This window comes from Nocardia colli (assembly GCF_008704205.1).
Lineage (GTDB): Bacteria > Actinomycetota > Actinomycetes > Mycobacteriales > Mycobacteriaceae > Nocardia > Nocardia colli.
In genome coordinates this window covers 1-115,343 of the sequence record NZ_VXLC01000012.1, presented here as the reverse complement: position 1 = coordinate 115,343, position 115,343 = coordinate 1, and the positions used below count along the sequence as shown (strand labels likewise).

The window sequence follows — 115,343 nt, the reverse complement described above, 5'->3', positions numbered from 1 at the left end:
CGACGGCACCGTGCTCCGGTCCGAGCGCACGATCACGATCAGCGGCAACGCCATCGACGACCTGATCTATCACCACCTGGTCGACCTGCACTACGCCCGGCGCGGCACCCGCCCCAACCGCGGCATGCTGACCAACCGCGGCCGCGCGGCCAAGGAACACCTGTCCATCGCGCCCGCCGTCACCATCGACCACGTGGCCGGTCAGCCGCTCAAGCTGACCCGCGCCGACTTCGAAGAGCTCATCGCCGACCTGCTGCGCGAGACCGCCGTCTTCGCCGCCGCGGTGTTCGCCCGGGCGCCCAAGTTCCCGCAGGCGGTGACGGTGATCGGCGGCGGAGCCAACATCCCCGCCGTGATCGACACGCTCGGCGCGGAGCTGGACGTTCCGGTGTTCACCGTCGAAGATCCGGACGCCGTGATCGCCAAAGGCGCCGCGCTGGTGGCCGATTCGGTGCAGCCGTCGGTGTTCCCGGTGGCCGCGCTCGGCGCCGACGCGCCGGTCGGCACGTTCACCAAGGTGGTCGGCACGCTGGCCGGCGCGATCGTGGTGGTCGGCCTGATCATCGGCTACGGCGTGAAGACCTTCGCACCCACCTCCGACGACGAGGTCTCCCCCGCCGGCACCACCAGCAGCGTCTCGCAGTTGCCGCCGGCTCCGGGCAGCATCATCGCGCCGACCGGCGCGGGCACCTCGACCAGCGGCCGGAATCAGGAAAGCACCAATCGTCCACCGACCGGCAACATTCCGCCGATCACCCAGGACCGCGGCCAGCCGTCGAGCACCGCGACGCCCACGCCGCTCACCTCGCCGACCCAGCCGACGCTGCGCCCCGACCCGAACCTCCCGGTGATCCCGTTCCCGGAGCTGCTCGGTCCGCTGTTCGGCAATTCCGCAGGCCCGCAGGGCGGTTCGTCGGTGCCGGACAAGAACCGGCCCACCACACCGAATCAGCACTCCGCGCCGACGCAGGCGCCCGCGCAGTCGCACCTGCCGATGCCGCCCAGGCAGAATTCGGGTTCGGCGAATCCGGGCGCCGGAAACCCTTGGCAGTCCGGCGAAACCGACTGACCTGCACCAAAACCGGCGAGGTGGAGCACAGAGATCGTCACCCGCTGGGACGTTCTAGACCACCCGGCTGATCGAAACCGGCAGCCCCGGATCGGTCGCCACCGTCAACGGCGAAGGCTTCGCGCCACCCGCGATCACATGCGCGCCGAGCGCCGCGATCATCACCCCGTTGTCCGTGCACAGCCGCGGCTTCGGCACCCGGAGCGTCAATCCGGCCGCCGTGCACCGCTCTTCGGCCATCGACCGGATCCGGGAGTTCGCCGTCGCACCGCCGCCGAGCACCAGCGTGTCCACGCCGACATCCTGCGCGGCCCGCACCGCCTTCATGGTGAGCACGTCCGCGACCGCCTCCTGGAACGACGCCGCGATGTCCGGGATCGGCAGATCCTCGGCGGTCAGCCCGCTGCGCTGCGCCGACTCCACATAGCGCGCCACCGAGGTCTTCAGCCCGGAGAAGGAGAAGTCGTAGCGCGCGTCCCGCGGCCCGGTCATCCCGCGCGGGAACGCGATCGCCCGCGGATCGCCCTGGCGCGCAGCGGCATCCAGCGCCGGACCGCCGGGGAACCCGAGGCCGAGCAGCCGGGCCACCTTGTCGAACGCCTCGCCCGCCGCGTCGTCGATGGTGCTGCCGAGCTCGATGATCGGCTCGGCCAGATCGGTGACCTGCAGCAGATGCGTGTGCCCGCCGGAAACCAGCAGCGCGACGCACGGCGGCATCGGCCCGTGCTCCAGCGTGTCCACCGCGACATGCCCGCCGAGATGGTTCAACGCGTAGAACGGCACATCCCAAGCCGCCGCATAGGCTTTCGCGGCCGCGGCGCCGACCAGCAGCGCACCGGCCAGGCCGGGTCCGATGGTCACGCACAGCGCGTCCGGCTTGGCGATCCCCGCCGCGGCGAGCGCCCGCCGCATCGCGGGCACGATCGCCTCCAGATGCGCACGCGAGGCGATCTCCGGCACCACACCGCCGAACCGCGCGTGCTGATCGACGCTGGAGGCGACCTCGTCGGCGAGCAGTTCACAGCTGCCGTCGTCGTGCCTGCGCACGATGCCGACTCCGGTTTCGTCGCAGGAACTTTCGATGCCCATGATGATCACGAAAGAACCTCGTCCGGGAGGGGCAGCGCGCTCAGCGCCGGCCTGCGCATGGTGTAGGCGTCGGCGCCGCTGGGGTGGTAGTAGTTCTTCCGCAAACCGATGATGTGGAAACCGTGCTTGGCGTACAACGCGATCGCGGGCGTGTTGTCGGTGCGTACCTCGAGGAACACCGGCCCGCCGCGGTTGCCCGCCACGTCGAGCAGCGCCTCCAGCAGCAGCGTGCCGATGCCGGCCCGCAGGCAGGTCGGGTCGACACCGATGGTGTGCACCTCGGCCTCGGGGTGTTCGTCATCACCGAGCAGCGCGACGCCGGCGTAGCCGACCATTCGCCCGTCGTCGTCGCGGGCGGTGATGTAGCGATTGTGCGGCGCGGCCAGTTCCGATTGGAAAGCCACCGCGTGCCAGGGATCGTCCTCCGGGAACAGCAGCTGCTCGAGTTCGACGCAGCGGTCGATGTCCGCGGTGACCATCGGCTCGATTCGGATCGTCATGTCCGCCTCACGCTCCCGTCCGGTCCAGCGCGCGGTAACTCTTCTCCACGGCGTCGGGCCTGCGCAGGTACAGCGGCACCAACGCGTCCGGCACCGTGCGCGCGAGCAGCTCGGCCGAGGCAACCCGCACCAGCCCGGCCGCCGACGGCGTTTCCACCGGCAGCACCGGCAGGTCGAAGAAGTCGACATGCGACGCGGAGCCGGCGATCACCGTGGCCTGCGCCATATCCACCTCGCTCGGCTTGGCCACGTCCGGCCCGGCCACCCGCACGCCGTCGCGGTAGCGCGCCCAGTACACCTCGCGGCGGCGCGCGTCGGTGACCACCAGCAGCTCGCTGCCGGGTGTGAGGTCCGACACCGTGTCGGCGGCGATCGCGTCCAGGCTGCACACGCCGTAGACCGGAATGCCCAGCGCGTCACCGAAGGCGGCGGCGGTGGCCATGCCGACGCGCAGCCCGGTGAACGGGCCCGGGCCGATGCCGACCACGACCGCGTCGAGGTCGGCCCTGGAACGTCGCGCCTCCGTGAGGCATTCGAGAATCTGCGGGGTGAGCACCTCGGCATGCGCGCGCGGATCGACCCGAACCCGGGAGGCGAGGGTGCGCGTGTCCGCGCCCCGTGCGGCCTGCTCCAGTTCCACCAATCCCGCTGTCACGGCGGGTGTCGCGGTGTCGACACTTAATACCAGCATGATTGATCCAACGATACCGGTTGGTAGCTGTCGCCGGTGCGGAGCTACCGGGTAGTTAATCCACCCATTCCCATACGGCGGTGCGCACGTCGGAATCCGGTTCGCGGGACAGCAGCACCCGCAGGTGCCGATCGCTGAGGTGTTCCACCACCCCGCGACCCCACTCCACCACGACCACCGCCTGATGCAGATCGGTGTCGAGGTCGAGGGCGTCCAGCTCGTCCAGGTCGCCGCCGAGGCGGTAGGCGTCCACGTGCACCAGCGGCACCGCGCCGTCGCCCGTGCCCGCCCGGTGCTGGCGGGCGATGATGAACGTCGGCGAGCTGACCCGCCCCTGCACGCCGAGTCCTGCGGCGATGCCTCGGGTGAGCGCGGTCTTACCCGCGCCCAGCGGGCCGTCGAGCACCACCAGGTCGCCCGCGCCGAGCCCCGCCGCGAGCTCCTTGCCGAGTGCCTCGGTATCGGCGACGGTGGGCAGGATCCGCTGCTGCCGGTCAGCCACTGGTCACCTCCGAGGCCTGGGTCGGTTCGCGTACGCCTGCGCGGACCAGCAATCGATCCAGCGCGTCGTTGACGATATCCGGGTATTGCAGGTGCGCCATGTGCGCGGCGCCGATGAGCCGGATCAGCTCGCTGCTCGGCAGCTCGTGCGACAGCGCGCGGGAGTTGCGGAACGGGATCACCAGATCGTTGGTACCGCCAAGCACCAGCACCGGCAGGTGCGCGAGGGTCGGCAGCGCGGCCGATTCATCGTGCAGCTCGATGGCTTTCAGGAATTTGACGATGGTCTCGACCGGCGTCCGATCGATCATCATGGTGGTGAACCGGGACAGGGTGGGACTCACCGGACCGTGATACGAGCTGACGTGCAGGATCGGCGTGATCACATGGCGCGCGGTGGAACGACCGGCCTGTACCAGCGCGGGCGCGGTGTGCACGGCCATCCGGAACCCGTCGATCGCCGGGCTGCGCAGCAGCTGGGTGATCCCCGTCGCGGTCACCTCGGCGGCCGCCGTGGACAGCAGCGCGACCCCGATCACCCTGGCCGCGAACAACTCCGGGAACTGCGCCGCGGCCGCGAGCACCGCCATCCCGCCCAGCGAATGCCCGACCAGCACCACCTGACCCGTCGGCGCGCTCGCCGTGATCACCGCGGCGAGGTCGCGGCCGAGCTGGGCGACGGTGCAGCTCTCGGTCGCCGGCGTGCCCGAGCGGCCGTGTCCGCGTAGGTCGAACAGCACGAGCCGCGCGGTTGCGCCCCACCGCTTTTCGAGGTCGCGGCGCTGAAAGTGGAAGGACTCCATGGTGTTGCAGAAGCCGTGCACGAAGATCACCGTGACCGGCGCGTCCGCGGGACCGCATTCGCGGGTGGCCAGGCGCACGCCGTCCTCGGTCAGCACCGCGCCGGAGCGGTCCTCATCGATGAGATCGAAGTTCTCGTCGCGGTATTCGTCGCGCCGGGCCGGCCACAGCACGCGGGCGCCCGCGCGGCGCAGCGCGTGCACCCCGGCCAGCGCGCCGACCACGCCCGCGGTGGCGAGACCGCCGCGCAGCATGGTGATCCGGCGGCTCACCGGGGGCCGCCCAGGTAGCGGCGGGCCGCTCGGCCGCGGGGTGAGCAGACGACCTCGTAGTTGAGCGTGTCGAGCCGGGCCGCCCAGTCCTCGGCGCGGGGGGCGCCGGCTTCGCCGCCGAACATCACCGCGACATCGCCCTCCTGGACGTTCGCGGCGTTGTCGCCGAGGTCGACGACGAACTGGTCCATGCAGACCCGGCCGACGTTCGGGTGCCGCGCGCCGCCGAGCCACACCTCGAAACGTCCACTCAGCGGCCGGAATACGCCGTCGGCGTAGCCTGCGGGGATGAGCGCGATGGTGGTGTCGCGCGGGGCGATCCAGGTGTGCCCGTAAGAGACGCCCTCCCCCGCCGCGATCCGTTTGACCTGAACGACGCGGGCCTGGAAGGTCATCGCCGGGCGCAAGCCGAAGTCGCCGAGTTCGGGAACCGGGGACAGGCCGTACATCGCGATGCCCGGGCGGACCAGGTCGAAGGCGAGGTCGGGGCGGGTCAGCGTGGCGGGCGAGTTGGCCAGGTGCACCAATTCCGGTTCCAGGCCGTGCTCTTTGGCGGTGGCGATGGCCTCCAGGAGGCGGTCGCGTTGCAGGTTGTTGGTCTGGTGCTCGGGCTCGTCGCCGCGGGCGAGGTGGGAGAAGATCGCGCGGAAGCGCACCGCCTGCTCGTCGACCAGGGATCGCAATTCCGCGAGGGCCTGCGGGTATTCGACCGCCGAGAGGCCGTTGCGGTTGAGGCCGGTGTCCACCTTGAAGGTGACGGTCGCGGTGCGGCCGGTGCTCCTGGCCGCCGCTTCCACCGCGCGCAGCTGACTGAGCGAGGAGACGCCGATCTCGAGGTCGGCAGTGATCGCGGCCGCGTAGTCGGCGTCGGAGTCGTTGAGCCAGCTCAGGATCGGCGCGGTGATTCCGGCCGCGCGCAGTTGCACGCCCTCGGCGATCGCGGTGACGCCGATTTCGGCGGCGCCCGCGGCCAACGCCGCCTTCGCGACCTCGACGGCGCCATGGTTGTAGCCATCGGCCTTCACCACCGCCATCACTGCCGCATCGCCCGCGAATTCCCGCAGGATGCGCACGTTGTGGGCAATGGCATCCAGATCGACGACCGTCTCCACCTGCGCGTACATGCCCGCCTCTCCGGGAAATCAGGCCAGATTCGGATGCCACGGCAGTGGCGTCGGCGACTGGCGGTGACGCGACGGGCTGTGCTCCGCCCGTACCCGACGAGTTACCCAGGCACAGCCGGAGTAAGTCGTCACGTTCTGCTGAAGTCTATTGGCGCGGCAAGGTCTGATCGAAGCGAGTTACCACGGCCGTGTCCTGCGGCACAGATCATAGGGCCCACCTATGACCGAGTCCGCAGCCACAGCGCCACCGCCGTGCGCCCCTGGCAGGCGGGCATGATCCGACAGCGGCGATGATGCGCCGCGACCAGAGCAGCGGCACGACGCCGCATCGGCGGACCGACCCCGTACGTGAGCGCTCAGGGTAGGCAAGTGCGCGAATGGCGGGGACGATCGAGCTGCGGGTCGCCGAAATAGGTACGCCTTCAAAGGTGCCCCTCGTCCGCCGCAACCTGAGTAACGGCGAATCGTCTTGTCGGCGGCCCAGTCGACACGGGGAGATCTACCTGACTGTGCGCGCCAGAACCCCGGATGAGCCAGTGCACGGAGGGTACGGCTAGCCGGACGAATCTGCTCGAGGAGCGGGTCGCCGAGATCGGTACGGCTTCCAGGGTGACCTTCGTCCGCCGCAACCTGGGCAGCGGCGAATGGCCATGTCGGTGGCCTGGTCGACACCGGAGATCTACCTAACTGTGCGCGTCAGATCACCGGGCGGGCCAGTGCGCGGAGGGTGCGGATGGCCGGGCGGAGGTGCTCGAGCAGCGGGGTTGCCGAGATGGGTGCGGCTTCGGGGTGACCTTCGTGGGCGGCGAGGTTGGCGGCGAGGGAGTGCGCCCGGGCGGCGGCCGCGGCGGACCAGGCGGGGGCGTGGCCTGCGGCGAGGAGGGCGCCGATGATGCCGGAGAGGACGTCGCCCGCGCCGGCGGTGGCGGCCCAGGAGGCGCCTGCCTCGTTGACGAGGACCGGGGCGCCGGGGGTGGCGACGAGGGTGGCGCGGCCTTTCAGCAAGACGGTGAGTTGCCAGTCCTCGGCGAGAGCGCGAACCGCGGCGACCCGGTCGTCGCCGACCTCTACGCCGGTTAGTCGCGCGAATTCGCCTGCGTGCGGGGTCAATACGGTCGGTGCGGTGCGGCCGCGAACCAGCTCGGGTTCGGCGGCGAGCAGGGTGAGGCCGTCGGCGTCGACCACGACCGGCAGGTCGGTGGCGAGGATCTCGACGAGCCGTTCGTGGGCATCGGTGTCGGTGCCCGCACCAGGACCGAACACCCAGGCCTGCACTCGTCCGACCTCCGAGACATGCTCGGTGGCAATGACTTCCGGGAAGTGCGCGAGGACGTCGGCGGCACCGGTTCCGGCGTAGCGGACCAGGCCCGACGTCGCCGCGACGGCCGCCCCGGTGCACAGCACCGCAGCGCCCGGATACTCGGCGCTGCCCGCGCAGACGCCCGTGACACCTTGGGAGTACTTGTCGTCGGTGGCATTCGGCACCGGCCAGCTCGCGCCGATCGAAGCGGGTTCCAGCGCCGCCAGATTCGGCTTCGGCAGACGTAACCCGATGGGCACCAGTTCGATTCGCCCGCAGTGCGGCGCGGCCAGCACATGCACCGGCTTGTACGCGCCGAACGCAACGGTGACATCGGCCCGGACAGCGGGTCCGGTGATCGCGCCGGTATCCGGATCAACTCCGCTCGGCAAATCCGCAGCAATGATCGGGACCCGCAGCGACGCAACGAGTTCCGCGGCATCCGGCCGGAGCGCGCCACGTCCGGAAATGCCGACGATGCCGTCGACGACCAGGTCGGGCCGGCCGACCTCTGTGGATAATCGACCGCCCGCCTTACCCAGCGCCGCAAGGGCTTTCGCGTGGGCGCGCGCCGGGTTCAACAGCACCGCGGTCACGGCGACGCCCCGGCGCCGCAGCATCGATCCGGCCCACAGCGCGTCACCGCCGTTGTCGCCCGAACCGACCAGCAGGGTCACCGAGCGTCCGGCGACGCCGCCGGTGCGCGCTCGCAGCTCGCCCGCGACGACGGTGGCCAGACCGTAGGCCGCGCGCTGCATGGGGACGCCGTCCGGGACCCTGGTGAACAGCTCGGCCTCGGCCTCGCGTACTTCGTCGGCGGTGTAATAACCCCGCTGCGTGGACATGAATAAATCCTCCACTTCGGCACTGCTCGTTCGCAGACTACGCTTGGCCATCATGCCAATGGTCAAGCCCCGTGCAAGGTCCACGCAGGTTGTCACCGGGTTCGCGGTGGTAGCGGCGCTGCTGGTCGCCGGATGTGGGGGCGGCGACTCCGATGCCGCCGCGACCAGCACGAGGCGACCGCACCCGACCACCACGACGGCGCAGCCCACCGGCGACGCGAAACCCGCCGACGCCACCGTCGAGGTGAGCAACATGAAGTTCGCCCCCGCCGAGCTCACCGTCAAGGTCGGCGACACTGTCACCTGGCACTTCAAGGACAAAGCCCCGCACACCGTGCAAGGCATCGGCGACAAGGCCATGGGCCTCAACAGCCCGATCATCGACAAGGGCGACTGGAGCTACACCTTCACCGTCCCCGGCACCTTCCGCTACCTCTGCTCCCTGCACCCGGAAATGCGCGGCACCATCACCGTCCAGTAGTCGCCACGGCCGGCACAACGCCGAACCCGAGCGATGCCTCGCCAAGTCCCGTCGGCCTTGCCGAGCAGACACATCGATGCGCCGAACGGGACATGGCGACGTCGACAAACGAGAAGGCGCTCGATCAGGTCCCATCCGCCCCGGCGAACAGGCGGTTCCGTGCGCCGAACTACCCAGCCACGCCAACAAACGGGCAGCCGCTCGGTCAAGTCCCATCCGCCCCAGCGAGCGAGCGGTTCCACGCGCCGCACGGACATAGCTGCGCCAATACTCGGATTGGCGCTTGGCCGAGTCCCGTTCGGTAACGCCGTGGGTTAGACCGGCCGGTACTGGCGGGTTCTGGAGCCGCTGGCCGAGCTGGTGTTGAGGGCTTCGACGGCCGCCACGAGCGGGGCCAGTTCAGGATCGGCGGCGGCTTGGCCGAGGGCGCTGGACAGGGCGTCGTCGTGGGTCGGGCGGGCCTGTGCCAGCAGGGCCAGGCCCGGCGGGGTGACGTCGGTGTAGATGCCGCGGCGGTCATCGGGGCACAGGTAGCGCTGAAGTAGGCCGCGGTCCTCCAGCCGGGTGACCAGACGGGTCGTCGCGCTCTGGCTCAACACCACAGCCTCGGCGACCTGGTTCATCCGCAGGTGCCCGCCCGGCCCGTCGTGCTGGCGGCTGAGCACGACCAGCAGCGAGTACTCGCGGACGCTCAGGTCGTGCCCGGTCTGTAGCGCCCGTTCGATGTGCGCCTCGATCCGATCGTGCAGCAGCGACAGTGCGTACCAGCCATCGGCCAGGCCGGTCAGGGCGGCATCCGCGGTCATCGCGTTCCTTCCGCGTAGAGGTTGTCCCTCCAGGATAGATGAGCTTCGCAATAGCCCGCGCTTGCAATTATCACGCGTCTGCAATTATTGTTGACGCCCGTAAGGATCAGGCGCAACTTATCGTGGAGGCTCTCGCTCATGCCGCTCGCACTCCTCGCCCTGACGCTCGGGGCATTCGGAATCGGCACCACCGAATTCGTCGTCGTCGGGCTACTCCCCGACATCGCCGGCACCTACGCGGTGTCCATCCCCACCGCGGGACTGCTGGTCACCGGGTACGCGCTCGGCGTGGTGGTCGGCGCACCGCTGATGACCGGGCTCGGCACGCGGGTCTCGCGCAAGCGGATGCTGCTCGGCATGCTGCTGCTCCTGGTGGCGGGCAACGTATTGTCCGCCGTCGCACCGACTTTCGGCCTGATGCTGACCGGGCGGATCGTCGCCTCGCTGGCGCACGGCGCGTTCTTCGGCATCGGCGCGGTCGTGGCGGGCGCCGTGGTTCGCCCGGACAAGCGGGCCGGCGCGATCGCGATCATGTTCACCGGACTGACCGTCGCCACCATGGTCGGCGTGCCGTTCGGCACCCTGCTCGGCCAGCAATTCGGCTGGCGGCTCACCTTTTTGATCGTCGCGCTGGTCGGCCTGATCGGCCTGGTCGGCGTCGCCCTGCTGGTCCCGGAACAGCCCGCCCCGCAGGACGCGCGGCTGCGCACCGAACTCGCCGTGTTCCGCAACCCGCAGGTGCTGCTTGCGATGGCGATGACGGTGCTCGGCTTCGGCGGCGTGTTCGCGGCGATCACCTATCTCGCGCCGATGATGACCGAGGTCACCGGCTTCGCCGACAGCTCGGTCACCTGGCTGCTGGTGCTGTTCGGCGTCGGCTTCTTCGCGGGCAACCTGATCGGCGGCAAGTTCGCCGACCGCCACCTGATGCCGATGCTCTACCTGTCCCTCGGTGGTCTCGCCGTGGTGCTCGCGCTGTTCACCCTCACCGCGCACAACAAGGTCACCGCCGCGATCACCGTCGTCCTGATCGGCGCCCTCGGCTTCGCCACCGTGCCGCCGCTCCAGAAGCGCGTCCTCGACCAAGCCGCCGGCGCACCGACGTTGGCCTCCGCCGTCAACATCGGCGCCTTCAACCTCGGCAACGCCATCTCCGCCTGGCTGGGTGGCCTCGTCATCGCAGCCGGCTTCGGCTACACCGCCCCCAACTGGGTCGGCGTCGCCCTGGTCCTCATCGCCCTCGCCCTAGCCGTCTGGTCCGGCGCCCTCGAACGCCGCCCAACCCCCCAATCCCCCACCACCCCAACCGAACCCCGCAAAGCCCTCGCCCACCCCTGACCCCACCCACAGCGCCGCACCGCGCTGACCCGCGTACCTCGCCACAGCCACGTCCCTCCCGGCAACCACCCCAACACCACCAAGCCAGCTCTCACACATCGCCACAACCGTGTCCCACTCGACGAGTACCCCAACACCCAACGGGACACGGCCAAGCCAGCTCTCACACTTTCCCGCAGCCATGTCCCACTCGACAGACGGCCCAGCGCCCAACGGGACATCACCTAGCCGGTACTCGCACTTCGCCACCGCCATGTCCCACTCGGCGAACATCTCAACGCCGAACGGGACACCACCTAGCCAGCTCTCGCACTTTGTCTCAGCCTTGTCCCACCCGGTGAGCAACCGCAACGCGACGCACCCCGAATCGCCGTGCGGTTCGGGGTGCGTGCGCCGAAAGAGTTGGGTCGGTGGGCTATTCGGCAGTGACGGACCTTGCCACGTTGCGAGGCATGTCCACATCGTGGCCGCGAGCCTGCGCTACTTCGACCACGAAGAACAGACAATCCAGCGCCGAACGGGACACCACCGAGCCAGCTCTCGCACTTTGTCTCAGCCTTGTCCCGCTCGGTGGGCCGCCGCAACGCGACGCACCCCGAATCGTTGGGCGGTTCGGGGTGCGTGCGTTGAAGGGGGTGGGGTGTGGGTTATTCGACGGTGACGGACTTTGCCAGGTTGCGGGGCTTGTCCACGTCGTAGCCGCGGGCCTGCGCTACTTCGGCGGCGAAGATCTGCAGCGGGACCGTCGACAGCAGCGGCTGGAACAACGTTGGCGCCGAGGGGATCTCGATGAGGTCGTCGGCGAACGGGCGCACTGTGTCGTCGCCCTCCTCGGCGATCACGATGGTGCGTGCTCCACGCGCCTGGATCTCGCGAATGTTGCTGAGCAGCTTGGAGTGCAGCACCGCGCGGCCCTTCGGGGACGGCATCACCACGATCACCGGCAGGCCCTCTTCGATCAGCGCGATCGGGCCGTGCTTGAGCTCGCCCGCCGCGAAACCCTCGGCGTGCATGTACGCCAGCTCCTTGAGCTTGAGCGCACCCTCCAGCGCCACCGGGTAGCCGACGTGCCGCCCGAGGAACAGCACCGTCGAGACGTGCGCCAGCTCGCGCGCGATCGCCCGCACCTGCGGCGCTGTCTCCAGCACCCGTTCCACCAGCTTCGGCATCGCCTCGAGTTCGGCGAACTCGCGGGCCACCTCGTCCGGGTACTTGGTGCCGCGCGCCTGCGCCAAGGCCAGCCCGACCAGGTAATTCGCGGTCACCTGGGCCAGGAACGCCTTGGTCGAGGCGACGCCGATCTCCGGCCCCGCCCTGGTGTAGAGCACCGCGTCGGACTCGCGCGGAATCTGCGCGCCGTTGGTATTGCAGATCGCCAGCACGCGCGCCTTCTGCTCCTTGGCGTGCCGCACCGCCTCGAGCGTGTCGGCCGTCTCGCCGGACTGCGAGATTGCCACGACCAGCGTCGACCGATCCAGAACCGGGTCGCGATAACGGAATTCGCTGGCCAGCTCCACCTCGACGGGCAGCCGGGTCCAGTGCTCGATCGCATACTTGGCCAGCAGACCGGAGTGGTAGGCGCTGCCGCAGGCGACCACGAAGACCTTGTCGAAGTCGCGCAGCTCCTGGTCGGCGAGGCGCTGCTCGTCCAGCACGATCCGGCCCGCGCCGTCCTGGTCCACGCTGAAATGCCCGATCAGGGTGTCCGCCACCGCGGCGGGCTGCTCCTCGATCTCCTTGAGCATGAAGTAGTCGTGGCCGCCCTTCTCCGCGGCGGCTAGATCCCAGTCGATGGTGAACGGGCGGGTCCGCGCGGTCGCGTCGTCGCCCGCGAAATCGGTGACCGTGTAGCTGTCCGCGGTGATCACCACGGCCTGGTCCTGACCGAGCTCGACCGCCTCGCGGGTGTGCTCGATGAACGCTGTGACATCCGAGGCGATGAACATCTCGCCCTTGCCGACCCCGATGACCAGCGGCGTCGATCGGCGCGCCGCGAAGATCAGGTCCGGGTGATCGGCGTGGGTGAAGACCAGCGTGAACGCGCCTTCGAGCCGGCGCACCACCGCGAGCGCGCTGGCGGCGAAGTCACCGGCCGTCGGTCCCTCGGCGTAAGCCCTGGCCACCAGGTGCACGGCGACCTCGGTGTCGGTGTCGCTGCGCAGCTCGACGCCCGCGTCCTCCAGCTCCCGGCGCAGCGGGGCGAAGTTCTCGATGATCCCGTTGTGCACGACCGCGACCTTGCCGCTGTCGTCGCGATGCGGGTGCGCGTTGCGGTCGGTCGGCGCGCCGTGCGTCGCCCACCGCGTGTGTCCCATTCCGGTGCTGCCCGCGAAGCGCGCGACCCCGATTTCGGCGAGCTCGGCCTCCAGATTCGCCAGCTTGCCTGCCTTGCGTTCCACTGCCAGCGCACCGGCGCCGTCGACGATCGCCACACCCGCGGAGTCGTAGCCGCGATATTCCATGCGGCGCAACGCGTCAACGACAACGCCGAGCGCGTCCCGGTATCCGACGTACCCCACGATTCCGCACATGGCTCACCAGAGTACTTATCGGATAACGTTCTCGTCGTGTCGGCGTCTGTGAAATCACTCCTGAGCACCCTGACCAGCCGCGGCCCCCATCGGGTGCTGCGCGGCAATTTGGCCATCGCCGGGCAGCCGGGGGTGGTATTCACGCCCGAATCGGGGCTCAACCTGCCCGCCGTCGCGTTCGGGCACGGCTGGCTGACCGGCGCCGCCAACTATCGGCAGCTACTCGAGCACCTCGCGTCCTGGGGTTTCGTGGTCGCCGCCCCAGATACCGAGCGCGGGCCGATCCCGTCACACCTCGGCCTCGGCACCGACCTGCTCACCACTTTGGACATCTGCACAGGTGTACGGCTCGGCGACGGCACCATCAGCGTGCATCCCGACCGGCTCGCCCTGGTCGGCCACGGCATGGGCGCGGGCGCCGCCGTCATCGCCGCGACCCAGCGCCAGGTCGCCGCGGTCGCCGCCCTGTTCCCGGCCCCCACCGCACCCTCCGCGGAAAACCTCGCCCCGGATCTCGACACGCCCGCCCTGATCCTCGCCGGTGCGACCGATCTCGCCTCGGTCAGTTCCAACGCCATCTCCCTCGCCACCGCTTGGGGCGGCCCGTCGGTCTTCCGGGCGATCGACGGCGCTTCGCACAACGGCATCATCGAAGGCCGCCGCGTGCTGGCCGCCGTTGGCGCGGGCAAACACGAATCCAAAACCGCCCGCACCACCCGCGCTCTGCTCGCCGGATACCTGCTCGCCACCGTCGTCGGCGACAAGACCTACAAAGCCTTCGCCGACCCGGAAGCGGAGATCCCGCACACCGCGGTCATCGACCCGGAAGCCAAGGAAGAGCCGAAGGCCCCGAAGCTCAAGATCGGTCAGCTCGCCGGTCTCTTGCGCCGGTAGCACCGCGGCGCAATCAGCCCACCGCATGCGGACAACAGAATTCGCACTCTCGGGGATCTGCACTGGTTTCAGGGCCCTGTATCTCGGTGCGAATCCCGAGCGACGTGCGGATCTCGGAGACACCGGTCAGCGGGGCACCGGCCAGGGCCGGTCGCTCAGATCAGCCAGGTTTCGCGCTGGTAGAAGGCGGCTTCTTCGTCTTCCTGGTCGACCGGGAGGACGTCGCGGTTGGCTTTCCGCGCGGCGATGGAGCGGGCGATGGCTTCGCGTTGTTCGCGGGCTTCGGTCTCGAGCCGTTCGCGTTCTTCGATCTCGGCGCGCGCTTCGGCCAGCTTGTCCGCGTGTGCTGCGAGAAATTCCTGCATGTCGGTAGCGGCGGCCTCGGCGAGCTCGCGGCTGGTGTCGGCGGTACGCCGGTTGATCTGCTCGAGTTCGTCCAGCAGCCGGGCCGAGCGGCGGCGGCATTCCTCGGCGGCGCGCTCGATCTCCTCGGCGTAACTCACGATCCCGGTTCTCCCCGATCCGCAGGTTGACATCAGCTCGCGGCTCCGCGCTCGCGCGCTCCCCGCCGCGTCCGCACTAGGCTACCGGGTTCCCGGCCCGCTGTGGCGTGCTCACAGTGGTCCTGCCTCGGCCAGATCGCCCATCGGGCCGGCCTCGGCCAGTTCCGCGCCGCTCTCGAACGGAGCGTCCGGGTTCTGTTCGCCCGGCATGCGTTTGGGCTTGTGCTCGCCGTCTTCCTCGCGCCGCAGGGGTGGTGGGGTGCCGGTGCGGGCGCTCGGCTGCCCGGCATTCTCGTCCTCGGCGGCAGGCGGCTTCTCGACCGGCTTCTGCTGTTCCGGCGCGGGGTCCGAAGGAGACTTCGCACCCGGCTGTTCCTTCTCCGGTGCGGTCGGAGCCTGGTCCGCGGGCGACTTATCCTTCTCGGGCGCGGACGGGGAGTGATCGGCGGGCGGCTTGTCACCAGGCGCCGCGGGCGTCGCGTCGTCGTTCGGCTCGTTCATCGAGATGACCGGCATCCCGTGCTCGTCCAGCTGCACGCTGAACTCCTGCGGCTTCCCGTCCCCGTCGGACATCACCAGTTTCAGCTGACCGTCTGCCATCTCGAACTTCAGATGCTTACCGGCAACATCGAATTCGGCCGTGGGCTTACTGTCCGGCTTACCGTCGCCGTCCTTGTCGACCTGCGTCGGCTCGATGAGCCCCTCGACCATCTTCACCGCGTCCTCGGCACCGTCCTTGATGATCCCGGTCAAGGAACTGACCCCGGCATCGACGAGGCTGCTGATCCCAGATGCCAAGGGCGACAACTGACTTGCCACTTGGCTGAGTGCAGGTAAGCCTTCCAATGACGAGGTATTCGGGACGGTCGGCGTCGACGGCGTGGCGGGCGTCGACGGCGTGTTCGGTGTCGATGGCGTGTTCGGTGTATTCGGTGTCGATGGTGCTTGCGTTGTACTCGCCGGAACCGTCGGCGACGAGGGCGTCACAGGCGTCGACGGAGAACTCGGCGTCGACGGCGCAGGCGTAGTGCTCGCCGGAACCGTCGGCGCGGCAGGACTTTCTGCCTTCGGCACCCCCGACTCTTTCGGCGTCCCATCACCTTTCGGCTGCTCCTGCGTCGGCTGCTGCACCGGCGCCCCGACCGGACGCGGATACGAAGCAACCGAAACCTGCCCCAGCGCACTGACTATCGGCACATAGACCTGCTTGACCGCCGTATCGGTCAAATCGCATGCCGCGGTGAACTTCTGCACCTTGGCCAGATAATCCGGCTTGAACACGTTGTCCAGCCAATGCTGACAACGCGCCTGAATATGCTGCTGATAGTCCGACCCCGGCAAGATCCCGAGGATGTTCCGCGCGGCCCAGGCATCGGATCCCCCGGTCAGATCCGGAAAGATCCGGCCGAGCTTGCTGAGCAGACTGTCGTCTTGCCAGCCGTTGCTGACCGCGATGCTCGTGCCGGAAATGATGTCATCGACGTCTTCTGGCGACTTCTCGGCGATTTTGACGCTCTCGCCGTTCTCCAGGATGTAGCGCACCACGTCGGCTTTGATCTTGACCGCGGAGCGCAATCCATCCCCCGCCGCCGCGATCGCCTTCCACGCTTCCCCCGCAGCTTTCCAGTCGGTGCCCGCCTGGTCGACCTGTTGGTTCAGCATGGCACTCGCCGCCTCGGCAGCCGCACCTTCCCAGCAGCCCCACAGGGCCTTGGCTTGGCCACGCTGCACGTCCAGCTGAGTGCCCGCGTCTTGCAGCACGACCTGAAGCTTCGCCGCGACGTTGCGCAGCTTGTCCTCGTTCAACCCGTTCTGCTCGTAGAACCGCTTGTGCAGCTGTTGATACGCCGGCACACCCGCGGTTTCGCCGAAGGCGCGCTTGAACCGTGGTTCGAACTTCTCGAAGTACAGCAGGCTCCGCGATCCGATATTCAGATACTCGGCGACGGGTGCGTAGGCGGGAACGTCGAAAGTCATGGCCGCCCGCTACGCCTTGCTGCCATGGTCGAGCTTCGCGATGTCGAACGAAGCCTCTTGATCGGTATTGGAGTACTTCACGACCGCGGCCCCCACCACATCGCCGGTGGCCAGCGTCGCCTCCGACCAGTTACCGAGCCACTTGTAGATCGCGTCGAGCCCGGCCTGGATCTGGCGTCCCTGATCGGCGTAGTTCTCGCCCGCATCGGCCGGCCCGAACGTGGCGTCGGCCACGTCCTTCGCGCGATTACGCACGGTCTGCCCGGACGTACTCAGGTCGTTGCCGAGGCGGCCCAACTCCCCGGTCTTGACGCCGACCAACTCGGATCCGGCCACGCGATCCCCTCCGTCCCTGCGTCGTACACGATCTCCCCGGACTTACGTCGGCGCCGGGCGTCCCCATTACTTCCTTCGACGCGCCTCGCCGACGTTCGGTTCCATCGAATTCGCAGAGCGGTGCCGAAGCGGCCCGACGGATCTAGGTGCCGATCTTCCCGTGATCGGTCCGCACCCACTCCGAGGACCCGTCCGGATGCCGATGGAACTCCCACGCGGCGTAATCGCCGTCGTTCTCCACCACCGTGACGTGGTCGGCGAGCCCATCGTGGTCGTAATCGGTCCACACCTGCATGGCATCGCCACCGTTGGTGGTGATGGTGTCGAGCGTGCCGTCCCCATCGATGTCCTGCGTGGGATGGTGCAACTCGATCGCGCCGAGGCCGTCGAGCGACGAGGACGCGTCGATGCCGGGCAGTTCCAGACCCGGCAATTCACCCGAGGTGATCATTACTCCTCCTCAGCAGGACTCGTGGTGCTGTCATCCAATGACCCGACAACAACGCTATCGCTCCATCCTGACATCCATGGGTGCCCGACGCAGCCCCCTGGCCTCACTTCTTCGGCATCAGCAGCCACAGCACCAGGTAGACGATGAACTGCGGGCCGGGCAGCAGGCAGGAAAGCACGAACAGCAGGCGCACGACATTGGCATTCCAGCCGAGGTATTCGGCGATGCCGCCGCAGACTCCGGCGATCCATTTGTCGTGGGTGGAGCGGGTGAAACGGCGGGCGGGTGCGGTCATGGTCTTTGTCCCTCTCTGGTGATGATCTCTTCGAACTCCACTCTGCCGAGCCGCACGCCGCGCCGCATCGGTCCGTGGACCGATCCCGACCCTGATTTCCAGTACCCAGGGGTCAGGGTGCGACCCCGAGTAGCGACCGGGTGCGAGGCGGCCGCGTGAGCACGGCAGACTTAAGCCAGTGAGCACCACTCTGCACGCGCGCGGACTGTCCGCGGGCCACGGCGAACGCACCCTGTTCGACGACCTCGATCTCACCCTTGCCCCGGGTGACGTGATCGGCCTGGTCGGCGCGAACGGCGCGGGCAAGTCGACGCTGCTGCGCATGCTCGCGGACCGGCGCACACCGACCGGCAGCATCACCCTGAGCCCGCCTGACGCCACCGTCGGCTACCTGGCGCAGGAACCCGAGCGGGTAGCCGGCGAGTCGGTCCTCGAATTCCTCGGCCGCCGAACAGGAGTCACGGCCGCCCAGCAAACGATGGACACCGCGGCGGAACGCATCGCGGACGGCGGCGAAGACGAATACGCCCACCCGTCGCCCGACCACCGCCCCTCATCGAATCGCTCCGCGATGCCGTACTCGGATGCGCTGGAACGCTGGCTCGCTCTCGGCGGCGCGGACCTCGACCAGCGCGCCGCCGAGGTCGCCGCCGATCTCGGCCTGATCGCCAGCCTGCCCAACGGCTTGGACACCCCGATGACCGGACTGTCCGGCGGCCAGGCCGCGCGCGCCGGCCTGGCCTCGGTGTTGTTGTCTCGCTTCGACATTCTGCTGCTCGACGAGCCGACCAACGATCTCGACCTGGACGGCCTGGCCCGCCTGGAACAGTTCGTCACCGGCGTCCGGGTACCGCTCGTGGTGATCAGCCACGACCGAGAGTTCCTGGCCCGGACCGTGAATCGCATCGTCGAACTGGATCTGGCCCAGCAGCAGGTCGGCCTCTACGACGGTGGTTACGAGGCGTATCTGACCGAACGCGAGATCGCCCGCCAGCACGCGCGCGAGGCCTATGAGGAGTTCGCAGACACCAAGGCGGGCCTGGAGGCGCGCGCACAAATGCAGCGCAACTGGCTCGAACACGGCGTGCGCAACGCCCGCCGCAAGGCGCGCGACCCGAAGAAGGTCGACTCGGATAAGGCGGGCCGCAAGATGCGCGCCGAATCCACCGAGAAGCAGGCCGCCAAAGCCCGGCAGACGCAACGCCGCATCGAACGCCTGGACGCGGTCGAGGAGCCGCGCAAGGAGTGGGAGCTGCGGATGACCATCGGCAACGCGCCGCGCAGCGGATCGGTGGTGGCCACGCTGTCCGACGCGACGGTCACCCGGGGCGATTTCACCCTCGGCCCGATCACCCTCCAGGTCGACTGGGCCGACCGGATCGTGCTCACCGGCGCGAACGGCTCCGGCAAATCCACCCTGCTCGCGCTGCTGCTCGGAAAGATCAAGCCGGACACCGGATCCGCCATGCTCGGCTCCGGTGTGGAGATCGGCGAAGTGGATCAGGCGCGCGGCTTGTTCCGCGGAACGACCTCGCTGGCTGACACTTTCGGCGCGCAGATGCCGGACTGGCCGGATGCCGAGGTCCGCACGCTGCTGGCCAAGTTCGGCCTGCGCGGCTCACATGCGTTGCGCGCCTGCGAAACCCTGTCCCCCGGCGAACGCACCCGCGCCGCCCTCGCGCTGTTGCAGGCGCGCGGAGTGAACCTGCTCGTCCTCGACGAACCGACCAACCACCTGGACCTGCCCGCCATCGAACAGCTCGAGCAGGCCGTCGAATCCTTCACCGGCACACTGCTGCTGGTCACGCACGACCGCCGCATGCTGGACACCGTCCAGGCGACCCGCCGCTGGCACATGGACTTCGGCAAGCTCACCGAAACCACCTGACCAGCGGCGCTGCCGATCAGACGGAGGCGACCCGCTTGGCGAGGTCGTCGGCGAGCTGCCTGGCCTGAGCCGGATCGGTCGCTTCGACCATGACCCGGACCAACTGCTCGGTGCCGCTGGGCCGCAACAGGACTCGGCCGTTGTCACCGAGAATGCGTTCGGCTTCCAGCACCGCGTCGCGCACCTCGGGCGCCGCCGCGACCAGCGACTTGTCGCTGACCGGCACGTTCACCAATACCTGTGGCACCGTCCGCAAGATGCCGGACAAATCCGCCAGGCTGCGCCGGGTCCGGGCCATCCTGGCCATCAGTTTCAGGCCGGTGAGGATGCCGTCGCCGGTGGTGCCGAACTTCGGGAAGATGACGTGCCCGGACTGCTCGCCGCCGAGCGTGTACCCGCCGCGGCGAAGTTCCTCCAGCACGTAGCGGTCACCAACGGCGGTGGTGAGCAAGGTGATTCCGGCCTCCCGCATGGCGATGTGCAGGCCGAGATTGCTCATCACGGTGCCGACCAAGGTGTCTTTCGCCAGATCACCGGTCTCATGCATAGCGAGGGCGAGAATCGCCAGGATGACGTCACCGTCGACCACATTGCCGTCGGCATCGGCCGCGAGGCAGCGGTCTGCGTCACCGTCGAGGGCCAGCCCCAGGTCGGCGCCGTGTTCGCGCACCGCCCGCTGCACCATCTCCAAATGCGTTGAGCCGCAACCATCGTTGATATTGAGACCGTCCGGCTCGGCGTTGATCGCGATCACCGTCGCGCCCGCCTCCCGGAACGCCGCGGGCCCGACCTCGGCGGCCGCACCATGTGCGCAGTCGACCACCACGGTCAGCCCGGTCAGGTCCTGCGCGGTCGCCTCGACGAGGTGCTCGACGTAGCGCTCGTGCGTGCCCGCGATGCTGTATTGATCGGGAATGGTCTGCCCGTGGTCGCGCGCGCCGGACGCGTTGACCACCCGGCCGATGCCGCGCCCGGTCGGTCGCACCGCGACGTCCTCGGCGAGCAGCGCCTCGATGCGGTCCTCGATCGCGTCGTCGAGCTTGTGCCCGCCGGCCGCGAAGATCTTGATGCCGTTGTCCGGCATGGGATTGTGCGAGGCGGAGATCATCACGCCGAAGCACGCGTCGTAGAGCCCGGTGAGGTAGGCGACGGCCGGCGTCGGCAGCACGCCGACCTGTAGCACGTTCACCCCGGTGGCGGTCAGGCCCGCGGTCACCGCGGCTTCCAGCATCTCACCGCTGGCGCGCGAGTCGCGGCCGACCACCGCGAGCGGGCGTTCCTTGCCACTGCTCAAAATCTGGGCGGCCGCACCCGAAACGCGCAGCGCCAGTTCCGGACTCAACGACTCGTTGGCCAGCCCACGGATTCCGTCGGTGCCGAACAAACGTCCCATACCTCAGCCCCTCATCGGTGGATCCGCGGCGCGCCCGAAGGCGACAGCCGGTGTTGCCACGAGGGGCACCCGAAACGCCGCGGCTGATACAGCACGAGAGCAGGCGACCAGTCGATGCTGGACGCCTGCTCTCGTACAGGTTGCCCGCCGACCGTACCGCCCCCGGCACCTCCAGGGTGCCGGATGACGGTGGTCGGCGAAGCCAAAATCAGCGCTTCGAGTACTGCGGCGCCTTACGGGCCTTCTTCAGACCGTACTTCTTACGCTCGACGGCACGCGGGTCACGCGTCAGGAAGCCGGCCCGCTTCAGGGCGGGGCGGTCGTCCGGGGTGACCTCGATGAGCGCGCGGGCGATGGCCAGACGCAGGGCGCCGGCCTGTCCCGACGGGCCGCCACCGTGCAGCAGCGCGATGATGTCGAAGTTCTCGGCCCGCTCGACGGTCACCAGCGGCGACTTGACCAGCTGCTGGTGCACCTTGTTCGGGAAGTAATCCTCGATGGTGCGGCCGTTGAGCACGAAGTTGCCGGAGCCCGGCACCATGCGCACGCGAACGACGGCTTCCTTACGCCGGCCGACGGTCTGCACCGGGCGGTCGATCACGATCGGGGCGAAGGTCTCCGCGGCGACCTCGGCCTCTTCGTAGCCTTCGCCGTCCTCGACAACCTCGACGGCGTCGAATTCCTCGACGACGGCTTCTTCGTTGAATTCCTCAGGAGCGGTCACTGGGCCACCTGCTTGATCTCGAACGGAATGGGCTGCTGAGCGGCGTGCGGGTGGTTCGGGCCTGCGTAGACCTTCAGCTTGCCCGCGATCGCGTTGCCGAGCTTGTTCTTCGGGATCATGCCCTTGACGGCCTTCTCCACGAGCCGGTCCGGACGGCTCTCCAACACCTGACCGACAGTGCGCGACTTGAGGCCGCCCGGGTGCCCGCTGTGGTGGTGGATCAGCTTGTCCGCCTTCTTGTTGCCGGAGATGGCAACCTTGTCGGCGTTGATGATGATGACGAAATCGCCACCGTCGAAGTTCGGTGCGTAGGTCGGCTTCGTCTTGCCACGCAGCAGATTCGCTGCTTGAACGGCGAGACGGCCGAGCACTACGTCAGTGGCGTCGATGACGTACCACTGCCGGGTGACGTCACCAGCCTTGGGGCTGTACGTAGGCACAGTGCTTCCCTGTCTGTAGTCGGTGTTGCCGGCCAGGCATGTGGTCGAAGCTCCCGGCGGCCGGTGGAGACCCGGGGTTCGATTGCACGACCGGTTTCCCGGTCGCCCATACGCCAACGAGCCACAATACCAGCCCGGATCTACCAGCCGAAATCGCGTCAGATCTGGATCGGTGGCCCCGGATCGATGGCCCGGCGCGGGCCGGGTAGCAGGAAGCGCAGGGTGTCGACGCTCGGCTGCCCGCAGTCCGGATCCGCGGTCTCCCGGTCGTGCGGGGCGGCCGCCGGGCCACGGGTGGACGAGATGCCGGGCCGGACCTCGTTGGTCACGTACGGCATCAGCGGGCACACCGTCGGACCGGCCGGCGCCGGTGCCGCCAGGCTCACCTCGGCCGCGGTCAGTTCGACCCGATCCGCGCCGGTCGGCAGCGCGACCACGGCCAGCGCCAGCGCGCCGACCACCGTGTGCGCCCCGAACAGGTTGTCCTTCATCTTGTTCCACAGCTTCCCCTTGCGGGGACGGCCTTCGTCATCGTCGTCGTCGGACTCGGGCTCACGCCATTGCCCTTGCCGCCCTTGGTCGGCGGGATCGGACTGCGGTGCCTGATACGACCGCGCGCCGGACGGCTGGGCCGGCGGCGGCCCGCTCTGCGGCGCGCTGCTGCCGGGCGGACGCCCCTGCTCCTCCAGGTACTGCCCCGGCGGCCGGGTGAAGCGGCTGCCCAGCTCGGCCAGATTCGGCGGCAGGCCGCGCTGGACCTCGTCGCGGGTGATCCTGGTCGTCGGTTCCTCGCCCTGCGTCGGATAGCCGGGCCCGTACTGCACGGGCGGCACCGTTCGCGGCGGCGACGGATCCATGTGGGGTTGTGGCACGTCCGTTCGGCGCTGCGAGGACTCCGCTTGGCGCTGTGCCGATTCGGCCTGCCGATGCGCGGCACCGGCCTGACGCTGGCCCGGCGCGGCCTGCTGCGGTGCGGATTCCGCCCGGTAGTGCCCGGCCGGATCGCGATACTGCGGTCCCGGATCCTGAAACTGGGTGGGGTCGACGCGCGGTGGCGCGGGCTCGGCATGCCGGCCCGGCGGTGCCGCCGGTTCGGGCTCTTCGGCTTCGGTGTCGGTCACCAGCAGGTGGGCCGCGCCCAGCACCAGCGCGTGCATCGGATGATCGGCGACCTGCAGGCGGTGGCCGAGATGATTCTGGAAGGCCAGGCGCAGCGCGTCGTTGAAACACACGTTGCCCGACAGCAGCACCGTCGAGGTGTCCGCGCCGATCGAGCGGGCCGCGGCCATCACCTCGATCACCACGTTGTCCGCGGACCTGGCGTCGCGCATGGACTCCATGGTCACCGGCACGTCGACCGATTCGGTCGGCTGTTCGTCGTCGCCGTGCACCGCGACCACCAGCACGGTCCGGCCGTCGGAGTAGACCCCGGTCGCGCCGATGCCGTGCGGGCGCGCCTGATCCGGCGGATGCACCAGCCCGAGCGCGCGCACATAACCCGACAGCGCGACGCTCTCCGGCAGCGGCTCGACGGTCACGTCGAGCTGTTCCACCAGCGCGGCGTACACCTCGACCTTCTCGTCCGGCCAGCCGTCCGGGAACGGCAGCGCCACCAGATCCGGCTTGCCGCGCAGATGCTTGCCGATCGAGGCGAGCGGGTTGTACATCCTGGCCCGGAACACCAGTTCGGCAGGCCAGGTCGCCCCGGCCACCACGATCTGCGGGTGGCCGAGGATGTCGCGCACATCGGCGATCGCCATGCCGAGGTCCGGGCGCTGCCGGTCCACGCCGGCGGTGTGCAACCGACCCGACGAATCAGCCAGCAGATACGCCGGCGGTGTCCACATACCCTCCACCTGGACCGGGCGGATCGGTGTGCCACCGCCACCCGCGGCCACGGACACCACATCCCAGCCGAGATGTACTGCCCCTACTCGCACCGTCACAGGCATAAGTGTGCCTGGTGTGCGGCCGAGATGCTTGCTCTTGTCCGGAGCCCCCGGTAGTGGCCGGAAAAACGCTCGCCCATCACGCCGCCGACGACTTCAGTCGCAACCGCCGCCAGGTGAGCACGGCGAGCACCAGGGTGATCAGCAACAGCACGCCGACGTCCAGGGCCCAGATGCCCGGCGTGTGCTGCCACAACGTGTCGGGTTGCGCGTTGAGGAACACCTCCCGAATATTCACCGTCGAGGCGCCGGACGCGTAACCCCAGCGCGCCGGGAACAGCCAGGACACCTGCTCGAGCACGACGCGACCGGTGACCGGGATCAGCCCGCCGGCCATCACCAGCTGCACCATGATCGCGACCACCAGCAGCGGCATCACCTGCTCGTTCGACTTGGCCAGCGACGAAAGCAGCAGTCCGACAACGACACAGCACACCGCGGTCAACGCGATGTCGATGTACAACTCCGCGCTGCCCGAGGACAGCACCGCGCCCTCACCGGGCCGCTTCTTCCCCGCGAGCACGATGCCGACCAGCACCGCCGATTGCAGCAGCGCGGTGATGCTGAACACGGCGATCTTCGCCGACAGATACGCCGACGGCAGCAACCCGACCGCGCGTTCGCGCTGGAAGATGGTGCGCTCGCCGACCAGATCACGCACGGTGAGCGTGGATCCCATGAAGCAGGCGCCGAGGATCAGCACCACGAGTAGCTGCTGCGTCTCGCCGCCGCCGGTGGGCACAAAGGTGCCGTCCGGCAACGCTTTCAGCGCGCCCCGCTGGAAACCGTCCTTGCCCGGCACCACCAGCGATAGCGCGCCGAGGATGAACGGCAGGATCACCAGGAACGACAGGTAGCCGCGATCCGCCAGGATCAGCCGCATCTGCCTGCGTGACAGCGTCGAGAACTGTTTGCCGCCACTGGATTGCGGCGGCGAGCCCGCCGACCCGTATTGCTGGGGCGGCGGTGGCGGCGGTGGCGCGAACGCCTGTCTGGATCGATAGGCGGCGAACGCCTGATCCGGATTGGCTGCCACGTTGGCGAAGATCTCCGCCCAGTCGCTGGTGCCGAGCGCGTTGCCGACCCCGGCCGGGTTGCCGCAGTAGGCGGTCTTGCCGCCGGGCGCGAGCAGCAGCACCTGGTCGCACATGTCGAGGTGGGCGATGGAGTGGGTCACCACGATCACCACGCGGCCGGCGTCGGCCAGCTCGCGCAGCATCACCATCACCTGCCGGTCCAGCGCCGGGTCCAGGCCCGAGGTCGGCTCGTCCAGGATCAGCAGCGAGGGGCCGGTGAGCAGTTCCAGCGCGACCGAGGCGCGTTTGCGCTGGCCGCCGGAGAGCCGGTCCACCCTGGTGTCCGCATGCTCGGTCAGTGAAAGCTCTTTCAGCACACCGTCGATCACCTGTTGCCGGTCGGCCCGGCTGTTGTCCGGCGGCAGCCGCAGCTCGGCCGCGTAGCCGAGCGCCTGCCGCACGGTGAGCTGCCGGTGCAGCACATCGTCCTGCGGCACCATGCCGATCCGGGAGCGCAGCGCCTCGTATTCGGCGTGCAGGTTGCGGCCCTCGAAGGTGACCACACCGCCGGACGGACGGGTGGTGCCCGCGATCAACCGCGACAGCGTCGACTTGCCCGCGCCGGACGGACCGATCAGCGCGGTCAGCGTGCCCCGGCTGGCCTGCATGTTCACATCGACCAGCAGTTGCTTGTTGCCCTCGACGGTGAAGCCGACCCCGTGCACCGCGAGCCCCTGCTCGGCCACCGGCTTCTGCCGCAGCACCAAAGTGCCCTGCTGCACGACGAAGTCGATGTTGCCGATGGTGATGATGTCGCGCTCGCGCAGCACCGAGCGCTGCTGGCGGTGGCCGTTGACGAAGGTGCCGTTGGCCGAGCCGAGGTCCTCGATGGTCAGGCCGTCGGAGGCGGCGACCAGGCGCGCGTGCTTGCGCGAGGCCAGCGGATCGTTGACCACGATCTGGTTGTCCGTGGTGCGGCCGATGGTCAGGCCGCCGGCGGGCAGGCGGTCGCCGCGCGCGATCGCCGCGGTGGACGCACGTGCGCGCACCGGCGGCATGTTCGAGGTGTCGGCCCGGGTGGTCAGGTTGATGTTGACCTGCGGCTGCGCGTCCTGCGGCGGCTGATACGCCGGGCGCTGGAACTGCTGGGCGGGCCGCTGGCCCGACATCGGCTGACCCGCCTGCGGCTGCTGACCCGATTGCGGCGGCCGCACCGAAGGGCGCTGCGGGGGTTGCGGATTGGCCGGCAACAGATGGAGCAGCGGACCGCTGATCGCGTCACCGAGACGCACCTGCGTCGGCCGGTCGATCGACACCGGCTGGCTGAGTCTGCGCGCGTCCACGAACACACCGTTGGTGCTTCCGTTATCGCTCAGCACCCAGGCACTACCCTGCCAAGTGAGTGTCGCGTGCACCCGTGAAACCAGCGGGCTGTCGACGAAAAGCGTCACCTCCGGCGCACGGCCCATGGTGACCTGCTGGCTCGAATCGAATACTCGTTCGTTTCCATCATGGCGCACGGTGATGGTCTGCGCCCCCGGTGAAGACATGCAGCGGATACTATTCCATCACCCGGACATCGGCGGTGCCCCCGACGCGCCTTTTGCCCCGATCCGGCGACCGATGTGAACGTGATACCGGCCGAATAGGGGGAGCCTTGCCGAAAGTCCGTGCGACGGCGATCATTACCGCCGCCTTGCTTGTTGTGGTGCTGGTCGCGGGCTGCACCAGACTGATCGACGGCCGTGCCGTCTCCATCTACGACGACCCGTTCAAGGTGGCCGGGCTGCCGACCACCAGCGGTCCGAGCGGACCCAGGACCGGCGTCGAGGACAGCACGCTCACCGCAACCAACGGCGACGGCGGCCCCGAGGACACCTTGGCGCTCAACGCCGTCGAAGACATCCAGACCTACTGGCACGGCGAATTCGGCAAAGAATTCCAGAGCGGCGACTTCAAGCCGGTCGGCACGCTGCTCTCCTGGAGCGCGAAGGCGCCCCGCAGCGACGCCCGTGAATTCTGCAAGGAAACCACCTTCCACCTGGTGAACGCCGCCTACTGCCGGCTGGACAACTCCATCGGCTGGGACCGCTCCGTGCTGCTGCCCGCCATGACCGAGACCTTCGGCAAGATGGCCGTGGTCATGGTGCTCGCGCACGAATACGGGCACGCGGTGCAGACCATGGCCCGGCTGGTCGGCGCCAAGGATCCGGTGATCGTCAAGGAACAGCAGGCCGACTGCTTCGCCGGCGCGTTCATGCGCTCGGTCGCCGAGGGCAAGTCCAAGCACTTCACCATCAACACCTCCGACGGCCTCAACTCCGTCCTCGCCGCCACCGTGGCCATCCGCGACTCCGACCCCGACGACCCGGAAAGCGTGCACGGCTCGGCCTTCGAGCGCGTCACCGCCGTGCAGGTCGGCTTCACCGACGGCCCGAAGGGCTGCAAGCGGATCGACATCGACGAGATCAACCAGCGGCGCGGCAATCTGCCGAAGGACTTCAGCGGCGACACCGGCCGCGGCGAATACGAGATCAACAAGAGCACCCTGGTCGAGCTCAGCAAGGCTCTCGCCGCGCTGCTGCCGACCAAGCCGTCGCCGACCTACGACTACTCCGGCGCCAAGATCGCCTGCCGGGACGGGGTCGCCACCGAGCCGGTCAGTTATTGCCCCGACACGAACACCATCGGCACCGACATCCCCGCCCTCGCCCAGCGCGGCGCGTCCAACTGGGACGTGGACGACCCGCTGCCGCTCAAGGTGACCGGCGACTACAACGGCTACATCGTCTTCATCTCCCGCTACACCCTCGCGGTCCAGCAGCACAACGGCCAGGAACTGGTCGGCGCCAAGACCGGCCTGCGCGCGGCCTGTCTGTCCGGCGTCATCACCGGCAAGCTCGCCGCACCCAACCGGCCGACCGCACAGGGCGACATCGGCCTCGCCGCAGGCGATCTCGACGAGGCGGTCTCCGGCCTGCTCACCGACGGCCTGGCCGCCAGCGATGTACAGGGCAACACCGTCCGCAGCGGATTCGCCCGCGTCGACGCGTTCCGCGCGGGCGTGATCAACGGCGAAAAGACCTGCACGTCAAGGTATTCGTAGCCGGTCTAACCGCCGAAGGGTGGCGGGGCGGAGTGTTCGAAGCGCAGGACCCGGTTGCCGAGCATGACCTCGGCGCCGGGCACCAGGACCATGGATTGGTTGGGGGCCAGGCGAATCCAGTCGCGGTAGCCGGGCAGGCGGGTGCGAGTTCCGTTGGTGGAGCCGCGATCCACCACGGTCACATCCCAGTTCAGGAGATGGACCTCGGCGTGGGCGCGGGACATGCCGCCGGAGGAGTCGTCCACCCGTAGCGGGACCAGGCCGCGTTGCGCGGCGTCGGAATGCTCTGGGTCGCGGCCGATCACGGCGTCCGCGGCGAGCACGTAGGTCATGCCGTCGTCGAGGATCAGGATGCCCAGCGGCGGCCGGATCACCTCGATCAGCGCCTGGGTCTGGTCCACCGGCATGCCGCACACCGTGCAGAACGCCGCCCGCGGATCGCTGGGATGCGCTCTGGCGCACTTGAATCCCATCACCTTGACGGTGAGCGCGGTGGCCTTCGCCGTCGCCTCCAGCCGCCGCTGCAACTCCGGGTCCGGCGGCGCGGCCGGGTTGGTGCCGCTCACCTCGGTGTGCGCCTGGTGCGGGTCCTCGTCGAGGCCGTGCGCGGCGGTCGAGCGCTGACTTCCGGTGTGCGGCTGCGGTTCTTGCGGCGGCGGCTCGTGGTCGATGCGTGCGGTGGGCAGCAGTTCCTCGTCGTCGCGCCGGTGCGCGCCCTCGCGCGGCAGCCCGGTCAACGCCCTGGTCTGCACCTCTTCGGACCAGATGATCGCGCCGCCCGCCTGCGCGATGCCCTCGACCAGCCAGCCGATGCCGCGCTGCGCGGGCAGTTCGGGGATACGCCCCTTCGCGTCGTCGACGAACAGCGCGACGGCGCGCGCCGGCACCCCGGCCACTCGATCCACCGTGAACGCCGCGTCGCTCCCCCGGTACCGCTCGACCGTGCCGTCCCCGGCGAGCACCGCGGTCACCGCGCCGTGCAGAAATATCGCCACCCCACCGCTTTCCGCGGTGGACAGGATGCCGAAGTCGATCGGCTCCCCCGGACTGATCTGCTCGGCCTGCTTCATCAGCCATCGAGTGGCCTGGCGCGCGATCACCGCGCCGGGCCCCTTCGGCTCGTGCTCGGCCGCCTCGCGCACCAGCTCGGCCAGCGACTCCACGGCCAGCGCGGCGGGCGAATCCCGGGTCGGCCTGCCCGGTCCGCGATGCCCGACCACGACGAGCGCCCCGGCGACGCGCACCACCGCGTGACCACCGACGACGACCTCGACCTGCCGATCCATCAGAGGTATCGGCCTCGACCGAAGGCACTGTCCAGGGGCGTCGTCACAGGAACCAGGGTATTGCAATCCCACAACTATCGACCCCCCTCCCAGGCGTCCGTCCGGTAACTTCAGTGACAGCACGTGAAGAAACGAGGACCCGTCATGGTTCGGACATCGCGAATCGCGCTTGCCGCGTCGTGTATCGCATTGGCTGGTCTTCTGACCGGGTGCGGCGGCGTACGAGGCACCGCTACGGCGGGCGAGGTCGACGTACGCCAGCTAGAGGTCGGCACCTACGCGGTGGACCGGCACCAGTACAACCAGGACCCCGGCGACAAGGCCGCGCTGCTCGAGGGCATGCGGATGTCCGACGCGGTGGCGCCGACCGTGGTGATCGATCCGTCGCTCAAAGTCGGCCGGGGCAGCACCGTGGTGGCCGACGCCGAGCAGGCGCTCGATTTCGTGGCCAAGTCGTCCAAGCCGGTGTTCGACCAGCGCAAGCTGCTCGCCGGCTACGCGGCCAGCGGCGCCGACCAGCCCGACCCGGCCGGACAGACCAACCCGGCCCCGGACGCGACCGCGGTGACCACCGCCCTGTTCCGCTTCCCGGATCAGGCGATCGCCAAGCTCGCCGCCCGCGAGCTGGAAGACGTGGACATCACCATCTCGCCGGACAACCGCAAACTGCCCTCGACCAAGTACCCGGACGCCTACATCCATTGGCGCCCAGGCGTTCCCACCGTCGGCACCTTCATGGCCTACAAGGAATTCGTCATCTCCCTGTTCATCCAGCGCCCGCGCGCCGACAGCGCCGACCTGACCGGCTGGGTCGACAAGGCGCTCGCCGCGCAGGTCAGCCAGCTGGACAAGTTCCAGGCGACACCGCAGGAGAAGATCAAGGACCTGAAGGTCGATCCGGACGGGCTGCTCGCCCGGGTCGCGGTCAGCGACCGCAAGAACCGCGCCCCCGATGCCGCCGTCTTCGCCATCTTCGGCCCGCGCCACATGGTGCACCGCGCCGAGGACGAATCCGCGCACCTGCGTCTGGTCGAGGAGGCGGGCGTGGACCGTCAGGCGGTCGCCGACGACAGCTACGTCGCCCGCACCAGGGACACCGCCGCCGCCCAGAAACTGGCCGACGGGCTGATGGAAAGCGAAGGCGCACACTACGACACGCTCGGCGCACCGAAGGACGTGCCCGGCGCCAAATGCCTGCAGCTCAACAGCAAGGGCAACCCGGACCGCGAATACAAGTTCCGGTGCTACGTCCCGTACAAGCGTTATGTGGGTGTCGTCACCAGCGACAAAGAACCGGACGTCCGGCAGAAAGTGGCGGCGGAATACGCGCTGCTCGCGAACAGTTTGTGAACCGAATCCTGAACGCTGTGGTCAGGTGTCGCGTCACGCGGTGACGTAAGATTCCGCGGGAACCACAGCCGTCAGGGGAGGGATGTTGCAGCTGCGCGCGAACCCGATGCCGCGCCGGACGGCGTATGCCCTGGTCACGGCGGCGATACTGGCGATTGCCGCCGGTGGTTGCGGATCGGATGAGCCGCCTGCGGAGACCCCCGTCGCCGCCGTCGACCTCAGCAAGCTGGACGTCGGCAATTACGACGCGAAGCCGCGTCAATTGGGCGCGGTGAAAAGCCTCGAGCAGGCCCGGATAATCGAAGCGGAACGACTCGGCAATTTCGTGCCGGTGCCGCTGGACATCGACTCCCGTTTCGCGCACGGCAATCCGTTCGTCGCCACGGTATTCACCGACCCGAAGTTCGCTCTCCGCGACAGCATGGCCGTCGACCGGTTCACCGAGGCCGCGCCCGACTTCGTCGCGGGCTTCCAGAGCTACGGCCGCACCGAGGAAGACAATCGGGGCATCGACCTGGTGAACGCGGTGCTGATCTTCCCGGACGAACAGAAGGCCACCGACGCCGCCGCGGCACTCGAGCGAGTCGATCGCGAGGCCGGCGACCGCAATGCCACCGTGGCGATACCGAAATACCCTGCCGCGCACGCACACTGGCAACCGAATCAGCAGTCGATCGGATCCTGGTATGCCACCGGCAAATTCGTCGTCTACACATGGATCTACGACTACCTGAAGGTTTACCTGGAGAAGGTCGATCTGCCCGCGATGTCGACGCTGGTGGAAAAGAGCCTCGACACGGTGGTCCCGTCCATCGCCAAGTTCAGTCCGACGCCGCCCGACAAACTCATGGACCTGCAAATCGACCTGGACGGCGTGCTCAACCGCACCATCGCGCGGCCGAGGGAAGACTCGTGGCTCAATCCGCCCGGCGCCTTCAATGCCCGCACCGCACTGCATTTCGTCAACGATCCGCCCAGCGCGCTCCGCTATCTGGAGAAGGCGGGCGCCGACCGGTACGCGTCGAACGGAGTGGAGCTCTACCGGGCACGCGATGCCGTCGCGGCCGCGGCCTTGCAGAAGGACATGGGCGGTCTGAACAAACGGTTCAAGAGCTCCGCCGCGCCGGCGAATCTGCCCACCGCCGACTGCCACGAATACATCGGGCGAACGACGATGGCGATCCGCTTCTACTGCTCGGTGGCCTACGGCCGCTACGCCGCTTTCTCGGCATCTCATCAATTGCTCGACGCCCAGCAGCGGATCTCGGCCGAGTACACGTTGCTGGTGAATACCAAATGAGGCGCGCGTTCGTGTTGTCGTTCGCCGCGTTGCTGACGGCGAGCCTGACCGCGTGCGGATCGATCGTGGCCGGGAGCTTCCAGCCCGCCGAGGTCGATATCCGCAACCTCGATACCGGGTCCTACCCCACCGAGCCGCCCAACGCACACGATGACGATTACCGGCCCGATTTCACCTCCATGCCGCATATCGCCGCAATGCGGTTGTCGGACTACGTGATACCGGCCTACGAAATAGATCCGCACCTGAAGTACGGCCAGTTGCCGTTCGAGATATCCCGCGGACTGCTGCCCGGCGAACTCGGCAGCGAAGGCGAGCTGAAGCCGATCGCCGAACGGAACAAATTGCTGTTCGGTTTCAAGACCACCGGTTTCGATCAGAAGACGACGATCGTCCCGTCCGCCTGGCCGATCAAAACGACGCAGCATGCGACCGCGATCTCCACGATGGTGATGCAGTTTCCCGATCCGGAGCGGGCAACGGCGGCCGCGTCGCAGTTCTATGACGCGGACCTGAACGCCAACCGGGAGCAGAACCAGCCGGTGCCGCTGCCGAATTACACTTCCGCGCACGCCCATTGGCGTCCGGGCACGCCGTTTCTGCGCGCGTTCCTGGCACACGGGTCCTATGTCGTCGCCTATCTGGTCTCGACCAACGAACCGGACCTGAACGCGTTGATCGGACTAGCCGAAAAGTCCTATGCCGCACAACTGCCCGCGCTGGACCAATTGAAGCCGCTCACCGATGAAGAACTGTTCCAGTTGCCCTGGGACACCGACCATCTGCTGAGCCGCGCATTGAATCCGAACAAGTCCGAACGACCGGCAATCGGCAGTCAAGCGCTCTACGGCCTGCGCGGCATCGTGCAGTACGCCGACGATCTGAGTGTCGCGAAACAACGCTTCAGCGCGATGAACGCGGACCGGTTCGCCGTTTCCGACGGCACGATCGTGGCCCGCACGCCGGACCCCGCGACCGCGAAGAAGATCGTCGCCGAACGACGCACGCCCGCACCGGCGGCACACGATGCCGATGCCCCGCCGAATGTGCCGGATTCCGCGTGCGTCGAGAACAAACGCTCGGCCATGGATTTCGAGATAAAGCGATTCACCTGCATCGTCGCCTATCGCCAATACGCGGGCTTCGTGACCGGCGATCAATTGCTGGACGTGCAGCAACGCGCCGCCGCCCAGTACGCGATTTTCGCGAACAGCCGCTGATGCGACGCACCTGGCCCGCCCCGCGCGTTCCAGTATGCTGCCGCGTGGGGACCGACTCAGGAGATTGTGGATCATGGCGATAAGCCCCGGCACTATCGTGGGCGGGTACCGCGTCCAGGGCGTGCTCGGCGCGGGCGGCATGGGCACCGTCTACCTGGCCAAACATCCCAGCCTGCCGCGGATGGACGCGCTGAAGGTGCTCAGCGGCGAGCTCAGCAACGACCACGAGTTCCGCACCCGCTTCGAGCGCGAGGCCAATCTCGCCGCCGGCCTCGACCATCCGAACATCGTCTCGGTCTACAACCGCGGCGAAGAAGACGGTCAGCTGTGGATCGCGATGCAGTACGTCGACGGCACCGACGCCTCCGCCGAACTGGCTCGGGACAGGCGGGCGATGAATCCGCTTCGCGCACTGCGCATTACCACCGAGGTCGGCAAGGGTCTCGACTACGCGCACCGAAAAGGCTTGCTGCACCGCGACGTCAAACCGGCCAACTTCCTGCTCTCCTCCACCGAGGGCGACGAAGAACGCGTGCTGCTCACCGATTTCGGCGTCGCCAAGTCCAACGACGACACCACCGAACTCACCCAGACCGGCAGCTTCGTCGCCACCATCGCCTACGCCCCGCCGGAGCAGTTGGTCGGCGGCCACCTCGACCACCGCGCCGACATCTACAGCCTCGCCTGCGCCTTCTTCAAACTGCTCACCGGCCGAAACCCGTACCCCGCAACACAACCCGCGCTGGTCATGATGGGGCACCTACACGAGCCGCCGCCGCTCGCCACCGCCGTCGATCCCAGCCTGCCCGCCGCCATCGATCACGTCTTCGCCAAGGCGATGGCCAAAGATCCCACCGAGCGCTACAACACCTGCCGCGAATTCACCGACGCGGCCGCGAGCGCCTTCACCCCCGGCTACGTCCCGGCCCCGACGAGCACCTCCGCCGGCTATCCCGTGCAGTCCTACGACCCGCGCCCGAATACCGATCCGCGCGTTGCGTTTTCGGGTCCGCAGACGGTAGCGCCGCCGGCGCCTTCCCGCAGCCGGTGGGCAATCGGAGCCGGCGCCGCTGTCGTCGTTGTCGCACTGGCCGTGGGCCTGGGCATCTGGGGGCTCGGCGGTAATGACAAGTCCAGCACCAACATCGCCGCCACGACCACGGCGGCCAGCTCTACGGTCGCCGTGAGCGCATTGCCGTCGAAGGAGCAGGCCCGCGCCGCCAACCCGGCCTTCCGCGGCAAGACCATCACGGTGGTGGATGTGCAGCGCATGGTCGGCACGAGCAAACCGGTTTCGATCTTCCTCGGCGGCACCCCACAGACAAAGTTCCTGGAGGACTTGGGCTTTGTCTACAACCTGGGCTACGTGGCGCAGGGCGGCGAACCATCGCCGCGGGCGATGAAATCAGCAGACTCGCTCGAGGTGGCGTCCGACAGCTACGTCCTCGCGGTGCGCACCGACGAAGACGCCGGAGGTGGCGGGCTGCGCGGGCTGCCATACCAAGTCGCGGGTACTCGGGCCACCGTCATCCCGCTGGACGATCCCGAAGCCGTAGCCGCGTTCCGTAATTGGACTCCAGATTCGGAGCAGGTACTGCTCGACAAGCTGGTCCCGCTGCTGCAGAAGCGAGTGAAGTAGCCCGAGCAGTGTCGCCGGTCGGCGGCCCCGGGTGTTATGTTGCCGATTGCGAAGCGTCGCTGGCGCGCGCACGTGCACCCGGGGGGATCATCGTTCGTCGGCTCGTCCTCCTGCTTGTCGGTCGATGGAGGGAACGATGCGGACAGCACTGAGAACACTCGCCGCCGGGCTGGCCGTCTTGTCGGTGGGCACCGCCGGATGCGGGTCGGACTCCCCTCCACCATCGCCTGCCGTCGACGTCAGCCAGCTCGATGTCGGCAGTTACGCGACCGCACCGCGCGAGATCGGTAAACCCGGTTTCGACCGTGCAAGGCTCAGCGAAGGGCAACGCCTCGCTGGCTTTGTCCCGTTACCGATGGACATCGACCCGAGGTTCAGCTTCCAGAAAATCTCCGACGCCAGCACGACACTGGGATTCATCGAAACCCTGTATACGCTCGAAATTTCCGCCGACAGTTTTCGTGCGAGCACGCCGGGCTTCATAGCAGGTTTCTATAGTTCCGCGTACTCGGAGAACGATGTGCTGATCGCGACCGCGCTCGAGAACACCGTACTGTTGTTTTCCGACCAGCAGGCCGCCGCATCGGCCGCCGCAGCCCTCGCGCAGACCTTTGCCGCGCAGAAGGGATTGAGCGAAGCGGTGAGCATCCCCAAGTACCGGGATGCTCACGCGTTCCGGAAGCCAGGGACACAAGAGCTCTACTCGTTCCAGGCCATCGGGCAGTATGTCATCCACACCGAGATCAGAGATCGCGCCAAAGTGACTCTCGAAATCACCGATCTGCCCGCCATGGTCACGCTCGCGGAACGAAGCAGCGATGCCGTCGCCGCACGATTGCGCGAGTTCCGTCCGACGTCGCCAGACAAGTTGACGGATGTCCCCCTGGACCACGACGGCATGCTCGGCCTCGCACTCCCGCGACCGAACGAAGACGGTTGGCGTAACCCTCCCGGCATATACGATCGCGCCGGAGCCCTATTTATGAGCAACGACCCTGTGCGGGATAAGAAGTTGTTCGATGAGGCCGGGGTCGATTGGTTTGCACACAACGCCGGTCATCTCTATCGCGCCGGGAACCCGAAGAGTGCGTTGCTTATTCGAGACAGTCACAGCGCGCTGAGCAAGCTGTTTCGCCGGATAGATCCGCCGAAGAATCTGCCCGATGCTCGCTGCCGCGAACGCCGCGCGAAGGATGTAGTCGTTCCGAGGTTTCATTGTGTAGTGTCCTACGGCCGGTACACCGCGGAGGTGTGGTCGGATCAGCTGATCGATGTGTACCAACGGATTTCGGCACAATACGCAATTCTCGCAAAGGCGAAGTAGACCGATGATCAGCAAGAACATGCGACTCGCCGCCGCTGCCATCGTTCTGATCACCATCGCTGGATGTGGTTCGTCAACGTCCGGCACACCGAAACCCAGCGAGATAGACGTCCGCACCCTCGACGTCGGCAAGTACCCCACCGAGCCGTTGGACACCGACGGGGAATTCATCCACTCGCTGCGCAGAGGGACCTCACTTGCCGTCTCCCGCCTGGCTAACCATGTGGTGACCGGCATCGACATCGCCCCCGAATTGCGATACGGCACCGGCGTTCAGGAGATCACCAAACCTGACGACGTAAGCAACGTCCTGGCGGAACAGAGCGTATCGATCGCCGCGCAGAACAAGTTGTTGTTCGGATTCGCTTCTGGCAGTAGCGATTTCCGGCCGGAGACCGCAGTTCCAGTGCCGCCTGAATCGACGCTCACCACGGTAACCGTCATGCAGTTTCCCGACCCCCAGTCCGCCGAGCGAGCGGCGGCGGAATTCGAGGCGGCGGATTTCGCCGTCGACCCGGATCAGAACGAGCGGGTGCGGCTGGCGAAATACCCACTGGCGCATTCCCATTGGCGGCCAGGAACACCGACAATCGGTTCGGTCGTGGCACACGGGAACTACGTGGTCAATACTTTCATCTCCACTTCACAGCCCGATCTCACCGCCCTGACCGGCCTTGTCGAGAAGGTGTTCACCGCCCAGCTGCCGATGCTCGACGCCCTCACGCCGCTGTCGCCCGAACAAGTCCTGAGATTAGATCTCGACCCCGAGGGCGTGATCCGCCGAGTACTGAATCCGTCGAACCTATCTGTTCCTGCTGTCGGCAGCCTCGCAGCCTACGAACTGCAAGGATTCCTGCACTGGCAAACCGACCGCATGGCGGCGCGGATTCTTTACGCCAGAGGCGAGCGTTTCGTATTCTCGGACGCATACTCGGCGTCAACGAACAGCTACACCAGGGGAATCGCGCAAAGCTTCGGCAAGGGGATCGGCAGGCTACTGGAGGGAGCCATCCTCATCCGGAGTCAGGATATCGACTCGGCTAAGGCACTGTGGTCCGCGATTCTCGACGCGCCGGATGCACGGCAAGAACCGCCGAACCTCCCGGATGGCAAATGTGCCGAACTTCCGACGGACCGATACGTCAAGGACTGGGTTTGCGCCGTCCGGTACCGCAGCTACGTCGGCTATGTCTGGAGCACTCAACTTCAGGACGCACAGCAGCGAGCCGCTGCCCAATACGCGCTGCTCGCCAACAGTCAGTAGCACCTTCACCCTGCTCTTCCCTGACGTTTTCCTGCCGATATACCCACGATCAGCTGTAGCGGGAGCCATAGTGGTTGGGTAAGGTATACGCAGCCAGCCCACTCGCCAATCAAGACATCAGCGAGCAGGGGGAAGGAGGGGAGCCGAGCGCTGGCGTTGCAAACATGCCAAGATCATCATGTCCGTGACCTGACGAGCGGCCAATCAGCGGCCCCGACAGCACGGATGCGCAAGGGCAACGGACGCTGGGGTCTGATCTCCGTAGGGGGAGATCCAAATTTTCTCGAGTCGGATGGAACCGATCAGACCTATCGAGCGTCCAATCAGATGTACAGGCCAACTGGGGGCTTCTGCCGTTGGCCGAGACGGGTAACCGAGAAGGAGCCAAAATGGCAGGACAGCTCGAAGCGAACAACGAGATCATCAAGAAGTTCGCAGACAACTGCAGGGATCGTCACGCCGCGCTGCAAAACGCGATCACCGCGCTGAACACGAAGTCGGACGACACCACCGCAACCTGGTCGGGCCAGGCGCGTGCGGCATTCGATTCGCTCATGGACAACTACTTCGCCCAGGCGAAGAAGCTGAATGACACGCTGGACCAGACTGCCGACAAGCTCACCAAGGCCGGCCACGCCTTCGCAGCGCAGGATGAGCAGTTCGCTCAGCAGGTGTCGCAGCAGGCCTCCAGCCTGACGCTTCCCTGACCCGGCTAACGCCCACCCGATACCAAAGGAGAGCTCCAGATGGCAGCCAACAACCCTGACACCATTTCCTCTAACTTCGGAGCGGTCGAGGCTGGTGCCCAGTCCATCGTGACCGAAGCGAAGAACATCTCGAGCATGCTCGAGGACTTCCACAAGCAGGTCACCGACTTCGTGACCAACTACTGGAAGGGTGACGCCAACGACGCGTTCGCCCAGCTCCAGTCGCAGTGGAACACCAGCGTCACCCAGCTGAACGCCACGCTGGAGACCGCCGGTCGCGCCGTCAGCTCCGGCAACACGGATCTGCAGAGCACCGACACCAGCCTCGCTGGTCTTTTCTGAGATCCTGTCTCGGCCAATTCGGGCCCCCGGCAAGCTACTTGCCGGGGGCCCGAATTATGTGAAGTCACGCGCGCGTCCTTTCCCGCCGCGCGCGAATTCGCCCGGCAATCCGTGCGCGGCAGGAGAACGGGTGCGCGGCAGCGGGCTACACGCGGAGCACGGTGATGCTGTGGATGCCGCTGGACCCGGTCACCTTGGAGCGGCTCCGACTAAGTCGGCCCGCTGGCGGTGTCCAGCGCCAACGCCGCCGGCCAAGACCTCCGACGATGCCGCGACCAACTCTCGAAGTCTGGAATACCGCGCGTATCTCATGCCACACGGCCGGGCTGGGCCCCGATGTCAGGCCTTCACTGACCAGCAAGGAATCGTGAGGCCGTAGGCACGGTAGACCACCGTCGCCGGCCGTAGTCCATTCGCTCTCGAACGAATCGCAGGCTGAACCGAGGGAACTGGCGTTACTGAATCACGCGGACGGAACTACCGAAGTTCTCGCAGGTGGTCGACAAGGACTGCCAGTCGTTGTCGGCATATTGGCAGCCGATGCTGACCTGAATTCCATACTCCAGCAGCACATGCCAGCGGACGGTGGAGCCGTCGCCGGGGCGTTCGGTGTAGGCGAGGGTGGATCTGCCGCCGTAGACGACGTCGCGCTGCAAGTCGGACATCACGCCCGCCGGGCGCTGCTTCATCTGTGTTTCGAGCTTCGTCGCGACCTGGTCGTAGGTCGCGCCGGGAGCAACCGGGGTTTGCGTCACTGTGACGCGTAGGCGCGCGCCGTCGTCCGGGGACAGATCCACGCGGGACTTGCCGGTGGCGTCCGGTGCGGAGGCGATATGCCAGCCGTCGGGGATCTGAAAGCGGATGCGGCCGTAGGTTTCCGGCCCTGCGGCAGGGGTGGTCGTCGGTGCGGCGGCGGTACTGCTCGGCGCCGATTCACTGCTGGGTACCGCAGTAGCAGGCGCGGCGACCGGTGCATCGTCGGATCGGTTCAGGAATACGACCACACCGACGACGGCCGCCGCGACCACGACGACCGCGGCGACGGCCGCACCGACGTATCCGAGACCGCCGCGACGCGGCTGTTGAGCCGCGGCGCGTTCACGCAACGGCTGCATCCATTCGTCCTGCGGCAGTACGGACGGCAGCTCCGGCTGATGGATCGGTTCGGTCTGCCGGCCTCGGATCAGATCGGACCCGATGAGCGCCCGCAGCCCGATGCCCTGCCCGCAGCGCTGCTGAACGGCAGCGCGGAGAAGGTCCAGTTTCCCGGCCTCGGTGACACCCACGGATTGCGCGAGGTCAGCCGGTTGACCGTCAAGCACCCGGTCGATCAACGCGCACAAGGCCGTGAAGCCACGTGACTCCGGCAGCACCTCGGCGAGCGCGAGTGTCGGCTGGTGCTCACAGGATTCGATGTGCACACCCTGATGGCTGCGGATAACCGCGGTGGCCGTGGTGGTGAGCGCGCCGAACTCCAGTACCAGCGTGCGCCGGCTGTGGCTGGTGCCCTCGTCCGCCGCGACCGCCCGCACCGCCAGCTCCTCGAACACGACGTCCGCCGTGAAGCGACGCGCCGCTTGATCGAGGACGGACCGCCGCGAGGCGCCCCATTCGGTCGGGCAGATCAGCGTGATCCGCTCGCACGGCGCGGCGACCCGCAGGTTCTCCAGCACGGCGGCGAATATCGCGGTCAGCCCGTCGACGACAGACGGGACGCGCGGCAACAACGCGACCGCCTCGGCAGGCACGTACTGCACCGCGGAACTCACCTGCGTCGGCGGAGTCAGCGACTCCCCGACCACCAGATCGAACCCGTTGCTGCCCAACACGATCGAGGGCGGCACGTCCCAGTGCGTCGTCGCGCCACGCGCCCAGACGCGCGTGTCGGTGACCACGACCTCGACGGTAGACATCAGGCCGGCGGCGGCATCCAGGCCGTCTGGATCAGACCTTCGCCACTTCGGGAGACATAGGTGCCGCGGCCCGGCGGCATCGGGCTCGGCCGCGTCACGCCCATCAGGACACCCTCGTCACGGCTGCAGCTCATGGTCAGACCGGCCGCACTGAGGTCCTTCATCCTGGCCAGCGTCGCCTCGAACATGGCGCGGCCGGCACCGCCGGAACGCCGGGCGATGATCAGGTGGAAACCCAGGTCCCGGGCGTGCGGCAGATGTTCCAGCAACGCCTGCACCGGATTTCCGCTCGACGTGGACACCAGGTCGTAGTCGTCGATGATCACGTACAGCTCGGGTCCGCTCCACCAGGAGCGTTCCTTCAGCTGCTGCGGCGTCACGTCCGTGCCCGGCGACCGATTACTCACGTACGCAGCCAGATCGATCATGTTCTGGGTGAACTGCGGCGCGGTCGAGCCGTATCCGGCGAGATAACCCTCCGGCACCATCCCGAGCATGGAACGCCGGTAGTCGCCCATGATGATCCGCGCCTGGTCCGGCGTGTTCGAGGCGCAGATGCCCTCGACGATCGAGCGCAGCAGCGTCGTCTTTCCCGACTCGGTGTCGCCGATGATGATGAAGTGCGGGCTCACGGCGAAGTCGATGTAGACCGGCGCCAGCTCGGCTTCGTTGATACCGATCGGGATTCGCATGCACTTCGCCGACTGATCGACCTGCGACGGCCAATTTCCGGCCAGCTGGAGCATCTGCTCGCGCGGCAGCTCCTCGGGCAGCATGCGCACCGACGGCGCGGGACGACCGGGGGTCAAGCGGGCGATGGTCGCGACCGCGTCGCCGACGGCCTGGCCGATATCGGTCGGGTCCGAACTGCCGTCGATGCGCGGCAGACCGGTCAGCATGTGCAGGCAGTCCGGCGTCATACCGCGACCCGGGCGGGCCTGCGGAACCATCGACGCGAACTTGCGCCCGAGGTCGGAGTCCATCGGATCACCGAGTCGCAGTTCGATTCTGGTGGCGATCTGGTCCTTCAGCGCGGGGCGCGCCTCGCGCCAGCCGGCCAGCGCGATGACGATGTGCACGCCGTAGGACAGACCCTGCACAGCCAGGTTCATGATCGTCTGCTCGAGTAGCTCGAAGTCCTGGCGGATGGAGCCGAAGCCGTCGATCACCAGGAACACATCGCCGAACGGATCCTCGTGCGCACCGGTCGCGGCCGGGCTGCTGGACGGATCCATGGCGCGCAGGCGGCGGAACTCGGTCATCGACTCGATGCCGAGCTGCCGGAACCGCGCCTCACGGGTGCGCACGATGGTGGTCATCTCGGCGACGGTGCGCCGGACCTGATCCCCGTCCAATCGGCTTGCGACCGAACCGACATGGGGCAGACCCTGCAGGCTCATCAGCGTGCCGCCACCGAAGTCGAGGCAGTAGAACTGCACCTGCTCGGCGGTGTGGGTGAGCGACATGGCCATGATCAGCGTGCGCAACGCGGTCGACTTGCCGGACTGCGGACCGCCGACGACGGCCACGTTGCCGCGGGCGCCGGACAGGTCGACGACCATCGGGTCGCGGCGCTGATCGTACGGCCGGTCGACGATGCCGATCGGCGCGCGCAGCGTCGCCACCGCGGAGTACTCGCCGGTGAGGATCGAGCGCGGGATGAGCTGGTCGAGCGTGGGCGCCTCGTCCAGCGGCGGCAGCCAGATCTCGTGTGCGGGACGGCCGTGGCCGTTGATCCGCGAGACCAGCATGTGCACGTTGGACACTTGCTCGCCGTCGTCGCCCTGATGCTCGGTCTCGCTGGGCTCGGCGGGCAGCGGAACCCGGTCCACCGCACGGAAATCCACGTGTGTGGCGGTGAACGGGCGGGCCTTGATATCGATGTCGCCGGATTGGGTGGCGACGGTGATGTCCCGCTGCGAGCCGCCGCCGACGTACGCGCCGGAGACGTAGGAAGCCTGGAACCGGACGATCTCGCCGGAGTCCGACTTCAGGTAGCCGCCACCGGGGTTGTTCGGCAGGTTGTAGGCGTCGGGTACGCCGAGCACCTGGCGGGATTCGTTGGCGGAGAAGGTCTTCAGACCGATCCGGTAGGAGAGGTGGCTCTCCAGACCCTTGAGCTTGCCCTCTTCGAGGCGCTGCGAGGCGAGCAGCAGGTGCACGTGCAGCGAGCGGCCGAGCCGGCCGATCATCACGAACAGTTCGGCGAAATCCGGGTGCTGGGTGAGCAATTCGGAGAACTCGTCGAGCACCACAAACAGCGCGGGCAGCGGATCCAGGTCGGCGCCGGCGGCGCGGGCCTTCTCGTATTCGGAGACGTTGGCGAAGTTACCCGCGGCGCGCAGCACTTCCTGGCGGCGGTTCATCTCACCGGCCAGCGCGTCCTTCATACGATCGACGAGGTCGGCTTCTTCTTCCAGGTTGGTGATGACGGCCGCGACGTGCGGCACGCTGTCCAAACCGAGGAAGGTCGCGCCACCCTTGAAGTCGACGAGCACCAGGTTGAGCTGATCCGGCGAGTGCGTGGCGAGCAGGCTCAGCACCAGCGTGCGCAGGAACTCCGACTTACCGGAACCGGTCGCGCCGATGCACAGGCCGTGCGGGCCCATACCGTTCTCGGCGGCTTCCTTGATGTCGAGTTCGACGGGCAGACCGTCCGCGCCGACACCGAAGGCGACCCGCAGCCGCTCCCGGCCGTAGCGCGGACGCCACGCGTGTTCGGGGTTGAACATGCCGATGTCGCCGAGGCCCATCAGCTGACTCCAGGTCGAGATCACCTCGGAGTCATCGGTTTCCACGTCACTGCTGCGCTGGGTCGCCGCGCGGTACGGGGCGAGCCGGCGGGCCACCTGCTGCGCCTGCTGCGGGCTGATCCGGTCGATCAGCGCGAAGCGCTCCTGGTTGCCGGTCGCGCCGCGGCCGACGCATTCGCCGTTCTCCACGATCATCTTGATGCCACGGGAGACCGCCAACCGGGGGGCGTAGCCGCACAGGTCGATGATGGTGACGCCCTCGTAGCCGGATTCGCGCAGCTGATCGTCCTCGGCTTCGAGCAGGCCGCCATCGACGACGATCACGATGTGCACCATGTTCGCGTTGGCCGGCTGGTTACGCGAGTAACGGACCCGGTTGCCGAGCAGCGGCTGCAATCCCGCCATGGCTTCCCGGATCGAGCCGTAGAACATGCGCTGGGTGCCGATGCCGTCCTGGGCGTCGGGGTGCTGGGTGTGCGGGAGCCACTTGGTCCACTCCCATTCGCGCGCGGTGTCCGGACCGCAGACGAACGCGAACAGCACCTGGTCCGGCGCCTGGAACATGCTGAGCTGCAACAGCATCGCGCGGGTCATGTCCCTGGCCTCGACCCGGTCGCCGTCCAGGGCGATGGTCGCGAAACCCTTGACCGCGATCGCGGTCGGCAGGTCGGGCACGGTCGAGTGGGCGCGCACGAAGCGGCGCAGCGAGACGGCCGCGATCGGCTCCAGCTCTTCGACCGGTCCGGTCTCCGGCGCGACCAGGCGGGTTGCCAGGCGCTGGCCGCCGACGCCGATGCGGGCGTGGCAGAAGTCCTTGTCGCCGGCCCGGCGCTCCCACATGCGGCTGGTGCCCGCGAGCATCCAGATCAGGGTGGGCTCGGGATGGCTCCACTCGACCGAGGCGCGCTGCTGGGTCGCCGTGGTGTCGACGTCGCGGCGCACCTGGTCCAGATAACGCAGATAGTCCTTGCGGTCCTCGTTCGCCTCGGCGGCCTTTGCCCCCTTGCCACCGCCCTGACCGGCGAACATGCCGACCATGGAGAACATCATCATGAGCGGGAACATCATGCTCATCGGATTCGACCCGATGCCACCGCCCTGGGTGAACATCAGCGCCATCATCCCGACCATGCCGATGATCATCACGACCGGCATCAGCTTCATCAGCAGGCTGCCCGGCGTCACCCGAGGGATCTCGGGCGGCGGCTGCAAGGTGACCTCGCCGCCGGGCGAGCGCGGCATCTCCCGGCGCGCGCGACGCTGAAACCGGACGGTACTCATCTGCGAGAATCCCCCTCCTCGACTGCTGTGATTCCGGCTCAGTGTAGAGGCCGTAGCCGACATGTCGTACAGTTCGACCAGCATTCTGCTGCCCGAACCGTGGGTTCGCAAACTCGACGTAGGGTCTCGGGTTTGCGAAAATACGAGGTAGAAGACGAGTTGGGGGAAGCTTGACGCACGCGCGACTTGACCACATCGATGAAAACTCCTCGCACGGCATCGTCCGCGCACCGGATCTCGCCCGGGTGACGATCCTCGCCAAGCACACCCAGGTGGACATGGCGATCCCGGTGGACGTGCCGGTCGCGCTGGTGATTCCGAGCGTCGTCGACATGGTCGCACAGCACAGCCGTACCAACGACTTCGACAACGAGGGCGAGCGCTTCGAGCCCGCCGAGTGGGTGCTGGCCCGGATCGGTCACCCGCCGTTCTCCAACTCGCTCAGCCTCGGCGAGCACGGTGTCCGCGACGGCGAGCTGCTCATGCTGGAGAGCGCCTCGCACACCGCACCCACGCCGCTGTTCGACGACATCATGTACAACGTCGCGATCGCCGATACCGATCATTACCGCAGCTGGACCCCCAAGGTCGCGCGGATCACCGGCTCGGTGCTCGCCGCCCTCACCATGCTCGTCGGCTGCCTCGGGCTGCTGCTCGCGCCCGGCTCGCTGCCCTACTGGGTCAGCGGTTCGGTCGCGCTGGCCGTGACGATCCTGCTGGTGGTCGCGGCCATGGTGCTCAGCCGGATGTATGGAGACACCTCCACCGCGCTGGTCCTCGGTGGATGCGCACTACCGACTGCCTTTACCGCGGGCATGCTCTACGTGCCCGATCATTACGGCTGGCCACACATTCTGCTCGGCTCTGTATTACTAGGCGCCACTGCGGTTCTGGCGTGGCGGGTCAGCGGCGTCGGCCTCGCGCTCTTCATCGGCGCGACCACGCTTGCCGTCTATGCCGTGCCTGCCGCCCTGGTCGGGCTGCTCACCGCACAGCCCGAGCGCGCGATCGGCGCCGGCGCCGCGGCACTCGGCCTCGCCGGTCTCGCCCTCGCACCGCGAATCTCCATGCTGCTGGCCAAACTGCCGCTGCCGCCGGTCCCCTCCCCCGGCACCCCGATCGACCCGACCGAGGACGACCCCGACGACCACCGCGCACTGCCCACCATGGAGGCCCTGCGGGTGAAGTCGGAACGGGCCCGCATGTACCTGGCCGGCCTGGTCGCCGCCACCACCGCGGTCACCGCCGTCGGCGCGCTCGCCGCCACCGACCCGATGGCCGACGACCCGTACTGGCAGGGCATCGCCCTCGCCATCGTGTGCGCCGTCGTCCTCATGTTCCGCAGCCGCACCTACGCGGGCGCCGAACAAGCCGTCGTCCTCATCGCCGGCGGCGCGGGCATCGTGCTGATCATGTTGGTGGGCGCCAGTTTCGAGATGGACCAGCCACTCGCTGTGTTCGGCACCGCCATGGTGATCCTCATCGCCGCCCTCATCCTCGGCATCATCATCCCCAACCAATCGGCCACCCCACCCATGCGCCGCGGCGTGGAACTCCTCGAATACGCCTTCGTAGCCGCCGTCCTCCCCCTGGTCTTCTGGGTGGCCAGCCTCTACTCCCTCGTCCGCGGGCTGTGAACCGGTACCTGCGCACCGGCGCGGCAGCGGCGGTCGTCGCACTCAGCATGTCGTTCGGGTTGGGCGCGAGTCAGGGTGTGGCACACGCGGATCGGCCGCCGCCGGTCGACCCGTCCTTGCTACCGGCGGGCGACCCGGCCCGGCCGCCGGACAAGACCGAACATCCGGCCAACTCTCCCTGCTACTCCACTCAACAGGGTGGCGATGGCCCGACAGTTCCGGCACCGCAGATGGCACTGAATCTGAAGCGCGCCCAGGAATTCTCCAAAGGAGAGGGCCAGCTCATCGCCGTAATCGACACGGGAGTCGTCCGTCATCCACGCCTGCCCGACGTGGAGGCGGGCGGTGATTATGTGGCAGACCCTGGCGACGGTGTCAGCGAGGACTGCGACGCGCACGGCACGATCGTGGCGGGCATCATCGCCGCGAAACAGGTAGACGGGCAAGGGTTTTACGGTGTCGCGCCCGAGGCTCGCATCTTATCGATCCGCCAAACCAGCGCCTTGTACGACACCCCTGGCCGGCAGGACAAGAGACCCGAAGACCCAGCCAAGGGATACGGCAAAATCGACGCGCTTGCGTCCGCTATCCGTCGCGCTGCCGACCGGCGCGCTTCAGTCATCAACATCTCGTTGGTCTCCTGCTTGTCAGCGAGCGAACAGCTCGGCGACGGAGCAGTAGGCGCCGCCGTGCGCTACGCAACGCTCGAGATGAACGCCGTCGTGGTGGTGGCCGCGGGCAACACCGACGACAAGTGCAAACCCAGCAATCCCAACCTTGTCGACCCGTTGCATCCCGATCGCGACCCGTGGAAGAACGTGACAACCAACGTCACGCCCGCGCGTTTCGATGACTATGTCCTTGCGGTCGGATCGATCGACGAGAACGGCGCACCCTCGAAATTCACGGTTCCGGGACCTTGGGTCGGCATTGCCGCACCCGGCGAGAATATTGTCTCGCTCGATCCGCGTGGTACCGGCACCATTACCGGAAAATACGAAAACCAAGGGCTAATTCCGAATGCGGGCACCAGTTTTGCCGCACCCTACGTATCCGGCGTAGCTGCACTGGTTCGTGCTCGCTTCCCTGAACTCAGCGCGCTCGACGTAATCAAACGCATCGAGGCCACAGCCCACGCCCCTGGCGGAGGCTGGAACCCCTATGTCGGTTACGGCGCAATCGATCCGGTCGCGGCGCTCACCGCCGAAGTCACGGAACCACTCCCACCGAAACGCTCCGCCGCACCCGTACAAGTGCAGCTCGCGGTACCCGCATCAACCCCGCCGCCAGACCATCGAGCCCGCAACATCGCCCTGATCGGCAGCAGCACCGTCGCCATCTTGCTGATCCTCGGCATGCTCGCGTCTTTCCCGATCCGCCGCAGATTCGGCATCTCCGGCGACGACATGTAGGCCGGCGAAAGTATCAGTAAGTTGTCTTCGGCTCCAGTATCCACCCGTCGGCCGTCGACTTGCAGGACCAGTACTTGGCATTTTCGCCGCCTTGCACGTGGCGATAGCCGTCGCAGTCCTCACGACTCGCAAAGGGCCCACCGCTGGTCCAATCCGCTTGCGCCGCCCCTGCGCCCAGAGCGCCGAGTGCGCTCAATGCGCCTAGGACCATCGAAATGGATGCGGCAGCTTTCAATGCGTTCTTCATCATTCCCCTTCATTACACGCGAGAGAGGTCTCTCTGGTCTTCCAGCTGAGTTCTCCGCAGCAGGCCACCTGAGGCAGCCATAGCCGCACTGTCCCCCACCCGAAACTTGTTCTGACACTTGGTATGACGCAGCAAGAGCACGATCGGTTCCCTCGGTTCGGGGACTACTTCGATCCGCCCGGCTCGGCGACTCGTGCGGGCTGCCGGAAAATCCTTTGAGCTGCAGGTAGCGTCTGCACCGCAAACTGCGGTACACAGGGTGCCGGATCCGAATCGACGCAGGTAGTTCCCCATGAAGCAGCAAGAACAAGCAGTCAGCGGCACGTCCGCGACGCAGGGACCTAGCCGCCGCGAGGCGTGGGAGCGGGCGACCGGAGTGCCGATGGTGGTGCTCGCGGTGCTGTTTCTCGGCGTCTATGCGTGGTTCGTGCTCGATACCGGCGCCTCGCCACAGTTGGATGCCTGGCTCGAACGAGTCGACGTGGTGATCTGGGTTCTGTTCGCGGGCGACTTTCTGATGCGGTTCGGTTTGTCCACTCGCCGCTGGCAATTTCTGCGCACGCACCCGGTGGAACTGTTGATCGTGCTGGTTCCGCCGTTTCGGCCGCTGCGGCCGCTGCGGCTGGTGCGGGCGGCAGTGCTGGTGCTCGGCACGCTGAACCGGCACACGTTGACGCACCGCACTCGGCTCTCGGTGTTCGTCGGCAGCAGTTCGGTGTTGATCCTGTTCCTGTGCAGCCTGGCCTTTTTCGACGCCGAGTACGGCGTGGAAGGCAGCAAGGTGCTGAACTTCGGTGACGCGCTGTGGTGGTCGGCGGTGTCGGTCACCACCGTCGGCTACGGCGACGTCTACCCGGTCACCGTCGAGGGCAGACTGATCTCCCTGGTGTTGATGACCTTCGGCATCGGCATCATCTCATTCGCCATCGGCACCACGACCAGCTGGGTGATCGATCAGTTGAAAACGGTCGAGGAGTCGGCCGACCGCACCGACCGGGAGATCAATGTGCTGGTCGAGGAGATTCGCGCGTTGCGCGCCGAGGTGGCGGCGCTACACGAGACCAACAATGCCGAAAGCTCGAATTCTGTTGGCGCGGACGGTCGTTAGCCGCTTACTTCGAGGCGATCGGCTGCTTGGCCGGGCTCGGATCAGGGGCGATGCCGTCGTGCGCGACCATCGCTTCCTCGCGGCCCATGGTCGGTCCGCCGGCGAGCAGGCCGACGATCGGCCATGGTGCGGGTTCCGGCGTCACGCCACCGTCGATGTCCATCCCGAGTGCTTTCGCCGCATCCTTGTTCTTGATGCCATACCGAACGCCCGTGTCGGAGACGTAGAACAGGCTGTCCTTGCGCCGACTGTCGACTTCGATGCCGGTGGTCTGGACGAAGGCGCCTGAGCCCGGTTTGAAATACACCGAGTCGACGTTGTCACCGTTGCCGTCGGCCTGCGCGAGGGGGACCAGCTTGGCGCTCTTCGGCATCGGCAGGTCGGTGGCGTCGATGACGGCCAATTCGGCACGCACAGCGACATCGGCGTTGCCCGCGGCTCCGGCAATCGGCTTCCACGACAAGCAGCTCACCGGACGCGAGTTTGTCTGGATGATCGCGGGTGCGACATCCGGATAGGTATCCACTTTCAACGTCCGCGAGGGCTGCGCGCGAGCCGCCTCGAAGTCACCGATGGCCGTGCCGTGGTCCGAGCTCGGCTGCGAGCTGCGGATGATGGCGGCGGTCAGCGGGCTGATCGGCTGCAAACCGTCGCGCAGGATGACGGCGTTCTGATCGGCCTTGCCGGCAATCTGGACTACCGTGCCGATCTTCAAATTATTGATGGGGTAGCTGGGCGTCCCACCCGGATCATCGATCTTCGGTGGCACGATCTGATTCACCTCGGGGATCGAGTTCAGCAGCCCTTCGCTGATCGGCCGCGGAATCGCGCCGCGAACTTTCAGCGGAACAGTGACCGACGGGTCGTTCATGTCGACCCGAGCGCGCGTGTTGTTCCACACCAGATACGTCGCGTTCTTGCCCTTCACCAACAGACCTTGATCCCGGCCCATGGCCGACGCCTTGTCGTTGAGCTCGAGGTCGCCGATCAGCACCGAGGTGGTGCGGTCGTCGCTGCCGTCGGTCTTCAACGAATCGCAGACGGTCCAGCTCCGCCCCTTGCCTGCTTTGTCGAAGATCAACGAACTGGGCGCACCCGGAATACCGATCAGCTGGCCGCGCGGCTTCTTACCGAGCTCGGAATCTTTGACGATCGTCGGCTTGGACGAGTCGTCGGCGGCCAAGCGAGCCGAAGCGAGGTTGAGGGTCGGGTAAACGACGTCGTCGATCTGCACATAGACGCCGCCGGATTCCTTCGCGATCAGAATCTTCTTGTCCCCGATTTTGTCTTGCGGACGCAGCAGCGCCAAGACACCACAACCAGCCAACACAACGATCGCCAAAACCAGCCCGGCCGCGTACGCCCGCGACTGCGAGCGCATCGGGTCGTGCAGCATTCGCACGTCCCGGCGGACCAGGGCGTGCTCCATCCGGCGGACCAGAAAGCGGTAGCCGCTGACCTGCCACCGAGTGGTGGGTTTTGAAGGCATTATTCCTCCCCCGAACAGTGCTCACGTTCGCGCAACACAGTACAGTTCCCGAGGACTCTTGTTCAGCTCGGCCACTCCTAATCGGCCGACACCGGGTACTTGGGGGACGACGATGGCGGAACCTGCCGGGGCGGGACCACGGCCGCTCCTTGGCCGAATCTCGCTGCAGAATCTGTTGATTGCGCAGGTCATCGGCTTTATCGCGGGGGTAGTGGCGTTGATCGCCGGGCTGCAGCCGCTGATCGCGCTCGGGGTGGGCATCGTCGTCGCGCTGATTCCGCTGATCCCGATCGCCAAGCGCACGGTGCTGGACTGGATCGCGACCTGGTGGCGCTACGTCACCAAACGTGAGTACACGATCGGCCAGACCGTCGACTTCCGCGGCACCGACGGGCGTTCGCTCGGGCTGTACTGGGAGGGCAGCCGGGTTGTCACGGTGGTCGAGGTGCTCGCGCCTCCCGGCGGGCTGACTCGGATCGCCCGCAACACCGTGCACGCCTCGCACCTGCTTCCGCTGCCGGAATTGGCGAAATGCCTCAACCAGCACGACATCCTGCTCAGCGGCATCGATATCGTCAGCCACGGGCACCGCAGCAGGTCGGGCACGCCCGCGGGCAAGATCTACGAATCGCTGCTCGGTCCGCTGCCCGCCACCGCGCATCGCACGGTGTGGTTGGCGATCAGCTTCGACGCGGTCGCCTGTCCGGAGGCGGCGGCCCGACGTGGCGGCGGTGCGGAGGGCGCGTCTCGCGCGGTGACCATCGCGACCCAGCGCATCATGCGCGCATTGGAAGACGCCGACTGCAACGCCCGCATCCTGACCGCGCCGGAAATCCGCAAGGCGGTCCTGCAGATCACCAGCGGATTCGACCCGCGCACCCTCGAACATCGTTGGCGCTATGCCGAAATCGGCAACAGCGTGAACATCGGCATGGCCGTCGACCCGAAGCGGCTCGGCTCGGACCTGCTCGCGCAGCTGTGGGTTGCCCCGTCGCGTGGCACCACGGTCGCGGTCCGGCTGCGGCCGGGTAGTTCGGCCGAGTCGGTGAGCATCGGCGCCGCATGGCGGCTGACCGCGCGGGAACTGCCGGAGCGCAGCAAGCTCTCCGGCATGGTGTCGATGAACGGACGGCACCGCGACGGACTGCTCGCGCACCTGCCGCTCGCCGTGCCCGGCGTGGACGCCACCGTCCCGATGAGCGAATACCCGATCGACGTGATCGACGCCCTGCACCTGCCGTCCTCGGGCTGCGGTCAGCTGATCGGCTCCGACGATGAGGGCAATGGCGTCGCGGTCCGCATCGTCGGCGCGGGCATCTCCACGGTCTACGTGGCCGGAGAGCTTTATCTCGCACAGCAATTGGTGTTCCGCGCCCTCGCGGTCGGCGAACGCATCCTCATCCGCACGGACCGCGCGCACGCCTGGGAAAACCTCGTCACCACCATCGGCAACCCGGAGCGACTCACCCTCGCCGTCGAAACCCACCAGTCCGACGCAGGTTTCACCGCCACCGTCGTCGACGGCGTCCTCGCCCCCGCCCCACACGCCGGCGTCACCACGATCTACGTCACCGGCGACCCGATGGGCTGGCCGGCCACCCGCCCCGACCTGTCCATCCACCAGCCCCAAGCGATCGGCAACCACGTCATCCTGCGCACCGGCACCGCCCAGGTCGACCTCACCCTCGTCTCCATCCCCCGCGAAGCCACCTACATCGGCCACCCCCGCGGCCGCCGCGGCGCCCCGGTGCCCAGCGCGGGCTGACACCGCGCACATCCTGTTGCGCCGCGCACGAATTCGCCAGCGATTTCGTGCGCGTCCGCACAACCTGTGCGCTGCGGACCGATAGGCACTCCGTTGCCCGGCCGCCCACAGCGACCTTCGGCGAGTCGCGCACGGGTGCGGCCACGCGGCGCACGTTTCATTGTGGCGCTAACCAAATCGCCGGCAATTACATGCGCGTCCGCGCAACCTGTGCGCAGCAACCACAGTAGTGCGCGGGCCGCAGATCGGTGCGCTGCGCGTGGCAACGCCACTCAAGGGGTGGGCCAGGTGCGCCGCGCATGTTTTGGCGAGGTGCGCACGAAGTGGCCAGCGATTTCGTGCGCGACAAGGTGATTCGTGCGCAGACGGGTGGATGGTGCGCGGGGGTGCGGATCAGCCGGGGTACGGGTCGGTTGTTCGGGCGGTGCGCAGGGTTCTTGCCCACCAAGCCAACTGGCGGAGCATGCGGGCCGAGGCGTCGATGGCGGCACCGTCGTGGGTTTCGCCGGACGCGTCGAATTGCTTCTTCGCTTGGTGGAAGCTGACGGTTTCGCGGATCGAGACCATGTGGATCTCGGCTACCACCTGACGCAGTTGTTCAACTGCGCGGAGGCCGCCGGAGAGTCCGCCGTAGGAGACGAAGCCGATGGGCTTGGCGCGCCATTCTTGTTTGGCAGTGTCGAAGGCAGTCTTCAGGGACGCCGGGTAGCCGTGGTTGTACTCGGAGGTGATGGCGACGAAGGCGTCGGCGGCGGCCAGGCGGGTGCGATAGGCGGTGGCCTCGGGGGTGTCGGTGAGGTCGGTCGGCAGGTGGGTGTCTGCCAGATCTATGACGCCCGTATCGAACTCGGCGTGCGCGCCTACTGTGCGCAGGAACCAGTCGGCGACCACCGGAGCGAACCGCTCCGGACGTACGCTGGCCACGATTACCTCGAGTCGCAACGGAGTGTCCACCGCGTGAGCGTAACGGGCGCGGCCGGGCGGAGGCCGTCAATAGACTGCCCGTGGCACACGCCGATGCGGCGAAAGGAAGACGAAATGATCTTGGTAACCGGTGCGACCGGAACCATCGGCGGCGAACTGGTGGCAGCACTGAGCGAGTCCGGCGCCCAGGTGCGCGCGCTGGTGCGCGATCCCGCGACCGCCACGCTGCCCGCCGGCGTCGAGGCGGTGAAAGGCGATCTGAACCGCCCGGAGACCATGGCCGACGCCTTGGACGGCGTGCGCGCGCTGTTCCTGCTGCCGGGCTACGACAACCGGGCCGACCTGCTCGACCGCGCGAAAAAGGCCGGGGTGCAACGGGTTGCGCTGCTGTCGAGCGCCGCGGCGGCATTGCAGGACCTGGACAACGCGGTCTCCCGCTACATGACCCTGTCCGAACAGGCGGTGCGCGAATCCGAGCTGGCGTGGACGTTCCTGCGCCCGCGCTCGTTCATGTCGAACGCGCTGCGCTGGCTCCCCCAGCTCGCGGTCGGCGACGTGGTGCGGGTGCAGTTCCCCGACGTCCGGGTCGGCGCGATCGATCCCGCCGACATCGCCGCGGTCGCCGCCCGGGCCCTCACCGACGCGGATCTGGACGGCCGGATCCTGGAATTGACCGGCCCGCAAGCGCTGCTGCCTGCCGACCAAATCGCCTTGCTCGCAGCGGTTCTGGATCGGCAACTCGTCGCACACGGACTCACCACCGAAGAGACCAGGGCCGAGCTGGCGGCCACCATGCCGCAGCATTACGTCGACGCCTTCCTGAGCTTCTTCGCCGACGGCACCTTGGACGAAGAGACGCTGTACCCAACCGTGCGAGAAGTCACCGGACGCGCACCGCGCACCTTCGAGCAGTGGGCGCGCGCACACACCGCCGACTTCGTGCGCTGACCGCGCAAGCGGACCCCTCGCGCGGTCCGCGCGGCCGAATCAGGCACGATATGGCCTGGCTATCGGCCTGACCGTGGCATAGTGTTCGACTCGGGAGGGGGATTTGTGATACTCGGGCGCTGGCTGCTCATCGAAACGCTCGGACACGTCGATACGTGGTCGCTGCTCGCCGTCGGCACGGCACCGCGCGAGTGGAAGTCGTTCCAGCGCGCGGTATCCACGCGACTACAGCCCCTCGTCGCCACCGCCTACACCACCGGTTCGAGCATCGACCAGCAGCTGCCACAGTCCCGGCACAACTGGTCGGGCCAGCGCATCCTGGTGGTGCCGCTGCACGGACCGGACAACCGGGTACACGCCGTCCGCCTGTGGGTCGGCACCGGCGAGCCACCGCCACCGGTCGGCGTGGCCGCGTTCGGCGTCGACGCGCGCGCCCGGCGGATCGAGGCGCTCCCACACGACCTCGGCCCGCATTTCGAGCCGGACCACATCGTGTGGATCGGCGCGGAATCCTTCGAACTCATCGAACGATTCGACGGTGCACTGGATCTCGTCGCCACCCTGGCCAGGTCGGAGCCCGGCGACCGCTGGCTCGACACAGCGACCGTGCGTGGGCGCACCGGACCGCGCACGCTGCTGCTCGCCGCCCGCAATCCCGACGAGAACCGTTACCGCTGGCTCGGTTTGGCCGTCGACGTCACCGACAGTGTTGCACCGCAGCGGAAATCCTTCGAAGCGGCAACCCTGGACCTGCTGCGCGGCGCACAACCGAACCTCTACCTCGCGATAGTCGATCTCGCCCAGGTGCGCCTGGTCCGCTGGGTCACCGAACCCGTCCCCGGACTGCGCTGGGGCCGCGGCACCGACGAGCGCACGGTGCCCCACCCGGCCGACCGGCATCGAATAGTTCGCGCCCGCAATGACATCCGATCCGGCGCCGAGCGGGTGACGATCCCCGGGGTGCGCATGGCCACCGACACCGGCGACTGGCTCGTCGCCGACCTGGCCGCGTCCCCGCTCCCCAGCGGTACCACCGGCACGCCGACACCCGAATTCGCCTTGGTCCAGCTGGACATCGTCGACTGGCCGCACAGCTGACCGGTCAGCCGGCCGCCGCCCGCACCGGAGCCGCGAACTCGGCCAGCCCGACCCGCGGCGCCACCATCGCGGTGAAACCCAGTGTCCGCCTGGCCCGTTCGGGATCGGCGACGAAATGGCGCACGTCACCGAGCCGGTACTGCCCGGTGACGATCGGCGCCGGACCACCGCACGCCTTGGCCATGATCGAGGCGACCTCCCACAGCGTGATCGGCCGCCCCGACGCGATATTCAGCGGAACGAACCCGGGCAGCGCCTGCTCGACCGCCGCCAGCACCGCCATGGCGGCATCGCGCACATGCACGAAATCCCTTACCTGCCCGCCGTCTTCGAACACGTGCGGCGCCCGGCCCTCGTCCAGCGCGGCCCGCACCTGACCCACCATTCCGGCCCGCGCGCCCTCGCCGTAGACCTGGTGCAGCCGCAGCGCCGTCACCGCGCCGCCGACGTTCAATCCCCAAGCGAAGGCGTAGTTTTCCTGCGCCACCTTGCTCGCGGCATAGCTGTCGCGCGGGCGCAGCGGCGCGTCCTCGCTCACCGGTTCCCAGGTCAGCAGGTCACCGGTGCGGGGCGCGCGATGATCGAACATGCCCCGATCCAGATCCGCGCGCCTGCGCAGTCCCGGGAAGAACGGCCCGCCGCGCGCGCTTCGATACCGCCCCTCGCCGTACACGGTGATCGAGGACGCCAGCACCAGCCGGCGCACCTTGGCCCGCTCCATGGCGCCGAGCAGCGCCGCGGTGCCGAGATCGTTGTGCGTGGCGAAGTCGGCCGGGCCGGTGCCCGCGGTGACCGCGGCCAGATGACAGACCACGTCGACGCCCGCGAGCAGCGGCGCCAGCGCGTCGGCGTCGCGCACGTCCACCCGCGCGACGCCGTCTGGCGGATCCGCGTCCGGCCCGTGCACCGCGGCGAGCATCAGGTCGATGGCGACTACCTCATGCCCGGCCGACGACACGGCCTTGCGCACGTGTGTTCCGAGGAAACCGGCCGCGCCGGTGATCAGCACTCTCATTCACCGCACCCTTGTTCGGCACCCCCGCCTGGGTCAGGGTAGCTCGAACGGCAGCGACACCCCGGTATGAACGCGGCACCGATCGCAGGTGTCGGTCTCGGTGACTGCGGCCACCGAGCGCCGGATCAGGTCCTTGAACGGCACCAGGTTGCGCTTGAACTCGGCGAACACGTCCACCGCGTGCACGCCGCTGCCCTCTTCCAGGCCCGCGTCCAGGTCGGTCACCAAAGCGACTGCGGCGTAGCACATCTCGAGTTCCCGGGCGAGCACGGCCTCGGGGTGGCCGGTCATGTTCACCAGGTCCCAGCCCTGCCCGGCGAACCAGCGGCTCTCGGCCCGGGTGGAGAATCGGGGGCCCTGCACGACGACCATCGTGCCCGCGCCCTTCATCGGCAGCACGTCGTCGGCGGACTTGATCGTCGCGGTGCGCAGGTCGTCGCAGTACGGGTCGGCGAACGAGACGTGCACGCCACCGCCGTCGAAATAGGTCTGCGGACGACCGGAAGTGCGGTCCACCAGCTGATCCGGCACGGCGACCGTGCCGGGACCCCAGTCCGCGCGCAGGCTGCCCACCGCGCACGGCGCGAAGATCCGGCGCACGCCGAGCGAACGCAGCGCCCACATGTTGGCCTGGTACGGCAGGGTGTGCGGGGCGAATTCGTGATTCTTGCCGTGCCGCGGCAGGAACGCGACCGGGCGGCCCTGCACCTCGCCGACCGCGATCGGCGCGCTCGGCGCGCCGTAGGGGGTTTCTACCTCGACGTGGGTCGCCTCGTTGTCGAAGAAATCGTAGAAGCCGCTGCCGCCGATGACGGCGAGCGCGGGCTTGGCATGCGAACTCATGCACCGATTCTCTCGTCTCGACGCGACGGCCGCTCGAGGGGGACCGAAACTCCAGACGACCGGCAGCTCGAGCCTTATGAGCGCCCGCCTGACAAGCGAGCCGGATAACTGTACCCTAGGGGGGTATTAATCCGGTTCGCCCGCAGACCGGCAGCCAGCGAGGAGACGCCGTGACCACCACCCCCCAGGACCACACCGCGCACGATCACGCCGCGCACGGCTACATCACCGCGAAGGACGACTACCTCAAGCGGCTGCGGCGCATCGAGGGTCAGGCGCGCGGACTGCAGCGGATGGTCGAGGAGGAGAAGTACTGCATCGACATCCTCACCCAGGTCTCCGCGATGACCAAGGCGCTGCAGGCGGTGGCGATGGGGCTGCTCGAAGACCACATCAGTCACTGCGTGGTCGACGCCGCGGTGGCGGGCGGGCCCGAGGCCGAGGCGAAGATCAAAGAGGCGACCGACGCGATCGCCCGGCTGGTTCGCTCCTGACCGAGCGGTCAGCCGTGCCAGCGGCGATAGACCTCGGCGGCGCCGGGGTGCAGCGGGACGGGCGCGGTGCCGATGAGCGAGCGGCCGTCCAGGAACTGGGTGCCCGCGGCTTCGGTCGGCACCAGCGAATCGGCTTGATAGACCAGTAGCTCGACGATCGACGCGGCGACGTCGTCGGGCAGGGACGCGGCGGCGAGCAGGAAGTTCGCCACTCCGATGGTGTGCACGGCGACGCCGCCGGGATAGGCGTCGGCGGGGATCTCCACCCGGTCGTACACCGGTCCGAACCGCTCACGCATCGGTGCGGCCAGTTCGCCCATGTCCACCAGCCGCATCCGCTTGGGGATCTCGAGCACGCTCGTCGGGACGCCGCCGGCCCACAGCAGCGCGTCCGCCTGCCCGGATGCCAACTCCGCCACCGCCTCGCGCAGCGGGCGATGCGAAACCTGCACGTCCACTTCGGGATCCAGGCCGGCGACCCGCAGGATCCGGTCGCCGGTCGAGGCGGCCCCCGATCCTTCCGCGCCCAGGCTCACCCGTGCGCCACGCAGCTCCGCGACGCTCCCGATCGAGCTGTCCGAGCGCACCACCAGCTGCAAGTAGTTCTCGTACACCCGGCCGAGCGCCACCTGATCCGTCGTGTCGCGCACCGAATCCGACAGTGCCAGAGCGGCATCCACCCGTCCGTGCGCCAGCAAGGTCAGGTTCTCCTGTGAACCCGAGGTGATCACCCGCTCGATCCGCACGTCACCCGATCGGGCCGCCGCAGCGGCGAGCAATCCGGCGAACGCGTAATAGAACCCGCCGATTTCGCCCGACGCCAGCCGCACGACCGGCCCGCCGCCACTCGGCCCGCACCCGACAATGCCCGCCGCAGCGGCCATTCCGCTCAGCGCCAGAAAGCCCCGCCGACCTATCAGCACCATGACACCTCGAATCGGCGTCTGCTGCCGAATGCCGCTCGCAACAACAGGTTTCGCTCTGTCACACGTCCCCGGCCAACGGCTATCCAGGCGTGGCCATCCCACGCTCCGTCGTTGTCCGCCCGCCGTCCATAGCGCGGCTGCACGGCCGCCGCACGCCACACAGCACCACTGCCGCACCCTCGGCGACCAGCCGCCGCGCGGCGGCCGCGCCGATGCCGGTGGGACGAATTGCCGCGCTTCGTCATACGGCCTCCGCCGCAGGTAACCGGATGTGCACGGCGAGGCCGTGCGGGGCGATCAATGCGACGGCGAGAGTGCCGCCGCGGGCTTGTGCGAGGGCGGCGGCGATGGGGAGACCGAGGCCGGAGCCGCCGCTGACGGCTGTCGAGCCGCGGAAGAAGCGGGTGGTGAGCCGATCGAGTTCGTCGGTGGGCACACCGGTGCCGTTGTCCTGGACGGTCAGGGTGACCCAGCCCGGTTCGGCGGCGACGGTGAGTACGGTGCGGGTGCCGGTTCCTGCGTAGCGGGACGAATTGCTCAGCGGCACATCGAGAATCTGCGCCAGCACGTCCGCGGGGACGGCGACGTCTGCGTGTTCGATGGACGGACTGACGTGCAGTTCCTGCCCCGCCGCCTCGAAGGCCGAGTGCCACGCGTCGAAGCGATCGGCGACCACTTGCACTGCGTCGCAATGATCATCGGCCTCGCCGAACTCGGCCAGGTCGAAAGCATCCGGCGTTTCGGCGGAGGCGAGCGCGAGCAGACCGTCGAGCAGTGCGGTCAGCCGTTCGACCTCCGCGCTGGCGCTGCGAAAGGTGCCGGCCGCGTTGCCGGGTATCGCATGCTCCAGCGAGTCAAGCCGAATCATCAGGGCGGCCAACGGGTTTCGCATGGCGTGGGCGGTATCGGCGACCAGCTGCCGTTGCGCGTCAACCGAATCCGCGACCGCCAGCGCCATGGCGTCGAAAGATTCCGCGACAGCACGCATTTCCGGCGGACCACCGTGATGACTGGCGATGGACAAGGGATGTTTCGCGGCAATCGTCTCAGCCCGCGGCTTCGGCACGGTCGCGGCGAGATCGGCGACCGAGTGCGACAGCGCCGCCAACGGTCGCAGCACCCAGCGACTCAACGTCAGTGCGAGCAAAGTGAACAGCGCCATCGCGATCGCACCGCCGAGCACGATCAACGCCCAGGTCCGCGCGATGTCGGCGCGCGCCCGCGCGGTCGACGCCTCGATCACCACCGCGCCGCTGACCTGCACTCCGGTGCCGACCGGACGCGCGACGAGCATGGTCGGCGCGCCCCACGGCGTCAGCTGGTCCACCGCGTGCGGGCGCTGATTACGCCGGGCCGCCGCCACCGCGGCACCGATTCCCGGGTCATCGAGGTTCGCGCCGCCGTTGGCGGTCGTCGCGCCCTTGGCATCGACTACCAGCACGTTCTCGCCATACAGCTCGTGATAGCGACCCACCTCATCCGACAACGCACGACTGTCACCCCCGGTCGATGCGGCGGCGGCCAGCGTGGCGAACCGGTCGGCGTCGCCGGACCGGGCGAGCACCAACTGCTGGGTCCGGCTTGTCGCCACCGTCAGCGACAGCGGGACGGCGAACGCCAGCACCGCGATCGCGGCGAACACGGTCAGCGCGATGAGTAGCCGGCGCCGCATACCCTGTCCCCGGTCACTGCCCCCACCGATACCCGTAGCCACGAATCGTGGTGATCAGCCCCGGCCGATTCAGCTTGGCGCGCAGGCCGGTCATGTGCACGTCCAGCGACCGCGACACCGCGACGAACGCGTCGCCCCAGATCCGATCCATCAGCTGCTGCCTGCTCACCGCCGCGCCGGGCCGTTCGACCAGCGCCTGCACCAGCTCGAATTCCTTCTGGGTCAACGTGATCGGCTCGCCACCCACCTCGACCGCCCGCGCCTGGAGATCCACCCGCACGTCCCCGGTGACCACCACCTCCTGCGCCGGTTGCGCCGCGGCGGCCGCGCGCCGGGTGACGGTCTCGAGCCTGGCCATCAATTCCGCGATCCGCGGCGGCTTCACGATGTAGTCGTCCGCACCGCCGCGCAGGCCGCGCACGATCGACCGTTCGTCGCTGCGCGCGGTCAGAATCAGCACCGGCACCTGACTCACTTCGCGCAGCTGCCGCAGAATCTGCAGACCATCCGCGTCAGGCAGGCCGAGGTCGAGAATGACCGCGTCATAACCGCGGTGCGCCGTCAGCAGATCCGCGCCGCGTCGCTTGCGCTCGGCCCGGTAGCCCCGGGCGTTCAGCGCCTCGACCAGCGCGTCCCCGACGCCGTCGTCATCTTCGACCACCGCAAGCCGCACGCGCCGATCGTCCCACAGCGGGTCGATCGGCGCGGGCGCCGGGCCGATGCTCACGCAGTGGTCAGCCGGTGTTCCGGCTCGACGACCCCGGTATCGCCGGTTCCCTCGGCCTCGATGGTCGAGGAGGCCGAGGTCTCCCGCATGAAGAAGTAGGTGACCAGCGAGACGAGGATGCAGCCCGCCACGTACCAGAAGTACACCGACTCGTGGTTTGCCTTCTTCAGCGCGAGGGCGATGGTCTCCGCGGTGCCGCCGAAGATGGCGACGGTCAGGGCGTACGGCAGGCCGACGCCGAGCGCGCGGATCTTGGTCGGGAACAGCTCCGCCTTCACGATGGCGTTGATCGAGGTGTAGCCGGTGATGATCACCAGGGCCAGCATCATCAGCGCGAACGCGGCCAGCACGTTCGTGGTGTGCGCGAGCACGGTCATGATCGGCACGGTGAGCAGCGTGCCCGCGACACCGAAGAAGATGAGCAGCTTGCGCCGCCCGATCCGGTCGGACAACGCGCCCGCCAGCGGCTGCAGCACCACGAACACGAGCAGGGCGATGAAGTTGATCCACGCGACCGTGCCCTTGGAGATGCCCGAGGTGTTGATCATGAACTTCTGCATGTACGTCGTGTACGTGTAGAACGCGACCGTGCCGCCGAGCGTCAGGCCCATCACCAGCAGGCATTCGCGCGGGTATTGCAGCAGCATGCGCAGCGAACCACGCGCGGGCGGCGGCTTCGGCTCGCCGCGCTGTGCGGCGGCCGACTCGGCGGCCTTGTCCTTGCCGTACTGGTAGGCGTGCTCCGCGATGCCGTCGGTGACGAAGACCCGGTTCTCCGGGTCCGCGGCCGCGGCCCGGAACTGCTCGGACTCGTCCATGCTGCGCCGCAGCCACATCACGATGAGCGCGCCCGCGGCACCGATGAAGAACGGGATCCGCCAGCCCCAGTTGTTCATTTCCGCGCTGGTCAGGAACTGCTGCAGGATGATCTGCACGCCGAGCGCGACCAGCTGGCCGGCGACCAGGGTGACGTACTGGAAGCTCGAGTAGAACCCGCGCTTGCCCGACGAGGCGACCTCGGACAGATAGGTCGCGCTGGTGGCGTACTCACCACCGACCGAAAGTCCTTGCAGCAGCCGGGCGATCAGCAGAATGGCCGGCGCGGCGAGGCCGATCGTCTGGTAGCCGGGAGTCACCGCGATCAGCAGCGAACCGGCGGCCATCACCGTCACCGACAGCGTCAGCGCGGAGCGGCGGCCGAACTTGTCCGCGTAGCGGCCGAGCAGCCAGCCGCCGATCGGGCGCATCAGGAAGCCGACGGCGAAAACAGCGGCCGTGGAGAGCAGCTGCGCGGTCGGATCATCCTTGGGGAAGAACGTTTTCGCGAAGTAGACGCTGAACGCCGCATAGACGTACCAGTCGTACCACTCGACCAGGTTGCCGATCGATCCGCGAAGCACGTTCGCGACGACCCGCCGCTCGCTCACGGGCTGTGTCGTAGTCACAAGATCTCCTTCTTCGACGCATCAGCGCGTCAGCCGAGATCGAGTGTGTCTGCTGTCACAGCCGCTGGGGAACGCTCCGAGTCGCATCCTTACAGTCCCTTAGGACGATCGCACGGGCGAACTTCCGCTGGTCGCGGCCGCCGAACACAGTGCGGGGACGACCGCTCACACCAAACGCAGTGCGGGAACGGCCGAACGTAGCGCCGGGATGACCGAACGCCCCAGTTCCGTCAGTGCCCGGAGCGGATCGGGGCCGAGTGGTGGACCGAAAGAGATGTGCCGGGCGCCGAGCCGATGCAGCTCGAGGCAACCCTCGATCACCTCGTCGGGTGACCCGACGACAGCCAGGCTCATCATGCGGCCATCGATGAATTCCACGGCCTTGCCGAGATCCCCTGCGCGAGCGTATCTTCCGGCCGCGTGGAAGTCCGATGGCGCCAGACCCGACGGCGCCAGGTGATCCGGCGAGAAGGACTGGCCGTAATAGGCGAGCTTCTCGGCCAGCGCCCGCCGCGCGGCACCGCGCTCGCCGACCGATACCCAGATGCACGCAGGTAGGTCGAACGCCGCGGCGTCCCGGCCGGCGTCCCGCACGCCCGCGTAGATATCGTCGCTGATCGTGCCGTACAGATCCGGACGGGAGAGCAGCGGGAGCGCCCCGTCGGCGACCTGACCGGCCAGCCGACGCATCCGCGGTCCCGTCGCCCCGACGTACACGGGCACTGGGCTGGTAAGGGGAAAACGCAGCGAGCTCGACTCGCCCCACCAGTCCGGTAGATCGGCTTCGGCTATGTCGGAATGCCCGAGCAGAGCGCGCAGGGCCGTCACCGACTGCCGCACCGTCATCATCGGCCGGCGTCGCTCGAGCCCGGCCCAGCCGAGGAAGTCGGTCGCGCCGGCGGCCACCCCCAGGGCGAATCGGCCGCCGGAGATCTCCTGGGCGGTGGCTGCCACCATCGCGATCTCGGTGGTGTGCACGGTGTACGGATTCATGATGCCGATACCGAGTCGGATGCGCTCGGTACGCGCGGCGAGGGCGCCGATCAGTACCGGAGCGGACCGGAGCAGCAGATCGTGCGATAGCCAAAGCTGGTCTACGCCTGCGGCTTCGGCGGCCGAAGCCAGCCGCAGGAGTTCTTCGTAGGGCAGATCGTTGTTGACGCGGATGGATATCTTCATTTCGCACCCTGTGCTTTCCGGAGATCGTGTACAGGTTGCCGAACCGGCGCGGGGCGCGCTCCCCGGGCACGCCGAACGAGCAACGCCGCACCCGCACAGCCCAGCGCGGCAATGATCAGCGCGCGGCAGAATCCGGCCGCCGAGGTGCCCGCCGTCCCGGCTACGCCAAGCACGGCCACGCCGATCACGCTGCCGAGCTGCCTGGCCATGGTCAGCAGCGCCGAAGCCGCCCCGGTGTGGCCTGCGGCGGCGACCCGGAGCAGGCCCGCGGTCGCCGACGTGATCGCGATGTCGACACCTAGACCGACGAGGAATGACGTTCCAGCAACCAGCCACAGCGCATGCGACCACACGCCGGCCGCCATGAAGAGCAATGCACCAGCGATGACCAGCAGACCGGTCAGCATGGCGGCGTTGGTCGACGATCGCTGTGCGATCCAACTGCCGCACGGCGCGCCTAACACCGCACCGGCGGCCTCCACCGTGATCACCAAACTTGTTTGCCAGGGCGAGAACCCCGCTACCCGCTGGAGAAATCCGGCCAGCAGAAAGAGCTGCCCGTAGAAGCCGAAATTGACCACGAACGCCACCACCGCGGTGGCGCGCGCCTGCGGATGCCGCAGCAGGGACAGCTGCAGCGCGGGGTTGGGGTAACGCCGTTCGACCGCGACGAAGGCAATGGCGAGCAGCACGCCGACCGCGATGAGCACCGGTCCCGCCGCCGAGTCCGGTACCGCACCCCACTGGATCACCCCCGCCACGAATGCCGTCAGCGCCGCCAGGAATACGGTCTGGCTCAACAGATTCAGACTGTTGTGCACGGTCAGGGTCTCGCGCAGGCACCGCCTGGACAGGATCACCGTGCCGAGGGCCAGCGCCAGGTTTGCCCAGAACAGGCTTCTCCATCCGAAGGCGGAGACGAGGACACCGCTGACGACCAGCCCCGCCACGGCGGCGGTGCTCCCGACCGTCGTCCAGATGACGAGCGCGCGAGCCCGCCTGCGGCCGTCCGCATAGCCGGCTTTGAGCAACGACAGCGACCCGGGCATGACCGCGGCCGCGCCGACCCCCTGGAGCACCCGGCCGGCGATGATCAATCCCGCCGAGTCTGCGACCGCGCACAGCGCCGACCCCGCGGCGATCAACCAGGTCCCGTTCAGATACATCCGCCGAGCACCCCACCGGTCGGCGAGTGCGCCGCCGGTGAGCAGCAATACCGTGCAGGCCAGGACGTAGGCGTCCACGATCCACGGCCCCAGCCCGGCAGTGATGCCGAGTCGCTCCTGCAGTTGCGGCAACCCGACCGTGACGACGGTGTTGTCGAAGGTGACCAGGGCGCCGCCGAGACACAGCGCGACCAGCATCCACGCCGACGGTGCCCGCGGTGGGGGCGTGGCGCGTCCGCACCGGCGAGCCGACACCACGATGGGGAGCGCCACCGACTCGCGCCCGGACGAGGTGGCGCGGGGTATGAACGCACCCGGGGCGGGCTCGTACCGCGACGTCACAGGTCCTTCGCCACCCGCGAGGTGAGGTGATGGGCGCCGACGAGCTGCCGGCCGCGGGCGGCGACCAAGGCGTGGCGGGAGATCACGACGGCGTCGCGCCAGCACCCCTCCAGCCCGTTGCGCCGATGGATCGCCGCAGAGCCGGCGGCGTCGAACAGCTCGCGGCACGCCCGCTCCGCGGTATCGACCATTTGACAGCAGGCCGAGCGCAGCAGCGCCACCTGCTCGGTGGGGACCGGACCGGCCTGCGCGCTGATCCACGCGGCCGTCGTCGCACTGTCGAGCAAAGCCACCGCAGCCCGCACTTGGCCGTGGGCACGGGCGTATGCCGCCTGTGCGATGGGCTGCTCGGCCAGCGGTCCAGCCCCGTAGCGGGTGCGAATGCCGACGGCCAGTTCGGTGAAGGCGGCGAGCGCGCGGTCAGCGGTCGCCCGCGCGACCTCCGCGATGCAACCGGCCAGCAGAGCGTAGAGCGGGTATCGGAACATCGGTGCGTCGACCGCCGGCGGCCCGGTCAGGTCGATGCCGTGCGCGAGCGGCACCTCGGTGTCGCAGCCGAGGGTATAGGAGGCACTGCCGCGTAAACCTAGTGCGTCCCAATCATTCTCGATGCTCACGACGGAAGACGGGACCAGCCACCAACGGGTCACCGTCACCCCGTCGGGCCCTGTCGTCGGCGCCGCGAGCGCCGCCAGGGTCATAGCCGGCGCGCCGGTGACCAGCGGCCACCGTCCCTGCAGCCGGACCCGCCCACCGTGCCGGACAGCGGTGCCGACGGGCATCGAGGAACCGCCGACCACCAGACGCCGGTCGGCGAAGTCCTGTGCCGCGGACGGGTCCAGACGGGACAGAAACGCTCCGGCCGGGCCATGGATCGCCGCCACCCACCCGGCGGCTGGATCAGCGGCGGACACCTTGCGCACCGCCTCCAGCAGTTGCGGAGCCGACCACTCCAGGCCGCCGAACTCGGTCGGCAGCGCGGCACGCGGCAGCGGAGACTCCGCCAGTTCCCGCCACACCTCTGGATGCAGCGTCCCATGCCGCTCCCCGTGCTCCCGGTGCGTCTGCGCGGCTGCGCACAGCTCCGCCACGGCCACGGCTCCGACAGTTGGCGTACTCAATGTTGTCATCGCGTTCTCCATCGCGAAAAGCCGGTGCCACCTGGGCGGACAGCATCCAACCTGATTCTTGGTGAAATCGAGCCGTCCTTTGACGGGACACTGTTTAACGGTACATAGCTTCAGTTGTCGAGCCATAACTTAGAGATAAGCCGTACGTATGAGTCCGTAAGTCACTGCACCAGAAGGTATTTCGACAAAAAAGCGCCCCACACAAGGTCGAACCTGGTGCGGGGCGCGATCGGTGGAAGTCTGCGGAGTCCTGCTCAGCTGTGGGCGTTCAGCAGCGGGGCCAGGGTGCGCAGGACGGAGATGTAGTCGTCGTTCAGGACCTGGATCGCGACGTGGCTGCCGCCGGCGTCCAGGTGCGCGTTGAGCTGGGCGACAACCTGTTCGGCGTTGCCGTGGGCGATGACGGCGTCGAAGACGCGGCCGCCGGGGGTGGCGAGTTCTTCGTCGGTGAAGCCGAGCCTGGTCAGGTTCGAGGCGTAGTTGGTGAGGCCGAGGTAGAAGCCGACGATGCCGTCGGCGAGCGAATGTGCTTGTTGCGCATCATCGGTCAGTACGACCTTGTGTTCGGTGGCGATGAACGCGTCCGGTCCGAGCGTCGCGCGGGCCTGCGCGGTGTGCGTGGCCGGGACGAAGTAGGGCAGCGGGCCCGCGGAGCGCTCCGCGGCCAGCTTCAGGACCCGCGGGCCGAGGGCGGCGACGGCGCGGCGCTCGACCGGGACACCCAGTTCGTCCAGCTCGTCGAGGTATTCGACCAGGGCGTCGTAGGGCTTGCGGTATTCACCGGTGTGCTCGGGGTGTCCCGCGCCGACGCCGAGCAGGAAGCGGCCGGGGAACCGCGCCTCGATCCGGTGGAACGACTCGGCGGCCTGCTTCGCGGGCGAGGACCAGATGTTCACGATGCTGGTGCCCACGTTGATGGTCTCGGTCGCGTCGAGCAACGGCTCGACGGTGGACAGGTCGGCGGGCGGGGACGACCCGAGCCACAGCGTTCCATAGCCGGATTTCTCCAGCTCCTGCGCGTCTTCCGGAGTGAACAGGTTGTACGCCCGCCACACACCGAACCGTCCGAGACCGTCGATTGTCATGCTCTGCGGAACCACCGTGCCGCCGTTCCTATTCCGGTACCGCGAAACCCTCGGACCGCCGGGTTCAGCTGCCACAGCAGCCGTCGCCGGCGGGAACCGTGCGCACCTCTCTGGTCTGCGCGTTGCGGGCGGCGAGGTCGGCATCGGCGGGGTAGTCGACGGCAACCAGGCTCAGTCCGTGCGCCGGGGCGACGGTGACCGAGCTGGAACGTTCGGTCTCGGTGAGCAGCGAACCGGCCCAGTCCGGGGTGCGCCGCCCCTCCCCCACCGCGAGCACCGCACCGACCAGGCTGCGCACCATGGACCAGCAGAACGCGTCCGCGCTGACATAGGCGGTGAGCAGATCCCCGTGCCGGGCCCAGTCGAAGCGCTGAAGTTCGCGGACCGTGGTCGCACCCTCGCGGCGACGGCAGAACGCGGCGAAGTTGTGCAGGCCCAACAGCTTTCCCGACGCCGCGCGCATGGCGTCGAGGTCGACGTCGGGACGGCAGGCGACGATGCTGCGCGCCTGCAACGGCTCGGCGCCGTAGCGAGCGGTGGTCAACCGGTACACATAGTGCCGGCGAATCGCCGAGAACCGAGCGTCGAATTCGGGCGGCGCGAGCCGAATCTCCTTGATCCGCACGTCCTTCGGCAGGAACCGCGCCATCCGGTGCACCAGCTTGTCCGTGTCCACCTCGGCGGTCGTATCGAAGTGCGCGACTTGGCCTTCCGCGTGCACGCCGGCGTCGGTGCGCCCGGCGACGGTCAGCTGCACCGGTTCCCGGAACACCTTGCTCAGCGATTCCTCCAGCACACCCTGCACGGTGCGCAGCCCGGGCTGGCGTGCCCAGCCGGTGAAATCGGTTCCGTCGTAACTGATGTCGAGCCGGAAACGGGCGGGCACCCGCGCGTCCGTCGACGACTCATCCGCAGAATCCACCGAATCCTCCACCGTCACAACATCTCCTGGTGATACGAACGAGCCCGCCGACCCGGAATCGGGTGGCGGGCTCGTTCGAGAACTCCGACGCGAACGTCAGGCGTCCTTCTTGTCCTCAGCGGCCTCATCGGCAGCCGGCGCCTCGACCTCGGCGGTCTCGGCAACGGCCTCGTCAGTGGTCTCCTCGACGACCTCGGCGGCCGGAGCCACTGCGTTATCAGCGGCCGGGGCCGCGTCGGTCTTCTTGGACGACGCGACCCGGCGAGCGCGGTCGGCCTCGTTGGTCACGGTCTTCTCCCGGACCAGCTCGATGATGGCCATCGGCGCATTGTCACCCTTACGCGGCAGCGTCTTGGTGATGCGCGTGTAGCCGCCCTCGCGACCCTCGAACGAGGGGCCGATCGTGGCGAAGAGCTCGTGCACGACGTCCTTGTTGCGGATCACCTTGAGCACCTCGCGACGGTCGGCAAGGGTGCCGCCCTTCGCCTTGGTGACAAGCTTCTCGGCGTAGGGGCGCAGCGCCTTGGCCTTGGACTCGGTGGTCGAAATTCGACCGTGCTCGAAGAGCGCCGTCGCCAGATTGGCGAAGATCGCCTTCTGGTGCGACGCCGACCCGCCGAAGCGAGCACCCTTCTTGGGCTTGGGCATTGTTTGTTCTCCTTGTGTGAGGCCGAGCCGGGGTGCCTACCCCAGCGGCCTAGAGCTGTTCGGTCTCGGCGTAGTCCTGCTCGCCACCGTCGGTGTCACTGAACGTGCCGCTGTCGCTCCACGTTCCGGTGCTCGCGTCGTAACCCACCACAGACGAAGGATCGAACGACGCCGGGCTGTCCTTGAGCGAGAGGCCGAGCGCGTGCAGCTTGACCTTGACCTCGTCGATGGACTTCTGGCCGAAGTTGCGGATGTCCAGCAGGTCCGACTCGGTGCGGGCGACGAGCTCGCCCACGGTGTGCACACCCTCGCGCTTGAGGCAGTTGTAGGACCGGACGGTGAGATCCAGGTCCTCGATCGGCAGACCGAACGAGGCGATGTGGTCCGCCTCGGCCGGCGACGGGCCGATCTCGATGCCTTCGGCTTCGACGTTGAGCTCACGGGCCAGGCCGAAGAGCTCGACCAGGGTCTTACCCGCCGAGGCGAGCGCGTCCCGTGCGCTGATGGAGTTCTTGGTCTCCACGTCCAGGATCAGACGGTCGAAGTCGGTGCGCTGTTCGACACGGGTGGCCTCGACCTTGTAGGTCACCTTGAGCACCGGCGAGTAGATCGAATCCACCGGGATCCGGCCGATTTCCGCACCGGACGCCTTGTTCTGCACGGCGGGGACGTAGCCGCGACCGCGCTCGACCACGAGCTCGATCTCCAGCTTGCCCTTGTCGTTCAGGGTGGCGATGTGCATGTCCGGGTTGTGGACGACGACACCGGTCGGCGGCACGATGTCACCGGCGGTGACGGTGCCGGGGCCCTGCTTGCGCACGTACATCGTGACCGGCTCGTCCTCCTCCGAGGACACGACCAGACCCTTGAGGTTCAGGATGATGTCGGTGACATCTTCCTTCACGCCGGGGACGGTGGTGAACTCGTGCAGCACGCCGTCGATACGAATGCTCGTGACCGCGGCCCCCGGGATCGAGGACAGCAAGGTACGCCGAAGCGAATTGCCCAGGGTGTAACCGAAACCGGGCTCGAGCGGTTCGATGGTGAACTTCGAGCGGTTCTCGGCAACGACCTCTTCGGTCAGTGTCGGACGCTGTGAAATCAGCATTTAGGATCATCCTCCTGTTTGGGCGCCCGCTATTTGACGCCTCGTTTAAGGGGTTGTGTGTGGTCCATCTATCCGATGGACCACACACCGTGTAGCAGCGTGTTACTTCGAGTAGTACTCGACGATCAGCTGTTCCGAGAGCGGCACATCGATCTGGGCGCGCTCGGGCTGCTGGTGCACCAGGATCCGCAGGCGGCCCGGGATGACCTGGAGCCAGCCGGGAACCGGACGGTCGCCGACGGTCTCGCGCGCGACCTGGAACGGCAGCGTGCCCAGCGACTTCTCCTTGACATCGATGATGTCGTACTGGGTCACCTGGAAGCTCGGAACGTTGACGCTCCGGTTGTTCACGGTGAAGTGACCGTGGGAGACCAGCTGGCGAGCCTGACGACGGGTGCGGGCCAGACCGGCGCGGTACACGACGTTGTCCAAGCGGCACTCGAGCAGACGCAGCAGGTTGTCACCGGTCTTGCCCTTGAGGCGGTTGGCCTCTTCGTAGTACCGGCGGAACTGCTTCTCCATGACGCCGTAGGAGAAGCGAGCCTTCTGCTTCTCCTGCAGCTGGAGCAGGTACTCGCTCTCCTTGATCCGCGCGCGGCCGTGCTGGCCGGGCGGGTAGGGGCGACGCTCGAACGCCTGGTCGCCGCCGACGAGGTCGACGCGCAGACGACGCGACTTGCGGGTGATGGGGCCTGTATAACGAGCCATTTGTTATCTGTTCCTTTCCCGCTAGACGCGACGACGCTTGGGCGGACGGCAGCCATTGTGCGGCTGAGGGGTGACGTCGGAGATCGTGCCGACCTCGAGGCCCGCGGCCTGCAGCGAACGGATCGCGGTCTCGCGGCCCGAACCCGGGCCCTTCACGAAGACGTCGACCTTCTTGACGCCGTTCTCCTGCGCCTTGCGGGCAGCGTTCTCGGCGGCGAGCTGCGCGGCGAACGGGGTCGACTTGCGCGAACCCTTGAAGCCGACGTGGCCCGAGGACGCCCAGGAGATGACGTTTCCGGCCGGGTCGGTGATCGACACGATGGTGTTGTTGAACGTGCTCTTGATGTGCGCGTGTCCGTGCGGGACGTTCTTCTTTTCCCGGCGACGCGACTTCTGGGTCTTCTTGGGGCCGGAGGCCCTGGACTTCGGAGGCATCGGTTATCCCCTACTTCTTCTTGCCGGCGACGGTGCGCTTCGGGCCCTTGCGGGTGCGCGCGTTGGTCTTGGTGCGCTGACCACGCACAGGCAGGCCACGACGGTGGCGCAGGCCCTGGTAGCAGCCGATCTCGATCTTGCGACGGATATCGGCCTGCACCTCGCGGCGCAGGTCACCTTCGACCTTGAGCTCGGGCGAGGTTTCGATGTAGTCACGCAGCTGCGTCACCTGATCGTCGCTGAGGTCCTTGCTGCGCAGGTCCGGGCTGACGCCGGTGGCCGCGAGGATCTCCTTGGAGCGGGTACGGCCGATGCCGTAGATGTAGGTCAGCGCGATCTCCATGCGCTTTTCGCGCGGGAGATCGACGCCCATGAGACGTGCCATGTGGCAGGTTCCTTCGGTTGCGGAGGTCTGCTCCCTGTCCGTCCCCTCGTCTTGTGTGGGGCACCGGCCTCCGTACCGGTGGTTGGCACACACGCCTTCCGGGCTGACCGGAATACCGCAGCGTGCGGCTGGAGCTGGGAGTTCTTCTTTAGTTGGCCAAGCCGATCAGTGATCGGTGCCCGGCTGGTGATCGATGGGGCGCGAACACCCCGCTTGATCAGCCCTGGCGCTGCTTGTGGCGCAGGTTGTCGCAGATCACCATGACCCGACCGTGACGGCGGATCACCTTGCACTTCTCGCAGATCTTCTTGACGCTCGGCTGAACCTTCACGTCCGTCCAATCTTGTTGTGGTTCACACGGGTGTGAACACAGTTTTTCCCCAGCCCAACCGGCTGGGGAAGTCTCTGTGGTGGGTCTTGTGACCCGGTTCCCGGCTCACACCGGGGCAGGTTGCCGACTCACGCCGACATGACCGCGACGAACGCGATCACTTGTAGCGGTAAACGATCCGGCCGCACGACAAGTCGTATGGAGACAGCTCGACGACCACACGGTCCTCGGGGAGGATACGAATGTAGTGCTGCCGCATCTTCCCGCTGATGTGCGCGAGAACCTTGTGACCGTTCTCGAGCTCGATCCGGAACATCGCATTGGGCAGCGGCTCGACAACTCGACCCTCGACCTCGATGGCCCCGTCTTTCTTCGCCATGTCCTCCGCGATCCCGGTTACGCTCAACCTGGTTTGTTTGGCTTGTTTCTGCTTACATGGATCTGTCGGTCGAAGTGACCGCTAGACACACAAACAGTCGGCGCATAGGTGCACCGCCGCTCCAGCTTACCGGTACCGGGTGGTTCCGGCAAAAATGGCCCATGCCAGCACCTGCTGTCAGTACTCTTTCCGCCCCGTTCAGAGCACGAAATCTGGTGCCGCGGGCCCCTGGCCTCCTGCCCCGCTGCGGCACGCGGACGTCGCGTAAACTGACCGCTGTCCAGGTAACAGGGTCGAGCAGATCGAGGGGGATGCCGTGAGGGAGCGCAGCGAGCGAACCTCGAACGCAGCACCCACGGGCATGACGGAGCCGAGCGCTAGCGAGGTGGAGGCATGAGTCGCAATAACGACGGCCTCCCCATGCTGCCGCCGTGGCTGTCCGAGAGCGATGTCACGCAGGTCGGCTACGAAGCGCCGGTACAGAATCTGCCCTCCGACGATGTGATCGACGATGGGCCGAGTCAGCGACGTCCAGACAGACGCGGCAAGCGGTGGCGTCGCGACAAGAACGATCGGCGCGGTGCCGACGGGCAGTCGAACGAGCCGAGCCAGCGCGCGCCCGAATCCGCTCCGCGCACCCCGGACTCGCCTCAGCACGAAGGTCCGCGCGACGACCCGTGGCGCCAGTCGGGTCTGGACGCCTATGTCCAGCCGCGGCCGGACGACGCGTGGCAGGCCGGACCGCCGCAGCGCGGCGAAGCACCGGCGCAGCGCACCGAGGCGCCTCACCAGCGCGCCGAAGCACCGCGCACCGAGGCACCGGCGCAGGCGTTGCCCACCCGCAACCCCGGCCCACCGCTGCCCGCCTTCCAACCGTTGGGCAGGCGCCCGGCCGCCGCCGAGCCGTCCGTGTCCAACGACGCGGCCCCGCGCACACCGGCGAACCGGCCAGAGCTACCGCCGCCGCCCGCGCTGCCGGACCCGCCGCCGCAGGCCTCGACGGCCACGCCGGACGCGCCGACCCGGACCCCGCAGGCTCCCGCCGAGCGCGCGCCCGAGTCCACTCCCGCGCCGCAGGCTCCCCCGCAGCGGGCACCGGAGTCCATTCCACCGACACACGCCCCGGTCCAGCGGGCACCCGAGTCCAGTGGTCCGCCGCCCTGGCTGGCCGGACCGCGACCGGAACAACCGACGCGATCGGAACAACCGACGCCGCCAGCACCGCCGCAGCGCCGTCCGCCGCTGCCCGATCCCCCACCGCCGCAAGGCGATCGGCCGGCAGCACCCACGGCCGAACAGACACCCCCGGCCCGGCTCGAAACGCCGACGGCACCGCCGCGCGGGGTCGAAGGCCCACCGCAGCGCGAGCAAGCACCGAGCCCGCAGAGCGCTGCCCAACGACCGGGCCCCGCGACACCTCCGGCGACGCCGGACCGCCCCGGACCACACGCACCTGGCGAACGGCCTAGCGCGGCAACAACTCCCGAGCCGCCTACCCGCGCACCGTTTGCCCCACCCGCAGCCGAGCAGGGTGCGGCACCTGGTCCCTCGCCGGAACAGGCCCCGAACCGTGCACCGGCCGGAAGCTCGATCCCGCCCGAACAAGGACCGCCGCCAACCGACCCACTGCGTGCACCACAGTCCGATCGACCGTATGGTCCGGCCCCCGAACAGGGACCGAATGGTGCTGCGGGGCCGCAACTCTCCGGCTGGCCGACGGGACCGTCGACCTCCGGCGTCACCGAACGCCCGGAATCCGGCCCACAGCAACGCGATTCCGGCCGGCAGCCCGACTGGGTCCCGTCATCCAACGCCGGCGCGGGCCGTACGTCGAGCAGTGGGCGGCATCGCCTGCCCTCCGAGATCGAGATGCAGCAGGGCGCGGTCGACGAATCCGGTCGGCAAGCCCCGCCGCAGAACGGCCCCGTGCAACAGCCCGGACCGTACGCACAAACGGGCACGGTCGGGCCGACCGGGCACACCCCGCCGACGATCGGCCAGGCGCCGAGCAGCGAACAGCCGGGTCCACAGGCACCGGCCGAGCCGTGGCGCAATGCCGCGGCACCGGTGTGGGCGGACGAAACCCCCACCCGGACAACGCCTCCGGTCGGCGGACCAGCACCGGGCAGCGAACAGCCGGGTCCGCAGGCACCCGGCGAGCCGTGGCGCAACCAGGCGCCCCCGGACGAAAACGCCACTCGGACACCACCGTTCACGGGCGGACAGGCGCCGGGCAGCGAGCAGCCCGAAGCACCACACCGAGCAACCGGCGGTTTCGCCGGACCGCAGGTCGGCGGGCAGGCGCCGGGCGGCGTCGCGCCGGCGCCTCCCGCGCACCCGGGGCAATGGGGCCGTCCGCCGGTCCCGCAAGGTGGCCAGTACCAACCCGGCGTGCAGTACCAGTCGGGTCCGCCGCCGTCGCTGGACGACGTGCCGATGCGGCGTGCCAAGAAGTCGCCCGGCAGCGGTTGGCGCAAGGCCGTGCATCACGTGTCCGGCGGCGCGATCAATCCGGGACTGTCCGCGGAGGAGCTGCGACTACAGGAACTGGTCGCGCGGATCCGGCAACCCGTGCGCGGCGACTACCGGATCGCGACGCTGTCGCTGAAGGGCGGCGTCGGAAAGACCACCACGACAATGGGTATCGGGTCGATCTTCGCGTCCATCCGGGGCGACCGGGTGATCGCGGTGGACGCCAACCCCGACTTCGGCACGCTGTCGCAGCGAGTACCGCTACAGACCCGGTCGACCGTGCGTGACCTGCTGCTCGATCCGTCGATCCAGCGCTACTCGGATGTGCGCAGGCACACCTCGCAGGCCACCAGCAGGCTGGAAGTGCTTGCCAGCGAACGCGATCCGGCGGCGTCGGAGGCGTTCAGCGAGGAAGAGTACCGGGCGGTCGCGCGCATCCTGCAGCGCTTCTACAACATCATCCTGACCGACTGCGGTACCGGACTGATGCACTCGGCGATGTCGGGCGTGCTGGATCTGGCCCATTCGCTGGTGCTCATCTCCTCCCCCGCCATCGACGGGGCTCGCAGTGCCGCCGCGACTCTGGACTGGCTGTCGCTGCACGGACACGATCACCTGGTCCGCAACGCGGTGGTGGTGATCAACTCGCCGCGGGCCGGATCGCCGAATGTCGGCATCCAGCAGCTGCGGGAGTACTTCCTGTCCCGCTGCCGCGCCGTGCACATCATCCCGTTCGATCCGCACATGTCCGAGGGCGCGGAGATCGATCTGCACCGCTTGCACAAGCAGACCAAGCGGGCTTACGTCGAACTCGCCGCCACCATCGCCGACGATTTCGCCACCGATCACCGGCGCTACCAGCCCTGAAACACCCCCGGGTCACACCGTCACGTGACGCGGGGGTCCACTGGTGCGGGAGCTCGGGAAAACGGTTGCGGGAGTTACCACTCCGGGAGACGACGCCTGCCCGCGATGATGTCGCGGACGAGATCGTCGTAGGCATCGGCGAGTTCGGCCAGGTGATGCCAAGCGCCGTGCAATCTTTCGTCGTGTGCGTCGAGGGTCATCAGCGCGTGATGCGCACGCACCGAGGATTCGGCGAGCCGGTCGATGACCGCACCCACTGTCTCGGTGTGCAGGGTCGCGCCGAGCCGATGCTGCGGCACGCTGCGCGCGACCCAGTCATCGATGGCCATGACCAATTCGACTCTGCGGCGCTCGATTTCGAGGACCACCAGCGGATCGGTGTCCACCGAACCACCACGGCCGACCAGTCGCCGCTCGTGCAGCACCGCGAGATCGCGAGCGAACCAGAGCAGCGGACCACCGACCACACGGTGTCCACGACACGCCCGAACAAGTAGATCAGAGGTGGGAAGCAGCCCAGGAGCGTGGGACTGCACCACCGAATCGGTACACCGCAGTGTGCCGGGAAGAGCCATTACGACTGTTGTATCCGAACCTGCCACGTTGCCTCGCCGTCATCGCCGCACAACACCGGATCAGGACGTTCATTACAATAAACCTCTGAAGGCACCTGTCAAGCGTTACCGGGCCGTAGGAAGTCACGAAGAGTACACTTCGTTACCTGCACGACCAACCGAGGAGCAAGATGGCGGACGGTCCGACGTATCACCGGATCGCAGACCTCCTCCGCGAGGAGATCCGCGCAGGCAAGTGGAAACCGGGTGATCGGTTGCCCAGCCACACGGAGCTGGCCGAGCACATGCAGGTCTCGCTGACGACCGCTCGCAACGCGATTCAGGTTCTGGTCACCGAAAATCTGGTCTATACAGCTACTTCCCGCGGCACCATCGTGCGAAACCAGGAAGTTCTGGAATCGGTTGTCACCGACCATATTCGACAGGACCGGCCGAAATCGCCGCACGATATCTTCGAGGAGATCGCGCGCGCCGCCCACCGGGTGCCGTCGAAGGAGTTCGCCGCGAAGATGGAGCCGGCCGGGCCCGCGGTCGCGTTATGGCTCGGCGTGCCGGAGGACTCCTGGGTGCTGGCCCGGACGGTCGTCCAGTATCTGGACAACGAGCCGTGGTCCTGGGAGGTCACCTTCTATCCGCGAGACCTGGCCGAGGCCACCGGAATCGACTCACCGCACGACATTCCGGAGGGCACCACCCGGCGGCTGGCCGATCGCGGGCACGCGGAGACCGCGCATCGCGACACGGTGACGGCGCGTCCCGCCTCTGCCGAAGAGGCCGTCGTGCTCGGCGTGGCGGCGGGCACCATCCTGCTGGATCACCTGCGGATCGGCGCCAACCACGAGCGGGTCACCAGGGCGACCCGCCATCGCTCCATCGCCGCGAGCAACCGGCTCGCCTATCAACTCGGCGACGCGGAGGGTCTGGGCGTGATCGGACGGACGCTCGGGGTGCCGTACGGGCCGGGTATACCGTCGGCATGAGCGTAATCGTGCTCCGCCAGGCGACAATTGGCGATCTGGGCGTGATCTGCCGGCTGCGGCTGCAACGCACCGCGTGGCTGACCGCGCGCGGCTCCGATCAGTGGACGGTCGCGGGCCGTGGACTACCCATCGAGATCTTCGCGCGAGGCGTCGGGCGCTCGCTGGACGCGGGCGAGACCTGGATCGCCGAGGTGTCGGGCGAACCCGCGGGCACCATCACCGTCAATCGGCACGCCGATCCGGGGCTCTGGTCGCCGTGGGAACTATCCGACGCGGTCGTCGTCCATTACATGATCGTTGACCTGCGTTTCGCCGGACAACGGATCGGTCACCATCTGCTTGCGCACGCGGGAGTGCTTGCGCGCCAACAGGAACGCGAGTGGGTCCGGCTCGACGCGTGGACCACCAACACCGAACTGCACGACTACTACCGCAGGGAGGGCTTCCAATTGGCGCGCATCGCGGGCCCGATCGCGACCGGCCCGTCCCGCGCGCTGTTCGAACGCCGCGCCGACAGTTGGGATCTCGGCGCACCGGTGGCCGTGCCGGCCGCGCGCAGCCTGGGGACCGCACCGAATCTCGGTGCGGTCCAACCGAACAACTGACCTACGTCGTCGGCGGCATGAAGGCGATCTGCACCATTTCCTGGCCGCGGCTGCGCGATGCCAGGGTGCCGCGGCCCGGGGGCAGCTTGCTCGGGCGGATCTCGCCGATGATCTTGCCCTCGTCCCGCGAGCCGCTCATGATCAGCGTGTCCACCGACAGGTTCTTCAGGCCACCGATGATCGGGTCGTAGAGCGCGCGCGAGACGCCGCCCATCCGCCGGGTGACCACGAAGTGCATGCCGATATCGCGGGCCTGCGGCAGGTATTCGATCAGCGGCGCAAAGGGATTGATGCCGCCGGTCGCCACCATGTCGTAGTCGTCGACCACGATGTAGATCTCCGGGCCCTCCCACCAGCTGCGGTCGCGCAGCTCCTGCGGGGTGATGTCGGAGCCGGGGATCCGCTTGGACAGGAACTCGGCGACCTCTTGGATCATCGGCCCGCAGGTCTGCGACGAGGTGGAGTAGCCGGCCAGGTGTTCGCCCTCGACCACGCCGAGCATGGTCCGGCGGTAGTCGATCATGATGATCTTCGCCTGGTCCGGCGTCGAGTTCTCCACCACGCCGGTCACGATGTTGCGCAGCAGCGTGGTCTTGCCGGACTCGACGTCGGCGAAGGCCATGAAGTGCGGATCCGTGCCGAAATCCAGGACCAGCGGCTGCAATTCGGATTCGCCGATGCCGACGACCACCCTGGTCGGGCTGAGCTCGATGCCCTGTTCCCTGGTGGCCGCCAGCAGCCCCTCGCGACCGAATTGCAGCGGCAGCATCCGCACCTCCGGCGCCTGCCTGCCCGCGTGCAACTCGGCGAGTTCCTGCCTGGCCAGGGTGACGCCGTCGGCCAGCGAGTCCGGATTCGAGTCGGAATCCAAGCGCGGCAAGGCGACCAGCATGTGCAGCTGGTCCGGCGTGAGACCACGGCCCGGACGGCCGACCGGCACCTGGAAGGCGGTGCGCCGCCCCATCTCCGAGTCCGTCGGGTCGCCGAGGCGCAGCTCCAGCCGGGTGCCGATCTGGTCCTTGACCACCGGCCGGATCTCCGGCCAGCGGGAGGCGCCGATGATCACGTGGATGCCGTACGACAGGCCCTGCGCCGCAATGGCATTGATCTGCGGTTCCAGCACGTCGAACTCTTCGCGGATCGCGGCCCAGCCGTCGATCACCAGGAACACGTCGCCGAATCGGTCGTCGGCCAATGGATTTCCGGCCGAGGCCGCGCCGTCGGGCACGTGCGCCGCCGCGGCGAACTTGCGCCGCCGGAACTCGGCCATCGACTCGATGCCGAGCTCGGCGAAGCGTTCCTCGCGCTGCCGCATCAGCGAGGTGAGCTCGGCGATGGTGCGGCGCACCCGATCGCCGTCCAGCCGACCCGCCACCGAGCCGACGTGCGGCAGGCCGACCAGGCCCGCCATGCTGCCGCCACCGAAGTCCAGGCAGTAGAACTGCACGTGCTGCGGGGTGTGCGTCGCGGCGGCGGCCATGATGATGGTGCGCAGCGTGGTCGACTTGCCCGACTGCGGGCCGCCGACGACCGCCACATTGCCTTGCGCGCCGGCGAGACTGATGGTCAGGACGTCACGGCGCTGCTCGTACGGCTTGTCGATCACGCCGATCGGCATCCACAGCTGGCCGTGCCGGTTGACCGGCGATCGCCAGTCCGGGTCGGGCAGCAGCATGTCGACCGTCGGCGATTCGTCCAGCGGCGGCAGCCACACCTCGTGCGCCGGGCGGCCGTGTCCGGTCAGTCGTTTGACCACGGTGTCGAGCAGCGAGTCCGGAATCCCCTCCTCGGTGCCGGGCGCGCCGGGCGGCGGCGGCAGTTCGAGCAGGGGGTTGGTCGGCGACGGCGGCAGATCCAGGGCGGATTCGGATTCGACCGGTTCCGGCATCTCCACCGGCCCCGCGGTGAACAGCGCGAGCCGCTGGCCGCCGACCGGCGCGCCGTCCTCACCGGTCACCGTGCCGACCGGCGCGACATACGGCCCGGACACATAGCTCGCGTTGAACCGCAACGGATCCGAGGCGTCGCTCTTCAGGTAGCCGGCGCCGGGCACGCTCGGCAGATGGTAAGCATCGGTGATGCCGAGCACCGCGCGAGATTCGTTGGCGGAGAAGGTGCGCAGGCCGATCCGGTAGGACAGGTGCGACTCCAGGCCGCGCAGCTTGTTCTCCTCCAGGCGCTGCGACGCGAGCAGCAGGTGCACGTGCAGCGAGCGGCCGAGCCGGCCGATCATGACGAACAGTTCGGCGAAATCCGGCTTCTGCGAGAGCAGTTCGGAGAACTCGTCGACCACGACGAACAGCGCGGGTAACGGGTCCAGCGGAACGCCTGCGGCCCTGGCCTTCTCGTAGTCCGTGACGTTGGCGTAGTTGCCCGCCGAGCGGAGCAGTTCCTGGCGGCGGTTCATCTCACCGGCGAGCGCGTCTTTCATGCGGTCGACCAGGGACAGTTCCTCTTCCAGGTTGGTGATCACCGCGGCGACGTGCGGCAGCGAGTCCAGGCCGAGGAAGGTCGCGCCACCCTTGAAGTCGACGAGCACCAGGTTCAGCGCGTCCGGCGAGTGCGTGGTGACCAGCGAAAGCACCAGGGTACGAAGGAATTCCGACTTACCCGAGCCGGTCGCGCCGATGCACAGGCCGTGCGGGCCCATGCCGTTCTCGGCCGACTCCTTGATGTCGATCTCGACCGGGGTGCCGTCGGGGGTGATGCCGATCGGCACGCGCAGCCGTTCGCGCGCGGTGCGCGGCCGCCAGACCCGGGCGGGGTCGATCTGCGCCGCGTCCGGGATCTTCAGCAGCGCCATCAGTCCGGGGTCGGCCGTCGATCCCTCGCCGAGGCTGACGATCTGGGCCGCGGTGGCCAGCCGGTAGCGCGAGAGGGTCCGGGAAAAGGCCTCGGCCTCAGCGATACTCACCTGATCGGCGGTGGCGAACTTCTCCACGCCCACCGCGCTGCGGGCGGACACGTCGCCATCCGCCGCGACCAGTTGCAGCCCGCGCCGGGCCGCGAGACCGCCCTCCGGCGCGGTGAGGTCGAGCACGGTCACCGAGTCCAGGCCGGACTCACTGATCAGCCGTTCGTTGCCGTTGACGTAGCCGTCATCGATGATGACCACCAGGTGCAGCCGCCCCTGGGTGGGCTGCGGGTTGCGCATGAAGCGGCCACGTTCCATCAGCTCGGCCGACAGCGCGGTCTCCAGCTCGCCGAGCGAGGTGTACATCATCCGGGCCGAGCCCATGCCGTCGCGCACCGTCGGATGTTGCAGGTGCGGAAGCCATTTCGCCCACGCCCAGGGCCCGTCCGGGTCCGCGCAGACGATGGCGACCGCGAGATGGTCGGGGCCGTGGAAGGTGACCAGCTCCATCAGCATCGAGCTGGCCAGCATGCGCGCGTCCTGGGTCGGACCGCTGATGTTGATCGCCGGGAAGGCACGCAGCGACACCGCGGTCGGCAGGCTGTGCACCACCGAATGGGTGCGCACGAACCGGCGCAGCGCGACGGTGGAGACCGGCTCTAGATCCTCCAGCGGACCGGTCTCCGGCCGGGCCAGCTTCGTGGCCAGACGATGGCTGCCCATGCCGACCCGGACGTGGCCGAAGTCGGGATCGTTGGGCCTGCGCTCCCACATCCGGCGGGTGCCGATCAGCGACGGCAGGTCGGCCGGGTCCGGGTGGCTCCAGGCCAGCGTCTCCAGCTGCTTGGTCCCGGTGCGGCGCACGTCTTTCCGGACCTGATCCAGGTAGCGGAAGTAGTCCTTGCGTTCCTCGTTGAGCTCGACCGCGCGCTTGCCCGTGCCGCCGCGGAAGCCCGCCATCATGCCGACCATCGACATGAGCATCATCATCGGGAACATCATGGACAGCGGGTTGGCCAGCAGGTTGCGCCCCATCATGGCCATCATCGCGATCATGCCGACCACCGCGACAACCATGACGACGGGCATCAGCTTCATCATCAGCGGGGCGGGCAGCGGACGGGGAATCTCCGGCGGCGGGGTCAGCGCCACCTCACCGCCGGGTGCCCGTGGCGGCGCTATCCTGGGGCGTCGTACGAAACCTTCGGTAGCCATGGATTCCTTCGATCGATCGAGCTCTCTGCGTTCGGCGCGGAGCCGGGGTTACGGGTCGTATTCGGCGTCGATCTCCCGACGTCTGCGGCGGTACGGAATCGCTACCGCCACACCGATTGCCAGTGCGGTCAAACAGGTCAGCGAGCCGATCACCGCGATCCGGCGCGGCCGTGGATCCGGTCCGGGCGGGATCACCGGCGCGGCGATCGCCCGATCGACATCGGCGCCTTCGCTCACCGACTTCTCCGGCAGCTGCGCGGTCAGCGCGGCGAGCGGATCGATCAGGCCCGCGCCGATCGCGTCGTCGTGGCCGGTGCCCGGCGCCTGCGCGGTCCGGATGATGCGGTCCATCACCTGTCGCGCATCGAGATTCGGGAAGCGCGACCGCACCAGGGCCGCCAAGCCGGCGACGTAGGGCGCCGCGAAGCTGGTGCCGTCCACCGGGCGAATGCCCTCGTCGGTCTGCACGCCGTTGACCAGCCCGACGCCGCCGCCCTTGCTGTCCAGCGACACGATGTTGCGGCCGATCGCGGCCACCGCGACCCATGGGCCGTGCAACGACAGGTCCGATGGCTTGCCGTCCGCGTCCACCGAGCCGACGGCCAGCACATACGGCGAGAACCAGGCGGGGCTGGCCACGGTGTTGACCGCGCCCCAGCCGGAGCCCTCGTTCTGTTTCTGGCAGGGACCGTTGCTTTCCACGTTGCCCGCGGCGGCCACCACGACGACGTTGTGGTCGTAGGCGTACTTCACCGCGGCGCCGAGCGCGGAGTCGGCAGTGTCGGATCCGGCTGGGCTACAGGCGACTTCGGAGATGTTGATGACGGTCGCGCCCAGATCCGCCGCGCGCACCACCGCCGCGGCCAGGGTGAGCACGCTGCCGTAGCCGTCGGCGCGGATGGTGCCGGGCGGGCGATCGCCCCCGCGGTCCTTCTTCTCGTAGGCCAGGCTCAGCTGGCGGATGCTGAGGATCTCCGCGTCCGGCGCGACCCCGGTGAACGCGTCGGCCGGACTCGGCTGTGCCGCAATGATTCCGGCGACCAGGGTGCCGTGTCCGTCGCAGTCCACGGTGCCGTCGGTGTCGGAGACGTAATCACCGCCCGGTTGCAGCGCGGCCAGGCGTGGATGCCGCTGCACCCCGGTGTCGATAACCGCGACCTTCTGTCCGGCGCCGCGGCTGAACTGCCAGGCCGCGGGCAGCTCGAGTACCCGCTGCGAGATCGGCGGCTCGTTCGGCGGGGACCCGGTGAGCTGAGGTTCGGCGCACTGGTCGGCCTGCTGGGTCGGTTCCAGCGGTGCGGGGCGCCCGCTCAACGCCTGGGCGATACCGAGCGCACCCGGATCGATAGCGGGCGGCGAGATCGCGGAGGCGGGCGGTGCGGGCACGCCCACCAGACCCACCACCGCGACGGCGCCGGCCATCCGCAGCAGACTGCGACGGAAGGCGCTAGGTCCCATCGCTGCCCGCGCTCATATGTTCCGGGCCAATGAGTAGACGTTCATGATCCACAGCACCATCGGGATCAGCGAGATGATCAGCAGGTACTCGAAGATCTCGATCATGCGCCGGGTCACCGGGGTGACCTCGATGTGCGGCCCGATCACGCCGAAGCCGATCGTGCCCGCGGCGAAGGCGACCAGCAGGCCGACCGAGAGCATTTCCAGATCCGCGTCCCCGATGGCCGCGCCGGCGACCAGCGAGACGAAGACCAGGCAGCCGCCCGCGATCAGCGTCGCGGCCTGGGTGAGGTCGGCGAAGGACCGGCCGCGCAGGCACAGGATGATCCCCGTGACCACGGCCAGCACGATGCCCTGCCAGCGGTCCGAGCCCAACGGGTCGGCCGCGCCGAACGCGCCGATCACCGCGCTCAACGTGCACGCGATGATCAGGCCGGACTGGTACTGGTTGGCCGCGCGGGCCCGCTCACCGAGGCCGGACGCGGACGGCAGCGCGGTGGCGCCGATCGCACCGATGCCCTCGATGGTCGGACGCTGTTCGTGGTCGGCCGGGTCGATCGCGGCGCCCGCGGTCGGCACCGGCGGGATCGGCAACCGGGCCAGCCCGGCCGCCAGTCGCGGCACCAGCGACAGCATCGCGATGCCGACCACCACCAGACCGCCGCCCACCTTCGGCAGGCCGGGATGCCAGGCCAGATACACCGCGGCGGTGATCCCCCCGACCACGCTGAGCGCACCCGCGGCGGAGAACAGCGTGGCCCCGGTGCCGATGACCCGATAACCGAGCACGGCCGCCACCAGCGTCACCGAACAACCGAGCAGCAGATGCGCACTGCCCAGTTCCCCGGGTACGAACAGCGCGGCGCCGCCGAACAGCAGCAACAGGCCGTCTAGCGACAGCCAGGTGGCGGTGACCTGGTCGAGGTATCTGCGGGCCGCGAAGCCCGCGGCGACGAAAGCGCCGATGCCCACGGCCGACAGCACGAACGCGGGCGCGAGCGGATCGCCGTGCCCGCGCGAGATGACCAGCAGCGCCAGCGCGGTCAGCACCGTCAGCACACCGGCGACCAAACCCATCCAGCGCGCGGAGTTGCCGGTCCAGCTGCGGAACTCCTCGGCGGTGAGCCGGGAGACCGCGTCGATCACGTCGTCGAAGAGCGCGGGCGATTCCTTCGCGGTGACCGAACGCAGCACGAGCAGTTCGCCGTCGTGCACATCGGCGTCGTTGAGCGTGCGGCTCGGCGCGAACGCCTCCTGGCCGACCCGGGCCAACGTCCAATGCTGGGCCTGCAACGGCACCGAGTCGTCCTCGGCGTCGAGCTGGTCGGGATTGCGGGACTCGATCAGCGCCACCAGGTCGCCGATGAAGCCGGCGATCGGCACGGTGGCGGGCAGCCCGACATCGAGCTGAGTGTTCCCGCCGATGACGGAAACCCGACTCAGCTCCGGTTCAGCGGCGCGTGTGCCACTGGTTGGTGACTCGATCAACGACCCCGGACCCCCGGCCTCTCCACTGACGATTGTTCACGCTTCGACCGCACTGGGTGGAACGTCTTCTGAGTGAACGACTTCGACACCCGTATGACTCTCACCTAGACAACACTTGCGTTGCAACCTCTGGGCAGCTGAACCTAATGTAACGGACAGACCAGGCACTGCGCGATCGGTAGTCTGGGGGGCATAAAGAACTCATCCGCTACTACGAACGAAGACTTCGGGGTCCGACAGCCATGACCGGCAATCGCCAAGCACAACGAGCCTTCGACGCCGGAATTCTGTCGCTGGGATTGTCCATCGAGGGCCAGGAATCCGCGCGCGACCTCGAGTACGCGAAGCTCGCCTTCCAGCGCGCCACCGAGTGGGATCCGACGATGTGCGACGCCTGGCTGGGCCGCGCCGCCGCCGGCGAGCTCACCAAGGACGTCTTGTTCAACATGCACAAGACCAGCGCGAGCACGCTCTATCGGGAGCAGCGCAGGCTCGGCCTGCAGCCGCGCGACCTGGCCGGCCGCTTCCTGCCCGGCCTCTACATCGATTACCCGCTGGCCAGCTACACCGAGATCTGGCTCGCCTGGGCCGCGCAACTCATCGCGGACAAGGAGTACGACGAGGCCGAGCGGGTGCTCAACGAGCTCGACACGCACCGCAGGTCCCAGCTGAGCGACCCGGATCGCGAGATCGACAACCGCATCTGCGCCTATGTCCGCGGCGTGCTGCACTACAACACCCAGCGCTGGCCCGACGTCATGACGGTGCTGGCCGGTTCGGCCGAGTGGGACGACCCGTTCCTCGCGGCCGGCGCGAACGTCATGGTCGGCACCGCGTGCGCGCAGCTCGGGCTCTTCGGTGAGGCGATCCGCCGGATGGAACAGGCCGAGGCGGGCCCGATTCCGGCCGCGCGTTCGACCGCCATGTTCTGCCGCGGCCTGTGCCTGCGCGAATCCGGCAACGAGGAAGTGGCGCAGGGCCTGTTCGAGAAGGTCTACTCGCAGGCGCCGGATTTCGACGCGAACACCGCCGCGATGCGCGACCGCACCTACCGGATCAGCATCACCTCGCGGGAGACGATCGACGCCCGCAAGGACAAGTGGGATCCGGCCTCCGCGCCGTCGATGAAGGCGATGGAGCAGGCCGAGACCGAGGACCGGGCCAAGAAGATCCTGGCCGACGCCCGCGCCGAGCTGGACTCGCAGATCGGTCTGGCCTCGGTGAAGACCCAGGTGGCCAAGCTGCAGTCGAGCGCGCAGATGGCGAAGATCCGCGCCGAGAAGGGTCTGGCCGCCGGGGCGCGCGGTCAGCACCTCGCGTTCACCGGTCCGCCCGGCACGGGTAAGACCACCATCGCCCGGGTGGTCGCCAAGATCTATTGCGGCGTCGGCATCCTGAAGACCGACAAGGTGGTCGAGGCCAAGCGCGTCGACTTCGTCGCCCAGCACCTCGGCGGCACCGCGGTGAAGTCGGAGGCGCTGATCGACAGCGCGATGGACGGCGTGCTGTTCATCGACGAGGCGTACACCCTGATCCAGACCGGTCTGCAGGGCGGCGACTCGTTCGGCCGGGAGGCCATCGACACGCTGCTGGCCCGGATGGAGAACGACCGCGACCGGCTGGTGGTGATCATCGCCGGTTACGACGGCGAGATCGACCGCCTGCTCGCCGCGAACGACGGTCTGGCGTCCCGCTTTTCCAAGCGGGTGCAGTTCCCGTCCTACACGCCGTCGGAGCTCGGTGAGATCGGCAAGGTCATCGCGCACAAGCGGGACTCCGAGCTGTCCGACGACGCGCTCGAGCTGCTCGTCCTGGCCTGCACCCAGCTCTACGAGTTGCAGAGCACCGACCAGAGCGGCCAGCCGCGCCGCGGCGTCGACCTGGCGGGCAACGGCCGATTCATCCGCAACGTCATCGAGGCCGCCGAGGAAGAGCGCGAATTCCGGCTGGCCAACGACGAGAGCCTGGATCTGGCCAATATCGACGAGTCGATGCTGATGCGGATCGAGGCGCCGGATATGCACACCGCGCTGTCCGGCATCCTCGCGTCGCTGAACGTCGCGTTCACCATCTGACCGGCGGGGCCTGCACCATCGGCTGGTGCAGGCCCCGCCCGGGTCAGTGCTGCGGTTCCAGCGGCAGTTGATCGCGCGCGGTGAGCGCTTCCTTCGCGGACAGCGTCGCGCCCGGAACCATCTGACCGATGATCGCCCACGGCGCCAGCCGCGGGGTGTCCCCCAGACCGAGCACACCCGCGGTCGCCATGTCCGGAATGCCATAGCGCACACCGTTATCCGCGACGTAGAACAGGCTGCCGCGGCGCGGGCTACCCGGGCCCATGCCGGTCACCTGAACGAACTCACCGGTCCCCGGCGGGACGTACACCGCGTCCACCCGGTCGCCGGTCCCGTCGGCGGTGGCCAGCGCGACCGTCTTCGCCGATTCCGCGATCGGTATCCGCACGCCGGCCAGCAGGGTCACCGAGGCGCGCTCGGCGGGACCGTCGCCCGCGTCGACCTTGCGATTGGCCGGAGCCGTGCCCGGCGTCTTGGACCAGGCCACGCAGGTGACCGGGGCGTCCTCGGCATTCAGGATCTTCGGGGTCTCGACCGGAAAGTCGTTGACCGGCAACGCATCGTGCACCACCCGCACCCGGTCCAGCACGTCCGGCGGCATGGTCGGGATCTCGCTCATCCCGTGCGAATCGGCGAACCGGATCACCTGCGCGGTGAACGGGCTCACCGGCTGCAGCGCGTCGGCGAGCACCGCGTACAGCTCGGGCTTGCCGTCGCCGACGTCGCGGATGGAGATGACACCGCCGACCGGGATCTTCGCCAGCGGGCCCGGACCGGGCTGGCCCGCCTGCGGGATCTGCGGCGCGACCAGCGGGGGGACTTCCGTTGTCGCGCCCAGCATTCCGGTGCCGATCGGCCGCGGCCGGTGCGTGGTCAGCTGCAGCGCGCGCTGCAGCACCGAGTTGCCCGGATCGACCTCGGCTCGCTTGCCGTCGTAGACCAGGTAGGTCTTGTCGCTGCGCTTCACCAGCAGCGCCTCGTCCTTGCCGACCGTGCGGGTGCGTTCGCCGAGGGCCGGCCGGCCCGCGATGATCGTCGTGGTGCCGCCGGTGGCCGAGGCCGCGCTGCCGCCCTGTGAGAGCGCGATCGTCTCGCACAGCGCCCATTCCGAGCGGGACCCCTGCCCCGAACCCGGCAGCGCGCTCGGCGCGCCGGGGATGCCGACCATCGGTCCGCGCGGCATGCTGTTGAGCTTGCTGTCCTTCACCGCGTTCGGCTCGGCATTGCTGCCGGTGATCAGGCGCGCGGAGGCCAGGTTCAGCACCGGGTGCAGCGTCTTGTTGCCGTCCGCGGACTGCACGACGACGTAGAGCGCACCGCTCTGCTTGCCCGAGACGATCAGCGAGTCGCCGATCGCGCCCTGCGGGCGCAGGAAGCTCAGGATGGCCGCGCCGGCGATCACCAGGATGCCGAGCACCAGGCCGACCATCAGCGAACGCACCTGGGACCGCATGGGATCGTGCAGCATTCGCACGTCACGGCGTACCAGTGCGTGATCGAGACGGCGCAACAGGAATCGGTACCCGTTGACCTGGGCTCGGGTAGTCAGCTGTGCCGGCACTAGGTCTCCATTGAACTGTCGAGAACCATCTTCATCGACACGGTACCGTAATTCCAGGACGGCCCTGAACCGATGAATTCATGGTCTTTCGGCGGTGGCCGTACGGGTGGCAGACAGGGACAACGCGGTGACGACAACGATGAACGAGACCAGGCCCGACGGGGAGACCGAATCGGAGAGCGGCGGCGCGCCGGCGGCGGCCGACCGGGCCTCGGCCTACGACACCCTGCGCGACCCCGAGTTCTGGCTGTTCCGGATCTATCCGCTGCGGGTGATCGTGCCGGTGGTGGTGCTGGCCGCCGCGCTGGCCTGGATCGTGCTCGCCACAACGCATTCCCTGTGGGGCGCGATCGGCGGCGGCGTCGGTTTCGCGGTGATCTTCCTGCTGCCGATTCGCGGCCGCACCCCGGCCGCCCGGATCGGCGGCGCGCTGGCCCGCCGGCGCAGCGGGCTGCGGCCCGCCGACCATCTGACCCAGGCGCCCGCTTTCGACGTGCCGTTCAGCGAGGGCGGCGGTTACGGGGTGCGCTGGGACGGCGAGCTGCTGCTGACCATGCTGCGCATCGATCCGCCGCCGGACACGCTGACGCTGCTGCGCCGCGGCTCGCTGAGCACCGACCAGTTGCTTCCGCTCACCGAAATCGCCCGCTGCCTCGACCAATTCGACCTGACGCTGGCCAGCGTCGACCTGGTGAGCACCGGCGCGCGCACCGCGGGCACCGGCATGATCTCGCACCTCTACGACAGCATCCTCGGCCCGCTGCCCGCCATCGCGCACCGCACCCTCTGGCTGGTGCTGCGGCTGGACCCGCTGGCCAACGCCGAGGCGGTGGACAAGCGCGGGGGCGGCGGCACCGGCGCCCTGCGCACCGCGATGATCGCCACCCGCCGGGTGGCGAACCGGCTCGCCGCGCACGACATCGCCACCTCGGTGCTGACCGCCGCCGAGATGAACACCGCGGTCCGTGAACTCACCCACGGCTTCGAGGTCGACCAGCTCGCCGAGTCGCCGCAGTCGCTGGAGTACCAGGGCCGCTACCTCACGCACTATCAGATCGGCGCGGAACTGATCGGCCCGCGCGGGCTGGCCGATATCTGGACGGTGCAGAGCCTGTCCACCACGGTGACGCTGCGGCTGCGCCCGGGCGCGCACCGGCACGACACGCGGGCCGACCACGCGGGCACCGTCGTGCTCAACGCTGTCGTCCGGTTCGACACCACCTTCGAGCCGGAGGAGCCGCCGCTGCCCGGACTGCGCGAGCTACCGGGCAATCAGCTGCGAATCCTGTTGGACACCTTGCCGATCGGCGCCGCCGGACGCTGGGGCGCGGACACCGGATACCGCGGCACCCTCACCGCGCTCACCGACATCGCGGTGCCCACCGCGGGCTGCGGTCAGTTGATCGGCGCCGACGAGATCGGCCAGGGCATCGCGGTGCCGCTGGTCGGCGAGGGCACCCGGCACCTGGAGGTCATCGGCAACCTGGACCTGGCCCAGCAGGTGATCCTGCGCGCCACCGCGCTGGGCGCACACGCCATCGTGCACACCGCGCGGCCCGATGCGTGGCACACCATGGTGACCAATCTCGATGCGCCGCATGTGCTTTCGATCGCACCGCGCTCGGCGGGCGCCAGCTATCACGCGCCGTCGGCGCCGCCGTTGCCTGCCGCGCCCTACCCGAGCACCACGGTCGTCGTGTTCGACGGGATCGCGCCGACCACGCACGCGGGCGGCGCCACCATCGTGCATGTGCGCACGCCGGACCAGCCGCCGAGCGCGATCGACGCCGACGTCACGCTGACCCAGGATCCGGACGCGCCGAACCGGATCACCGTGCGTACCGCGACCGCCAGCGCGACCGTGTTCATGGTGACCACGCCGGACGAGATGCACTACATCGGCGAATCGCTCGCCGCGCGCTGATCTGCGCTACCCGCTGATCGCGCGGTATCCGCCCCCGAAAACCGAAACGGCCGAACGGAACTGGATGTTCCGGTCGGCCGTCAGGTGACGGACATGTCAGAAAGCGGCGAAACCGTCGCCGACCTTGCCGTCGGCTTCGAGCGCACGCTGCAGCGCGTTCTCCACCTGGGCGCCGAGGGCATCCAGCTTCTGCAGCGTGTCCTCGAGGCCCTGGGTGAGGTTCTTGTGCGCGCCATCGAAGCCCTGCGACGCGTTCTCACCGGTCAGGTTGTCGTGGAACGCCTTGGCAGCGTCGTTGAGCGAGTCGATCTCGCCCTTCATCTTGCCGCCGTGCGTCTGCAGGTCGCTGTAGAGCTCGTTCATGGCAGCGGGATCGTAAAGGATGGTCATTCGTCAATTCCTTCGAACGATGGGTTCCGAAAACGGAGCGGAGCAGGCGCCGATCAGGCCTGGTCCATGGCCTGCAGGGTCGACTTGCCGTTGTTGACGGCTTCGGTGAACTGGTCGAGGCGCTTGTTCAGATCTTCGGCCTCGTCGTGCCAGTCGCCGGCCACCTGAACGAACTTGTCGGACGCGTCGCCCTTCCAGCCCTTCAGCACATCCTGCGCGGCCTGGTCGATTTCCTTGACCGAGGTGCGGAGGTTGTTGATGGCGGTCTCGAGATCGCCGACGACCTTCTGGACGCCGCCGGCCTCGACACCAACAGCCTTGCTCGAGCCACCGAGTGAGGTGAGGGACATTTGTTTGACCTTTCGTCATATTTGAAGATCGTTCTCAGACAAACGATCTCGTCGAACTACAAGACAACCGAAGTTGCCACCCAGGAATTACTGCGGCAGCCACCTCCCCCCGGGCAGCCCCTCGATCAACGTGGCGACTGCTTGCGCAACCCGGTGGTCGGTACCCGGCGTGACCGTGGACCAGATCTGCTGATCCGGGGAGACCGTCGGCGCGACGACGATCCGCCCGCGGGCGGTGTCGTACACGGCGACGGCACCCGGTGCCCGCGTGGTCACGCCATCCTCATGGGCGCACGCCACGATCTCGGCGTATGCGTGCGTCGCACCGAACGCGAGCCCCAATTTCGTGGCGTCGCGTTCGGTGGCACCCAGGGCATAGAGAGCGTCGGTGAGCTCGCTCGGCGTGGCGGCGGCATCCAGCCGCTCGGCCAGCTCCGCGGCGGGGACGCTGAATTGGGGGATTTCGGCGGGCGGGCACGGATCCATCGCGGCGAGCAGCGGGCGCACCAGATCGGTCGCCGATCCGTCGGTCCACAGCTGGCGCACCTCGAAGGTGTCGCCGGTGCGGACCGCCAGCGCGTGCGCGTGCCCGCGCCGCACCACGCAGACCCGCCGGGTGCCGTGCTCGGTGAAGATGCGCGCGGCCAGTTCCTGCTCCGGCAGCGCCAGCGTGAACAACGTCTCGGCCAGGTCGGGAGCTACCTCGCCGTGCGCGTCGATCAGGCCGTCGTCGATCAAGCCGGCTACGGCGTGCTCCTGCGCGCGCTGCCATTCCTCGAACGAATCCTGTTGCGGCCCTACCGAAAGCGCCAGCGGCAGGGTCTGCACCCCGGCCCGGTCGGCGACGGCGAGCAGCGCGTCGTTGGTCAGTGTGGTCACGGCGCACCGCCGGTTTCGGCTCGAGTCTCGGTGGGCGCCTTGGTCACCGACTCGGTGCCGCCGAGAACGGCCGGGGCAGCCTGGATTTCGCCCTCGAGCCCGATCTGGTCGGCCTCGCCCGCCAGGCTGGCGCGCGGGAACCGGGCCGAATCCTGGCCGCCGCCACCCGCGCCGCCCATCGCGCCGGGGGCCACCGGCGCGGACTGGCCGGTCGCGGTCGTCGCACTGACCTGAGTCGATTTGGTCGTGGGCTCGGTGGTGGTCGTGGATTGCGAGTACACCGGGGCGCGGTAGTTGGACAGTGCCCGCGGCGGCAACGTCGGCATCGCGATCGAACCGATCGGCATCCCGCCCAAGCCCGGCATCGCTTTCGGCGCGGCGGCCGCGGCGGCGGTCGCCGCCTGCTCCGCGGCCAGCGCCTGTTCCGGCGCGATCTTCGGCGGTTCCTGATGCCGCCACGGGGTGGCCAGCGGTTCGGCGGCCGTCTCGTAGCTCCGCATCACCCGCGACGCAACGGCTTTCGCCACATCGGCTTCCGCGTCGTTGTCCGCCGCGATCGCCCGGATCGGAGCGCCGAGCATCGCGCCCATGCTTTCCAGCGTGGCCTGCACCTGCTGGATCTGCTGGATGTCCGCGGTGTTCGGCATGGTCAGCTTGGCCACCTCATACGCGGCGACCTGGGCCTGCAGCCGGGCGGCGTTCGCGGTCGCGGTGCCGGCCGCGTCGACCAGCCAATCTCGCAGCGTGGTCACCTTTTCCATGACCTCGCCGCTGCGACCGGACTGCCACGCGGTGCGCAGCGAAGCAAGGACCCGCTCGTATTCGAGCACCGCCGCACCGAAAACCGTGGCGAGCCGCGCCCATTCGGCGGCCGCCTCGGCCATCGGCACAGAGCCCGGCCCCGTGGTGAGGTCTCGCGCGAGCCGCTCCGGCGGCCGAGCTTCCCACACCACGCCGGTAAACCCTGGCTTCGGTGGTTCGATCATTGCTGCGCTGTGCCTTTCCAAGACAGGCCTTTCCACGGACCGTGCCTCAGGCGGACCTGCCGCCTGCCGCGTCGAAGTCCGCGACGCTGTCGCTTTCCATCTGGCTGAACTCGTTGGTGTGCAACCGCAACGTGGCCGCCAGCTTTCGCATCTCGGTCACGCTGGCCTGTGCGCTCGCCAAGTACGAGGACGCGACCTCGTTCCCGGTCTGCGCGGCCCGGCCGGAGACTTCGTCCGCTCCCGCCGGCTGGATCGTCAATGCCTGCTCCGCGGCTTGCAGATCCGCGGCCAGCCGGTCGGCGAGCACATCGAGTCCGCTCGATGCCTCTCCGGCCGCGGCAGCGTCGAACTGGAAGCTCGCGAACGCGCCATCACTACTCATGAGACCCTCCTCAAAGTCAGAGCGTGAGTTCTTTATCCGGCGGTGGTTCCGACGTGGTGTCGGTCGCGCCGACCACCGGCAACGAGACCCCGTCGATCCGGCCGACCACTTCGTCGCCGTGCTGGCTGGTCACCATCTGGCCGCGCAGCGAGTCGGTGCTGGACGCGCCGTCCCTGGCCAGTCCGGCCGCGCCCGCGGCGCCCGACATCGGCATGCCCATGCCGCCCGCGCCGGTGCCGCCGGTCGACATCGCCGCTGTCGTAGCGGGACTCGACCCGACGCCGCTCAACCCGGTGAGCGAGCCCATCGAGCCGCTGGCGACGCGGGTACCCTGCCACGGGTTCAACGGAGCGTTGGTCGCGGCCACGCCGGGACCGGGGCCGAATGCGCCCGGGCCGGAGCCGATACCACCGTTGGCGGCGTGCGCTGCGGCCTTGGCCTTTTCCTCGTCGGAAAGCCCTTCGCCGGTATGAGTTTTCGAGTCGGCGACCGGTTTCGGCGCGCTGAGCGCCGAACTCGCCTGGGCGAGCTGGCCGAGTGACTGCGCCGCCGTGGTCGCGGTGCTGATCAGCGGCGTCACCATGCTCATCAGCTGACTGAGCTGATCGGCGCCGCCCGCACCCGCAACGCCCTTGGGCGCGTTGGTGATCGGGACCTTCGTCCCGGTCGTGGTCATGGAGGCGCTGTGGCCGAGCAGTTCGCCCTTGGTCTTGACCGTGATGCCGAGCGCCTCGGCCATCGCCTCGACCGCCGAGGCGGCCAGAAACACCTGTCCCGCGGGGGTTGCCGCGTACAGCGGCGCGAGGGCCAGCGTGGTGGAGAACTTGGCCACCACCGCGGACATCAGGCCCGCGCCGGTGAAGACGCTGCCCGCCGCGTTGGTGAGCACCGCCTTCTCCTGGGTGCTCTGGGCCTCCAGCTTGCCTGCGTCCGTGCTCGCCTCGCCGGCCTTCTTCGCCGCCTCCATCGCGGCCATGCCCTGCCACACCGACATCGCGGTCTGGATCGCCGAGGTGCCGATCTGCATCACCGTCTGCATGACGGTCGAGATGCCGCTCAGCAGCTGGGTCGGGTCGACCGGCGGCGCGGGGGCCGCCGCGTTCTGGGTGCCGTCGGCGTTGGCCGGGGCGGGCGCGGGAGCGGGCGGCGCGCCCAGCTTCCCGCTGCCGAACGCGGACGCCAGATCGGTCAGCGGCCGCATCAGCGCGGTGAGATCCAGCGGCGGCAGCGGCGGCATCTCCGGCATGTGGATGAACGAGGGCATCTCGGGCATGTTCGGCAGGCCCATGCTGTGCAGGATGTCGTTCACCGGTTGATCGAGCATCGGAGCTAACGCACTGCCCCGCAACAGATCCAGCACAGTTGGATCCAACGGCTCCGCCCCCGGCGGTGGGATTGCCCCGGGGATGGTCATGACTTCGAGTTGACCGATCCGATGGCCGCGCTGGACGCGCCGTCGGTGACCTCATAGGTGCTGGCGGCCTCGTGCGCGGTCAGCGCGGTGCCCGCGTGCACCGCGGCCAGCTCGGCCACCGAGCTCAGATGGTTCGCCTGCGCGAACGCGAACGAGGCGAGGAACTCCTGGCCGATCAGGCCGAACACCGGTACGACGGTGCCGATGGTCGCGGCCTGGTCGACCGCACCCGCCGACGCGACGCCCGCGGCCATCGCGGCCGAGGCGGAACCGTAAGCCCGAACCGCATCCGGGACAACTTCAATGTGATTCATGACTGACATCCAATCCCGAAACACCCAGGTGTCTCGTCAAACCGTACCTACCGGACCATGTTCGGCGCTGATCGCGACATAATTTCTAGATCACTGACCCGCGTTTTCCTCGTTGTATGCGGTGACCAGATCCGCGCGTTCGGCGAAGGCCCGGTAGGCGGCCGCGCGTGCGGTATCGATCAGTGTCTTCTCGAAGTCGGTCGGCGAGAGCTTGGCTATCGCGCCGCTGAGGCTCAGATCGACCAGCGCGCCGTTGCCGTCCACCGACGCGGTGACCGACCCGTCCTCGGAGGTCTCGGTCACCAGGATCCCGGTGGTCGCGTCGTTGAGATCGCGCAGCCGGTACATCTGCTGCTGCACCCGCGCGATCAATTCGTCCATCGTGTCGACCATGACTACCTCCCGAATTCTCGTCCTGGTCAGACTGATCGAAGCCAGCTCTGCGGCTCGGTCTCGTACTCCTGCTCCTCGATGATCTCTTGTCTGGCGACTTCCTGCTCGGTGGGCAGTCCCGTCATCGCCAGCATCTCCGAGGTGAAGCCGGCCTCGCGTAGCTGCGTCCGGCGGGCCAGCCCGGCCCGGTTCGCCGACTGCTTGCACAGCCGCAAGATCTCCGCGGCCAGCGCCTGCGGATCACGCCGCAATTGATCCTGGTCGAGCTTGATGCCCAACGGCAGTCCCTGCTCGGTGGTGCGCACGGCGATCGAGCCGGTCAGCGAGGTCACGACGAATTCCGTCGGAAACTCCTGTCCCGCATCGTCTTCAGCTTTCGTCATAGCCGCCCGCTCTCCGAACATGGGATCAATAACAGCGTCTCACGCATGCCGACTCCTTAACAACTCCTTATGCGCGATCATCTTTGCTGGCCCGGGCCTACTTCGGCGATCTTTGCGTGGATCGGCGATGCCGGTCGAAGAGGTCGTCTTGTTCGACGGAATGGTGAACGTGGATTCCAATTCGCAGGCGAATTGCGTGTCTTGGCCGCTGCGACGAAAGCGGCGTCGAGGTGGTCCGGAATCCGGCGGTACGTGACGCCGCGCGCGGAGAAGCGATCGACCGGCGATTCCAGCGCGCCGTTCCCCGTCGGCGTGGCGAAGCCGGCCCAAGGCGGATTCTGCAAGGTCACCGATCGGCAGACCCGATCGTCCCCCCGCGCCTGACCACTCATCCGCTACTGGCCCTCCTCGTAGCTGCGACGATGCTGACGCTATGTGCGCGCGTCGGCATCGCAGCCAGTTCTAACAGCGTGCCAATTCTATGGGTACTAGCGTCGGGCCTGCATGTACAGACCCGAATGTTGGTGGCACTCACGCGGTGAACATAACGTGACCTGCGGCTGGGTGGGATCCGATCGGGTGGGCTAGAAGTAGCGGAGGTAGGCGGCGCGGAAGGATTCGGCGCGCAGGTCGTAGTCCGGCGGGAGGTAGTCGTTGGCGCGGACGTGCTGGACGAATTCGTCCGGAATGGCGAGCGGGCGAACAGTCAGATACTCGAGGGAGTCGGTGCGCCAGATCCATTCGCCGTCGGAGTGCAGCGAGGAGCCGCCGGGGATCCAGCCCTCGCCGGTGACCAGGTTGGGGACGGCCTCCATCACGTCGAAGACCTCGGGGGCTTTGCGCAAGTAGTCGAGGATCCGGTCGCGGTCGGCGAGCTGCTGATCGGTGCTCGCGTCGTGGATCGAGGGGAGGTCGTCGTGGCCGCGTTTGTACATCTCCCGATAGATGCCAACGGGTTTCAAATCCGGCATGTCACCTCATTCCTGCTCGCATTGCGTTCATTATGTTCACAGCCGAGGGTCAATTGAAGACACTGGCGCATTGGCGCGGGTCGGCCATTACATCGCGAACGATTAAACCGAGGTCCGTGCCGCCGCCGTTGAGCGGATACGGAAAATCGACGACCGGCTGACCGTCGACATGCACCCGGAACCGCGCGTGCCGCTGATCGACATGCTCCCAGCCGACACCGACGGAGGGTGCGTCGAGGTCGAATTCGTTGGACCCGAGACGCAGCGTCAGCCGTCCCGCTCTCCGATAGAACACGGCGAGCACATCACCGAAGTAGCCGAGCACGCCACCGACCGGGCCGGCCGCCGCCGGGATCGCCCGCAGGGACCCGCTGTCCGGATCGAACGACGCCCAGCGGCCGCCGTCGAGCGGCTGGATGACGATCTCGCTGCTGCGCGAATCGTTCTCGCCGTTCCAGCGGCGGCGGTCGCCGTTGCGCGAACCCGCGCCACCGGCGGCAGCTCCGCCCATCGGCGGCAGCACCGGTGGCGGCGGCAGCATCGGCTGCTGCTGGTCGCCGACCGGCGCGCCGTTGAACTGCGATTGGCTCGGCAGTTGCCCGTTCTGGCCATTCTGGCCGGGATAGCCGGGCTGTCCTGGATGCGACAGCTGGCCCGGAAGTGACGGCGACCCAGGTTCACCCGGGTATGGGGGAAGCGCCTGCGGTGGATACGAAGGCCCACCGGACTGGCCGGGTGTCTGTGTAGGCGACGGGTCCGGCGGTGTGGGTGGAGTTGTCGGCGGCGTCGTCGGTGGAGTCGTTGGCGGCGTAGTTGGTGGCGTCGTCGGTGGAGTTGTCGGCGGCGTAGTTGGTGGCGTCGTCGGTGGAGTTGTCGGCGGCGTAGTTGGTGGCGTCGTCGGTGGCGTCGTCGGCGGCGTAGTTGGTGGCGTCGTCGGTGGCGTCGTCGGCGGCGTAGTTGGTGGCGTCGTCGGCGGAGTTGTCGGCGGCGTCGTTGGCGGCGTCGTTGGCCGGGTCGTCGGCGTGGTCGGCGGCCTCGGCGTGTGCGGCCGGGTCGGCGGCACCGAATGCTGCGGCGGAGCCGGCGGAACGGGCGGATGCGGGGGCACCGGAGGGTGCGGCGGCGGCTGCGGCGGCTCCACCGGCAGATCCGGCATCGGCACATGGATATGCAGCGGCGGGCCTACCTCCGGCGGGAACTCGAACTCGTACTCGTGCGGCGGATGCGGTATGTGCGAACGGAATATCGGCGTCTCCGGCTCACCGCCGCGGAATCGATCGCCCCCACCATCGTCGCCGCCATTGTCCGAGCCGCGATCGCGGTTCGAACCGCCGTCGGTGGTGCCGCTATCCGACCCGGAATTGTCGTCGCCCGCGGAATCATCCCGGTCGGATTCCCGAGTCCGATCGCGCGCGGAACCTGAATCACGCGACGACTCATCATTTTCGGAATCATCACGATTCGCATAGTTCCGAGTCCGGTCCCGCGCCGATCCGGAATCGCTCGGCAGCTCAGCGGGATCGGAGTCCTCGCCCTCGGGCCGGCGATTCACCGCGGAGTCCGGATCGACCGGCTGCTGCCGATCGGAGCCGCCGGTGTCGCGATCGCGATCGGTCGCCGAGCCCGAATCAACCTCCTGCTCAGCGAGATCGGGGGCATCAGAGTTGCCGGATCGATCCGGATGCGGCCGCGTCTGCGTCGAACTACCCTGCGGCTCTTGCTGGTTCGCGTTGTCAGTGGTCGAACGGGTCCGGTCGCCGCCGGCTTCGAGCGAGCGCAGTGCTTCGGCCTGACTTTCGGCGCGCCCCAGCTCGGCTTCGATGCGTCCGACTTCCGCTTCGGCGACCAGGTAGTCCTTGGCCGCCCGCTCGAGTTCGGCGACCTTGTCCAGCCGGGCCTGCTGCTGGGTGACGTCCAACGTGCGCGCCCGCAAATCCTCTGCGCGCGCTTCGATTTCCCGTTCGGAGCGCAACTCGTGCGGCTCGATCGTCATCGACAAACCCTCGGCCGCCTCGGCCCGCGCCGCCTCGGCGCGATCGAGCCGATTCTGCGCCTGCACCAGGTCCAGTTCGAGGCGCTCGCGAAGGTCCTCGACCTCCCGCCGGGCGTCGGCATCGACATCGTGTTGCGTCGCGTCATCGGGTGACGTCGCCGGATCACGTTGCGGCGCACCGTCGGGCTCCCCGACCGGGCCGGGCAGTTCGGGCTGCTGCCCGCTGCGGGCCAGCGCGCGAGCCTGCTCGAGTGCAGCGTCGTGGCGTTGCATGTTCTGCTCACGCAACCGGACTTGCTCAGCGGCGTCCTCGAACTCGCGGAAGGCCCGCGACAGGTCGTCCACCCGGCGCTGCCCCGCCGGATCCGGATGCTGCGCGCGCAGCTCGGCCAGCCGGGTCTCGATCGGCTCGGTGGAGCCGAACAGCCACGCCGGATCGATCCCCATGCTCTGTTCCAACGCGAGCAGCGCATCGGTCCGAGCGTCCAAAGTGGCTCGCGCTTCGGACAATTCGAGCTGGTAGCGGTCGCGCGGCAGGAACGGCGTCGATTCCGGCAGCGGGGCGGCGGCATAGGGAATGCCCGCCCGCCAATCGGTCAGCGGCGGCCGGTCCGCGTCCCAGTGGAAGCCGAGACCGATCGCGTGCGTGTTCGCGTCGTGCCAGGTCTTGTTCCGATTCTCGGGGTCGCGCAGGAACTCCGACTCGGCCAGCGCGTCGTAGAGCATCACGATGTCCTGCTTCAGCGGCTTGCCCGCCACGAGGCGGTTGAGCGCCTCGGCGACGTCGGCCAGCTGATCCATCCGCTGCCGCACCAATCGTCCGGTGGGATCGGCGTAATCGGTGACCAGGTGCTCGTCCTTCATGAAGTGATCGAGAACCTGCTGGATCTGCTCGCGAGTGAAGCGCGGCGGCGGCAGCGCGCTGTCCGCGGTGGTGTCGTGCCACATGTGCGGCGCCAGCTCCTCGGTCATCCGATGCAGCTGTTCCTCGGTGATGCGGCCGTTGATGTGCTGTTCCAGCAGCCGGGTCCGGATGTCGGCGACGGTGTCGCGCACCGCGATTCGATCATTGCTGTCGAACATGCCGAGCGCGCGGTCGGCCAGCTCGTCGATCTGCCGGTTGATCCGGTTCCATTGCTCGGCGACGTCGGGCCGGGTCGGGTCGATGCCGCGATCGGTGTCGACCAGTTCCTTACGCACCAGATCGATGAGCTTGCGCGCGGCGACCGCCTGCTGATCCTCGCCGAAGTGCGCCAGCTGCTCGGCGATCGTGTCGGCCAGCCGATCGTCCGCGCGGAACCGGTCGTATTCGGCGTCGGCCCAGTCCTGGACCCGCTGCCATTGCTCGACTTCGTGATCGAAGACCTGCTGCAACCACTCGGGGATCTGCACGTGCTCGTCGAGGCGCGAATGCTCGCTCGCCTCCCAGCCGCGGAACATCGGCTGGATGTTGGTCTCCGGCGGCTTGTGCCAGTCGAATCCGTCCCACACCGTCGCGAACGGCGGCAGCTTCTGCAGCCACGGCCGGGCCTTGACCCAGTCGCCGATCGCCGGGTGCCGGTGGATCCAGTCCCGGACCGCAGGATGGTCGATCGCCTGGAGCAGGGTGCGGATATCCCGCTGGATGGCATAGAAATCGCCGCCGATGTGGATGGTGACGATGTCGTCGGCCGGAACGCCGCCCTCGAAGTATTCGACCGGCGCGCTCATCGGGTTCATCGGCAGCATGTTCTTCGCGATATGCCCCGGCGGGATATCGGCGAACGGCGTGGCCAGGTCGTTGATGTAGTCGGCCAGGCCGGCCCACCAGTCCGGGTTGCCCGGGTCGTACTCGCTCAGGCTGTCGCCGCGGCGCAGCTTGCCCTCGGCGTCCACGTTGACCGACCAATCGGGCCTGCTCGGATTGACCGTGTGCCAGTCCCCTTCACTGTCGCGCCAGCGGACCACCAGCATGCCGGGGTCGCCGTTGATCCAGCCGGTCTCCGTGCGCTCCAGCCGCGGCCCCGGATGGACCACCGGCTCCTGCCCGGGGGCGGTCTGCCGGTATTCGATCTGCGGGTGCCGCAACATCGCCTGCGCGACAGCGGAATTCGTGCGAATCGCGTGTTCGAGCGCGGCGTCGTGCAGCGCGTGCGGACGCGCCGGGTCGGGCTGCTGGCCGAAGACCACGATCCGCGGGCGCTCGCCCTCGATGATGCCGACCCGGTCGGTCGCCATCCGCCCGCCCTCGGCGTCGATGGCGTCGCGCCACTCGACCACCTCGTGCCAGCGCTCGGTGAGCTGGGTCATCTTGTCCTGCAGGCGGGTCATCGCGGTGTCCGCCCGGATCACGTCGGCCGCGGCGGACTCGAGCTCGTCGAGCATGGCCGGCCGGTGCGGATCGGTGCCGTCGTCGAGTTGCCGCTGTTGGCGCATCGTCTCGGCCAGCCGGTGTGGCTGCGGCCCGAGATCGGACAGCGGAATATGCAGTCGCTCCGCCAGATCCTCCAGGACCGCGCGCCGTCGCTTGCTGTCCTGGAAGATCGCCGCCTGCTGGTTGGCCAGCCGGTCCAGTGCGGTGACCACGTCGGCGGACAGCGGCCGGTCCCGGTTCACGTTCTCGCCGTGCAGCACCTTCAGCCTGGCGTCGATCCGGTCGACCGCCGAGTCGAGCTCATTGAATGCCTCGACGGCGTGGATCAGTTGGCGGATGGATCGTTCGCGCAACTGACGCTCGGCGCCGGCCACCGGTTCGTGCACGACCCTAGCGGGGCTGTCCAGGTTGGCGGGCACCCGCACCGACCGGCTCTGGGCTTCCCGGTGCAGCTCCATCACCCGCTGGGTGAACGCGTCGCCGGTCAGTTCGGGCACATCGAGTCGCCCGGCGATCTCGTCCCTGGCCGCACGGGCGGCTTCGCGCTGGCGCGCCAGCTCGCCCCGCTCCTCGAGCAGGCGGTCGTATTCGGCCTCACGGGTTTCCGCCGGACCGGTGAGCTCTTCGATTCGAGCGATCTCGGCGGTGAGCCGGTGGATCGTCGCCTCGGTCTCGGGTACCCGATTGGACAACCGCTCCAGTTCCCTGACCCGCAGCAGTTCGTGCGCTTGCCACTCCTGCCCGTCGGGACGGCGATGATTCAACTCGCGCACCGTCTCGGTGAGGTTGTCGCCCGGGCGCAGCGCCGCCCAGTCATCGGCCGGGTCGACGCCGAGCAGCTCGGCCAGCTCGTTGCGCCTGCGCAGCGCGGCGTCGAGGTCGCCGAGGGCGAGGGTGCGCGCTTCGGCCAATTCGGCAAGGCGTTCGGCGTTGTCCGCCACGTGCGCGGCCGGGTCCGGCTGCGGGGCGTTCTCGGATCTGGTTGCGCCGCTGCCATTTTCGGGGCTGCCGGGCCGCTCTGAAGCACCCGGGCGTTGCTGACCGGCGTCTTCTGGATCGCCCGGGGCCTCGGATCGGGGCGGATCGCTGTCCGGGCGGACGTTCTGCTCGAGCATCGTCAACCGGTCGAGCACCGACTGATGCCAATCGGGGTGATCGGCGAATTCCGGTGCCAGCGCCTCGATCCGGCCGCGGATCTCGGCCAGCTCGGCCGCGGTCAGATCGTGCTGACGCCACGTCAGCCCGCCGTCCGGACCCTCCTCGAGGAAGTGATGGGCGAAACCACTGGTGGTTTCGGCATTCGGGCGCTGCCCGCCGCCGAACGCGAGGCTGTGGTCGATACCGCTGATCACACCGTCGCGCGTGACCAGCCAGTTCGTCATGCCGCGGTCCGGCATCCGAATCAGCGTGTCCAGCAGGCCCAGTCGGACACCGGCCGGCGTGTTGGTCAGTCCGGTCTCCTGCGGGCTCCACGCGCCGGGATGCCGGCCGCCGGCCCAGTCACCCGGCATGAGCTGCATGTAGACCACGTGGTCGCCGGCCCGCACGACATGCGGCACGTTCGCGCCGACGGCATGACCGATCTGTGCCGCATGCACTTCCGCGTCGGCGTGCTGAACATTGCCGAGCGTCTTGCGGATCAGCTGGGTGCCGTCCTCGAGCGTGATCCGCGTCGCCTCGTCGCTGATCCGCTCGAAGCGGATGTTCTCACCGGACGTCGCCGCGGCCTCGACCCTGGCCACCGCCTGCGCGAGCGCCGCAGTCTCCGGATCGGATTCATTCGGCTCCTCGACCGGGCCGCCCTCCGGCGGACGGTGGCCACCGTCGGAACCGCCGGCGCCCGGATCGCCTGCCTGCGGCGGAGCCGGCGGCTGCGGTGGCTTGTGCGCACCGTCGCCGCTTTCGGTCGCGGGCTTGGGCGCCGATCCCGTTTCGGAGGCCGGCTGTTCTGGACGCTGGGGTGCGCCCGGTCGCCCGGGGTCACCCGGCTTGTCCGGGGGGCCACCGGACGGTTCTTCCGGTGCGGGCGGATCATCGTCCGGGCGCACGTTCTGCTCGAGCTTGGTCAACCGGTCGAGCACCGACTGATGCCAGTCGGGATGATCGGCGAAGTCCGGTGCCAGCGCCTCGATCCGGCCGCGGATCTCCGCCAGCTCGGCCGCGCTCAAATCGTGCTGCCGCCAATGCAATTGGCCGTCGGGGCCGAGCTCCAGGAAGTGATGGGCGAAGCCGCTGCTGGTTTCCGCGTTCGGGCGCACCCCGCCGCCGAACGCGAGGCTGTGGTCAATACCGCTGATCTGTCCGTCCGGGGTGACCAGCCAGTTGGTCATGCCCCGGTCGGGCATCCGGATCAGCACATCGAGCAGGCCGAGGCGCACACCGTCCGGCGTAACAGTCAAACCGGTGTCCCGCGGGCTCATTGCACGGGAGTGCTGCATGTCGGCCCAGTCACCGGGCATGACCTGCATGTAGATCACGTTGTCGCCGGCCCGCACGATGTGCGGCACGTTCGCGCCGACGGCGCGACCGACCAGCGACGCGAGCTCTTCCGCGTCCCCGTGGCGAGGGTTGGTGAGCGTCTTGCGGATCACCTGCGTGCCGTCCTCGAGAGTGATCAGCTCCACCCGCTCGGCCCGTCGCATCGCGCCCTCGCTGAGCACCTCGACCTGGAACGTCTCACCGGCCTCGACCCGAGCCGCCGCGCGAGCGACCGCCGCTGCGTCCGAACCGGATTCACTCGGCCCGCCGGCGGGCTCGCGCTGCGGCGGACGGGGACCGTCGCCGCCGTCACCCGGATCGCCCGCCATAGGAGCCGTCGGCGGTTGCGGCGGCTTCTTCCCGCCACCCGCACCGTCGGCGGCCGTCCGGCCGTCCGAACCTTGCGGCGCCTCTTCGGTTTTCACCTCGGCCGGGCGTGCTTCTTCGCTCGGTGGCTTGTTCGCGGGATCGTTCGGCTCCGTAGCCGACCGGTCCGGGTCGGTCACGGGCTTGTTCGCCTCGGTCACGGGCTTGTCGGCTGCGCTCGGATCCTCGACCGACTTGCGCTGGGCCGCAGCGTCATCCGTCACCGGCGTGCTCTGTACATCCTTCGGCTCCGGTACCTCACCGATCGGCGGCTTCTTCGCGCCACCACCATCGCTCGGGGCGTCGGGTTCTGGACGGGGCGCGGCGAGCGGCGGCGCGTCCGGCGGGTCGGTGCGGTGCACCTGCGTGCGACCGTCTTCGCCGGGGACGAGACGGTAGACGACGACGTTGTCACGGTTCGGGCCGACCAGATCATCGAGCTCGGGATGCACCGCGGCGGCCCGATCGAGCAACGTGCTCGGGTCTGCCGACTCGCCGCGCAGCACAGCGATTACCTGTGGTGGATCGCCGGGAACGACACCGATCTGCGGCACGCCCTCCAACGGCTCCGCGCCGGCCTCGAGCATCGTGTTCTTCCGCAGCTGATCGGCCAGCTGCTGATCTCGCTCAGCCGCGTCACGCTCGGCATACCGGTGCCGCTCGAACGCGTCCTCGGCCTCGGCCGGATCCTGCGCCTGCCGCAACTCTTCCGCGGCTTCGTCCCTGGCCCGGACCGCGTCGGCCTTGACCTGCTCCAGCCGCTCGATCTCGTTACTACGTTGCCGCGCATCAGCTTCGGCGAACCGCTGCTGCTCCGCCAACGCCTCCGCCGACCGAGCGATAACCTCCGGCGAGTCAGTCCGGTGCACCTGCGTACGACCGTCCTCACCAGGGACGAGGCGATAGGTAGTGACATTATCGCGGTTCGGCCCGACCAAATCACCGAGTTCCGGATGCACCGCAGTGGCCTGATCGATCAGCGTCGTCGGGTCCGTCGACTCCCCGCGCACCACGACTATCGCCTGCGGCGGATCACCCGGAATGATGCCGATCTGCGGCACCCCATCCAGAGGCTCCGCGCCGGCCTCGAGCATCGTGTTCTTCCGCAGTTGCTCGGTGAGCTGATGATCCCGCTCGGCCGCCTCCCGCACCGCGTACTTGTACCGCTCGTACGCCTCCTCGGCCTCAGCCGGATCCTGCGCCCGCAGATGTTCCGCTTCGGCCTCGTCCCTCGCCCGGATAGCATCGGCCTTCACCTGCTCCAGGCGATCGACCTCGTTACTGCGTTGCCGCGCATCAGCTTCGGCGAACCGCTGCTGCTGCAGAATTTCTTCCGGCACCTGCGTAGGCCGATTCGCCTCGGTCACGGGCTTACTCGCTGCGCTGTCCCCGGTGGGCGCAGGTGTCTCGCGCACCGGCGCGGATGTCTCGCGCACCGGAGCGGGCGTCTCACGCGGCGGCGCGGGCGTCTCACGCACCGACCCGGGCGTCTCACGCGGCGGCGCAGGGGTCCCACGCACCGGTGCTGGCGTCTCACGCACCGGCGCGGGCGTCTCACGCGGCGGCGCAGGCGTCTCACGCGGTGGCGCGGGCGTCTCACGCACCGACCCGGGCGTCTCACGCGGCGGCGCAGGCGTCTCACGCGGCGGCGCGGCCTCATTGACCAGCTCGTTCGGTTTGTTCGCCGGCTTGTCCGCCACCGCCGTCGGGTCTTCGCTCGGCTTGCTTTGGGCCGCAGCATCATCCGTTGTCGGAGTGGTCTGCACCTCGGCCGGTGCCGGGGCCTCGCCGGTGGGTGGCTTCTTGGCGCCGCCGCCGTCGCTCGGCGCGTCGGGTTCTGGGCGGGGTGCGGCCAGGGGTGGCGCGTCCGGTGGGTCGGTCCGGTGCACTTCGGTGCGACCGTCTTCGCCGGGGACGAGACGGTAGACGATGACGTTGTCGCGGTTCGGGCCGACCAGGTCATCGAGTTCCGGATGTACTGCGGCGGCTCGATCGATCAGCGTGGTCGGATCCGTCGACTCGCCACGCACCACGGCAATTACCTGTGGCGGATCACCCGGGATGATGCCGATCTGCGGCACCCCGTCGAGCGGCTCCGCGCCAGCCTCGAGCATCGTGTTCTTGCGCAGCTGTTCGGCGAGTTGCTGGTCCCGTTCGGCCAGTTCACGCTCGGCATAGTTGCGCTGCTCGTACGCTTGCTCGGCCTCGCCTTGATCCTGCGCGTCGTCCAGCCGTTTCGCGGCGTCGTCCCTGGCCCGGACCGCGTCTGCCTTGACCTGCTCCAGCCGCTCGATCTCGTTACTACGTTGCCGCGCATCAGCTTCGGCGAACCGCTGCTGCTCCGCCAACGCCTCCGCCGACCGAGCGATAACCTCCGGCGAGTCGGTCCGGTGCACCTGCGTACGACCGTCTTCGCCGGGGACGAGACGATAGGTGGTGACGTTGTCACGGTTCGGGCCGACCAGATCGCCGAGCTCCGGATGCTGCGCGACCGCTCGATCGATCAGCGTGGTCGGGTCCGTCGACTCCCCACGCACCACGACGATCGCCTGCGGCGGATCACCAGGGATGATGCCGATCTGCGGCGCGCCGTCGAGCGGCTCCGCACCGGCTTCGAGCATCGTGTTCTTTCGAATCTGCTCGGCGAGTTGCTGATCCCGCTCAGCAGCCTCCCGCACGGCATACTTGTGCCGCTCGTACGCCTCCTCGGCCGCGGCCGGATCCTGCGCCCGCAGATGGTCCCTTTCGGCCTCGTCCCTAGCCCGGATGGCATCGGCCTTGGCCTGCTCGAGCCGATCGATCTCGTTACTGCGTTGCCGCGCATCAGCTTCGGCAAATCGCTGCTGCTGCAACAGCTCTTCTGCGGTCGGTGCCGGTTCCTCCGGTCGCGCGTTCGAATCCGCTTCCAGCACAGGCACTTCCGGCTGGTCGCCGCGGATCGCCGCGCGAGCGCGGTCGAGCTTGATGTCGTGCTCATCCAGCCGCTGTTCGAGGCGCATGACTTCGGCGGTGGCGTCGTCGAAGTCACGCAGTGCGGCCGCCAGGTCATCGATGTGCTGCCGGCCGGCCGCGTCCGGCTGCTGCGTCCGCAGATTGGCCAGTCGGTCGGCGGGATCGGCGGCGCGGAACAAACTCTCGGGATCGACCCCGGCTACCCGCGCGGCGTCGAGCAGTGCGCGTGAACGTGCGTCCCAATGCTCCTTGGCGTTGGCCAATTGCTGCTCGTAGCGGTCGCGCGGCAAGAACGGCTCCGGCGCGTGCAGCGGTTCGGGCGCGTACGGGATATTCGCGCGGTCGCCGGTCAGCGGCGGCCGGTTCGCGTCCCAGTGGAAGCCCTCGGCCACCGCGTGTGCGTTCGCGTCATGCCAGGTCCAGCGTCCATCGCGGGGCGCAGGAGTGCGCAGGAAGTTGGATTCGGCGAGAGCGTCGAGCATAAGGACGACGTCCGCTGGCAGCGGTTTGCCGTCGACGATCCGGTTGATCGCCTCGGCCACATCGGCGAGCTGATCCATCCGCCGCGTTGTCAGGTTGCCGTTGGGATCGGCGTAATCGACGGCCGGGTGCTCGTCGACCATCAGATGATTCAGGATCTGCTGAATCTGATCCCTGGTGAACGCCGGGAATTCGTGCTTCGGTGGCGCACTGTCGGGTTGCGGGCGATCCGGGAACGGGTCGGGCCAGTTGTGCTCTTCGATCTTCGGCGGCAGCGGACGGATATCGGGGGCCAGCCCGTCTGCGATCCGAGCGATGTCCGCGTCCGTGATCGGGCGTCCGACCACCTCGTCCGCGATCCGGGTGCCGTCGGCGCCGATGGGAAGGTGCCCGTTCCGGATGTCGAGCAGCTGTTGCCGGATCTCGGCGATCTTGTGCCGGATCGCGACCCGATCATCGGTGGCGAAGTTATCGAAGGAATCGTCGGCGATCCGGTTGACGGCCTCGTTGATCCGCTGCACCTGCCGGTCGACCCCGGCCTGGTCCGGTCCGATACCGCGGTGCGGATCGACCAGTTCCTTGCGGATGCGTTCGACCAATTCCTGTGCGCCGACCCGCATCTGCTCTTGCCGGTACTCTGCCAGCCGTTCGGCCATGCGATCGGCGAGCTGATCGTCGGCCCGGAACTTGTCGTATTCGCCGTCAGCCCATTGCTGGACCTCCCGCCACTTCGCGATCTCCTCATCGATCGCGGGCCGCAGCCACTCCGGAATCTCGACCCGGGCATGCTCAGCCGGCTCCCAGGTGCGGTACATCGGCTGGAAATTGGTCTCCGGCGGCCGGTGCCACTGGAACGACGACCACATGGTGCCGACCGGGAAAAACCGCTTCAGCCACGGCCGCGCCAGCACCCAGTCGCCGATCGCCGGATGCCGATGGATCCACTCCCGAACCAGGGGATGGTCGATCGCCATGAACAAGGTACGGATATTCCGTTGAATAGTGGCGATATCGGCACCGAGATGGAGGCTGACGATGTCGTCGGGCGACATGCCGTTGTCGAAGTATTTGGTCTCGACGTTCATCGGGTTCAGCTCGAGCATGTTCTTCGCGATATGCCCCGGCGGGATATCGGCGAACGGCGTCGCCAAATCGTTGATGTAGTCGGAGAGGCCGCCCCACCAATCCGGATTGCCCGGGTCGTATGCGGTGCCCGCGTCGGGACCGCGGTTGGTGCGCAGGCTCGGCTTGGCCGGATCGACGTTGTGCCACTGGCCGTCCGCGTCCTGCCAGCGCACCATCAGCAGGCCGGGGTCGCCGTTGATCCATCCGGTGGCGGTGCGCTCCACTAGCGGACCACTTATCGGCTCCCGCCGCACGGTGCCGTCTTGATCGAAGATCACCCGCTGGTATTCGATCCGCGGTTGCCGCATCATCGCCTGTGCCACAACCGGTTCCGTGAGTATGGCGTGCGCCAGCGCGTCGTCGTGGCTCGCGCGCGACGGCTCGAAATCCGCTCGCGGACCGAACACGATGATGCGCGACGGCTCACCGGGGATGTAGCCGACCCGGTCGGTGACCATCCAGCCGTCCTCGGCCGCGACGAGATCGCGCCACACACCGTTGAGCCGGGCCATCTCGTCGCGCAGCTTGCCCATTTCGTGCTCGCCGACGAGCACGTCGCGCGCGGCGGCCTCCAGCTCGTCGAGCATGCGGTGGCGCTCGGCCATCTCGCCGTTGTCCACCCGCATCGTGCGCGTGCGATGCCAATCCAGCGCCTTTTCCAGGTCGCGTGGATGCGGGCCGAGCTCCGATACCGGAATCCCGAGCCGCCGGGCCAGGTCCTCCAGCACCGGTCGCCGCGCCTCGACCTCGCGAAGCAGGTCGGCGTACTCGAGGGCCAGGCGATCGAGGGCGGTGCCGGTATCGTCGCCGGGCGGACGTTCACCGACGACGCCCTCGTCCCGCAGTTGCGCGAGGCGTGCGTCCTTCTCGGCGATGGCCGCGTCGAGCCGGTCGCAGTCCCGCATGGCGTCACTGAATTTGCGGAGCTCACGCAGCAGCAATTCGCGCTCGGAACCACTGACCTGTTCCCGGACGATCCGTTCCGGGGTATCCAGGTTGCCGGGGATCCGGGTCCGCCGCGTTTGCGCCTGGTCATACAGCTCGTGCATGCGGTGCTCGAACGCGGAGCCGGTCAGATCCGTGAACCCGAGGTACCCGGCGAGCTCATCGCGCTTCGCCCTGGCGAATTCGCGCTCATGATCCAGCGCACGCCGCTCCTCGAGCAGACGGGCGTACTCGCCCTCCGGGGTCTCGAGTCGAGCGGCTTCGCGTGCGGCGTCCAGCGCGGCCAGTTCGCGATCGATCCTGGCGATGTCGTTGTTCGCGTCATGGACCCGGTTGGCCAGTTGCTCCAGCTCGTCGATGCGGGCGTGCTCGCGCGGCTGCTCACGCACCTCCATGGTGCGGTTGCGCAACTCCTCCAACGTATGCGTGAGGTCGTCGCCCGGTCGCAGTGCCGCCCAATCGTTTTCGGACGAGACGCGCAGCCGGCCGGCCAGCTGATCGCGCTGCTGCTGCAGCGCATCCCGCTCGGCGACGACACGATCGCGCTCGGCTTCCAGCTCGCGCTGACGCGCATCGAACGGATCCTCGGGGGCCGGCGTGCCGTCGGTTTCGTGTGGCGGGGTGCCATCCGTCTCATGCGGCGGTGTCCCGTCACCGGGCTGTCGATCGCCACGGTTCGTTCCGTCTTCACCCGAATCACCAACGGGCGGTGTCGATTCCGGCGGCTTCTTCCCGCCGCCCGCGCCCTCGGGTTCGGGCGGAGCGGCGGAATCCTCACGCGGCCAAACCTTCACGTCACCCTCGTGCGGAACTTCGCCACCGGGCTCCGGAGCCCGATGCCTGCCCGCCTCCGCGGACGGCACCTCCGCCGCGGGGCGTGGCAACGTGCCATCGGCGACGTCGCGAGAGAACTCGGCGCGCAACGCCAGCATCCGCGCCCGCCACTCGGCGTGATCGGCCGCCATCTCCGAGGCCCAGTCCCGCGGCTCGGTATCCGCGATCCGCCGCATCTCGGCGGCATGATCGGCGGCCATCCGCGCCGACCACTCAGCGGTCTCGGCCCGCATCCGATCGGCCCAGTCCGCAGTGCTCTCGTGCCGGGGGGCGCGGTCGTTGCCATCGTCGGTCAGCCCGGGTTCAGGCCCATCGCCATCCGAGCGATCCATCCATTCCATTCGGTCGGTGCCGGGAGCGCGGGGCTCCTCGCCCGTCCCGTCTCGCCGATCGCCTTCGGGCGCGATTCGGTAGTTCGGCTCGTGCCCGGACTCGCGAACGGTCGGGTGGAGTTCGACGGCGGCATCGGGGTGGAAGGTTCGCCACTCGCCGCCGTCGCGAATGACGGGGGCGGTGCCCGGACCCTGTGCCCGGTCGACACCGACGGCGTCGGTGGGCGCGGACACCTCGACGCCGAGCCGGTTCGCTACGTATTGGGCCCAGCCGTGCTCGTTGCCGCTGTGGCAGGACAGCAACCGGATCGGTGTGCCGGGAACGTAATTCGGGTTGTTGAGGATCGCCTGCACGATCTGCTCGGGATGGGTCTTCTCCTGGAAGCCCGGGATCGGGGCGCCGTCCTCGCTGCCGTGCACGACGACGTCGTGCACACCGTCCTCGTGCAGGACGTTGTCGCGGACGTTGTGCGTCTTGGTGTCATCGCCGATCGAGGTGCTCTCCGGACGATGGACGACACCCTCGCCGTTGGCCAGGTAGTCGTCGTAGATCAGCGCGTTGTCGTTGCTGTCCGGATCACGTTGCGGGCCATCGTCATTGCCGGCCATCTCGTCCGACGGCCTTGGGCGCGTTCCGTTTTCCGTGTCGGGTTCGCGCGGGGCGCGATCGTTTGTCGGCGTGTTCTCCTCGGACGGACGGGGGCGCGATCCCGTATCGGTATCGCTCGGGGCACGATCGAGCGGCGGCGTGCCCGCGTCGGCCGGGCGCACCGAGGTCACGGGTTCCACCTCGGCCGGTTTAATGACCAGGTAACCCTTGTCGCGGGCCTCTTGCTCGGTGAAGATCCCGGCGATGTCCTTCACCTTCGGGATCGGGCTGTTGCCCTCGTGCACGTCGACGAGCTTCATCAGCCCTTCGGGCGTGGTCGCCGCGACGTCGAGATCGCTGTCGGAGTGGAACGGTGCGCCGGACTTCTCCGAGACACCCGTTTGCCGGCTGCCGAAGATCACCAGCGGCTCACCGGTTTCCGCGACCGATTTCCTTGCGGCGTCCAGCATTTCCGGCGTCACGCCGGGACCGGGTTCGCCGATCACCTCGACCTCGGGCAGACCCCCATCCGGCCGATCGAGGCCGATCTCGTCCGGCACCCGGGGTGGCAACTCCCCGTCCTCATCCCGCACCCTCGGTGCAGGCTCGTCCGTGTCGTCGTGCCGCGCGGGGTCGTCAGGCCGCCCGTCGTAGGCCTGACCGACCCGCGCCTGGCTTGCATTCGTCTGCGCCTGCACCTCGGCCGTCAACCGCGCCCGATCCACCGCGTTCAGCGCATGGTCGGGCCGTCCGCGCCCGTCGAACACGACGGCGTGCGATCCGCTCATCGCCGCCGGCACCCGCGGCGGATAGCCGTGGTCGGCCAGTCCTGCGCCGAGGTCGCGAACGATGATGTCGCCACCCTGGTTCACCAGAAGATAGGCATGGGCGCCGACGCCGTGTTCATCCCGTGGCCCCGAGTACGAGTCGACCATCAGCGCCGACGCGCCATCCCCGAGATCGAGCAGCCGCTGATGCGTGTCCGCGTGCGTGGTCGGCTCCAAATGACCGCCTGCGGCCAGCTGCAGTTCCGCCCTGGTCATGCCGTCCATGCCGATCGGGCGGTCCGGCAAACCCACACGGTCGTCGCCGTACATCGCCCGCAGCTCTTGCAACGACAGCTCACCACAGCGACCGCGACGATCATCCGGATGGCTGACCGGGTTGTCCGGCGCGTGCTGGACCGGACCGGTCGCGGACGGGCCCGGGGTGCCCGCATCCGGTGTGGACGCGTCGGGCTGGGTCGGCGGCTGCAGGCTGTCCCTGGAAATGACGCCGCCGATGTCGTTCATCGGTACTCGCGCACCGTCATGATCGAGCTTGAATTTCGCGTAATCCGCTTTGCCGTTTATATCGACGTGCACCTTGTGGTATTCGATATCCAACGTGCCGTCGTGGTGTGCCTCCAGCAGCTGTTTACGAATGTCCAACAGCGCCGGGCCTTCTGGCCGCTGTAGCAAGTCCGCTTCGGATTCGGTCAGAATCGTCCGGAGATTCTCGTCGATGGCGAGCGTGCGCCGCAGGTATTCGGGCGAGCCCTGCTGTGCCCGGCCGCCGGGCGTCGCCGCGCTACCCAGGTCCGAGCCGACCCCCTTGGCCTCGATCACGATCAGCTTGGCCGGGGTATCGCCGTCCCGCGGGATGAAGACCGCGATATCGACGGAGTTGTTGCCGTCGAACGCGCCTTTGAACGGAGTCACCTGCACCGCGCCGGGATGCATGTCCGGGTCGAGCGCGTACGCGGTCGCGCCCAGCTCACCGAGCAGCTTGGAGGTGGCCACCATCTCCTTGCCGAGACGGTTGTATTCCCGGGCGTTCTCCTCCATGTCGTACAGGCGCGCGAGCTTTTCGATTTTCTGCTCGGGCGTCAGGTGCCGAGGATCGCTTTCCGGGAGCCGAGCGTGCTTCTCGATCTCCGCCGCGATCTTGGGAATTTCCTTCGGGAGGTTCTTCTCGCTCAGCTTGTTGACATCAAGTTTTCCGTCCTTGTCCCGGACGTTGAACTCGTCCATTTGGGGCTTGAGCAAATCGCTGACGTCACTACGAAGTTCGCCCTGCTTGATCCGGAGCTCGGACGCTTTGGCCAGGTCCGCCAACGCCTTCGGATCTTTGACCGGGTAGTCGCCATCCTCCGCGACCTCGGCCTTGAACGCCAGATCCTGGCCCGAGAGATGGTCCTTGATCCAGCGCTTGCCGTCGGTGAGATTGAAACCCTTGTCCCGGAACGTTCCCGGCGCATCGTTGACGTGGTGCCACGCGCCGTCGGGCGAGCGGAAGACCTGCGGTGGATCATTGGGTTGGCGCAACAGCCCATCCGCGCCCCGTTGCAGCCCCGGCGGCACCGGCTCATCCGCAGGGAAGAAACCGTGGTGCTGTCCGGGCAGGTTACCGACCCGGCCCGCATCGGCGAGATCGGCCGGGTTGGCCAGCAATTCATCCCGGATGTGGCTCGGCACCTTGTCCACCGGGGTGCCGTCCGGCTTGAACATGATCGCGCTGACGCTGTGCACTTCCTTCGGCGTCCGCGGCGGGTAGCCGTGCTCGGTCCCCATGCCGGGGTCGTGCACCTTGATCTGGCCGCCCTCGTTCACCAGCAGGTACGCGTGCGCGCCGACGCCGTGCTCGTCGCGCGGGCCCTTGTAGGTGTCTACGACGAGTGCGGTGGCGCCGTCGCCCATCTTCAGTAGCCGGCGCTGGATCGCGTCGTGGCCGCCGGCGAACTCGCGCAACTGCCCGCCCGCGGCGCCGACCAGCTCGCGCTGGGTCATGCCGTCGGCGCCAATTGTCCGCTCCGGCAGGCGGATTCCCTCGCCGAACTGGTCACGCAGTTGCTTCAGCGAGAGCTCGCCGCACTTGCCGCGATTCGGATCGTCGGGCTCGAGCGGCCGCTTGCTGTCGTTGTCGCCGTCCTGGCGCGGCGTCGTGCCCTCGCCGTCGGTTCCGTGCGGACGGGTTGTGCTGTCCGCGCCGGACTGCCGCGGGTGTGCGGTGGTGCCCGCGTCCGCGACCGGGACGAGCTGCACATCGTCGTGATGCGGGCGGCTGTCGGAGTCGTCATCGTGGTTGCGCCGCGCGGAATCCGCGTCACCGTCCCGATTCGGACCGTCGCCCACCGGTCGAGCATCGTTCGCGCGCGGGCGCCCGGCCTCATCCCTGGCGTGCGGCTCGGCCCCGGCATGTGGCCGATCTGCTTGTGGCGCACCGGCTTCCGGCTTGTTCCTGGACTCCGGCCCGTCCGACTCCGGACGCGGCCGAACGTTGTCGTCCGAATCCGGGTGCACCTGGACGTGCTCGTCCGCACCGCCGGCCTTGCGCTCCGGCGCTCGGGACACCTCGGAGCCGCTCGACTCCGCGCGAATACCAGGAGTCGAATCCTTTCCCGCCCGAACAGGATTCGCATCCGAGACGCCCGCTCGCGAATCGCCGCGCGGGCGATCGGCACCGGGCTTGGCGTCCGGCGATCCGGCACGCGAGTCAGCAGCCCTCTGTTCCCCGCCTTGCCTGGTCTCGCCACTACGCCCGGGTTCCGCACCGGCGGGCCGAGAGGTCGCGTCACCGGCAGGCCGGGACGTAGCAGCGTCACCGGCTTGCCGCGGCGACGCACCGTCACCACTGTGCCGGGGCGCCGCACCGTCGCCGCTGGGTCGGGCAGGCGCACCGTCACCGCCGGGTCGAACGGGTGCACCGTCGCCACCGGGACGCACGGGCGCACCGTCACCGACGCGACCCGCGTCGCCCGAATTATGGTTTACCGCAGCACTTCCCGGCTCCGCGCCGGAATGCTGCTGGGGTACGGTCGACCGATCGGCGCCGCTGCCCGACTCGCTGGTACTGCTGTCGTGCGTGCCACTGTCGGCGATGCCTGCCCGGCTGCGGTCCGCGCCGCCACCGTCGGTTCCGGCATGCTGCTCCGGCGCACCGCCACGACTCTCGGATGTATTGCTGTGCTGCTGACCATCGGCGCCACGGCTCTCCGAACCGCCTTGCTGCTGGCCGTCGGTACCGCGACTTTCCGAATTGCCTTGCTGCTGACCACCATCCGTGCCACGGCTCGCCGAATCACCGTGCTGCTGGCCACCGTCGGTACCGCGAT

85 protein-coding genes and 1 pseudogene (1 of these 86 running past the window's edge) are annotated in these 115,343 nt (G+C 68.3%); 27 read left to right on the top strand and 59 right to left on the bottom strand.

Going from position 1 to position 115,343, the window contains the following annotated elements; all coding sequences use genetic code 11:
- Nucleotides 1-1,069: the 3' portion of an Hsp70 family protein gene (locus F3087_RS23605; RefSeq protein ID WP_191094108.1), read on the top strand. 476 nt of this gene lie to the left of the window's left edge; 1,069 of the gene's 1,545 nt are visible here — the last part of the coding sequence; its start codon lies off the left edge, out of view; its stop codon occupies nt 1,067-1,069.
- 54 nt (nt 1,070-1,123) lie between these two features.
- Here F3087_RS23605 and tsaD read toward each other — a convergent pair whose 3' ends face one another.
- The 7 genes from tsaD to F3087_RS23570 form a co-directional block, all read right to left on the bottom strand.
- A complete protein-coding gene (gene tsaD, locus F3087_RS23600; RefSeq protein WP_150404211.1) occupies nt 1,124-2,167 on the bottom strand; it encodes a tRNA (adenosine(37)-N6)-threonylcarbamoyltransferase complex transferase subunit TsaD in 1,044 nt (347 codons plus the stop codon).
- Nucleotides 2,164-2,658, bottom strand: coding sequence for a ribosomal protein S18-alanine N-acetyltransferase (rimI, locus tag F3087_RS23595; RefSeq protein ID WP_150404210.1), 495 nt, complete (start codon nt 2,656-2,658; stop codon nt 2,164-2,166). Before rimI ends, tsaD begins: the two co-directional genes overlap by 4 nt.
- Nucleotides 2,659-2,665: 7 nt before the next feature.
- Nucleotides 2,666-3,349 (bottom strand): tRNA (adenosine(37)-N6)-threonylcarbamoyltransferase complex dimerization subunit type 1 TsaB, encoded by a 684-nt coding sequence (gene tsaB, locus F3087_RS23590; RefSeq protein WP_150404209.1) that lies wholly within the window; start codon nt 3,347-3,349, stop codon nt 2,666-2,668.
- 55 nt (nt 3,350-3,404) lie between these two features.
- The gene (tsaE, locus tag F3087_RS23585; protein ID WP_150404208.1) at nt 3,405-3,851 is read right to left on the bottom strand and encodes a tRNA (adenosine(37)-N6)-threonylcarbamoyltransferase complex ATPase subunit type 1 TsaE; all 447 of its coding nucleotides are present in this window, start codon (nt 3,849-3,851) and stop codon (nt 3,405-3,407) included.
- A complete protein-coding gene (locus tag F3087_RS23580) occupies nt 3,844-4,905 on the bottom strand; it encodes an alpha/beta fold hydrolase (protein WP_150404284.1) in 1,062 nt (353 codons plus the stop codon). Before F3087_RS23580 ends, tsaE begins: the two co-directional genes overlap by 8 nt.
- 14 nt (nt 4,906-4,919) lie before the next feature.
- Nucleotides 4,920-6,047, bottom strand: a complete 1,128-nt coding sequence (gene alr / locus F3087_RS23575) for an alanine racemase (protein ID WP_150404207.1) — start codon at nt 6,045-6,047, stop codon at nt 4,920-4,922.
- A 696-nt stretch (nt 6,048-6,743) separates the two neighbouring features.
- Complete coding sequence (locus F3087_RS23570) at nt 6,744-8,192, bottom strand: NAD(P)H-hydrate dehydratase (RefSeq protein ID WP_150404206.1); 1,449 nt, start codon at nt 8,190-8,192, stop codon at nt 6,744-6,746.
- Nucleotides 8,193-8,244: 52 nt separating this feature from the next.
- Here F3087_RS23570 and F3087_RS23565 point away from each other — a divergent pair, with 52 nt between their 5' ends.
- A complete protein-coding gene (locus F3087_RS23565) occupies nt 8,245-8,673 on the top strand; it encodes a cupredoxin domain-containing protein (protein ID WP_223885287.1) in 429 nt (142 codons plus the stop codon).
- A gap of 314 nt (nt 8,674-8,987) precedes the next feature.
- On the opposite strand, the gene F3087_RS23560 is transcribed toward F3087_RS23565, so the two are convergent.
- Nucleotides 8,988-9,479 carry a MarR family winged helix-turn-helix transcriptional regulator gene (locus tag F3087_RS23560; RefSeq protein WP_150404205.1) on the bottom strand — a complete coding sequence of 164 codons (492 nt, stop codon included), beginning with the start codon at nt 9,477-9,479 and terminating at the stop codon, nt 8,988-8,990.
- A 138-nt stretch (nt 9,480-9,617) separates the two neighbouring features.
- Between F3087_RS23560 and F3087_RS23555 the strand changes: the two genes are divergently transcribed.
- Nucleotides 9,618-10,817 carry an MFS transporter gene (locus F3087_RS23555; RefSeq protein WP_150404204.1) on the top strand — a complete coding sequence of 400 codons (1,200 nt, stop codon included), beginning with the start codon at nt 9,618-9,620 and terminating at the stop codon, nt 10,815-10,817.
- A gap of 647 nt (nt 10,818-11,464) precedes the next feature.
- Here F3087_RS23555 and glmS read toward each other — a convergent pair.
- Entirely contained in the window at nt 11,465-13,348 is a 1,884-nt protein-coding gene (gene glmS, locus F3087_RS23550) for a glutamine--fructose-6-phosphate transaminase (isomerizing) (RefSeq protein ID WP_150404203.1), read from the bottom strand.
- A 36-nt stretch (nt 13,349-13,384) separates the two neighbouring features.
- Here glmS and F3087_RS23545 point away from each other — a divergent pair, with 36 nt between their 5' ends.
- Nucleotides 13,385-14,242, top strand: a complete 858-nt coding sequence (locus tag F3087_RS23545) for a dienelactone hydrolase family protein (protein WP_150404202.1) — start codon at nt 13,385-13,387, stop codon at nt 14,240-14,242.
- Nucleotides 14,243-14,397: 155 nt separating this feature from the next.
- On the opposite strand, the gene F3087_RS23540 is transcribed toward F3087_RS23545, so the two are convergent.
- From F3087_RS23540 to F3087_RS23520, 5 genes are all read right to left on the bottom strand, one after another.
- Nucleotides 14,398-14,745 carry a hypothetical protein gene (locus F3087_RS23540; RefSeq protein ID WP_150404201.1) on the bottom strand — a complete coding sequence of 116 codons (348 nt, stop codon included), beginning with the start codon at nt 14,743-14,745 and terminating at the stop codon, nt 14,398-14,400.
- A 111-nt stretch (nt 14,746-14,856) separates the two neighbouring features.
- The gene (locus F3087_RS46045) at nt 14,857-16,722 is read right to left on the bottom strand and encodes a hypothetical protein (protein WP_191094107.1); all 1,866 of its coding nucleotides are present in this window, start codon (nt 16,720-16,722) and stop codon (nt 14,857-14,859) included.
- Between the two features lie 9 nt (nt 16,723-16,731).
- Nucleotides 16,732-17,058 (bottom strand): hypothetical protein, encoded by a 327-nt coding sequence (locus tag F3087_RS23530; RefSeq protein WP_150404200.1) that lies wholly within the window; start codon nt 17,056-17,058, stop codon nt 16,732-16,734.
- Nucleotides 17,059-17,200: 142 nt separating this feature from the next.
- Nucleotides 17,201-17,509 carry a DUF6802 family protein gene (locus F3087_RS23525; RefSeq protein WP_150404199.1) on the bottom strand — a complete coding sequence of 103 codons (309 nt, stop codon included), beginning with the start codon at nt 17,507-17,509 and terminating at the stop codon, nt 17,201-17,203.
- 103 nt (nt 17,510-17,612) lie between these two features.
- Complete coding sequence (locus F3087_RS23520; RefSeq protein WP_040731730.1) at nt 17,613-17,804, bottom strand: PspC domain-containing protein; 192 nt, start codon at nt 17,802-17,804, stop codon at nt 17,613-17,615.
- 178 nt (nt 17,805-17,982) lie between these two features.
- On the opposite strand from F3087_RS23520, the gene F3087_RS23515 reads away from it, so the two are divergent.
- Nucleotides 17,983-19,692 carry an ABC-F family ATP-binding cassette domain-containing protein gene (locus F3087_RS23515; protein WP_150404198.1) on the top strand — a complete coding sequence of 570 codons (1,710 nt, stop codon included), beginning with the start codon at nt 17,983-17,985 and terminating at the stop codon, nt 19,690-19,692.
- A gap of 16 nt (nt 19,693-19,708) precedes the next feature.
- Here F3087_RS23515 and glmM read toward each other — a convergent pair whose 3' ends face one another.
- The 5 genes from glmM to F3087_RS23490 form a co-directional block, all read right to left on the bottom strand.
- Nucleotides 19,709-21,085: a phosphoglucosamine mutase gene (gene glmM, locus F3087_RS23510; protein ID WP_150404197.1), complete on the bottom strand. Its 1,377-nt coding sequence runs from the start codon at nt 21,083-21,085 to the stop codon at nt 19,709-19,711.
- Between the two features lie 208 nt (nt 21,086-21,293).
- On the bottom strand, nt 21,294-21,809 hold the full coding sequence (gene rpsI, locus F3087_RS23505) for a 30S ribosomal protein S9 (RefSeq protein WP_150404196.1): 516 nt from the start codon (nt 21,807-21,809) through the stop codon (nt 21,294-21,296).
- Nucleotides 21,806-22,249 (bottom strand): 50S ribosomal protein L13, encoded by a 444-nt coding sequence (gene rplM / locus F3087_RS23500; RefSeq protein ID WP_107654232.1) that lies wholly within the window; start codon nt 22,247-22,249, stop codon nt 21,806-21,808. Before rplM ends, rpsI begins: the two co-directional genes overlap by 4 nt.
- A gap of 158 nt (nt 22,250-22,407) precedes the next feature.
- The gene (locus tag F3087_RS46695; RefSeq protein ID WP_223885286.1) at nt 22,408-24,195 is read right to left on the bottom strand and encodes a hypothetical protein; all 1,788 of its coding nucleotides are present in this window, start codon (nt 24,193-24,195) and stop codon (nt 22,408-22,410) included.
- A gap of 82 nt (nt 24,196-24,277) precedes the next feature.
- Nucleotides 24,278-26,764, bottom strand: a complete 2,487-nt coding sequence (locus F3087_RS23490) for an FHA domain-containing protein (RefSeq protein ID WP_150404195.1) — start codon at nt 26,762-26,764, stop codon at nt 24,278-24,280.
- Nucleotides 26,765-26,871: 107 nt separating this feature from the next.
- On the opposite strand from F3087_RS23490, the gene F3087_RS23485 reads away from it, so the two are divergent.
- Nucleotides 26,872-28,320, top strand: a complete 1,449-nt coding sequence (locus tag F3087_RS23485; RefSeq protein ID WP_150404194.1) for a neutral zinc metallopeptidase — start codon at nt 26,872-26,874, stop codon at nt 28,318-28,320.
- Nucleotides 28,321-28,325: 5 nt separating this feature from the next.
- On the opposite strand, the gene F3087_RS23480 is transcribed toward F3087_RS23485, so the two are convergent.
- Nucleotides 28,326-29,606, bottom strand: a complete 1,281-nt coding sequence (locus tag F3087_RS23480) for an FHA domain-containing protein (RefSeq protein ID WP_150404193.1) — start codon at nt 29,604-29,606, stop codon at nt 28,326-28,328.
- Nucleotides 29,607-29,795: 189 nt separating this feature from the next.
- On the opposite strand from F3087_RS23480, the gene F3087_RS23475 reads away from it, so the two are divergent.
- The 8 genes from F3087_RS23475 to F3087_RS23440 all read left to right on the top strand — a co-directional run bounded on the left by F3087_RS23475 (nt 29,796) and on the right by F3087_RS23440 (nt 38,752).
- Entirely contained in the window at nt 29,796-30,956 is a 1,161-nt protein-coding gene (locus F3087_RS23475; protein ID WP_223885285.1) for a DUF7373 family lipoprotein, read from the top strand.
- Nucleotides 30,957-31,038: 82 nt separating this feature from the next.
- A complete protein-coding gene (locus F3087_RS23470) occupies nt 31,039-32,256 on the top strand; it encodes a DUF7373 family lipoprotein (protein ID WP_223885284.1) in 1,218 nt (405 codons plus the stop codon).
- Entirely contained in the window at nt 32,253-33,476 is a 1,224-nt protein-coding gene (locus F3087_RS23465; RefSeq protein ID WP_150404191.1) for a DUF7373 family lipoprotein, read from the top strand. Before F3087_RS23470 ends, F3087_RS23465 begins: the two co-directional genes overlap by 4 nt.
- 73 nt (nt 33,477-33,549) lie before the next feature.
- Nucleotides 33,550-35,115, top strand: a complete 1,566-nt coding sequence (locus tag F3087_RS23460; protein WP_150404190.1) for a serine/threonine-protein kinase — start codon at nt 33,550-33,552, stop codon at nt 35,113-35,115.
- Nucleotides 35,116-35,251: 136 nt separating this feature from the next.
- On the top strand, nt 35,252-36,439 hold the full coding sequence (locus F3087_RS23455) for a DUF7373 family lipoprotein (protein WP_150404189.1): 1,188 nt from the start codon (nt 35,252-35,254) through the stop codon (nt 36,437-36,439).
- 4 nt (nt 36,440-36,443) lie between these two features.
- Nucleotides 36,444-37,703 carry a DUF7373 family lipoprotein gene (locus tag F3087_RS23450; protein WP_150404188.1) on the top strand — a complete coding sequence of 420 codons (1,260 nt, stop codon included), beginning with the start codon at nt 36,444-36,446 and terminating at the stop codon, nt 37,701-37,703.
- 389 nt (nt 37,704-38,092) lie between these two features.
- Entirely contained in the window at nt 38,093-38,410 is a 318-nt protein-coding gene (locus F3087_RS23445) for a WXG100 family type VII secretion target (RefSeq protein WP_150404187.1), read from the top strand.
- 39 nt (nt 38,411-38,449) lie between these two features.
- Nucleotides 38,450-38,752 (top strand): WXG100 family type VII secretion target, encoded by a 303-nt coding sequence (locus F3087_RS23440; protein ID WP_150404186.1) that lies wholly within the window; start codon nt 38,450-38,452, stop codon nt 38,750-38,752.
- Nucleotides 38,753-39,207: 455 nt separating this feature from the next.
- On the opposite strand, the gene F3087_RS23435 is transcribed toward F3087_RS23440, so the two are convergent.
- Together F3087_RS23435 and eccCa (F3087_RS23430) are read right to left on the bottom strand one after the other, a co-directional pair.
- Entirely contained in the window at nt 39,208-40,647 is a 1,440-nt protein-coding gene (locus tag F3087_RS23435; RefSeq protein ID WP_191094106.1) for a type VII secretion-associated protein, read from the bottom strand.
- Nucleotides 40,648-40,664: 17 nt separating this feature from the next.
- A complete protein-coding gene (gene eccCa / locus F3087_RS23430) occupies nt 40,665-44,699 on the bottom strand; it encodes a type VII secretion protein EccCa (RefSeq protein ID WP_150404184.1) in 4,035 nt (1,344 codons plus the stop codon).
- A gap of 170 nt (nt 44,700-44,869) precedes the next feature.
- On the opposite strand from eccCa (F3087_RS23430), the gene eccD (F3087_RS23425) reads away from it, so the two are divergent.
- Together eccD (F3087_RS23425) and mycP (F3087_RS23420) are read left to right on the top strand one after the other, a co-directional pair.
- Nucleotides 44,870-46,336: a type VII secretion integral membrane protein EccD gene (gene eccD / locus F3087_RS23425; RefSeq protein WP_150404183.1), complete on the top strand. Its 1,467-nt coding sequence runs from the start codon at nt 44,870-44,872 to the stop codon at nt 46,334-46,336.
- A complete protein-coding gene (gene mycP, locus F3087_RS23420; protein ID WP_317983932.1) occupies nt 46,333-47,748 on the top strand; it encodes a type VII secretion-associated serine protease mycosin in 1,416 nt (471 codons plus the stop codon). Before eccD (F3087_RS23425) ends, mycP (F3087_RS23420) begins: the two co-directional genes overlap by 4 nt.
- Nucleotides 47,749-47,761: 13 nt before the next feature.
- Here the strand turns inward: mycP (F3087_RS23420) and F3087_RS46040 are convergent, their stop codons facing one another.
- Entirely contained in the window at nt 47,762-47,998 is a 237-nt protein-coding gene (locus F3087_RS46040) for a hypothetical protein (protein ID WP_191094105.1), read from the bottom strand.
- A 289-nt stretch (nt 47,999-48,287) separates the two neighbouring features.
- On the opposite strand from F3087_RS46040, the gene F3087_RS23415 reads away from it, so the two are divergent.
- Complete coding sequence (locus F3087_RS23415; RefSeq protein ID WP_150404182.1) at nt 48,288-49,103, top strand: potassium channel family protein; 816 nt, start codon at nt 48,288-48,290, stop codon at nt 49,101-49,103.
- Nucleotides 49,104-49,107: 4 nt separating this feature from the next.
- On the opposite strand, the gene eccB (F3087_RS23410) is transcribed toward F3087_RS23415, so the two are convergent.
- Entirely contained in the window at nt 49,108-50,592 is a 1,485-nt protein-coding gene (eccB, locus tag F3087_RS23410; RefSeq protein WP_150404181.1) for a type VII secretion protein EccB, read from the bottom strand.
- A gap of 112 nt (nt 50,593-50,704) precedes the next feature.
- On the opposite strand from eccB (F3087_RS23410), the gene eccE (F3087_RS23405) reads away from it, so the two are divergent.
- A complete protein-coding gene (gene eccE, locus F3087_RS23405) occupies nt 50,705-52,357 on the top strand; it encodes a type VII secretion protein EccE (protein WP_150404180.1) in 1,653 nt (550 codons plus the stop codon).
- A gap of 393 nt (nt 52,358-52,750) precedes the next feature.
- Here eccE (F3087_RS23405) and F3087_RS23400 read toward each other — a convergent pair whose 3' ends face one another.
- The gene (locus F3087_RS23400) at nt 52,751-53,311 is read right to left on the bottom strand and encodes an NADPH-dependent FMN reductase (protein WP_150404179.1); all 561 of its coding nucleotides are present in this window, start codon (nt 53,309-53,311) and stop codon (nt 52,751-52,753) included.
- 84 nt (nt 53,312-53,395) lie between these two features.
- Between F3087_RS23400 and F3087_RS23395 the strand changes: the two genes are divergently transcribed.
- Nucleotides 53,396-54,229 carry an NAD(P)H-binding protein gene (locus tag F3087_RS23395; protein ID WP_150404178.1) on the top strand — a complete coding sequence of 278 codons (834 nt, stop codon included), beginning with the start codon at nt 53,396-53,398 and terminating at the stop codon, nt 54,227-54,229.
- A gap of 105 nt (nt 54,230-54,334) precedes the next feature.
- On the top strand, nt 54,335-55,327 hold the full coding sequence (locus F3087_RS23390; protein ID WP_150404177.1) for a GAF domain-containing protein: 993 nt from the start codon (nt 54,335-54,337) through the stop codon (nt 55,325-55,327).
- 4 nt (nt 55,328-55,331) lie between these two features.
- Here F3087_RS23390 and F3087_RS23385 read toward each other — a convergent pair whose 3' ends face one another.
- Together F3087_RS23385 and F3087_RS23380 are read right to left on the bottom strand one after the other, a co-directional pair.
- Entirely contained in the window at nt 55,332-56,342 is a 1,011-nt protein-coding gene (locus tag F3087_RS23385) for an NAD-dependent epimerase/dehydratase family protein (RefSeq protein ID WP_150404176.1), read from the bottom strand.
- 33 nt (nt 56,343-56,375) lie between these two features.
- A complete protein-coding gene (locus F3087_RS23380) occupies nt 56,376-57,185 on the bottom strand; it encodes an S-methyl-5'-thioadenosine phosphorylase (protein WP_150404175.1) in 810 nt (269 codons plus the stop codon).
- Between the two features lie 170 nt (nt 57,186-57,355).
- On the opposite strand from F3087_RS23380, the gene F3087_RS23375 reads away from it, so the two are divergent.
- Nucleotides 57,356-57,679, top strand: coding sequence for a metal-sensitive transcriptional regulator (locus tag F3087_RS23375; protein WP_150404174.1), 324 nt, complete (start codon nt 57,356-57,358; stop codon nt 57,677-57,679).
- Nucleotides 57,680-57,687: 8 nt separating this feature from the next.
- Here F3087_RS23375 and F3087_RS23370 read toward each other — a convergent pair whose 3' ends face one another.
- The 16 genes from F3087_RS23370 to infA all read right to left on the bottom strand — a co-directional run bounded on the left by F3087_RS23370 (nt 57,688) and on the right by infA (nt 72,267).
- The gene (locus tag F3087_RS23370) at nt 57,688-58,605 is read right to left on the bottom strand and encodes a TAXI family TRAP transporter solute-binding subunit (protein WP_150404173.1); all 918 of its coding nucleotides are present in this window, start codon (nt 58,603-58,605) and stop codon (nt 57,688-57,690) included.
- Between the two features lie 241 nt (nt 58,606-58,846).
- Nucleotides 58,847-60,277, bottom strand: a complete 1,431-nt coding sequence (locus F3087_RS23365) for a sensor histidine kinase (RefSeq protein WP_150404172.1) — start codon at nt 60,275-60,277, stop codon at nt 58,847-58,849.
- A 13-nt stretch (nt 60,278-60,290) separates the two neighbouring features.
- The gene (locus tag F3087_RS23360; RefSeq protein WP_150404280.1) at nt 60,291-60,950 is read right to left on the bottom strand and encodes a response regulator transcription factor; all 660 of its coding nucleotides are present in this window, start codon (nt 60,948-60,950) and stop codon (nt 60,291-60,293) included.
- A gap of 50 nt (nt 60,951-61,000) precedes the next feature.
- Nucleotides 61,001-62,449 (bottom strand): MFS transporter, encoded by a 1,449-nt coding sequence (locus F3087_RS23355; RefSeq protein WP_150404171.1) that lies wholly within the window; start codon nt 62,447-62,449, stop codon nt 61,001-61,003.
- A 165-nt stretch (nt 62,450-62,614) separates the two neighbouring features.
- Nucleotides 62,615-63,628 carry an LLM class flavin-dependent oxidoreductase gene (locus F3087_RS23350; RefSeq protein WP_150404170.1) on the bottom strand — a complete coding sequence of 338 codons (1,014 nt, stop codon included), beginning with the start codon at nt 63,626-63,628 and terminating at the stop codon, nt 62,615-62,617.
- Nucleotides 63,625-65,136: an MFS transporter gene (locus F3087_RS23345; protein WP_150404169.1), complete on the bottom strand. Its 1,512-nt coding sequence runs from the start codon at nt 65,134-65,136 to the stop codon at nt 63,625-63,627. The genes F3087_RS23350 and F3087_RS23345 overlap by 4 nt, the downstream gene beginning before the upstream one ends.
- Nucleotides 65,133-66,266, bottom strand: a complete 1,134-nt coding sequence (locus F3087_RS23340; protein WP_191094104.1) for an acyl-CoA dehydrogenase family protein — start codon at nt 66,264-66,266, stop codon at nt 65,133-65,135. The genes F3087_RS23345 and F3087_RS23340 overlap by 4 nt, the downstream gene beginning before the upstream one ends.
- 254 nt (nt 66,267-66,520) lie before the next feature.
- The gene (locus tag F3087_RS23335) at nt 66,521-67,351 is read right to left on the bottom strand and encodes an LLM class F420-dependent oxidoreductase (protein ID WP_150404167.1); all 831 of its coding nucleotides are present in this window, start codon (nt 67,349-67,351) and stop codon (nt 66,521-66,523) included.
- Nucleotides 67,352-67,415: 64 nt separating this feature from the next.
- Complete coding sequence (truA, locus tag F3087_RS23330) at nt 67,416-68,273, bottom strand: tRNA pseudouridine(38-40) synthase TruA (RefSeq protein ID WP_223885283.1); 858 nt, start codon at nt 68,271-68,273, stop codon at nt 67,416-67,418.
- A 96-nt stretch (nt 68,274-68,369) separates the two neighbouring features.
- A complete protein-coding gene (gene rplQ / locus F3087_RS23325) occupies nt 68,370-68,921 on the bottom strand; it encodes a 50S ribosomal protein L17 (protein WP_150404165.1) in 552 nt (183 codons plus the stop codon).
- 49 nt (nt 68,922-68,970) lie between these two features.
- Nucleotides 68,971-70,029, bottom strand: coding sequence for a DNA-directed RNA polymerase subunit alpha (locus F3087_RS23320; RefSeq protein WP_014981770.1), 1,059 nt, complete (start codon nt 70,027-70,029; stop codon nt 68,971-68,973).
- A 102-nt stretch (nt 70,030-70,131) separates the two neighbouring features.
- On the bottom strand, nt 70,132-70,737 hold the full coding sequence (gene rpsD, locus F3087_RS23315; protein WP_150404164.1) for a 30S ribosomal protein S4: 606 nt from the start codon (nt 70,735-70,737) through the stop codon (nt 70,132-70,134).
- A 21-nt stretch (nt 70,738-70,758) separates the two neighbouring features.
- Nucleotides 70,759-71,172, bottom strand: coding sequence for a 30S ribosomal protein S11 (rpsK, locus tag F3087_RS23310; RefSeq protein ID WP_040731638.1), 414 nt, complete (start codon nt 71,170-71,172; stop codon nt 70,759-70,761).
- Between the two features lie 10 nt (nt 71,173-71,182).
- Nucleotides 71,183-71,557, bottom strand: coding sequence for a 30S ribosomal protein S13 (gene rpsM, locus F3087_RS23305; RefSeq protein WP_147134984.1), 375 nt, complete (start codon nt 71,555-71,557; stop codon nt 71,183-71,185).
- 217 nt (nt 71,558-71,774) lie between these two features.
- Nucleotides 71,775-71,888 carry a 50S ribosomal protein L36 gene (gene rpmJ, locus F3087_RS23300; protein ID WP_011207363.1) on the bottom strand — a complete coding sequence of 38 codons (114 nt, stop codon included), beginning with the start codon at nt 71,886-71,888 and terminating at the stop codon, nt 71,775-71,777.
- A 157-nt stretch (nt 71,889-72,045) separates the two neighbouring features.
- Nucleotides 72,046-72,267 carry a translation initiation factor IF-1 gene (gene infA, locus F3087_RS23295; RefSeq protein ID WP_079490164.1) on the bottom strand — a complete coding sequence of 74 codons (222 nt, stop codon included), beginning with the start codon at nt 72,265-72,267 and terminating at the stop codon, nt 72,046-72,048.
- 2,217 nt (nt 72,268-74,484) lie between these two features.
- On the opposite strand from infA, the pseudogene F3087_RS47595 reads away from it, so the two are divergent.
- Nucleotides 74,485-75,606: pseudogene (locus F3087_RS47595) on the top strand (nucleotide-binding protein); the annotation flags it as partial.
- A 74-nt stretch (nt 75,607-75,680) separates the two neighbouring features.
- Here the strand turns inward: F3087_RS47595 and F3087_RS23285 are convergent.
- Nucleotides 75,681-76,073, bottom strand: coding sequence for a DUF4254 domain-containing protein (locus F3087_RS23285; RefSeq protein WP_191094103.1), 393 nt, complete (start codon nt 76,071-76,073; stop codon nt 75,681-75,683).
- A gap of 278 nt (nt 76,074-76,351) precedes the next feature.
- Between F3087_RS23285 and F3087_RS23280 the strand changes: the two genes are divergently transcribed.
- Together F3087_RS23280 and F3087_RS23275 are read left to right on the top strand one after the other, a co-directional pair.
- Nucleotides 76,352-77,161 carry a GntR family transcriptional regulator gene (locus F3087_RS23280; protein ID WP_150404162.1) on the top strand — a complete coding sequence of 270 codons (810 nt, stop codon included), beginning with the start codon at nt 76,352-76,354 and terminating at the stop codon, nt 77,159-77,161.
- Nucleotides 77,158-77,766: a GNAT family N-acetyltransferase gene (locus F3087_RS23275; RefSeq protein WP_150404161.1), complete on the top strand. Its 609-nt coding sequence runs from the start codon at nt 77,158-77,160 to the stop codon at nt 77,764-77,766. Before F3087_RS23280 ends, F3087_RS23275 begins: the two co-directional genes overlap by 4 nt.
- Nucleotide 77,767: 1 nt before the next feature.
- Here the strand turns inward: F3087_RS23275 and eccCa (F3087_RS23270) are convergent, their stop codons facing one another.
- From eccCa (F3087_RS23270) to eccD (F3087_RS23260), 3 genes are read right to left on the bottom strand one after another with little or no spacing between them, the layout of a single operon-like run.
- Nucleotides 77,768-81,835 (bottom strand): type VII secretion protein EccCa, encoded by a 4,068-nt coding sequence (eccCa, locus tag F3087_RS23270; RefSeq protein ID WP_150404160.1) that lies wholly within the window; start codon nt 81,833-81,835, stop codon nt 77,768-77,770.
- 48 nt (nt 81,836-81,883) lie between these two features.
- Entirely contained in the window at nt 81,884-83,257 is a 1,374-nt protein-coding gene (gene mycP / locus F3087_RS23265) for a type VII secretion-associated serine protease mycosin (protein WP_150404159.1), read from the bottom strand.
- A 48-nt stretch (nt 83,258-83,305) separates the two neighbouring features.
- Nucleotides 83,306-84,781 (bottom strand): type VII secretion integral membrane protein EccD, encoded by a 1,476-nt coding sequence (gene eccD, locus F3087_RS23260; protein WP_150404158.1) that lies wholly within the window; start codon nt 84,779-84,781, stop codon nt 83,306-83,308.
- A 242-nt stretch (nt 84,782-85,023) separates the two neighbouring features.
- Between eccD (F3087_RS23260) and eccA the strand changes: the two genes are divergently transcribed.
- On the top strand, nt 85,024-86,856 hold the full coding sequence (gene eccA / locus F3087_RS23255) for a type VII secretion AAA-ATPase EccA (RefSeq protein ID WP_150404157.1): 1,833 nt from the start codon (nt 85,024-85,026) through the stop codon (nt 86,854-86,856).
- Nucleotides 86,857-86,899: 43 nt separating this feature from the next.
- Here eccA and eccB (F3087_RS23250) read toward each other — a convergent pair whose 3' ends face one another.
- Nucleotides 86,900-88,417: a type VII secretion protein EccB gene (eccB, locus tag F3087_RS23250; protein ID WP_150404156.1), complete on the bottom strand. Its 1,518-nt coding sequence runs from the start codon at nt 88,415-88,417 to the stop codon at nt 86,900-86,902.
- Nucleotides 88,418-88,544: 127 nt separating this feature from the next.
- Between eccB (F3087_RS23250) and eccE (F3087_RS23245) the strand changes: the two genes are divergently transcribed.
- On the top strand, nt 88,545-90,341 hold the full coding sequence (gene eccE, locus F3087_RS23245) for a type VII secretion protein EccE (RefSeq protein ID WP_223885281.1): 1,797 nt from the start codon (nt 88,545-88,547) through the stop codon (nt 90,339-90,341).
- Nucleotides 90,342-90,437: 96 nt separating this feature from the next.
- On the opposite strand, the gene F3087_RS23240 is transcribed toward eccE (F3087_RS23245), so the two are convergent.
- The 11 genes from F3087_RS23240 to F3087_RS23190 all read right to left on the bottom strand — a co-directional run bounded on the left by F3087_RS23240 (nt 90,438) and on the right by F3087_RS23190 (nt 114,582).
- Nucleotides 90,438-90,731, bottom strand: a complete 294-nt coding sequence (locus F3087_RS23240) for a WXG100 family type VII secretion target (RefSeq protein WP_150404154.1) — start codon at nt 90,729-90,731, stop codon at nt 90,438-90,440.
- A gap of 53 nt (nt 90,732-90,784) precedes the next feature.
- Nucleotides 90,785-91,081 carry a WXG100 family type VII secretion target gene (locus F3087_RS23235; RefSeq protein ID WP_150404153.1) on the bottom strand — a complete coding sequence of 99 codons (297 nt, stop codon included), beginning with the start codon at nt 91,079-91,081 and terminating at the stop codon, nt 90,785-90,787.
- An 87-nt stretch (nt 91,082-91,168) separates the two neighbouring features.
- A complete protein-coding gene (locus tag F3087_RS23230; RefSeq protein ID WP_150404152.1) occupies nt 91,169-91,960 on the bottom strand; it encodes an ESX secretion-associated protein EspG in 792 nt (263 codons plus the stop codon).
- Complete coding sequence (locus F3087_RS23225) at nt 91,957-92,946, bottom strand: PPE domain-containing protein (RefSeq protein WP_150404151.1); 990 nt, start codon at nt 92,944-92,946, stop codon at nt 91,957-91,959. Before F3087_RS23225 ends, F3087_RS23230 begins: the two co-directional genes overlap by 4 nt.
- A 46-nt stretch (nt 92,947-92,992) precedes the next feature.
- Nucleotides 92,993-93,328 (bottom strand): PE domain-containing protein, encoded by a 336-nt coding sequence (locus tag F3087_RS23220; RefSeq protein ID WP_150404150.1) that lies wholly within the window; start codon nt 93,326-93,328, stop codon nt 92,993-92,995.
- 16 nt (nt 93,329-93,344) lie between these two features.
- Nucleotides 93,345-94,742: a hypothetical protein gene (locus F3087_RS23215; RefSeq protein ID WP_150404149.1), complete on the bottom strand. Its 1,398-nt coding sequence runs from the start codon at nt 94,740-94,742 to the stop codon at nt 93,345-93,347.
- Complete coding sequence (locus F3087_RS23210; RefSeq protein WP_150404148.1) at nt 94,739-95,056, bottom strand: type VII secretion target; 318 nt, start codon at nt 95,054-95,056, stop codon at nt 94,739-94,741. Before F3087_RS23210 ends, F3087_RS23215 begins: the two co-directional genes overlap by 4 nt.
- Nucleotides 95,057-95,146: 90 nt before the next feature.
- Nucleotides 95,147-95,449, bottom strand: a complete 303-nt coding sequence (locus F3087_RS23205; RefSeq protein WP_150404147.1) for a YbaB/EbfC family nucleoid-associated protein — start codon at nt 95,447-95,449, stop codon at nt 95,147-95,149.
- A gap of 26 nt (nt 95,450-95,475) precedes the next feature.
- The gene (locus tag F3087_RS23200; protein ID WP_150404146.1) at nt 95,476-95,832 is read right to left on the bottom strand and encodes a hypothetical protein; all 357 of its coding nucleotides are present in this window, start codon (nt 95,830-95,832) and stop codon (nt 95,476-95,478) included.
- Nucleotides 95,833-96,416: 584 nt separating this feature from the next.
- Nucleotides 96,417-96,803, bottom strand: coding sequence for a hypothetical protein (locus tag F3087_RS23195; protein WP_150404145.1), 387 nt, complete (start codon nt 96,801-96,803; stop codon nt 96,417-96,419).
- A gap of 49 nt (nt 96,804-96,852) precedes the next feature.
- Nucleotides 96,853-114,582, bottom strand: coding sequence for a hypothetical protein (locus tag F3087_RS23190; protein ID WP_150404144.1), 17,730 nt, complete (start codon nt 114,580-114,582; stop codon nt 96,853-96,855).
- A 255-nt stretch (nt 114,583-114,837) separates the two neighbouring features.
- On the opposite strand from F3087_RS23190, the gene F3087_RS23185 reads away from it, so the two are divergent.
- Nucleotides 114,838-115,343: hypothetical protein (locus F3087_RS23185; protein WP_150404143.1), on the top strand; the 506-nt coding region annotated here is incomplete at its 3' end.

Coding starts and splice junctions, on each gene's coding strand:
- rimI (WP_150404210.1), bottom strand. CDS start 2,658: ATGACGATCCGAATCGAGCCGATGGTCACCGCGGACATCGACCGCTGC.
- tsaB (WP_150404209.1), bottom strand. CDS start 3,349: ATGCTGGTATTAAGTGTCGACACCGCGACACCCGCCGTGACAGCGGGA.
- F3087_RS23580 (WP_150404284.1), bottom strand. CDS start 4,905: ATGCTGCGCGGCGGTCTCGCCACCGCGGGCGTGGTCGGCGCGCTGGCC.
- alr (WP_150404207.1), bottom strand. CDS start 6,047: ATGTACGCGCAGGTGGAGACGGTCGTCGATCTGGATGCCATTGCCCAC.
- F3087_RS23570 (WP_150404206.1), bottom strand. CDS start 8,192: ATGTCCACGCAGCGGGGTTATTACACCGCCGACGAAGTACGCGAGGCC.
- F3087_RS23565 (WP_223885287.1), top strand. CDS start 8,245: ATGCCAATGGTCAAGCCCCGTGCAAGGTCCACGCAGGTTGTCACCGGG.
- F3087_RS23560 (WP_150404205.1), bottom strand. CDS start 9,479: ATGACCGCGGATGCCGCCCTGACCGGCCTGGCCGATGGCTGGTACGCA.
- F3087_RS23555 (WP_150404204.1), top strand. CDS start 9,618: ATGCCGCTCGCACTCCTCGCCCTGACGCTCGGGGCATTCGGAATCGGC.
- glmS (WP_150404203.1), bottom strand. CDS start 13,348: ATGTGCGGAATCGTGGGGTACGTCGGATACCGGGACGCGCTCGGCGTT.
- F3087_RS46045 (WP_191094107.1), bottom strand. CDS start 16,722: ATGACTTTCGACGTTCCCGCCTACGCACCCGTCGCCGAGTATCTGAAT.
- F3087_RS23525 (WP_150404199.1), bottom strand. CDS start 17,509: ATGATCACCTCGGGTGAATTGCCGGGTCTGGAACTGCCCGGCATCGAC.
- F3087_RS23520 (WP_040731730.1), bottom strand. CDS start 17,804: ATGACCGCACCCGCCCGCCGTTTCACCCGCTCCACCCACGACAAATGG.
- glmM (WP_150404197.1), bottom strand. CDS start 21,085: ATGGGACGTTTGTTCGGCACCGACGGAATCCGTGGGCTGGCCAACGAG.
- F3087_RS23490 (WP_150404195.1), bottom strand. CDS start 26,764: ATGTCTTCACCGGGGGCGCAGACCATCACCGTGCGCCATGATGGAAAC.
- F3087_RS23480 (WP_150404193.1), bottom strand. CDS start 29,606: ATGGATCGGCAGGTCGAGGTCGTCGTCGGTGGTCACGCGGTGGTGCGC.
- F3087_RS23470 (WP_223885284.1), top strand. CDS start 31,039: ATGTTGCAGCTGCGCGCGAACCCGATGCCGCGCCGGACGGCGTATGCC.
- F3087_RS23465 (WP_150404191.1), top strand. CDS start 32,253: ATGAGGCGCGCGTTCGTGTTGTCGTTCGCCGCGTTGCTGACGGCGAGC.
- F3087_RS23460 (WP_150404190.1), top strand. CDS start 33,550: ATGGCGATAAGCCCCGGCACTATCGTGGGCGGGTACCGCGTCCAGGGC.
- F3087_RS23455 (WP_150404189.1), top strand. CDS start 35,252: ATGCGGACAGCACTGAGAACACTCGCCGCCGGGCTGGCCGTCTTGTCG.
- F3087_RS23450 (WP_150404188.1), top strand. CDS start 36,444: ATGATCAGCAAGAACATGCGACTCGCCGCCGCTGCCATCGTTCTGATC.
- F3087_RS23445 (WP_150404187.1), top strand. CDS start 38,093: ATGGCAGGACAGCTCGAAGCGAACAACGAGATCATCAAGAAGTTCGCA.
- F3087_RS23440 (WP_150404186.1), top strand. CDS start 38,450: ATGGCAGCCAACAACCCTGACACCATTTCCTCTAACTTCGGAGCGGTC.
- eccCa (WP_150404184.1), bottom strand. CDS start 44,699: ATGAGTACCGTCCGGTTTCAGCGTCGCGCGCGCCGGGAGATGCCGCGC.
- F3087_RS46040 (WP_191094105.1), bottom strand. CDS start 47,998: ATGATGAAGAACGCATTGAAAGCTGCCGCATCCATTTCGATGGTCCTA.
- F3087_RS23415 (WP_150404182.1), top strand. CDS start 48,288: ATGAAGCAGCAAGAACAAGCAGTCAGCGGCACGTCCGCGACGCAGGGA.
- eccB (WP_150404181.1), bottom strand. CDS start 50,592: ATGCCTTCAAAACCCACCACTCGGTGGCAGGTCAGCGGCTACCGCTTT.
- eccE (WP_150404180.1), top strand. CDS start 50,705: ATGGCGGAACCTGCCGGGGCGGGACCACGGCCGCTCCTTGGCCGAATC.
- F3087_RS23395 (WP_150404178.1), top strand. CDS start 53,396: ATGATCTTGGTAACCGGTGCGACCGGAACCATCGGCGGCGAACTGGTG.
- F3087_RS23385 (WP_150404176.1), bottom strand. CDS start 56,342: ATGAGAGTGCTGATCACCGGCGCGGCCGGTTTCCTCGGAACACACGTG.
- F3087_RS23380 (WP_150404175.1), bottom strand. CDS start 57,185: ATGAGTTCGCATGCCAAGCCCGCGCTCGCCGTCATCGGCGGCAGCGGC.
- F3087_RS23370 (WP_150404173.1), bottom strand. CDS start 58,605: ATGGTGCTGATAGGTCGGCGGGGCTTTCTGGCGCTGAGCGGAATGGCC.
- F3087_RS23365 (WP_150404172.1), bottom strand. CDS start 60,277: ATGCGGCGCCGGCTACTCATCGCGCTGACCGTGTTCGCCGCGATCGCG.
- F3087_RS23350 (WP_150404170.1), bottom strand. CDS start 63,628: ATGAAGATATCCATCCGCGTCAACAACGATCTGCCCTACGAAGAACTC.
- F3087_RS23340 (WP_191094104.1), bottom strand. CDS start 66,266: ATGACAACATTGAGTACGCCAACTGTCGGAGCCGTGGCCGTGGCGGAG.
- F3087_RS23335 (WP_150404167.1), bottom strand. CDS start 67,351: ATGACAATCGACGGTCTCGGACGGTTCGGTGTGTGGCGGGCGTACAAC.
- rplQ (WP_150404165.1), bottom strand. CDS start 68,921: ATGCCCAAGCCCAAGAAGGGTGCTCGCTTCGGCGGGTCGGCGTCGCAC.
- F3087_RS23320 (WP_014981770.1), bottom strand. CDS start 70,029: ATGCTGATTTCACAGCGTCCGACACTGACCGAAGAGGTCGTTGCCGAG.
- rpsD (WP_150404164.1), bottom strand. CDS start 70,737: ATGGCTCGTTATACAGGCCCCATCACCCGCAAGTCGCGTCGTCTGCGC.
- rpsK (WP_040731638.1), bottom strand. CDS start 71,172: ATGCCTCCGAAGTCCAGGGCCTCCGGCCCCAAGAAGACCCAGAAGTCG.
- rpsM (WP_147134984.1), bottom strand. CDS start 71,557: ATGGCACGTCTCATGGGCGTCGATCTCCCGCGCGAAAAGCGCATGGAG.
- infA (WP_079490164.1), bottom strand. CDS start 72,267: ATGGCGAAGAAAGACGGGGCCATCGAGGTCGAGGGTCGAGTTGTCGAG.
- F3087_RS23280 (WP_150404162.1), top strand. CDS start 76,352: ATGGCGGACGGTCCGACGTATCACCGGATCGCAGACCTCCTCCGCGAG.
- F3087_RS23275 (WP_150404161.1), top strand. CDS start 77,158: ATGAGCGTAATCGTGCTCCGCCAGGCGACAATTGGCGATCTGGGCGTG.
- eccCa (WP_150404160.1), bottom strand. CDS start 81,835: ATGGCTACCGAAGGTTTCGTACGACGCCCCAGGATAGCGCCGCCACGG.
- mycP (WP_150404159.1), bottom strand. CDS start 83,257: ATGGCCGGCGCCGTCGCGGTGGTGGGTCTGGTGGGCGTGCCCGCACCG.
- eccA (WP_150404157.1), top strand. CDS start 85,024: ATGACCGGCAATCGCCAAGCACAACGAGCCTTCGACGCCGGAATTCTG.
- F3087_RS23240 (WP_150404154.1), bottom strand. CDS start 90,731: ATGACCATCCTTTACGATCCCGCTGCCATGAACGAGCTCTACAGCGAC.
- F3087_RS23235 (WP_150404153.1), bottom strand. CDS start 91,081: ATGTCCCTCACCTCACTCGGTGGCTCGAGCAAGGCTGTTGGTGTCGAG.
- F3087_RS23225 (WP_150404151.1), bottom strand. CDS start 92,946: ATGATCGAACCACCGAAGCCAGGGTTTACCGGCGTGGTGTGGGAAGCT.
- F3087_RS23220 (WP_150404150.1), bottom strand. CDS start 93,328: ATGAGTAGTGATGGCGCGTTCGCGAGCTTCCAGTTCGACGCTGCCGCG.
- F3087_RS23215 (WP_150404149.1), bottom strand. CDS start 94,742: ATGACCATCCCCGGGGCAATCCCACCGCCGGGGGCGGAGCCGTTGGAT.
- F3087_RS23210 (WP_150404148.1), bottom strand. CDS start 95,056: ATGAATCACATTGAAGTTGTCCCGGATGCGGTTCGGGCTTACGGTTCC.
- F3087_RS23205 (WP_150404147.1), bottom strand. CDS start 95,449: ATGGTCGACACGATGGACGAATTGATCGCGCGGGTGCAGCAGCAGATG.
- F3087_RS23200 (WP_150404146.1), bottom strand. CDS start 95,832: ATGACGAAAGCTGAAGACGATGCGGGACAGGAGTTTCCGACGGAATTC.
- F3087_RS23195 (WP_150404145.1), bottom strand. CDS start 96,803: ATGCCGGATTTGAAACCCGTTGGCATCTATCGGGAGATGTACAAACGC.